95 protein-coding genes and 5 tRNA genes (2 of these 100 cut by a window edge) are annotated in these 115,343 nt (G+C 41.6%); 46 read left to right on the top strand and 54 right to left on the bottom strand.

Features of this window, described 5'->3' with window-relative positions; translation table 11 throughout:
* Positions 1–1,215, top strand: partial view of an alkaline phosphatase PhoX gene (locus tag NFU46_RS13290; protein ID WP_138599908.1) — the 3' portion only. 153 nt of this gene lie to the left of the window's left edge; 1,215 of the gene's 1,368 nt are visible here — the last part of the coding sequence; its start codon lies off the left edge, out of view; the stop codon is at positions 1,213–1,215.
* A gap of 14 nt (positions 1,216–1,229) precedes the next feature.
* Here NFU46_RS13290 and NFU46_RS13295 read toward each other — a convergent pair whose 3' ends face one another.
* The 3 genes from NFU46_RS13295 to NFU46_RS13305 form a co-directional block, all read right to left on the bottom strand.
* Positions 1,230–1,922, bottom strand: a complete 693-nt coding sequence (locus tag NFU46_RS13295; protein WP_251602477.1) for an ATP-dependent Clp protease proteolytic subunit — start codon at positions 1,920–1,922, stop codon at positions 1,230–1,232.
* 43 nt (positions 1,923–1,965) lie between these two features.
* The gene (locus tag NFU46_RS13300; protein ID WP_251602479.1) at positions 1,966–2,886 is read right to left on the bottom strand and encodes an alpha/beta fold hydrolase; all 921 of its coding nucleotides are present in this window, start codon (positions 2,884–2,886) and stop codon (positions 1,966–1,968) included.
* 154 nt (positions 2,887–3,040) lie between these two features.
* Positions 3,041–5,410, bottom strand: coding sequence for a TonB-dependent receptor domain-containing protein (locus NFU46_RS13305; protein ID WP_251602481.1), 2,370 nt, complete (start codon positions 5,408–5,410; stop codon positions 3,041–3,043).
* Between the two features lie 252 nt (positions 5,411–5,662).
* Between NFU46_RS13305 and NFU46_RS13310 the strand changes: the two genes are divergently transcribed.
* The 4 genes from NFU46_RS13310 (at position 5,663) to NFU46_RS13325 (ending at position 10,669) form a co-directional block, all read left to right on the top strand.
* The gene (locus tag NFU46_RS13310) at positions 5,663–6,919 is read left to right on the top strand and encodes an MFS transporter (protein ID WP_251602483.1); all 1,257 of its coding nucleotides are present in this window, start codon (positions 5,663–5,665) and stop codon (positions 6,917–6,919) included.
* A 68-nt stretch (positions 6,920–6,987) separates the two neighbouring features.
* Entirely contained in the window at positions 6,988–7,461 is a 474-nt protein-coding gene (locus tag NFU46_RS13315; RefSeq protein ID WP_251602485.1) for a VOC family protein, read from the top strand.
* Between the two features lie 96 nt (positions 7,462–7,557).
* Positions 7,558–8,871 (top strand): DASH family cryptochrome, encoded by a 1,314-nt coding sequence (locus NFU46_RS13320; protein ID WP_251602487.1) that lies wholly within the window; start codon positions 7,558–7,560, stop codon positions 8,869–8,871.
* 115 nt (positions 8,872–8,986) lie between these two features.
* A complete protein-coding gene (locus tag NFU46_RS13325) occupies positions 8,987–10,669 on the top strand; it encodes a sensor domain-containing diguanylate cyclase (RefSeq protein WP_251602489.1) in 1,683 nt (560 codons plus the stop codon).
* Here NFU46_RS13325 and NFU46_RS13330 read toward each other — a convergent pair.
* The 8 genes from NFU46_RS13330 to fucP all read right to left on the bottom strand — a co-directional run bounded on the left by NFU46_RS13330 (position 10,655) and on the right by fucP (position 19,031).
* Positions 10,655–11,224 (bottom strand): DUF2799 domain-containing protein, encoded by a 570-nt coding sequence (locus NFU46_RS13330; RefSeq protein ID WP_251602491.1) that lies wholly within the window; start codon positions 11,222–11,224, stop codon positions 10,655–10,657. The two genes, NFU46_RS13325 and NFU46_RS13330, sit on opposite strands and share 15 nt — an antisense overlap.
* A 119-nt stretch (positions 11,225–11,343) precedes the next feature.
* A complete protein-coding gene (locus NFU46_RS20480; RefSeq protein ID WP_258536708.1) occupies positions 11,344–11,472 on the bottom strand; it encodes a hypothetical protein in 129 nt (42 codons plus the stop codon).
* Between the two features lie 105 nt (positions 11,473–11,577).
* On the bottom strand, positions 11,578–13,461 hold the full coding sequence (locus tag NFU46_RS13335) for a propionyl-CoA synthetase (protein WP_251602493.1): 1,884 nt from the start codon (positions 13,459–13,461) through the stop codon (positions 11,578–11,580).
* A 410-nt stretch (positions 13,462–13,871) separates the two neighbouring features.
* The gene (locus tag NFU46_RS13340) at positions 13,872–16,088 is read right to left on the bottom strand and encodes a tetratricopeptide repeat protein (RefSeq protein ID WP_251602495.1); all 2,217 of its coding nucleotides are present in this window, start codon (positions 16,086–16,088) and stop codon (positions 13,872–13,874) included.
* Positions 16,089–16,090: 2 nt separating this feature from the next.
* A complete protein-coding gene (locus NFU46_RS13345) occupies positions 16,091–16,846 on the bottom strand; it encodes an ABC transporter substrate-binding protein (RefSeq protein ID WP_251602497.1) in 756 nt (251 codons plus the stop codon).
* Between the two features lie 84 nt (positions 16,847–16,930).
* Complete coding sequence (locus tag NFU46_RS13350; RefSeq protein WP_054560682.1) at positions 16,931–17,311, bottom strand: hypothetical protein; 381 nt, start codon at positions 17,309–17,311, stop codon at positions 16,931–16,933.
* Complete coding sequence (locus tag NFU46_RS13355; RefSeq protein WP_251602719.1) at positions 17,311–17,661, bottom strand: hypothetical protein; 351 nt, start codon at positions 17,659–17,661, stop codon at positions 17,311–17,313. The genes NFU46_RS13350 and NFU46_RS13355 overlap by 1 nt, the downstream gene beginning before the upstream one ends.
* A gap of 80 nt (positions 17,662–17,741) precedes the next feature.
* The gene (fucP, locus tag NFU46_RS13360; protein WP_251602499.1) at positions 17,742–19,031 is read right to left on the bottom strand and encodes an L-fucose:H+ symporter permease; all 1,290 of its coding nucleotides are present in this window, start codon (positions 19,029–19,031) and stop codon (positions 17,742–17,744) included.
* A 155-nt stretch (positions 19,032–19,186) separates the two neighbouring features.
* On the opposite strand from fucP, the gene NFU46_RS13365 reads away from it, so the two are divergent.
* The gene (locus NFU46_RS13365) at positions 19,187–20,317 is read left to right on the top strand and encodes an ROK family transcriptional regulator (protein WP_251602502.1); all 1,131 of its coding nucleotides are present in this window, start codon (positions 19,187–19,189) and stop codon (positions 20,315–20,317) included.
* A 33-nt stretch (positions 20,318–20,350) separates the two neighbouring features.
* On the opposite strand, the gene NFU46_RS13370 is transcribed toward NFU46_RS13365, so the two are convergent.
* Positions 20,351–22,390 (bottom strand): S9 family peptidase, encoded by a 2,040-nt coding sequence (locus NFU46_RS13370; protein WP_251602504.1) that lies wholly within the window; start codon positions 22,388–22,390, stop codon positions 20,351–20,353.
* Positions 22,391–22,694: 304 nt separating this feature from the next.
* Positions 22,695–23,927 carry a TMEM143 family protein gene (locus NFU46_RS13375; RefSeq protein ID WP_251602506.1) on the bottom strand — a complete coding sequence of 411 codons (1,233 nt, stop codon included), beginning with the start codon at positions 23,925–23,927 and terminating at the stop codon, positions 22,695–22,697.
* Between the two features lie 236 nt (positions 23,928–24,163).
* Between NFU46_RS13375 and NFU46_RS13380 the strand changes: the two genes are divergently transcribed.
* From NFU46_RS13380 to NFU46_RS13390, 3 genes are all read left to right on the top strand, one after another.
* Positions 24,164–25,072, top strand: coding sequence for a GGDEF domain-containing protein (locus tag NFU46_RS13380; RefSeq protein WP_251602508.1), 909 nt, complete (start codon positions 24,164–24,166; stop codon positions 25,070–25,072).
* Between the two features lie 59 nt (positions 25,073–25,131).
* Positions 25,132–25,716: a YqaA family protein gene (locus tag NFU46_RS13385; RefSeq protein WP_058585551.1), complete on the top strand. Its 585-nt coding sequence runs from the start codon at positions 25,132–25,134 to the stop codon at positions 25,714–25,716.
* A gap of 80 nt (positions 25,717–25,796) precedes the next feature.
* Positions 25,797–27,383 carry an L-lactate permease gene (locus NFU46_RS13390; protein ID WP_251602510.1) on the top strand — a complete coding sequence of 529 codons (1,587 nt, stop codon included), beginning with the start codon at positions 25,797–25,799 and terminating at the stop codon, positions 27,381–27,383.
* 58 nt (positions 27,384–27,441) lie between these two features.
* On the opposite strand, the gene NFU46_RS13395 is transcribed toward NFU46_RS13390, so the two are convergent.
* Positions 27,442–29,370: a phytase gene (locus NFU46_RS13395; RefSeq protein WP_251602512.1), complete on the bottom strand. Its 1,929-nt coding sequence runs from the start codon at positions 29,368–29,370 to the stop codon at positions 27,442–27,444.
* A 57-nt stretch (positions 29,371–29,427) separates the two neighbouring features.
* Complete coding sequence (locus NFU46_RS13400) at positions 29,428–31,728, bottom strand: TonB-dependent siderophore receptor (protein ID WP_251602514.1); 2,301 nt, start codon at positions 31,726–31,728, stop codon at positions 29,428–29,430.
* Between the two features lie 284 nt (positions 31,729–32,012).
* Between NFU46_RS13400 and NFU46_RS13405 the strand changes: the two genes are divergently transcribed.
* The gene (locus NFU46_RS13405) at positions 32,013–32,930 is read left to right on the top strand and encodes a sensor domain-containing diguanylate cyclase (RefSeq protein ID WP_251602516.1); all 918 of its coding nucleotides are present in this window, start codon (positions 32,013–32,015) and stop codon (positions 32,928–32,930) included.
* Positions 32,914–33,912 carry an AraC family transcriptional regulator gene (locus NFU46_RS13410; RefSeq protein WP_251602518.1) on the top strand — a complete coding sequence of 333 codons (999 nt, stop codon included), beginning with the start codon at positions 32,914–32,916 and terminating at the stop codon, positions 33,910–33,912. The genes NFU46_RS13405 and NFU46_RS13410 overlap by 17 nt, the downstream gene beginning before the upstream one ends.
* Before the next feature lie 32 nt (positions 33,913–33,944).
* Here NFU46_RS13410 and NFU46_RS13415 read toward each other — a convergent pair whose 3' ends face one another.
* From NFU46_RS13415 to NFU46_RS13430, 4 genes are all read right to left on the bottom strand, one after another.
* Complete coding sequence (locus NFU46_RS13415) at positions 33,945–36,698, bottom strand: Ig-like domain-containing protein (RefSeq protein ID WP_251602520.1); 2,754 nt, start codon at positions 36,696–36,698, stop codon at positions 33,945–33,947.
* A 161-nt stretch (positions 36,699–36,859) separates the two neighbouring features.
* Positions 36,860–37,930 (bottom strand): cytochrome-c peroxidase, encoded by a 1,071-nt coding sequence (locus NFU46_RS13420; protein ID WP_251602522.1) that lies wholly within the window; start codon positions 37,928–37,930, stop codon positions 36,860–36,862.
* Positions 37,923–40,574: a TonB-dependent receptor plug domain-containing protein gene (locus tag NFU46_RS13425; RefSeq protein WP_251602524.1), complete on the bottom strand. Its 2,652-nt coding sequence runs from the start codon at positions 40,572–40,574 to the stop codon at positions 37,923–37,925. The genes NFU46_RS13420 and NFU46_RS13425 overlap by 8 nt, the downstream gene beginning before the upstream one ends.
* 290 nt (positions 40,575–40,864) lie before the next feature.
* Complete coding sequence (locus NFU46_RS13430) at positions 40,865–43,621, bottom strand: cadherin-like domain-containing protein (protein WP_251602526.1); 2,757 nt, start codon at positions 43,619–43,621, stop codon at positions 40,865–40,867.
* Between the two features lie 261 nt (positions 43,622–43,882).
* Between NFU46_RS13430 and NFU46_RS13435 the strand changes: the two genes are divergently transcribed.
* From NFU46_RS13435 to NFU46_RS13445, 3 genes are all read left to right on the top strand, one after another.
* Positions 43,883–45,235, top strand: coding sequence for a magnesium transporter (locus NFU46_RS13435; RefSeq protein WP_054560666.1), 1,353 nt, complete (start codon positions 43,883–43,885; stop codon positions 45,233–45,235).
* A gap of 157 nt (positions 45,236–45,392) precedes the next feature.
* Positions 45,393–46,130: a hypothetical protein gene (locus NFU46_RS13440; RefSeq protein WP_208855482.1), complete on the top strand. Its 738-nt coding sequence runs from the start codon at positions 45,393–45,395 to the stop codon at positions 46,128–46,130.
* A gap of 67 nt (positions 46,131–46,197) precedes the next feature.
* Positions 46,198–47,103 carry a lipopolysaccharide assembly protein LapB gene (locus tag NFU46_RS13445; RefSeq protein ID WP_251602528.1) on the top strand — a complete coding sequence of 302 codons (906 nt, stop codon included), beginning with the start codon at positions 46,198–46,200 and terminating at the stop codon, positions 47,101–47,103.
* Here the strand turns inward: NFU46_RS13445 and NFU46_RS13450 are convergent.
* The 5 genes from NFU46_RS13450 to NFU46_RS13470 all read right to left on the bottom strand — a co-directional run bounded on the left by NFU46_RS13450 (position 47,100) and on the right by NFU46_RS13470 (position 55,224).
* Positions 47,100–47,648 (bottom strand): hypothetical protein, encoded by a 549-nt coding sequence (locus NFU46_RS13450; protein WP_251602530.1) that lies wholly within the window; start codon positions 47,646–47,648, stop codon positions 47,100–47,102. The two genes, NFU46_RS13445 and NFU46_RS13450, sit on opposite strands and share 4 nt — an antisense overlap.
* A 136-nt stretch (positions 47,649–47,784) precedes the next feature.
* The gene (locus NFU46_RS13455) at positions 47,785–50,304 is read right to left on the bottom strand and encodes a TonB-dependent siderophore receptor (RefSeq protein ID WP_251602532.1); all 2,520 of its coding nucleotides are present in this window, start codon (positions 50,302–50,304) and stop codon (positions 47,785–47,787) included.
* Positions 50,305–50,438: 134 nt separating this feature from the next.
* Entirely contained in the window at positions 50,439–51,419 is a 981-nt protein-coding gene (locus NFU46_RS13460; protein ID WP_251602534.1) for a GGDEF domain-containing protein, read from the bottom strand.
* A gap of 150 nt (positions 51,420–51,569) precedes the next feature.
* Positions 51,570–51,947 carry a DP-EP family protein gene (locus NFU46_RS13465; protein ID WP_251602536.1) on the bottom strand — a complete coding sequence of 126 codons (378 nt, stop codon included), beginning with the start codon at positions 51,945–51,947 and terminating at the stop codon, positions 51,570–51,572.
* Positions 51,948–51,969: 22 nt separating this feature from the next.
* Positions 51,970–55,224 (bottom strand): winged helix-turn-helix domain-containing protein, encoded by a 3,255-nt coding sequence (locus tag NFU46_RS13470; protein WP_251602539.1) that lies wholly within the window; start codon positions 55,222–55,224, stop codon positions 51,970–51,972.
* A gap of 238 nt (positions 55,225–55,462) precedes the next feature.
* On the opposite strand from NFU46_RS13470, the gene NFU46_RS13475 reads away from it, so the two are divergent.
* Complete coding sequence (locus NFU46_RS13475; protein ID WP_251602541.1) at positions 55,463–55,891, top strand: hypothetical protein; 429 nt, start codon at positions 55,463–55,465, stop codon at positions 55,889–55,891.
* Positions 55,888–56,079: a helix-turn-helix transcriptional regulator gene (locus NFU46_RS13480; protein WP_054551820.1), complete on the top strand. Its 192-nt coding sequence runs from the start codon at positions 55,888–55,890 to the stop codon at positions 56,077–56,079. The genes NFU46_RS13475 and NFU46_RS13480 overlap by 4 nt, the downstream gene beginning before the upstream one ends.
* A 38-nt stretch (positions 56,080–56,117) precedes the next feature.
* Here NFU46_RS13480 and NFU46_RS13485 read toward each other — a convergent pair whose 3' ends face one another.
* A complete protein-coding gene (locus tag NFU46_RS13485; RefSeq protein WP_251602544.1) occupies positions 56,118–57,308 on the bottom strand; it encodes an MFS transporter in 1,191 nt (396 codons plus the stop codon).
* A gap of 267 nt (positions 57,309–57,575) precedes the next feature.
* Here NFU46_RS13485 and NFU46_RS13490 point away from each other — a divergent pair, with 267 nt between their 5' ends.
* Entirely contained in the window at positions 57,576–58,427 is an 852-nt protein-coding gene (locus tag NFU46_RS13490) for a universal stress protein (protein WP_105174682.1), read from the top strand.
* Between the two features lie 104 nt (positions 58,428–58,531).
* A complete protein-coding gene (locus tag NFU46_RS13495) occupies positions 58,532–60,664 on the top strand; it encodes a TonB-dependent receptor (protein ID WP_251602546.1) in 2,133 nt (710 codons plus the stop codon).
* A 730-nt stretch (positions 60,665–61,394) separates the two neighbouring features.
* Here NFU46_RS13495 and NFU46_RS13500 read toward each other — a convergent pair.
* Positions 61,395–62,252, bottom strand: coding sequence for a GyrI-like domain-containing protein (locus NFU46_RS13500; protein ID WP_251602548.1), 858 nt, complete (start codon positions 62,250–62,252; stop codon positions 61,395–61,397).
* Between the two features lie 1,145 nt (positions 62,253–63,397).
* On the bottom strand, positions 63,398–63,544 hold the full coding sequence (locus tag NFU46_RS13505) for a DUF2986 domain-containing protein (protein ID WP_064971746.1): 147 nt from the start codon (positions 63,542–63,544) through the stop codon (positions 63,398–63,400).
* Between the two features lie 156 nt (positions 63,545–63,700).
* Here NFU46_RS13505 and NFU46_RS13510 point away from each other — a divergent pair, with 156 nt between their 5' ends.
* Positions 63,701–65,191 carry a dipeptidase gene (locus NFU46_RS13510; RefSeq protein WP_251602550.1) on the top strand — a complete coding sequence of 497 codons (1,491 nt, stop codon included), beginning with the start codon at positions 63,701–63,703 and terminating at the stop codon, positions 65,189–65,191.
* Positions 65,192–65,256: 65 nt separating this feature from the next.
* On the opposite strand, the gene NFU46_RS13515 is transcribed toward NFU46_RS13510, so the two are convergent.
* The 5 genes from NFU46_RS13515 to NFU46_RS13535 all read right to left on the bottom strand — a co-directional run bounded on the left by NFU46_RS13515 (position 65,257) and on the right by NFU46_RS13535 (position 69,216).
* Positions 65,257–66,051 (bottom strand): putative porin, encoded by a 795-nt coding sequence (locus NFU46_RS13515; protein ID WP_251602552.1) that lies wholly within the window; start codon positions 66,049–66,051, stop codon positions 65,257–65,259.
* 127 nt (positions 66,052–66,178) lie between these two features.
* Entirely contained in the window at positions 66,179–66,607 is a 429-nt protein-coding gene (locus NFU46_RS13520) for an OsmC family protein (protein WP_251602554.1), read from the bottom strand.
* An 89-nt stretch (positions 66,608–66,696) separates the two neighbouring features.
* Positions 66,697–66,849, bottom strand: coding sequence for a DUF2256 domain-containing protein (locus NFU46_RS13525; RefSeq protein ID WP_082401584.1), 153 nt, complete (start codon positions 66,847–66,849; stop codon positions 66,697–66,699).
* Positions 66,839–68,335: a cryptochrome/deoxyribodipyrimidine photo-lyase family protein gene (locus NFU46_RS13530; RefSeq protein ID WP_251602556.1), complete on the bottom strand. Its 1,497-nt coding sequence runs from the start codon at positions 68,333–68,335 to the stop codon at positions 66,839–66,841. Before NFU46_RS13530 ends, NFU46_RS13525 begins: the two co-directional genes overlap by 11 nt.
* A 281-nt stretch (positions 68,336–68,616) precedes the next feature.
* Complete coding sequence (locus NFU46_RS13535) at positions 68,617–69,216, bottom strand: FMN-dependent NADH-azoreductase (RefSeq protein WP_251602558.1); 600 nt, start codon at positions 69,214–69,216, stop codon at positions 68,617–68,619.
* Positions 69,217–69,404: 188 nt separating this feature from the next.
* Here NFU46_RS13535 and NFU46_RS13540 point away from each other — a divergent pair, with 188 nt between their 5' ends.
* Positions 69,405–71,327 carry a S9 family peptidase gene (locus NFU46_RS13540; protein ID WP_251602560.1) on the top strand — a complete coding sequence of 641 codons (1,923 nt, stop codon included), beginning with the start codon at positions 69,405–69,407 and terminating at the stop codon, positions 71,325–71,327.
* 60 nt (positions 71,328–71,387) lie between these two features.
* Here NFU46_RS13540 and NFU46_RS13545 read toward each other — a convergent pair whose 3' ends face one another.
* Genes NFU46_RS13545 through yghU form a run of 3 tightly spaced genes read right to left on the bottom strand, consistent with a single transcriptional unit; the run spans position 71,388 to position 74,006 of the window.
* The gene (locus NFU46_RS13545; protein WP_054561969.1) at positions 71,388–71,774 is read right to left on the bottom strand and encodes a hypothetical protein; all 387 of its coding nucleotides are present in this window, start codon (positions 71,772–71,774) and stop codon (positions 71,388–71,390) included.
* 58 nt (positions 71,775–71,832) lie between these two features.
* On the bottom strand, positions 71,833–73,131 hold the full coding sequence (locus NFU46_RS13550; RefSeq protein WP_251602562.1) for an MFS transporter: 1,299 nt from the start codon (positions 73,129–73,131) through the stop codon (positions 71,833–71,835).
* 35 nt (positions 73,132–73,166) lie between these two features.
* The gene (gene yghU, locus NFU46_RS13555; protein WP_251602563.1) at positions 73,167–74,006 is read right to left on the bottom strand and encodes a glutathione-dependent disulfide-bond oxidoreductase; all 840 of its coding nucleotides are present in this window, start codon (positions 74,004–74,006) and stop codon (positions 73,167–73,169) included.
* A 111-nt stretch (positions 74,007–74,117) separates the two neighbouring features.
* Between yghU and NFU46_RS13560 the strand changes: the two genes are divergently transcribed.
* Both NFU46_RS13560 and NFU46_RS13565 read left to right on the top strand, forming a co-directional pair.
* The gene (locus NFU46_RS13560; protein ID WP_251602565.1) at positions 74,118–74,492 is read left to right on the top strand and encodes an STAS/SEC14 domain-containing protein; all 375 of its coding nucleotides are present in this window, start codon (positions 74,118–74,120) and stop codon (positions 74,490–74,492) included.
* Positions 74,493–74,500: 8 nt separating this feature from the next.
* Positions 74,501–75,520 carry an endonuclease/exonuclease/phosphatase family protein gene (locus NFU46_RS13565; protein ID WP_251602566.1) on the top strand — a complete coding sequence of 340 codons (1,020 nt, stop codon included), beginning with the start codon at positions 74,501–74,503 and terminating at the stop codon, positions 75,518–75,520.
* Positions 75,521–75,545: 25 nt separating this feature from the next.
* On the opposite strand, the gene NFU46_RS13570 is transcribed toward NFU46_RS13565, so the two are convergent.
* Both NFU46_RS13570 and NFU46_RS13575 read right to left on the bottom strand, forming a co-directional pair.
* Positions 75,546–76,136, bottom strand: a complete 591-nt coding sequence (locus NFU46_RS13570) for a rhomboid family intramembrane serine protease (protein WP_175082757.1) — start codon at positions 76,134–76,136, stop codon at positions 75,546–75,548.
* Between the two features lie 112 nt (positions 76,137–76,248).
* Positions 76,249–76,935, bottom strand: coding sequence for a type 1 glutamine amidotransferase domain-containing protein (locus NFU46_RS13575; protein WP_062565094.1), 687 nt, complete (start codon positions 76,933–76,935; stop codon positions 76,249–76,251).
* A 134-nt stretch (positions 76,936–77,069) separates the two neighbouring features.
* Between NFU46_RS13575 and NFU46_RS13580 the strand changes: the two genes are divergently transcribed.
* Complete coding sequence (locus tag NFU46_RS13580) at positions 77,070–77,981, top strand: LysR family transcriptional regulator (protein WP_058585515.1); 912 nt, start codon at positions 77,070–77,072, stop codon at positions 77,979–77,981.
* Here NFU46_RS13580 and NFU46_RS13585 read toward each other — a convergent pair.
* The 6 genes from NFU46_RS13585 to NFU46_RS13610 form a co-directional block, all read right to left on the bottom strand.
* On the bottom strand, positions 77,978–78,715 hold the full coding sequence (locus tag NFU46_RS13585; RefSeq protein ID WP_251602567.1) for a dienelactone hydrolase family protein: 738 nt from the start codon (positions 78,713–78,715) through the stop codon (positions 77,978–77,980). The genes NFU46_RS13580 and NFU46_RS13585 overlap by 4 nt on opposite strands.
* An 89-nt stretch (positions 78,716–78,804) precedes the next feature.
* Positions 78,805–80,034, bottom strand: a complete 1,230-nt coding sequence (locus NFU46_RS13590; protein ID WP_251602569.1) for a glycerophosphodiester phosphodiesterase family protein — start codon at positions 80,032–80,034, stop codon at positions 78,805–78,807.
* A gap of 35 nt (positions 80,035–80,069) precedes the next feature.
* Positions 80,070–80,927 carry a carboxylate/amino acid/amine transporter gene (locus NFU46_RS13595; protein ID WP_054561959.1) on the bottom strand — a complete coding sequence of 286 codons (858 nt, stop codon included), beginning with the start codon at positions 80,925–80,927 and terminating at the stop codon, positions 80,070–80,072.
* Between the two features lie 99 nt (positions 80,928–81,026).
* Positions 81,027–82,454, bottom strand: a complete 1,428-nt coding sequence (locus NFU46_RS13600) for an amidohydrolase family protein (RefSeq protein ID WP_251602571.1) — start codon at positions 82,452–82,454, stop codon at positions 81,027–81,029.
* Positions 82,455–82,601: 147 nt separating this feature from the next.
* Positions 82,602–84,740 (bottom strand): M3 family metallopeptidase, encoded by a 2,139-nt coding sequence (locus NFU46_RS13605; RefSeq protein ID WP_251602573.1) that lies wholly within the window; start codon positions 84,738–84,740, stop codon positions 82,602–82,604.
* A 216-nt stretch (positions 84,741–84,956) separates the two neighbouring features.
* On the bottom strand, positions 84,957–85,166 hold the full coding sequence (locus NFU46_RS13610) for a hypothetical protein (RefSeq protein WP_054561957.1): 210 nt from the start codon (positions 85,164–85,166) through the stop codon (positions 84,957–84,959).
* Positions 85,167–85,363: 197 nt separating this feature from the next.
* On the opposite strand from NFU46_RS13610, the gene NFU46_RS13615 reads away from it, so the two are divergent.
* Positions 85,364–86,236: a mechanosensitive ion channel family protein gene (locus tag NFU46_RS13615; RefSeq protein WP_175082764.1), complete on the top strand. Its 873-nt coding sequence runs from the start codon at positions 85,364–85,366 to the stop codon at positions 86,234–86,236.
* Between the two features lie 53 nt (positions 86,237–86,289).
* On the opposite strand, the gene NFU46_RS13620 is transcribed toward NFU46_RS13615, so the two are convergent.
* Positions 86,290–86,889 (bottom strand): Yip1 family protein, encoded by a 600-nt coding sequence (locus NFU46_RS13620; RefSeq protein WP_058586311.1) that lies wholly within the window; start codon positions 86,887–86,889, stop codon positions 86,290–86,292.
* A gap of 230 nt (positions 86,890–87,119) precedes the next feature.
* Between NFU46_RS13620 and miaE the strand changes: the two genes are divergently transcribed.
* Positions 87,120–87,878 (top strand): tRNA isopentenyl-2-thiomethyl-A-37 hydroxylase MiaE, encoded by a 759-nt coding sequence (gene miaE / locus NFU46_RS13625; RefSeq protein WP_058586359.1) that lies wholly within the window; start codon positions 87,120–87,122, stop codon positions 87,876–87,878.
* A 133-nt stretch (positions 87,879–88,011) separates the two neighbouring features.
* Here miaE and NFU46_RS13630 read toward each other — a convergent pair whose 3' ends face one another.
* From NFU46_RS13630 to NFU46_RS13640, 3 genes are read right to left on the bottom strand one after another with little or no spacing between them, the layout of a single operon-like run.
* On the bottom strand, positions 88,012–88,809 hold the full coding sequence (locus NFU46_RS13630; protein WP_251602575.1) for a transporter substrate-binding domain-containing protein: 798 nt from the start codon (positions 88,807–88,809) through the stop codon (positions 88,012–88,014).
* Between the two features lie 50 nt (positions 88,810–88,859).
* Positions 88,860–89,594, bottom strand: a complete 735-nt coding sequence (locus NFU46_RS13635; RefSeq protein WP_175078546.1) for a UDP-2,3-diacylglucosamine diphosphatase — start codon at positions 89,592–89,594, stop codon at positions 88,860–88,862.
* Positions 89,595–89,648: 54 nt separating this feature from the next.
* Positions 89,649–90,140 (bottom strand): peptidylprolyl isomerase, encoded by a 492-nt coding sequence (locus NFU46_RS13640; protein ID WP_054562080.1) that lies wholly within the window; start codon positions 90,138–90,140, stop codon positions 89,649–89,651.
* Between the two features lie 177 nt (positions 90,141–90,317).
* Here NFU46_RS13640 and cysS point away from each other — a divergent pair, with 177 nt between their 5' ends.
* Both cysS and NFU46_RS13650 read left to right on the top strand, forming a co-directional pair.
* Complete coding sequence (gene cysS, locus NFU46_RS13645) at positions 90,318–91,697, top strand: cysteine--tRNA ligase (RefSeq protein WP_175078544.1); 1,380 nt, start codon at positions 90,318–90,320, stop codon at positions 91,695–91,697.
* 136 nt (positions 91,698–91,833) lie between these two features.
* Entirely contained in the window at positions 91,834–92,718 is an 885-nt protein-coding gene (locus tag NFU46_RS13650) for a DMT family transporter (RefSeq protein WP_251602577.1), read from the top strand.
* A gap of 51 nt (positions 92,719–92,769) precedes the next feature.
* On the opposite strand, the gene folD is transcribed toward NFU46_RS13650, so the two are convergent.
* A complete protein-coding gene (folD, locus tag NFU46_RS13655; RefSeq protein ID WP_054553151.1) occupies positions 92,770–93,624 on the bottom strand; it encodes a bifunctional methylenetetrahydrofolate dehydrogenase/methenyltetrahydrofolate cyclohydrolase FolD in 855 nt (284 codons plus the stop codon).
* A gap of 341 nt (positions 93,625–93,965) precedes the next feature.
* Between folD and NFU46_RS13660 the strand changes: the two genes are divergently transcribed.
* The 14 genes from NFU46_RS13660 (at position 93,966) to NFU46_RS13725 (ending at position 105,086) form a co-directional block, all read left to right on the top strand.
* Positions 93,966–94,042, top strand: a tRNA-Pro gene (locus NFU46_RS13660).
* 50 nt (positions 94,043–94,092) lie between these two features.
* A tRNA-Arg gene (locus tag NFU46_RS13665) sits at positions 94,093–94,169 on the top strand.
* A 23-nt stretch (positions 94,170–94,192) separates the two neighbouring features.
* Positions 94,193–94,268 (top strand) — tRNA-His (locus NFU46_RS13670).
* A gap of 16 nt (positions 94,269–94,284) precedes the next feature.
* Positions 94,285–94,361: transfer RNA gene (locus NFU46_RS13675), tRNA-Pro, on the top strand.
* A gap of 41 nt (positions 94,362–94,402) precedes the next feature.
* Positions 94,403–94,479, top strand: a tRNA-Pro gene (locus tag NFU46_RS13680).
* A gap of 410 nt (positions 94,480–94,889) precedes the next feature.
* The gene (tig, locus tag NFU46_RS13685) at positions 94,890–96,194 is read left to right on the top strand and encodes a trigger factor (protein ID WP_054553149.1); all 1,305 of its coding nucleotides are present in this window, start codon (positions 94,890–94,892) and stop codon (positions 96,192–96,194) included.
* Between the two features lie 273 nt (positions 96,195–96,467).
* Complete coding sequence (clpP, locus tag NFU46_RS13690) at positions 96,468–97,085, top strand: ATP-dependent Clp endopeptidase proteolytic subunit ClpP (protein ID WP_054562075.1); 618 nt, start codon at positions 96,468–96,470, stop codon at positions 97,083–97,085.
* A 135-nt stretch (positions 97,086–97,220) separates the two neighbouring features.
* On the top strand, positions 97,221–98,504 hold the full coding sequence (gene clpX, locus NFU46_RS13695; RefSeq protein WP_054562074.1) for an ATP-dependent protease ATP-binding subunit ClpX: 1,284 nt from the start codon (positions 97,221–97,223) through the stop codon (positions 98,502–98,504).
* Between the two features lie 143 nt (positions 98,505–98,647).
* Positions 98,648–101,008, top strand: coding sequence for an endopeptidase La (lon, locus tag NFU46_RS13700; RefSeq protein WP_062566865.1), 2,361 nt, complete (start codon positions 98,648–98,650; stop codon positions 101,006–101,008).
* Positions 101,009–101,205: 197 nt separating this feature from the next.
* Positions 101,206–101,496: an HU family DNA-binding protein gene (locus NFU46_RS13705; RefSeq protein WP_175580427.1), complete on the top strand. Its 291-nt coding sequence runs from the start codon at positions 101,206–101,208 to the stop codon at positions 101,494–101,496.
* A gap of 158 nt (positions 101,497–101,654) precedes the next feature.
* Positions 101,655–103,556, top strand: coding sequence for a peptidylprolyl isomerase (gene ppiD, locus NFU46_RS13710; protein WP_175082397.1), 1,902 nt, complete (start codon positions 101,655–101,657; stop codon positions 103,554–103,556).
* An 83-nt stretch (positions 103,557–103,639) separates the two neighbouring features.
* Positions 103,640–104,038, top strand: a complete 399-nt coding sequence (locus tag NFU46_RS13715; RefSeq protein ID WP_054562071.1) for a GNAT family N-acetyltransferase — start codon at positions 103,640–103,642, stop codon at positions 104,036–104,038.
* Positions 104,035–104,376 (top strand): cupin domain-containing protein, encoded by a 342-nt coding sequence (locus tag NFU46_RS13720; RefSeq protein WP_251602579.1) that lies wholly within the window; start codon positions 104,035–104,037, stop codon positions 104,374–104,376. Before NFU46_RS13715 ends, NFU46_RS13720 begins: the two co-directional genes overlap by 4 nt.
* Positions 104,377–104,381: 5 nt before the next feature.
* Positions 104,382–105,086, top strand: a complete 705-nt coding sequence (locus NFU46_RS13725; RefSeq protein WP_251602581.1) for an alpha/beta fold hydrolase — start codon at positions 104,382–104,384, stop codon at positions 105,084–105,086.
* Between the two features lie 99 nt (positions 105,087–105,185).
* Here NFU46_RS13725 and NFU46_RS13730 read toward each other — a convergent pair whose 3' ends face one another.
* From NFU46_RS13730 to pspF, 6 genes are read right to left on the bottom strand one after another with little or no spacing between them, the layout of a single operon-like run.
* Positions 105,186–105,947, bottom strand: coding sequence for an ATP-binding cassette domain-containing protein (locus NFU46_RS13730; RefSeq protein WP_055022259.1), 762 nt, complete (start codon positions 105,945–105,947; stop codon positions 105,186–105,188).
* The gene (locus NFU46_RS13735; protein WP_054562069.1) at positions 105,947–106,939 is read right to left on the bottom strand and encodes an oligopeptide/dipeptide ABC transporter ATP-binding protein; all 993 of its coding nucleotides are present in this window, start codon (positions 106,937–106,939) and stop codon (positions 105,947–105,949) included. Before NFU46_RS13735 ends, NFU46_RS13730 begins: the two co-directional genes overlap by 1 nt.
* A 2-nt stretch (positions 106,940–106,941) precedes the next feature.
* Complete coding sequence (locus tag NFU46_RS13740; protein ID WP_054562068.1) at positions 106,942–107,835, bottom strand: ABC transporter permease subunit; 894 nt, start codon at positions 107,833–107,835, stop codon at positions 106,942–106,944.
* Positions 107,822–108,856 carry an ABC transporter permease subunit gene (locus NFU46_RS13745; RefSeq protein ID WP_251602583.1) on the bottom strand — a complete coding sequence of 345 codons (1,035 nt, stop codon included), beginning with the start codon at positions 108,854–108,856 and terminating at the stop codon, positions 107,822–107,824. The genes NFU46_RS13740 and NFU46_RS13745 overlap by 14 nt, the downstream gene beginning before the upstream one ends.
* Positions 108,856–110,463, bottom strand: a complete 1,608-nt coding sequence (locus NFU46_RS13750) for an ABC transporter substrate-binding protein (protein ID WP_054562066.1) — start codon at positions 110,461–110,463, stop codon at positions 108,856–108,858. Before NFU46_RS13750 ends, NFU46_RS13745 begins: the two co-directional genes overlap by 1 nt.
* 15 nt (positions 110,464–110,478) lie before the next feature.
* Positions 110,479–111,552: a phage shock protein operon transcriptional activator gene (gene pspF, locus NFU46_RS13755; RefSeq protein ID WP_054562065.1), complete on the bottom strand. Its 1,074-nt coding sequence runs from the start codon at positions 111,550–111,552 to the stop codon at positions 110,479–110,481.
* Between the two features lie 188 nt (positions 111,553–111,740).
* On the opposite strand from pspF, the gene pspA reads away from it, so the two are divergent.
* The 5 genes from pspA to NFU46_RS13780 form a co-directional block, all read left to right on the top strand.
* Entirely contained in the window at positions 111,741–112,403 is a 663-nt protein-coding gene (pspA, locus tag NFU46_RS13760; RefSeq protein ID WP_251602585.1) for a phage shock protein PspA, read from the top strand.
* Between the two features lie 57 nt (positions 112,404–112,460).
* Positions 112,461–112,694, top strand: coding sequence for an envelope stress response membrane protein PspB (pspB, locus tag NFU46_RS13765; protein ID WP_036969793.1), 234 nt, complete (start codon positions 112,461–112,463; stop codon positions 112,692–112,694).
* Positions 112,691–113,092: an envelope stress response membrane protein PspC gene (gene pspC, locus NFU46_RS13770; RefSeq protein WP_138599304.1), complete on the top strand. Its 402-nt coding sequence runs from the start codon at positions 112,691–112,693 to the stop codon at positions 113,090–113,092. Before pspB ends, pspC begins: the two co-directional genes overlap by 4 nt.
* Before the next feature lie 62 nt (positions 113,093–113,154).
* Entirely contained in the window at positions 113,155–114,567 is a 1,413-nt protein-coding gene (locus tag NFU46_RS13775; RefSeq protein ID WP_251602587.1) for a YcjX family protein, read from the top strand.
* A protein-coding gene (locus NFU46_RS13780; RefSeq protein ID WP_251602589.1) for a TIGR01620 family protein crosses the window boundary here: on the top strand, positions 114,564–115,343 show its 5' portion. It continues 255 nt past the right edge of the window; 780 of the gene's 1,035 nt are visible here — the first part of the coding sequence; the start codon lies at positions 114,564–114,566; its stop codon lies beyond the right edge, outside the window. Before NFU46_RS13775 ends, NFU46_RS13780 begins: the two co-directional genes overlap by 4 nt.

Here is a 115,343-nt window from a genome sequence, read left to right on the forward strand (position 1 = left end):
TTACCCGAGGGCTTTAGTTATCAAGTAGTTTCAAGCCTAGGTGAGAAAATGTCTGATGGATTTACGGTTCCGGACAAAGCCGATGGCATGGGTTGCCTAGCGCTTGGGAATGACCGCGTTGCATTAGTGCGAAACCATGAGCTCAAACCAAAAGATTTAGCGAAAGCTGAAGCAAGTATTGCCAACCATAAAACGCCCCTGGCTTTTGATACTAACAGTGACGGTGTGGCGTTACCGGGTGGCACAAGTCATATCGTTTATAACTTAAAAACCCATCAAAAAGAGCAAGAATACTTGTCATTGGTCGGCACTATTCGTAATTGTTCTGGTGGTATTACGCCATGGGGCACCTGGCTTACGTGCGAAGAAACCACAGATACCAAAGCCGATGGATTTAACCAAGACCATGGATATATTTTTGAAGTACCCGCAAATAGCAAAGGCTTAATTAAACCTGAGCCATTAAAAGCCATGGGTCGATTTAACCACGAAGCGGCTGCTGTTGATCCGCGCACCGGCATTGTTTATTTAACTGAAGATAAAGGTGATAGTGTCTTTTATCGTTTTATTCCAAATGAATATGGCAAGCTGCATAAAGGCGGGCAATTACAAGCGATGGTGGTAAAAGGTAAGCCACAATTCGATAGCCGTAACTGGAATAATAAAGCCATGGGGCTACATCAAGAGCTTGAGGTTGAGTGGGTCAATCTAGATAACCCTGAAAGCCCGAAAGACGACTTACGCCTGCGCGGCTATAAACAAGGAGCTGCACTGTTTGCTCGCGGTGAAGGTATTCACTGGGGTGATAAAGAGCTTTATTTTTGCTGTACCAATGGTGGTAAAAAACAACTTGGTCAGGTTATGAAATATCAGCCATCAGAATTTGAGGGCACAGATAAAGAAGCACAGCAACCAGGTAAAATCTCGTTGTTTGTAGAAAGTACTAGTAAAACCCTCTACAACTTTGGCGATAACCTAACCGTGTCACCTAATGGTCACTTAATTGTCTGTGAAGACCAATACACCGACGTGGTTGATAATCATCTTCGAGGTGTGACACCACAAGGGCAAGTTTATAATTTTGCCCGTTTAGTGGCGCAAACCGAGCTGGCAGGTGCCTGTTTTTCACCAGATGGTAGCACTTTATTTGTAAATGTTTACTCACCTTCAAAAACGCTAGCTATAACAGGCCCATGGCATCAGTTTAGTGTTTAACAAATAAAAGAGCTTTACTCTAATTCATCAATTATTAGTAACGGAAAGTTCTTTGCCGAGCGGGGCTGCCAATCTGCAAACTCAATATTGCTGACATTCAGTGTATTGAGTGCTTTTTTTGAGTAGCTCCAGCCTCTGGCTTTTTGTGCCACAGCTGTACGCTTTAGCTCTTCAGATAAACCAATGGTTAGCAAGTCATGATTAACCCCGCGTTTTGCATAAAAGGCTTTTTCACGTGCCACGGCTTTTGCAATTATTTCATCGTAATGAGTGCGTAAAGCCTGCCACTTGGTTGTTTTTTCTGGCTCTTTTAAATGGCTTACCATGGCATCAATATCGCTATCTCGCCAGCGAGCTGAAGCGGCATCGCCGTGCCAACCGACAATGGCGTTCTTAGCTATGGTGGTAGGGTTTCCTGCAAGCAATACGTAATTCGCACACGACGAAAAGCAAAATTGTTTTATATGAACTTTTAAATTATGCGCCAAAATCAATTCTGCGAGATCTATACCCAAATCAACGTTTCCACCACCACTGGTAATTTGTATGCTGTTTATGCTTGGCTGCTCAGCCAAAAGCTGTGCAACAAGTTGATTGTTTTTGGCACTAATTTCGCCCTGATAAATAATGCGCTGCTCGCTTAGTGACACACCGGCAAAGCTTAACCAAGGGATAATTAAAAACAGACTAAAAAATACACGCAACATAAAACGCTAACCTTATAAATTGTATGATAATTCTATCATGCTTTTAGGTTTTTTTAGCGGCTTTTTTGGCGTTGACTTTAGCTGCGTGTTTAGCAATCCACTTAGTCATTTTTTTCATTAAAGCGGGCGGAAAATCATGGCCCATTCCAGGCACAACTTTTAACTTACTGCGCTTTATTAACAGTGCGGTGTTGATACCCGCAGACAGTGGCATAACAGGATCAGCGCTGCCATGAATTACTAATGTGGGGGCTTTAATCTTTTTTAGTAATTGCTCGCGATAAGGCGTTGCGGCAATGGCTGCAAGCTGACGTTTAAAGCCTGTTTGATTCGTGTGGGCCCGCTCAATATAGCGTTCTGCGTTGGCGTATAAAGCGTGTTCATCTTGTGGGTAGGCTGGGCTGCCAATGAGTTGGTTGAGCCTAACATTGTAATCAATCGCGGCTTCTTTATTACTGCTTCGGGGGCGTATTTTAGCGAGCTTTACTAGCAGATTAATGTTTGAACCCGAAAACGATAACGGCGAGCTACTCGACATAATTGAAGTTAAGCTCAGTACACGTTTTTTATACTTTGCCGCGGCAATTTGCGCAATCATGCCACCCATCGAAGCCCCCACTAAGTGCGCTTTTTTGATAGTAAGTGCATCCATTAATTCTTTTACATCGCGAGCCATGTCATCGAGCGAATAGGGCAGCTTTGAGCGAATGGGTAATCGGCGGCTAAGCCAATGCTTTACGAGACTCGGCTTGCCTAACTCATCTAACGATGAGGACAGCCCTGCATCACGATTATCAAAACGAATAACCCGAAAGCCTTTTTCGACCAAGCCAAAATATAGCGACTCTGGCCAAACGGTAAATTGAGCACCTAAGCCAATAATTAAGATGATCACTGGCGCATTTTTATCGCCTTCATCTTGATAACTAATACAGATACCGCTGGCTGTAAGGATATGTTCCATAGACTGACAAATAAGCTTACGCAGGTATCATCAGCTTAGTGTGTGAAGTTGGCAGTTTAGTGACAGTAAAAAGAATACTGACAGTAAGAGTAATAGTGTAGTTAGAAAAATAGACAGCACATGACTGCATGCTGTCTATTTTCAGGGAGTTTTCTTAGAAGTAAGCAGTAACGCCAATCCAGAAATTACGGCCTTTATCTTTAACGTTGTAGTCGTCTGTGAATGTGACTTCGCTAACTACACCGCGACCTGTTAGGTATTCATACTCACCATCGCCATTTAGGTCGGTATAGCTTGTGCTATACGAGGTGAAATCTTCGTCTAATAGGTTGTTTACACGGGCATTGATTTGCACGTACTCATTTACATAAAACTGCGCACCTAAATTAAGTAGGTTGTAGTTTTTGTAATACAGCGCTTTGTCGTGCACGTTATCCCAACCGCGGTAACGGTCTGAACGATATACACCTTGTAGGTATAAGTTCATAAAGTCAGTCGCTTCCCAGTTTAGGGTAAGGTTTGCCATGTGCTCAGCTGAGTTAGTTAATGGTTGACCTTCTTCAGGACCGCTCTTTTGTTCGCTATCAGTCCACGTGTAGTTACCGTTAACAGACACTGTTTTAGTGATTGTGTATTGACCAGCAATTTCAACACCTTGAAGGTCTACTTCGTCGATATTGATCTTTTGGCTGTAGCTATCGTAGCCAAGTTGATCGTACTGACCTAAGTTCACACAAGGGCGTACATCGTTAGTTTGTTCACAGCTTAAAATAGTGTCGCCGCGGGCAATTTTGTCTTCAAACTTGGTGTTGTAGTAAGTCACATTAATGTTGTGATCGCCATCAAGCGAAGTCCAGTACAGTGCAACTTCTGAGTTCACACTGGTTTCTGGTTCTAAATCTGGGTTACCCGCAAATGGGCTTGTGCCCTGACCACCAAATCCGGTGATACCGTCGTAAAGATCGGTGGTTTGCGGCGTTTTATAACCTGTACTTACACCACCTTTTAAGGTCCAAGTGTCAGAGAGGTTATATACACCGTAAACGCGCGGTGATACTTGGCTGCCAAATACATCATGGTCATCGTAACGAGCACCTAATGTAAAGGTGAAGTTGTCAGTTGCCATCCAGTTATCTTCGGCAAAGATTGAGTACATGTTTTGCTCTTGTACTTGACCTGCTTGGTCACTTTCAAGGCCAAATACGCCGTCTTTTAATTCACCGTCGATAAGCTGACCACCAATTGCTAGGTTATGGCTACCAAAGCTACCTGTGATAGGAATATCAAAGCGTAAGTCATAGGTATATTGGCTGCTTTCAAGTGGGCGAGCAGGGCGCGGTAAGAATGTTTCTTCGGCTAAGTCTTTACGTGCTTGCTCGTCCATTCCTTCGTATTCGCCAGTACCATCGTACATAGCTTGCAGCTCTAATCGCTCGCTTACACTCAGTGGTAAAGTACGGCCATTGTTTTGCGTATCAACATAAGATACAGAGGCTTTAATCGTTGCCCAATTAAGTTCACCATCGTAGCTGAGTGACCACCATTCACGGTCAAACTCTTGGTCTGCCGCATAACCTGCGCGCGGGTTTACTTGGCCGCGGCGGTCTTGCCAAATTGATTCAATGTTATCTTTAGTACCAAGCGGGTAAGTAATGGTGCCTGACTCAATGTCGTAGCTTGGCGTGTTGTCGTACACTTGGCTTGAGTTATCGTAATCAAAACGTAAATGATGCGACTCAAACGGTGTATAAGTTAAAGTAAAACCATACTGCTCGTTTGTATTATCAACGGTACGACCCCCACTACCAAAACCTAATGAACGAGCATGTACAACACCATTAGGATCGGTTGCTGGTTCAAATGTTGGCGATGATGCTTGTTGCTCGTAAACGCTGCCGCGTACACCTAAGCTTAATACGTCTTTGATAAGCGGACCCATCACACTGAAGTCAGTGGTAATGTCATCACCAAAATCATCGTTTTGTTGTAATGAACGGCTAAAAGATACTGCACCGCTCCAGCTGTCTGTGTGCTTTTTAGTGATGATATTAATTACACCACCCAGTGCATCTGCACCATAAAGCGTTGATGCAGGGCCACGGATTACTTCAACACGTTCAATGGCATCAACCGGTGGTACGTGGTTAAACGCGTTGCCACCAAAATTGTTTGGGTATATGTCGCCATGGTTATTTTGGCGTTTACCATCAATAAGTAACAGGGTGTATTCACCTGTTAAACCACGCATACTTACACTACCTTGGCCTGTTTTATCACGGGTTGTACCAATGTCGATACCTTCTAAATACTGTACAGCATCAAGTACTGAGGTGAAGGCATGAGACTTAATATCTTCATTAGTGATAATTGAAATACTTGCAGGTGCTTCGGTAACTTTTTGTTCATAACCTGTTGCTGTGATAACTAAGCGTTCCATATCTTGTTTTGGCTTAGCGTCATCAGCAAAGGCTGAAAAATGTGTTGCTATGGCAAGTGCCAGTAAGCTTGGTTTTATTGATTTCATTGTAGGTTTCCAGTTCTTTTTGTTGGTTATCCCTTTGAGGAACGCTGCGTATATTACAGAAATGAAAAATACAATCAATAACTATTCTTATTTAGATTAATCTTTTTCAAGTTGGCTTAACAGTATTCACAATTAAGTTGCGTTTGTTTTTTAGCTAATTAATACGCTGTTACAAACAAGTTTTAGATTAAATACCCAAGGCAGATTCAGTTCCTGTATAGTGTTTTAATCATCATCATAAAAATTAAAATAATGAATTCAGATATCTCTTTAGCGCGCTTTAAGCAGTTTCCAGTGCTTATGTGGATCTTCTTATTTGGCTCGTTTATTACCCGTGGCAGCTATTACATGGTGTGGCCATTTCTTGCGGTGATCTTGTATGAAAAGTTTGCTTTATCGGCGACAGAAGTTGGTTTGGTACTTACCAGTGCAGCCGTGATTTCTGTGTTTACCAGTTTTATTGGCAGTAGCCTCTCAGATAAAGTGGGCCGGCATACGCTGATGTACATTACCGGCGTGTTGTATATTATTTCTTTCTCGCTGTTGGCTGAGGTAGAAACCGTGGCCGGTTATGTGATTGTGATGACCTTATGCTCGATTGCGACTGCACTTTGGCGACCACTAACCAGTGCGGCGATTGGCGATATTATTGATGATGCACAAACTCGTGAGCTGGCCATGCAGTCGCTGTACTTTATTGTTAATGTGGGCTGTGCGGTGGGCCCATTAGCCGGAGTATGGCTAGGTTTAACAGGTGAGCAGTCGAGCTTTTATATTACCGCAGGGGCATTTGCTATTTTATTGGTGCTGCTTGTTTGGGGCTTTAATTTTAGTGATAAAGCCGCCAAAAATACTGCCGCAATCGACGAGCCTGAAGAGAAAAAACCAGCTGTACAGGGCAAGCAAATCTTACGTATTCTATTTGCAGATAAGCTGCTGCAGTGTTTAATTTTAGCCAATATTTTGTGCATGTTTATTTATGCGCAAATGGATAGTTCACTCATACAATACCTAACTCGTACAGAGGCACCCGACCTACTTGCATTGATTTCTGCGCTGATATTTACCAATGCGTTAGTGATCATTTCAAGTCAATTTCTGCTGTTAAAAATGATGGCGCGATTTAGCCTAACGGTGCGAATACAAATAGGCTTGGTGCTATTGATGGTGTCGCAGTTTTGGCTCGCACTTAATCCAATCGATTTATTCTGGGGCTGGATTGGTGCGATAGTGGTGATGAGTTTGGCCGAAACCATTTTGTTTCCGACGATGAACGTTCACCTTGATAGGCTTGCACCATCACACTTACGTGGAGCCTACTTTGGCGCTGCTTCGTTTTATGATTTAGGATTTGCTTTAGCACCACTTGGTGGTGGTTTAATTTTAGATTATTACGATGGCCCAACCTTATTCTTTGTAGCGGGAGGGCTTTGCCTTGTGGTGATTTACTTATACGCCATACTCGAAAAGTTACCCAGACCCGATTTTGCAAGCACATTGCGAAAGTAAATTTATAACGTGAAATTGCACAACAACTGCTACCTTTATAACTCACACACTAAACGTTGAGGTGTAACATGGCTGTTTCTGCAATCCCAAAAGGTTTTCATGCGGTAACCCCGTATTTGGTTATTGAAGGTGCCACTAAGGCGATAGAGTTCTACAAACACGCTTTTGCTGCTGAACTTATAATGCAAATGCCCTTGCCTGATGGTGGAGTGGCGCATGCTGAAATAAAAATAGCCGACTCTCATATTATGCTTTCTGATAATTGCCCTGATGTGCAATTTAAGTCGCCGCAACAACTTGGCGGTACACCGGTGAGCATTATGCTGTATGTTGAAGATGTCGATGCTGTTTTTGCTAAAGCTTTGTCGCTTGGGGCAAAAGAGCTACGCCCAGTACATGACCAATTTTATGGCGACAGGTCAGGGACTTTAGAAGACCCTTTTGGCCACATTTGGACTATAGGCACACACAAAGAAGACCTCAGTGAGCAAGAGCTTATGCAGCGTATGAGCGAGCTTATGAGTAAAGAGCAAGATGCTTAACACCAATCCGAAATAATGCCTAATCATTTAATTTTGACATTTAAAATCCAAATAATGGATTTACTCGTATGAATATTAAAAGCAACGAGTAATTCAATGAAAAAGCGTGTTTTATATTGGCTGCAAAATGATCTACGCCTAGTCGACAATGAAATTCTATCTGAGTTAGCTGATTTTGATGGCGAGCTTGATTTAGTGTTTGTGATTGAGCCGCGCTGGTTTAGGCAAACTAACTATCAATCAAAACCGTATGGCACGCATAGACACCATTTTTTACGTGAAAGCCTAGCAGCATTTGCACAAGCTGTTGAGAAGCTTGGGCAAACACTCCATGTGCTAAGTGGTGAGCCTGAGCAAGTAATCAGTCAGCGATTACAAAAGTATGATATTGAAACATTGGTTTGTACCGAGCAAGTTGGCGTTTATGAGCAAAAACAGCTCGATAAAATCAAAGTGTTATGCCCAGAAGTGACAGTAAAAACCTATCAGCAAGATACCTTGTTTAAAGCAACGGACTTGCCTTTTCAGCTTGATGACTTACCTAAAAACTTTACTGCCTTTCGCAAAAAGGTAGAAGCTGAGCCAACCTTTATAGCGGCGCCACAGCAAGCGGTTAGCTACTTACCTCACCCAGTTCAACTATGCCCTGAGCAAGCTATAGATGTTGTCCCTGTTCACTCAGGAAGTTTTAAAGGTGGCTTAATTGCAGCTCAGCAGCATTGTAATGCGTACTTTTCATCTCAAGCGCCAAGCAGTTATAAAGAAACACGCAATGAGTTAGACGGCTTTAGTAACAGTACTAAGTTCAGTGTATGGCTCGCTGGTGGCACAATTAGCGCAAAACAGCTGTACCGAGAAGTGGAAGTGTATGAGTTACAAAACGGTGCAAATGAGTCGAGCTATTGGATAAAGTTTGAATTACTGTGGCGCGAATATTTTAAGTGGCATGCAATGCGCTCTGGCGCAACACTCTTCCAGTTTAAAGGGCAAAAGCACAGTGCACCGCTGACGACTTTTAACAGCCAGCGCTTTAATGCGTGGTGCCAAGGTCGCACGCCATTTGCTTTGGTTAATGCAATAATGCATGAGCTTAATGCGACAGGCTATATTGCTAACCGCTCTCGGCAAATTGCGGCAAGTTGTTTAGTTAACGAGCTTGAACTTGATTGGCGCTATGGTGCAGCGTATTTCGAACAGCAACTCATTGATTATGACGTGGCTGCAAACTGGGGTAATTGGCAATATATAGCGGGGGTCGGCGTTGACCCTAGAGGTGGTCGACATTTTCATATTAATAAGCAAACAGCCCTTTATGATCCTCTGGCGCGTTACATTCGAAAATGGCAAGGAGATCAAACCATCGTAAGCACAATCGACAGTGTTGATGAGGTGGATTGGCCAAATATGTAATAGCCTGCGTTAGATCAATATTCTTCACGGATTTTTAGTGTTTTTTTATTTTGTTAACTAAAATAATGATTAAGGCTTACTTTTATTTCGGGTGAGCTAGTTAACAAGGCTAATTATGGCATTTAGTGAAGGGTATGATGCGATTAAATCGCAGCTTGGATTAGACATTGCTCAGCTAATTCTCGACAGTGGGGATGCGGGGATCTGGCTTTGGAATGTACAAACAGGCGAAACCATTTTTAATGATAAGTGGGCCGATATTATCGGTTATTCACTGCAAGAATTATTGCCAGTTTCAATTGAAACTTGGCTCAGCTTTGCTCACCCTGACGACCTGTCAAAATCGGAACAGCTATTAAACGCTCACTTTAAAGGTGACTCTGAGCGCTATATTTGCGAAGCACGAATGAAGCATAAACAAGGGCACTGGGTTAAAGTGCTCGATAAAGGCAAAGTGCAAAGTTGGGATGAAAATGGCAACCCTGAGTGGATGTTAGGCGTTCATATCGATATTACTGAACAGTGGTTAAAAGAGCGTGAAATTGAGTTTTTACATGCTAAGTTGCAAAAATTTACTGATAACTTACCGGGGTTTGTTTATCAGTATGTGGTCGAAAATGATGGTACCACATATTTCCCTTTTGCCAGCTCCAAAGTCTTCAACATTTATGGCTGCACAGCAGATGATATAAAAAATTCTGCTGATTTAATGATGCATATTATTCATCCAGATGACTTAAAGCGCATTATAAAAAGCATTGAAAAATCGCGAGTCGAATTATGCGATTGGCATGAGGTGTATAGAGTTAATCACCCCACAAAAGGGGTGATTTGGGTTGAAGGAAAGTCCTCACCAATTGCCCGTGCTAATGGCAGTGTTGAGTGGAATGGTTATTCAGAAGATGTCACTGAAGAAGTTAAAAGCAACGAAAAAATACAGCTGCTTACAGCCGTTTTCTCAACAACAAGCCGTGGTATATTGATCACCACCCCTGAGCCTAAAATTGTGGATGTTAACCCTGCTTTTGAGCAAATTACAGGTTTTAGTAAGGCAGAAGTGCTTGATAAAAACCCATCTATTCTCTCAGCTAAGCAGCAACCCACAGAGTTCTTCGAGTTGATGTGGGAGCGTTTATTAAATACTGGGCGCTGGCAAGGTGAAATATGGAACAAGCGCAAAACCGGTGAAGTTTTTCCTGAGTTGTTAACCATAGATGCCATGTATGACGAACATGGCCAAGTGAGTCATTACATTGGTGCATTTGATGATATTTCACAGGCAGTAGAAAAGCGCCAACTGCTTGACGAATTAGTCAATCAAGACCCACTGACAAAGCTGTTAAATCGGCGAGGTTTAGATATTCAGTTACATTCATTTTCTCATCATGCGGCGAATGAAGGTAACCAGTTTTCGTTGATTTATGTCGACCTTGATAACTTTAAACTGGTAAATGATACCTTTGGTCACGAGCAGGGCGATAATCTACTTCTTGAAATCAGTGAGCAGCTTTCACTTCAGCTGCGTGATAAAGACATATTAGCGCGCATTGGTGGCGATGAGTTTGTGATTGTGTTGCCAACGTTAGCAAAACTCTCTGTTTGCCAAGACATTGCTGGACGCTGCCAAAAAGCAGTTGAAGGCGTAGCAAAGCGCTACACAACAAAAGTGCCTGTGAGTGCGAGTTTTGGTATCGCGCTTTACCCAAAAGATGGTAAAAACGCCAAAGAGTTACTCGCCACAGCTGACGAGCAAATGTATAAGATGAAGCTTAAACATAAAGCATCACCACTCGGTTGATATTTCGACACTCGGCAATTTATTTAAAAGCGGAAGTAAAGCGCGCTCTTTGCGTAAGTCTTTGCGTTCGTTTTCTAAGTCTTTACGCTCTCTATAAAGCGCTTTTTGCTGGCTATTATCAAGTTGATTGCTGTTAAGCTCTGCACGAATATCTTTTAGGCGACGGTCTATGTCGTCAATTCGGTCATCAATGTATATCAGCCTTTGCTGTACTTGATACCTGTCGTTACCTTCTTGCCATGCTTTACGAAAAGCTGTGCTATTACAGATGCCATTGTAAGATGCGCCTTGCATACCAAGGGTAAAGCCATTTTCGGGCTCACAATACACTGCCAGACCTTGATCGTATCCCACTTTATATTCAGCAATATTGGCACTTACGCCATATTCGCTGCATTGTGATAAGGCATCGATGCCATCACGATACTCAGTGCCATCTGCACCATGTTTATAACCAATACCATGCCAATTGGCTTGTAAACATTCATCTTTACTGACTGAGGTACAGCCTGCTAATACGATTAATGGCAGTAGAGGAAGTGTCCATTTTCTCATTAAAGTCTCAGCTTAAATTATTAATAACTGACTTGATTCTAGCCTGTAATATTATTTTTTAGAAAGTAGTTTTTGTATTTCATAATAATGCCCTCAGATGAGGGTATTATGACTATCAATTACCACTGACAGAACCGCTGAGCATCTGCTTTTTTATAGCGATTAAATACATCAGCTAGTTGATTAATATAATGAAATTCTGTTTTGCCTAATTCATTGAATTGGATATAACCTGCGATAACAGCCATGTTAACCACCTTTTCGTTTGCTAACTTACATGTAAAGTTGCAAGCCATAGGCCAAAACGAATAAAGGCCTTAAACAAGGCCTTTGGGTAACATTACAAAAGCTGATCAGCGATTGTTAAGTTGTTGGTTGATTTCATCAAAAATACTTGCATCATCAATGGTTGATGGAATTTGCAGTTCTTCACCATCGACCAATTGACGTAAGTTCTTTCTGAGTATTTTCCCTGAGCGGGTTTTTGGTAAGCGCTCAACATGCAAAATATTCTTTAAGCAGGCAATGGCGCCAATTTGATTTCTTACCGAGTGAACTAACTGTTGCTCGACTTCTTTGCTATCGCCAAGGTAATCGTCTTTGAGCACTATCATCGCCATAGGTAATTGCCCTTTAAGTGCATCGTTAACACCAAATACTGCGCATTCAGCAACAGCAGGGTGGGCTGCTACAATTTCTTCCATTTCACCGGTTGATAAGCGATGACCTGCAACGTTAATTACATCATCGGTACGACCCATAATAAATAGATACCCATCGTCATCAATATAGCCGCCATCACCAGAGAGGTAATAACCAGGGTACTCACTTAAATAGCCCGCTTGAAAGCGTTCATTGTTTTGCCAAATTGTTGGTAAGCAGCCAGGAGGTAAAGGTAGTTTAATAACCACTGCGCCGCTTTCGTTTGCGGCGCACTGCTCACCATTCATATCAAGAATTTGTACATCAAAGCCCGGTGTTGGCACCGTTGAACTTCCCGGTTTAGTGGCAAGTTGTTCAATACCAATTGGGTTACACGCAATTGCCCAACCTGTTTCTGTTTGCCACCAGTGGTCGAGTACGGGCAAGCCGGTGTTGTCTTTCAACCACTCATACGTTGGCGGATCTAGGCGTTCGCCGGCCAAGAATAAACGTTTTAAACTTGAGGTATCGTATTGTTTAAAGCCCTCGGCGGTGGGGTCTTCTTTTTTAATTGCGCGAAATGCAGTTGGAGCACTGAATAGGGCGGTGACTTGATAATCTTCTACAACACGCCAAAATGCACTGGCATCTGGGGTTCTAATGGGTTTACCTTCGTAAAGTACGGTGGCACAGCGATAAATGAGCGGTGCATATACAATGTATGAGTGACCAACCACCCAGCCAATATCGGAAGCTGCCCAAAATACCTCGCCGGGCTTCATGCCATACACGGTTTCCATGCTGTAATGCATTGCAACTGCGTGACCACCGTTTTCTCGAACCACCCCTTTAGGTGTTCCTGTGGTGCCTGATGTGTAAAGAATATAAAGCGGGTCGTCGCCTGCAACAGGCACTGCATCGACTTCACTTGCTGCATCAGAGGCTGATTGCCAATCGATGTCTCGGCCATCTTGCATCTCGGCAATGGCTTGTTCACGCTGAAATACAATACAGTGTTCAACAGCATGCTTGGCATTTTCGAGTGCTTCATCAAGCAGTGGCTTATATTCAATCACATGATTAATTTCGACCCCGCAAGACGCAGTAAGCACAAGCTTAGGTTTTGCATCATCAATACGCACAGCGAGTTCGTGCGGTGCAAAACCACCAAATACAACGGAGTGAATGGCACCAAGGCGCGCACACGCCAGCATACCAATAACTGCTTGTGGGATCATTGGCATATAAATGACTACACGGTCACCTTTGCTTACACCAAGGGATTGCATGAGCCCAGCAAATTTAGCAACTTGAGTTTGTAACTCGCCATAAGTGTATTGTTGTTTGGTATTGGTAACAGGAGAGTCGTAAATCAGTGCAGTTTGATCGCCATAGCCTGCTTCGACGTGTTGGTCGAGGGCTAAGTAACAAGTGTTTAACTGACCATCGGCAAACCAATGGTAAAAATCATTATCGTCATATTGATAAGGGACACTTGGCTCTTTAAACCAAGGAATTCGTTTACTTTGCTCAAGCCAAAACTGACCCGGATCGCGCTGGAACTGTTGATATTGTTGTTGATATTCGCCCGCCATTGTGAGGCTCCTATACTTTTTAGTGAGAGTAATATCCAAGCTACCCTAAGATGCATGTTTCAGCGCTATCACAGGGAACTCAATACAAGGCGTGGCAATGTAGGAATGTGGGTACCTTTCAAATTGTCACAACACAGTAGTGGGTTTCCTGTGAAGCGCCCAAAGGGCAAGGCTAAAACGCATTTATCCAGCGTTATTGATTTTAATAAGGGAACACCATTATTTGCAATCAATGCCTTGTCTAAATGCGTTTTATCTCTTGCTGAATTCTCGCATCTTAGGGTAGCTTGGATATCTAAAATGTAGGTGTTTTTTTGATTAAATAATATGCGACCTTGGTCGGCATTAATTGAGCTAAATGTAGTGAAATCGCCCTGTTTAGGGGCGATTTTAGGGAATCGTGGTGCTAATTAAACCTGTTGTTCACTAATAAGCGGTAAGCAAATGAGGATCTTAACGCCACCTAGCTCACTATACTCAGCTTTAATAGTGCCTTTGTGTGTTTCAATCAGACTTTTACAAATTGCAAGCCCAAGGCCTGAGCCGCCTGTTTGACGGCTGCGCGACTTATCAACGCGGTATAAACGTTCGAATATTTCAACTAACTGATTATTGGTAACGCCGGGTGGGGTATCTTCAATACTAAAAGTAATACTCTGCTCTGATGCTGTCGCTATAAATTTAATTTTGCCGGGTTTATCAGTATAAAAAGTACTGTTTGATAAAAGGTTAGTCAGTACTTGCTTAATTTTATCGATATCCCATGTCACTTTGATATCTGCAGCAAGGTGAATGTTACTAGTAAATTCAAAGCCTTTGTTTTCTACAAAAGTAGTAAAGTCTTGCTGCCAAACGGATAATACATCAGCAAGTAAATAGGGTTTTAGGTTCAGATATAGGCTATCTGAGTCAGCTTGTGCTAGTTGATGGATATCTCGGATAAGCACATTGATATCGGTAAGTTTTCGATTAATGGCATCGTAAGAGGCATCTACGTCTTTGGCGATATTGTATTGCAATGCTTCAACTTGCAATTGTAGTGCTGTGAGTGGCGTGCGAATTTCATGAGACACATCGGCTAGTAAGCGGTTCTTTTTATCAACGACTTCTTGGAGTAGCTGTGCTCGTTCACTGGCAAGCTTACGCTTTTTAAATGAGCGGTAACCAAAGCCAGATATCAGCAAAATCACGCAGCTTAAGCCCAGTAACCACGCTTTGAATTGCCATTCACTTTCGCTTAGTTGAGCCGCTTGAATTTGCTTTTCAGCACTCAATTGGTTGATTTCTTGCTGATTTCGCATAAAAGCTACTTGGCTTTGCATCGCGGCCACGGTTAAGTCGTGCTGATTTTTACCGGTACTATCTTCAAGGGTTTGATAGCGGTTTTGCGATTCAAATGCTTGTTTATACAGTTGTAAAGCAAGGTAAGAGTCAGTGAGTAACTTATTTAAGCTAATTTGATCTTCAACATCTTGCAGCTCATCAGCCTGTTTTAAAGCCTGCTCTGCGGTTTTAATTGCTTCAGCGTGATCATCAAGGGCTTGATAAATACGTGTTTGGGTGATCCCTAAAGATACCAAGTGTGAGCGAAAATTATAGTCAGTAGCGATTGCCAAAGCGCGGTTGATATAGGCTTGCGCTTCACTTATGTTATTTTGTTTTAAAGCAATTAATGCCATTAAATTATAAGAGCGACATAGCCCTGTGTTTGAAGATGATTGCTGATAATAGCTAATCGACTTTTCTGCGTAATCTGTGGCTGTAGCAAGTTCACCTTGTTTTAGCGCAGCGTAGCCGACCTTCATGGCACTGTTACCGATGTCGACTTTTGAGCCAATTTCTAAATCTAACACGTGAGACATTTTAAAGTGCTTTAACGATTGAGCACTGTCGCCCATACGGCGGTAAACTTCGCCAATTTCGTAAAGCGAATCGGCTATGCCTTTTTTGTCATCAAGCTTTTGGTGCAAAGAAAATGATTGAGTTAAACTTGCAAGCGCCGCATTGTGATCGCCAATAATGGCTTCGATTATTCCTAAGTTTAGTAATGCCGATGCATAGGATTTTTCATCATCAAACTCATGTAAGATATTAACAGATTTTTGTGCCTCATTAAGGGCGGCTATGTATTTATCTTGCCAGCGTAAAATGGCAGCTAATCGCTCATAAGACTGGGCAATCAGCACAGAATCTTTTATCCGTTTAGCAATAGCTAATGCATCTCGGTAGTGCTGCTCTGCTGTTAGAAAGTTACTTTTTCTGCCTTGTGCGTAGCCCTGAATAAGCATCGCTCGTACTGCGATAGCCTGATTACTTTGCTTTTGTCCGTACTCCAGTAGCTGCTCTGCATAGCTCAGTGCTTGATCATAATCACCACTGCTCACATTCATAAATGCCAGCGATTCGAATGCCTCTTGTATGATGTTAGGCTCATTGACGAGAGTTGAGTCGTTAGTTAACTGCTCAAATATTTCAGTGGCTTGGTTTGGGTTACTATTGCGTAGTGACTGGGCTTCGTTTAGCTTTTCTAACGCTTGTTCAGGGGTAATAGCATAGGCGCTTAGCGTTAGACAGCTAAGGGCACAAGCTAAGGCTAAGCTTTTATAAAATAATGGAGTGTTTTTCATTTTTAATTAGGTAAAGGCAACTGCCATTTTTGTAATATTGCTTGGTATTGACCACTTTGCTTCAAAGCTTCAACCGCGTTTCTTAATTGCACAGCGAGTTGTTTATCTAAATTAAGATTTGCAGCTAAATAAAGACCTGACGGAAAGTCATCTAAGTGTAGGCTTTTATGAATATCACTCGGATCAACCCCAGATAATGCCAGTTCGTTTTGCAAAGTCAGGGTGTTGGTCAGCACAAAGTCTATGCGCTCTTTTTCAAGCAATTGCCAAAGTTGATGGTAATGACTGACTAGCACCAAATTTTTATCTTCATTAAATCCGGCATGCTTCAAGTAATGCTCACTTGAATAGCCTCGAATAGTCGCGACACGGTACTGCTGAGCTTGCTTTAAACTAAATATTTTGTGGCTTTTGCTCGCAAGGTCAACGAGGTAAGCGTCCGAAAAGTAGGTTTGTGCTAACCACTGAAAGCGACTCTCACGAGCTGGGTTTTTTAGTAGCGAAATCATTAACATGTTTGGATTGTTTTCGAGCTCATGAAAAGCCCGCGCCATAGGCATAATTGCGAATTCGCTGGGGATGTTTGCGTGTGTTAAGGCGGCTTTTATTACTTCAACAAGTGCACCATCGGCTTCGCCTTGCTGATTTTTAAAATGGTAAGGAGGTAGATCTTCAGCGATAAAGGTCAGTGTTTTCGCAGCCGTTGCACAACTGATGAAACAAAGCATGGTAGCAATCAGTAATGAGCGAAACAGCATAAAGATCCTTTATCCTTAAACAAGTATTTAACATACTAAAGAATCTTAATGAAAAGGTATAGGTTTTTAATTGCCAAGTCAGATTTAGTTGCTTTTTTTACTGCGGGGTGCCCCTAGCAAGATACCGATATGGCAAACACACACAGATAGAAAAGCACTCAAGCCCAATGCACCGCCATAGCCATGCAAGCGCGGCACAAGGTATTCAAACAACAAAGCAAACAATATTGAAGCAATGGCTAATGTAAAAATGCCAAAGCGTTTTGGTGCGCTCATGCCAATGAAAGTCCCCCCAAAAAACGCCACGCTGTAAAGTTCTACATCAACAGGGAATAGGCTTAAAATTGCAAATGCAATAATGCTAGTGGCGGCTGAGGCGCGAATGCCATCAAAGCGATTATGATGCGCTAAAAAGTAAGTAGAGTAGGCACCAAGTAAAGCGGTAATTGTAATAAACAAATCCATTAAAAGACTCCTTTTGCAAGCATGTAAAGCGCCACACTGGCAAAAGCAACGCTACCAAGACGACCACCAAAACCTGCAAATAGGTTCATAGTTAATACGTAAAGGCTGGCACCAATTAAAGAGATAAAACTCAGCTCCCAGTAGCTGTTGATTAAACTCGATGAGCACATACCAGCAAAACTACCAGCGTAAATGGCTGCATAAGGATGGTTACCAAAACGAGCAGGAAAAGAAATAAATGTGCCAACTAATCCAGTAAATGCAGCAGATAACACAAGGGCAACATTGGCTTGATCATGAAGTAAAAAGCAGGAAAAACAGCCAACAGAAAAGGCCAAAAACTTGACCATGAAAAATGTAATATGTGCCATTAATTGAAGATACACCTCGCTTAAGTAGGTAAACGAGGTGCATTATCTCATTGATGAGTTTAGTCCTGCAACTGCGCTTTGGCGGGTATTGCTGCTACTTTGGTATGGTGGCCATACAAAGCAACGATTAAAAAGCAAACAAGTGGTACAACAAACGAAACCGCAGTGTTAAAGGCATCTATGGTTGCAGCTTGGATCAGAGGTAAAAATGCGCCCCCTAAAATAGCCATTACTAAACCTGCCGCACCAACTTTTGCATCTTCGCCGAGGCCTTCTAGTGCTGTGCCGTAAATGGTTGGAAACATCAAAGATAGACAGCTTGAAATAGCGACAAGTGCGACTACGCCCACTAAATTAACTTGGGTGGTAACAATAAAACAAAGCACGGCTGCAACTAAAGCCATAAAACGCAGTAATTTAGCGCCGCTAATAAAGCGCATTAACCAAGTCATAATGAATCGAGATACTAAAAACACCAGCATAGAATATTGTAAGACTTGGCCGCCGGTGACTTCTGTAGTGTTAAGTGCTTCCATGGTGTAGCCAATGGTGTAGGTCCATACACAGGTTTGGGCGCCAACATTAAAAAACTGTGCCAGCACGCCAAATCGGTAGTGCTTATTTTGATACAAATGTTGAAAGGTCTTTTTAAGTTTACGCGGCTGCGCGGCGGCTTTTGTTGCTGTGGCAGGAGAGCGACTAAAAAAGATACATAGCCATAGTAAGATTAAGCAACAGGCCATACCCACATACGGCACCATCACAGCATCGAGTTCTGCACTCACAACGGTTTTTAGTTGCGCTTCACTCATTAGGGCACGGCTTGCGCTATCAGCTTGATTTAAGTTCGGTAAAATCAACGTCGCCGCTAAAAACACACCAATATTAGTACCAACAGGGTTGAAAGCTTGCGCGAGGTTAAGTCTACGGGTTGCTGTTTGCTCGCATCCTAACTGCATGACATAGGGGTTTGCCGAGGTCTCTAAAATAGACAAGCCACCAGCAAGAATAAACAAGGCCAATAAAAAGTGGCTATAGAGCATGGTTTGGCTAGCAGGGTAAAACAATAAGGCACCACTTGCGGCCATGGCTAAACCCACTAACAGCCCCGTTTTATAATTAAACCGTCTATTGATCATGGCTGCCGGTAAAGCTAAGCAAAAATAAGCACCGTAATAACTAAACTGCACAAGTGCTGATTGCAACGCACTCATCGAAAATGTTTTGCTAAAAACTTTCACTAATGGGTCTGTCATATTGGCCGCAGTACCCCAAGCAGCAAAGCAAATTGTAAGCAGAATAAAAGGCCAAAGCATTTGGCGCGATACAATAGCAGGCTGTGTTTGCATAGTTCACCAGATTAATGTGTTCATATTGTTGTGGCCGACAGTATTCACGACTATAAATAATAAATCAACCTAGTTGATTTATTATTTTAACTGGTAGATAGTACGCCAAACAGGTCTAATAGGCCGCTTATCAAGCTTATATCAAGAAGGATGTTATGAAGAGCAGTTTATCGCGAGCACCAAGAAGCAAGAACGAGCGCGCAATTTTAAGTTTAATTAGGCAACAGCAAAGCATGCCTAAAGCGCAAATAGCAAAAGCGTTAGCCTTGTCTGCTCAGGCTGCAACAGTGAACATCAACAAGCTCGAAGAAGATAAGCTATTGCTTCGTGATGCACCTGTAAAAGGACGAGTAGGGCAGCCAAGCGTGCCGTTTAGGCTCAATCCAGATGGCGCATTTAGTTTTGGTTTGAAAATCGGGCGACGACGCTTCGACCTGATACTCGTTGACTTACAAAGCACGCAAAGAGCATCGGTATCTGTTGAGGTGAATGAAGCATCTGTCGATGAGCTTAAATCATTCTTAGAAACATATATCCCACAATTAATCAGTCAATTAGAACCTGAACTGCGCTCACATGTGTGTGGGCTAGGGGTCGCTATGCCGTTTGATATTTGGCAATGGCAAGCCGCTTCAGATACTGCAACAAATACCCTTAGCCAATGGCAAAATTTCGACTTAAAAGGTTACTTAGAAAGTCAGTTTAATTTACCGGTTTATATTAGTAACGATAATAACGCTGCCTGCTGTGCAGAACTAAGCCTTGGTAACCCTAATAACTACAGCGATTTTTTGTATGTTTATTTGGGGGCTTTTTTAGGTGGAGCTGTGGTGATTAACCACCAACTTCTCGAAGGTAAAAGTGGTAATGCCGGTGCTATAGGCTCAATGCTAAACGCTGATCGGGAGCAGTTACTTAGTCAATGTTCATTACTATCATTGCAAAGCGAGTTTGATAAGCAGCAACTTAGCATTTCAGTGTATGAGCTTACCGACAGTCAGTTTACAACCCATAAATTGCTAGTTCAGCCTTGGCTTGAAAAATCTGCTGAGGCTATCAGTATTGCCATGCATAACAGTTTAAGTTTATTAGATATGCAAGCTGTGATTATTGATTCGCCGTTACCGAGTAAAGCGCTTGAACAGCTCAAGCAGTTATCAATTGCAGCATTTGCACGTTTAGATAGTCGTGGACTACGTAGCTGTGAAGTGGGTTTGGGCGTGTGCGGGGAAAAAGCGCAGTCGATAGGGTCTGCTCAACTTGCGCTTAGTCATCATTATTTTTAAGCAGGAGTGAGCAGCTCACTCCTGCTTAATTCATTACTTCTGATATTGTTTGAACCACGCAAGCGTGTATTCAATTTTCGAAATCATACGTGATGGACGACCCGCAATACCATGTGGTGAGCCCGGCACACGAATAAGCACGGTATCGACCTTTTGCAGTTTTAATGCTTGATAGAACTGCTCTGATTCTGAAATAGGCGTACGGCGGTCTTCTTCACCTGTCATGATCAATGATGGCGTGGTTACGTTACCCACTAATGAAAGCGGCGAACGTTTCCAGTAGTGCTCAACATTATCCCATGGCATACCAGGGAATTGGTTACGAATTTGACCAATATAGCTGTCGGCTGAAAGAGTTTTACTTAACCAGTTGATCACAGGCTTGGTAATTGCCGCAGCGTTGAAGCGGTTTGTTAAACCAACCGCATAAGCCGTTGCAATACCACCTGCTGAACCACCAGCAATAAATAGGTTATCTTTGTCGATAAAGCCTTTAGCAATCATGGCATCAACTGCCGAGTTGTGATCGGCAAAGTCTTCTTCAGAGCTGTATTTACCATCTAGCAGTAGTGCAAAGTCTTTACCGTAACTTGTTGAACCACGGTAATTCACATATACAACCACGTAACCTTCAGCGGCATAACGTTGTAATTCAGCAGTAAAGCTTGGGCCATAGGCAAGATGTGGGCCGCCGTGAATTTCGACCATTAATGGGTATTGTTTGTTTTCATCAAAGTCAGGTGGTGTGATATACCAACCTTGAATGGCTTGGCCGTCGAACTGCGACTTAACATTCAGCTCATGCACTTTACCAAGCTTCTTATGGCCTAATACATCTTCGTTTAATGAAGTTAGCGTTTTACTTTTACCTCTGTAGATGTAGCCTAAATCAGCTGGGCGGTATTCACTGCCTGTGGTGTACGCAATAGCGCCATTATTGGCCATGCTGAAACTACCACTGATATACGGACGACCAATTGAAGTGCCCGATACGGTATCAGTTAAGTCAGTGACCTTACCGCGGCTGTTTACTTTAGCGAGCTTACGCTTACCAAAATCATCGTACTGAATAACAAAGTCACCATCGCCTGACCACTTATAATCAGCCACTGAGCGGTCTAATTTTTCAGTAATATGCTTGATTGATTTATCGTCTAAATCGAGCATAGATAGTGTCGAGTTAATGTAAGGCACAGGGGCGTTGTCACGCGCAACAAAGGCAAGTTCATCACCGTCTTGTGCGTAACGCGGGTTGCTTTCGCGACCTGGTAAATCGGTTAGTTGCGTAAGCTCGCCTGATTTTACATTAATTTCATATAGGTCTGACTCAGTTGTGCGATATTCCCACTCATCATTGCGATCAGCAGAAAAAGCTAGTTTTGTGTTACTTGGATCCCAAGCAAGTGGGCCATAGTGCTGATAATCACCCGATGTTAATTGGCGTGGTGTGCCACCCGAAACAGGAATAACAAAAACGTGACGATATGAAGGCTCTAAAAAGCCTGCGCCATCAGCTTGATAGCGTGCTTTTTCAAACACTCTCACTGGTTTTGACCACTCAGCGCCTTTTGGTTTTTTCGGCAATTTTACTGATTTAGCGAACGCAGATTTACCTTCAGGGATGCTCATGGTGAAAGCAATTTGTGCAGAGTCATTCGACCAAGTTAAGTTACGTACTGATTTTGGTAGTTGCGTTAATAATGCTTGTTTGTCTTGTGCTAACCAATAAACGTGAAGTTGATTTGAGCCACTTGAGTTGCTGGTAAAGGCAATTTTCTTGCTATCTGGAGACCAAGTAGGTTGGCTATAGCTATGCTCATCTGAAAACAGCGGTGTGTGTTGACCAGACTTTATATCGTACAGCCAAAAGCTACGCTTATTACCATCTTTCATGATGTCGTAGCCGCTGCGAACATAAACGATTTTTTTACCGTCTGGGCTTATTTGTGGGTCGCCTGCGTATTCAAGTTGAAAAATATCTTCAGAGACAAACTTGTCGTTAGCATATACTTGAGCTGTTGTTGCTGCGCACAGCAAGCTTGCTCCAATAAGGATTGTTTTTTTTAATTGCATGGAATGGTCTTTTTTTAGCCGTAAAATTTTATCCTAAAAGCAGACCATTCGCTGCGCAAGCACATTGAGATAAAGTTGCATTTACCTCAGTTGAATTGACTCTAAATTTATTTGTACTTGCTAGTAGCTGATTTTAAAGGCTTATACCAATCCGCAATAATACTTAATCATTTTGAGGGATTAAACCTGTCGCTACCTGCGTTAAAAATTTCTCATTTAGAACAACTAAATAACGAAATTTTTGCCTTGTTATCAACTAGGTTTCCTTGCCTCAAAATAGACTACTTAATTAAGCAAATTGGTATTAGGCAAACTTAAAATAGTCATCCCAACGCGCATCTAAGCGCTGTTTGGCCTCATCTAAATCAACCGCTGAATAAAGATCACTTTGCTGATTAACTAGATCAAGCTTTACGAGTTTGTTTAAAGCATCATCAATTTCAAAGTCGAGCTGGCAATTATGTTGCTCCTTAAACCATTGCTCAATTTGATTATCTAATTGCTCTGCCGTCATCGCTGATTCGCTTTTTAGTAAAAAGGTGTAGGCAAGCAGCGCCTCTTTAACATCTTCTTCTTCAGCTGCATCAACTAGAGTATGGAAAACACCTGCATTGTTATCGAGGTTTTTAAAATACAAGTTGTCGGCCAGTGCTTTCATAAAGCGAATTTTACGGTTTTTAAACTTGCTCCATTCTTTAAAAATAAAGCTGCCAAATACCCCCATGCCGATTGCAAAGGTAATAAAGTGTTGCTGACTCATATGCACTTCTTCACTGCGCCAACCACCCCAAAAGGCAATCAGAGCAATCAGTAGTAAAATTGACGCGCCTAATTTTGTTACCAACACCACAGCACCGCCAATCAATGCTGATGAACCAATAATCAGTTTATCTATTGGGCGCATTTTTACTTCGCTATTCGGAAACAGCATTTCTAAATCGGCTTTTGGCACATTCTGAAATAATTTGACGATGGTTGAATTTGGTTCAAAGCCCACTGGCATTTTGCCTTTTTCTAAAAAGTACTGCTCGTCTTTAAAGCGGATGAATATGGCAACGCGGTCATAGTTAGTAAATTGAATCTGTTTTTTCTTAAGTCCCCAAAAACTGCGCAGCGTCTCAGTTTTTTGCGATTCGCCGCGGCGGTAAAAGACTACTTCTGCAAAGTCATCAAACTCAACGGCTAAACGCACTTTAAATAAAGACTCTTCATTCAGTGCATCTTGCAAGTCTTGATTGGTAATGGTTTCAAAATTGGCAGCATTGAGTACGGTGGCAAAGTCTTTTGCAAAGGCAGATTGGTAGCTGGCACGTTGCTCGTTAGTAATCGGTGTTAGAGTACGGGTGTCGCTGTTTGGGTCAAATGGCGCATAGTTGTTTTTTAATGACTCCAGCAGCTCGTGATATTGATAATGAGTCACGCTTTGCAAAAGTGTAGCAAACTCCATAAACGAACCTGATTGCGATTTACCTAAATAGGCTTGGCAAAGGTTGATGATGTCGTGTTTTCGAAAAGGAATAAATCGTGCGTCGCTCATTGATTCTTGCTGTGTCATTTAAATTGTCAGCGATGATAAAAAAATAACAGCAGAATTGCGACCGTTAGTGGCAAATAGCATGAACTTAGACTTTTTTACTGACTAAAACGGCTTATTTTTAGACTTTTTACTCCAGTAAAAACGCTGGTTTTTGCCCTTTAAAGCGGCTTTATCATGCACTTTTAAATTTGCTTTGCTAATGTTGAGTTCATTGCAGTACGTTGTCGTGATTAGTTATGAATAAGCAAGCATCCCCTCCTGAAGTAAAGGCTGAGTTAAACTCAGTGCCACTCATAATAAAGCAGTTATTTATTAGTTCTTTTATTGTCTTTTTGTTGCTGATAGTGATCACCTATCTGTATTACTTTAATCGGCTCGAAAACGATATCTACTTAAATGGCGTGCTAAGTGACGCCATCAATTTGCTTATTTTGATTTGTATTTTCGCGTTTGTGCAAACCTCGGTGGTTGCTAAGCGCAGTTACTTATTTTTAAGTGTGGGTATCTTCCTTTGGAGTGTTGGGCTTACTTTTGATTTTTTAGACGAGCTGGTATTTCAACCAATCTGGGTTGGCATTTATATCGAAGATATTACCCGCACTTTAGGGATGCTAGTAACTGGGTTTGGTCTTTATCTTGCCCTTACAGACTTAGCTAAAACCCGCGAACAGCTTGAAGAAGAGCTAAAAACAGATGTATTAACAAAGGCGTACAACCGTCGTTATTTTTATCATTATGTGCAGCAAAACCAAGATAAGCCACATAGCCTAGTGATAGCTGATATCGATCACTTTAAGGCGATTAATGATGAATATGGCCATGATGTTGGTGATCAGGTATTGATAGATTTTGTATATCAATGTCATCAAGCATTAGATGAAGACATTCTATTTGCACGAATCGGCGGTGAGGAGTTTGCACTTTATGTAGCCACCGACGACGCTGATGAGTTACGTGCTACCTGTGAGCAACTGCTCAGCCTTGCTAATAATGTGATGGTGACGCCGGGTAAAACGCTCAGCGTGAGTGTGGGTTCGGCTATAAAACGTGCCACAGAGACATTTAGTAACACCATGAAACGTGCCGACCAAGCGCTTTATTTGGCAAAAAACCAAGGCCGTAGCCGTTATGTTCATAAACCGTAAGGGACGGTTAAGGGTTTTTGTTGTAACCTATATCGCAACAAAACTCCAAGGGATGAATAATGGCAATTGCTAAAAAGTTAAAGCAAAAAACACGGCAGTTTATCGACTCTAAACATATGCTTAAATCAATAACGGCGGCATCCTTTTTAGAGTCAACCATAGTGCCTATTCCTCTTGAAGCTGTGCTTGTTCCGTTAATGCAAGCCCGCCGCGAAAAGCTCTGGTTAATCGCATTAATGGCGACCATAGGTTGTATTATTGGTGCTATTTTTGGTTATGCCCTTGGCTACTATCTATTTGATGTAGTGGGGGACTGGGTTATTAATACCTTCTCAAACCCTGAGCAGTTCGAGCAAGTTAAGCAAAAAATGCAGGCACAAGGCTTTTGGTTTGTATTGACGCTCGGTATTGTGCCCATCCCATTTCAAATTGCCATGCTGGCTGCTGGAGCAACTAAGTATTCAATTTTTCTATTTTTACTGGCAACGGTTATTGCTCGCTCAATCCGCTACTTTGCCCTTGCTGCAGTTGTTTATTACGCGGGTAATCAGGCAGAGCGAGTTATTCAAAAGCACAAAACCAAAGCTTTAGTCGCTATTTCTGTGTTAGTACTGTTACTTTGGTGGCTCAGTACACTTATTTAACAAATAAAAAATACTGATTATGGTTATCCTGTCTATACTTTGAATTAAGGAAAGCGCTAAATAAAACAACAGGATGACCCATGAATACCCTAGTGGCTGCACTACCTATTTTGGTGCTGATCTGGATGATGGTAAAACGCAGCCCCATCGCATCTTATATTGCCTTACCCATAACAGCGCTACTTGCTGCTTTACTGCAACTGTTTTACTTTCAAGCTGATTTAAAGCTGTTGCTTGCTAATTCGTTTGCTGGTGTGTTGTCTGTTATGACGCCCATTTCGATTATTGCAGGGGCTATTTTACTTAACCGCATGTTGGCAATATCTGGGGCCGAAACCACGATAAAACATTGGCTAGAATCAATTAGCAGTAATCAAGTTGCACAGTTGATGATCATTGGTTGGGCATTTGCATTTATGCTCGAAGGTGCATCGGGATTTGGCACGCCTGCGGCCATCGCTGCGCCTATTTTGGTCGGGCTTGGTTTCTCGCCTTTTAAAGTGATTATTTTCACTCTAATTTTAAACTCGATCCCCGTATCTTTTGGTGCAGTAGGCACACCAACATGGTTTGGCTTTTCGGCGCTAAACTTAGACGATGGGCAAGTGTTGGCTATCTCAAGATGGACGGCGCTTTGTCATGTTGTTGCTGCTTTGGTTATTCCTATGATTGCGCTGTGTCTTGTGCTGCCACTAAAAAAGGTGCGTCAAAATAGCGTATTCATTTATTTAAGTGTGTTTTCATGTGTCTTGCCTTATTGGTTGTTTGCCCAGTGGAACTATGAATTTCCTTCGTTGATTGGTGGTGCAGTGGGGCTATTAGTCACTATCTATTTAGCAAGTAGGGGAGTGGGGTTAGATAAGTCAGCTGCAAATGCACAAAGCACGAAAGGCAAGGTTGAGCTCACACCCAAAGCGCTATTTTTAGCATTATTCCCGTTATTACTTTTGATTGTTGTGCTGGTGATAACCCGTATTCATCAGTTGGGTATTAAAGCATTGCTTAACGACGAAACGCTCTGGGTGAGTATTCATTTGGGCTTTGCACAATTTGAATTAAGCAAAGCGCTGATCTTATCTTTACATGAGATATTCGGCACCTCAGTGGGGTGGTCGTATAAAACCTTGTTTGTACCAGCGTTGATCCCGTTTGTATTGGTGGTGTTGATCTGTGTGCCGTTACTTAAAATGAGCAAGCCACAAGTAAAGCAAATGTGCTCCGACACCTTAGGCCGTATTGCTATGCCATGTATTGCTTTAATTGGGGCGCTGGTGATGGTGAATGTCTTAATGCAAGGCGGCCATAATGCGCCCATATTTTATATGGCGAGTACTTTTGCTGATTTAAGCGGGGAGCACTGGGTGTTATTTGCTTCGTACTTGGGAGCTCTTGGGACTTTCTTTTCAGGCTCTGCAACCGTGTCTAATCTTACTTTTGGCGGTATTCAATATGGCATTGCTGAGCAAGTGGGCTTGTCAGAAACCTTAGTGCTTGCATTGCAATCAACGGGGGCGGCGATGGGGAATATGATCTGCATTAGCAATATTATTGCTGTAGCCAGTATTGTTGGAGTGAATAATCAAGAAGGGCCCGTGCTTAAGAAAACCTTTTTGCCTATGCTAATTTACGGTGCAATAGTTGGGTGTTTTAGTTATCTACTTTACTGATTAAACATGTTCAGATAAAAAAGGTGCCCAGATAAACCGAGCACCCTTACGGAGTAATTTACTGAATAGCTTTTTTTACTTCGCGCCAGTCAATAATCTTAAAGTTTTGCGGTGCCTGTGGCATACGGTTGTAACCATCTTGCACAATTAGCACCCCTTCAGGGTAGCCCGGTAACGCAGCCGGTGTTACCGTTAGGCCATCAGTTTCTGATACGCCATCTATTGCTAACTCTAGGTTATTGCTGATTGCAAATTTACCCGCAAACTCTAGGCTAGGGGTATTGCCATCAATAATTTTATAAAGCACATAGCTGTAATCACCTTGGCTAGAAACCACTAAATAGCGGGCATCTTTTGCGTGGTAGATTTCCATGCCTTCTACATCATCAACCAACATATCGTTCACAGTTTGCAGCATTACAGGTTTATTTCCTGCTGTTGGCTCAGCGCCAATAAACCAAATACCTTCGTCTTCTTCACCTAAAAATAGCTGTGCGGTTTTATCATCTGCACTGCAACCTTCAGGTTGACTTGGAACACTAAATTCGCGCACTAGTTGTGCTGATACGCTCTCATTATTACCAGTTAGTTTGTATTGCTGAAATAGGCCTGATTTGTCATTCATAAACACATAGTTGCCTGTGTTTGATGAGTACATACACATACCGTAAATTTCTTTTAGAGTCGTTGGCAGCTCAGCAAGATGTTGCACCTGATTGTGAGTATCGACGCTATAAACACTGATGCTGTTGTGAGTACGGTTACTACCTGCAATCCAGGTATTTGTTGCGTTGTTGATACTTGCATGTTGGCGCACATCAACATTATTTAAACGGCCTGTTTCTAGCGCTTGTAGCTCTTTGCCTGCAAGGTCATACACCATTAAACCACGGCGTTTATCGGTACCTAAGATCAGGCTTTTTGCTGCATTTTTAGGGTTTACCCAAATAGCAGGGTCATCGGCGGCATCACCAAAAGCACGTACTGCATCGGTTTGCGCTTGTGCATTGATGTAAGTAACAGCGGCTGTTTTAGCGCTATTATGTTGTTTAGCCTGCCCATCTATTTGACCTTTTACATAATGACCTGATTCATCATCGTATAACACGATATCAGCTTGCTTATTGTTAAAGCGCACTGCGGCAGATTCAATCGCCAGTTCACCAGCAAATTGCCAGCTGCTAAAACGTTTAGTACTCTTTTCGTAGCGATGTAATTGGTTATCTTCAGAGGTGGTGAACCATAAGCTACCATCATCTGTTGTGCTTAAACCGCCAACTTCAGGCGCTAAGCTGCCAAATGGCGACATCAAAGCCACGGGTTTTTTATCGGCGCGCGATTCAGCATCTGCGTTAATTTGCCAAATGCCTAGCTCGCCTTCACTTAAATAAAGAGTTTTACTGTTATCATCAACCGCACAGCCTGATGTTTCACTTACGCCAGCAAACTCACGTAATTCAAGGTTTAATGCGCGTTTGTTTGCCATATCAAACACCAGTGTTTCGCGGATAAGACCACGAGCGTCTGCCACAAATGCCGAAACTGCTTGAGTTGTCGGGTTAGCAAATAAACACACCGCCTCAGGTTTTGCTTTTGGTGGGCTGATACGGCTAATTTCAGTTAGCTGCCATTTAGCTGCTTTTTGTAAGCTAAAAATCACCGCCTGGTCGGCTTCGTTGTCGATACTAGCAACAAGATAGCTGTTTTTGTTGATCGCCTTAACAGATAACGCTTCGAAATTACCTTTTTGTAATCCGTGCTGTTTACCTGTGGCATCAATAAGTTGCAGGCCTTGGCTTTGTGAGCTCAATAGCCAAGCGTCATCAGCAAGGGCTGCCGCTTGTGAGCCTTGCATATTTTCAGTTGTGCCAAAAGCTGTTAATTGGTTTTTACTTGGTGCCTCGGTTGCCGTTGTTTGGCTACACGCAGCTAGGGTGCTTAGCATTACTGCACTGGCAACAAGATTAAGTGGTTTTTTAAAATTCATGGGATCCCCAAATATACTACAAGGCAGCAATGCGCTGCCTTAATAACTTTTTGTGTATTAAAATGCGTAGCGCAGCATTAACTGAATAACAGGGCCTGCTTCTTCAGACTCCAGTTCATACTCGTCAAAGTCGCGGTTGATTTGGTCATCAACCGTGTCGAACTTGTTAAAGGTTTCGTCTTTACTTGCATCTAATAGGTTTGAGCCCACTAAACGAAGCGTGACGTCTTGCCAGCGTTTTTCTACGAATACTTCAAGGTCTGCGCCATAGTGTGTGGTCACTTCTTCACCCACGATACGGCCATACGCATCACCTTGTTTACGGTAAGTTGCACCGAACGAAGCGCCTAAATCAGGTAGGTCTTGAATAAAACCAATGTTAAACACATAGTCAGATTGGTCGTTGAATTTACGACTACCGAAAGTGTCATCTACTTCTGAATCAAGCCATGAGTAGTTAAAGAATACCCCGGTGTTTGGCATGCTAATGGCGCTTAGCGGCGTTGATAAATCAAGCTCGATACCTTTTACATTGCCATCACCGGTGTTACGCGGTTGCAAAATGTAAGTACCATCACCTTCTGAGCCTTGTTGGCCTGTATTAGCTATTTCGATAAGGTCAGTGACATCACGGTAGAACACATTGATACCCATGACGCCGCTTTTACCCAAGCGATACTCATAACCTAAGTCCATACCCCACGATGATTCTGGTTGTAGGTCTGGGTTACCTAAAAAGTCGTTATCGCCTAACTCTTTTTCAAGTAGAGCTGGGGTGATGTAATCAAAATCAGGACGACGTAAGCTACGTGCAACCGATGCACTGACACGGCCGTTTTCAGAGACGTTGTAGCGTAAATGTGCCGATGGTAAGAAAAAGTCATAATCGTTTTTAGCGCTTACACCTTCTGCTTTGTCAGTAATGGTTGAGTCGGTTGTTTCGTAGCGCACACCTAACTCCCACGAGAAGTCTTGGTCTTCGTGCTTAACTAATGCAAAAACATCTAGGCGGTCTTCTTCGAGTTTATTGACGCCACCAGCGGCTGCTTCAAACTCGTTGTTAAAGCCTGCTAGTGACAGTGGTGTTTTGCTGAACTGATCCCAGCTAGTAAAGCTTTGTTCACTTTCACCTTCGGCTTGATAAACCGCAGTATCGCGTTCTTTACCTTGGACAAAGGCACCGAATTGTATGGTTTTGTTCTCGCCTGCAAATAAGCTATGTTGCCATTGTAATGACCATTCTTTGTCATCAAGGTCTACGGTTTCTTCTTCTTCCTCAAACACCATAGGTAGCTCAGAAGTATCGATTTCTACTTCTTGCTCGTAAACAGACTCTTCAAAGCTTGCAAAACCAAGCTTAAATTTACTGGTGCCACCAAAAAGGGGTAACTCATAACCCGAGTTGATGTTGTAGTTGGTTTGATCGATGAAAGATACATTGGCGTTGTCGGTCTCAAGGTTACCGCCTTCAACAATTGAGTTATTGATTGCTGTTGGATCGTCATATTCGAATGAACGCTCATCTTCAGTACGGTCGGTATCAACCCAAATTGCGCTGATATCGAACTTGCTGCCGTCATCAAAAGCGATCTCATAACTGGCGTTTAGCGAGGTGTCGTCACCGTCACGGATGTCTGATTGATCTTCGCGGTTATCGAATTCTTCGGTTTTGTAATTGGCGTTATTCTCTGGGCTGTCGCCATAGCGTAGGCTTGATTTTTGTTTTGGGTTATAACGTCCTTGTAGGTTAGCGCCAAGTAATAAACGGCCACCAGCAAACTCAGTGCCGTAAACACCAGCAAAGCTTTCTTTTAATTCGCCATCGTCATAACGCAGGCCACCTGCACGCAAGTAACCACCATCTAGGCTGTAACCGTCACGTAATACAATGTTTAGAGTACCGGCAATGGCATCGGCAGAGCGGTTTGCACTTGAAGCACGAATAATTTCTACACGCTCAATTAGCTCAGCAGGAATACGGTCAACAAAGAATGAGCGGTCAGCACCTGCACCAGGTACTTCTTCACCGTTAATAAGTACCTTTGTGTAAGCTGGGCTTAAGCCACGCATACGCGCGCCATCAGACTCTAAAACATCCGATAAAAACGTCACACTCGGTACACGTTTTAATGCATCACCGGCAGTCAGCGGTTCAAAACGTTGAAAGTATTCTTGTGAGTATTCAAGCGTCGGTGCCAGCTCTTGTGAGCGGTTGCGATAACCAATTTCACCGTATACAACAAGCTCTTCAGAGACTTTTACTTTTTTCTCATCGCTGCTTTGTTCGTCTTGTGCGTAAGCGGCAAATTGGCATAAGGCGAGGGCGCTTACTAACGCCTTCGTTTTAAATTGTTTCATGGGTTTGCTCCTGGTTGTCCTTGGTTTGATGAGCAAAGTACGCAGCTTAAATGACGCAAATGTGACAGAAAATCGCTAACAGCCAGCAAAAACAAGTGATTAGCGGGTTTTAAAAGTACTTTTGAGCTGCAATAACCCCATCTTGTTAAGGTAAATACAGTGCTTAAAGGGTTTAACAAGGTTTGACTGTCGTTTTGCTGTCACATTATTGAGCTAATATGACCCTGCTGCTTTAAACGCTAACGAGTTAGCATGGCAGCGTGAATTATTGTTAGGTACTGAGAATGCGATATAACCCCTTTACTCATCATCGATTTTTAACCAATGCCGTTATTGCTCTGTTTGTAATTGCGTTTTTGCTAAGCGCGCAAGCAGGAGAGTTAAAGCCTCTAGCCGATATCGCATGGTTAGATATTTTAGGCGAGGGTGGCATTGTGCTTATGACCCTTACTTGGATAGCTGCGCTGCTTATTTCGAGGCCGCCGGGCAAAGTCACCAGCTTTTTAGTGCTAGGGCTTGGGCTTTTTATGTTTTCAGCTTCCCTTGATTTATTTGATGAGTGGTTACATCAACCAACCAACACGTGGCTTACTTGGATTGAATCATTGCCTGCACCGATAGGTATGATTTTCACAAGTCTTGGACTTTATCAGTGGCACCAAGAACAATACGTACTTAACAGGCAGCTAAAGCGCCGTGAAGCACAGCATCGGGAGCATGAGTTAGTGTGCTCAATAACAGGGTTGTATAAGGCTGATTACTTACAAGCAGTGCTAAAAGAGCAGTTAAGTGAGCCACAGCCATTGCAACTAGCCGCCATTGATATTCGCGGTTTTGCTGATTTTAACGCTGAATTTGGTTTTATCGAAGGCGACCGCTTACTAGGCGAAGTAAGCGAGCTTTTATTGATGAATTGCCGCCTTAGCGATGTCGTGTGCCGTTATGCAGGAGACTGTTTTATGGTGCTAATGCCAAATACCAGCGCAGTACAAGCAAAAGAACTGGTGGCGCAAATTACCTCGGCGCTGAGCCATTGTGCATTTAAGGTCGAAGGTGAAAAACACGCGAAGTTTCAAGATGTAACAGCGGCATTAGTGGGAAGTATGCAAGGCGATACACCACAAAGTTTAAGCTCGCGTTTACACGCTAAGTTACAACAACAAAAACAACAAAGAGTCAGCCATTGTGAAGCCGTATCTTAACCAAGATGATAAATACCTAACCGCACAAGGGCTAATTACCACGCTGGTGGAGCTGGCCTTAAGTCGCGGCATTGCACTACATAAGTTACTCAGAGGCACAGGGGTGTTTGAGCAAGACTTAATGAGTGTGCAGCATCAGTTTAGTATTTCACAGCAAGTGCGTTTATTGACGCAGTTTAAGCAGTTGATGAAATCTGCCGACAGCGGCTTTTTATTAGGCAGTCAGCTGGCGAACGATACCTCTGTTGCCGCCCAAGGCGTGTTACATGCAGCGCACATTGGCCAAGCTTTAAAGCAGTTACACAATTTGCGCATGCAACTAGCCCCTTTGTTATTTAGTTATAGTTATGTGCATAACGAGCAGTATTACATTGTGCTGCAAAATGCTGTGGGCTTGGATGATGAAATAAGCCAGTATGTTATGGAAATTTACAGCGCTGCGTTTTACCAAATTCTTAAAAAAGTGGCGGGTGAGCGAGTCCCTTGTCAGTTTGAGTTTGCCTATAAACGCGCCAGACATAGCCAAGAATACGAGCAGCATTTGGGCCTTAAAGTCGCTTTTGAAAAGCCTATAACCCGTTGGGTATTGAATAAACACGCGCTTAGGCTTACTAACCCCGCGTTTAGTAGTTTTAGGTTCTCACAAATTAACTCGCAACTAGCGGCATTAAATTCTGCAAATAGCACCTTTGTGGAAGCCGTAAGCCGATTAATTTATCAAACTCCGGCGTTAAATTTAGACCAAGTAGCTAGCCAATTTGCCATGAGCCCTGCAACCTTCAAGCGTAAATTAAAAGCTCATGGCGTACGTTTTTCTACCTTGTATGATGAGCAAAGTAAGCGCAAAGCGATTTACCTACTTGCCATGCGTGAGCAATGCAATGAGCAAGTCGCCATGCGCTTATCATTTTATGATATTGCTAATTTCAGACGAGCGTTTAAACGCTGGACCGGACTTACGCCAAGTCAATTGAAAGGGTAAGAAAGCCCATGCTATTGCATGGGCTATGGGTGTTATTCACCTAGTGGAGTAGGGTCGTTTTCATCTAAAATGCCATCGTTATCAGCGTCATCATCAGCAATGAGGCCAGACTCTTCTATAGACTGTTGTGTTGCAGTTGATAAGAAGAAGTTAGGTTTACCATCGTGATCTGTATCCACGCTTGCGATGTGTTGTCCTGGAAAGTCATCTCTATTAGCTATTAACGATGCTTGTAACGCATACAAGGCCAGTTTATCAGCTTCGCCATTTACATCATGCTCTATTAACTCTGCTGTTAAATCTGTAGCATTTAATAAAGTGAATAGTGAAACAAAGCCCTCCATATTCTCTTGTATAACTTTATTTGTTTGAGTTAACACAAAATCTTTACTAAAGCTGACGAGTGTCAATAGCTGGTTATTTAGATCAGCATAAATATCTGCGTATTGTTCACTGTTTGACTGATACTTACTAAGTGATGTTATAAATGAATCTCGGGTAAAGTAGTTTCTACCGACTTTTTCAGGAGATAGTAAGCTATTATATAAGTGCTTTAAGGTAACATCTAACTTATCGGCATCATAAGTAGAGATATTCGATCTTACTAAGTTAATAGCTTCTAATGCCCATGAATAAGCTATGTCAACATGGTCAGTCTCAATTAAATATCCCAAGTACTCAAGTAACATCGTGACTTTGTCTTGAGGCTTTTCTAAGCGGTCTAACTGCGTTTTTTGCTTAGTGATAAGTGGAGTTATTTCGTTATCGAGGCCTGTTATTTGAAAAGCACGAATAAGATCAGAATAACCATCGATAACAACACGGGTAGATAATGAGTTGGCATTTTCTTCAAACCAATTAAGGCATTGTTGAGCAGTCTCTTGAGCTTGTTCTTGACTACCTACAATCATTTCTAAGTTAAGGTGTTTAGTACACCCTTGAGCCCCTACCAATCGATTAGTTTGCGTTTTCACTTGCTCATCCCAAAACTGTGCTGTGAACATATATTCCTTAGCTTTTTTAAGCAAAGCTAAAGCAATCTCTGGTTGTCCACTATTGTAGGCTATCATTGCCGCACCTGGCTCAGAATAACCATCAGCAAGCGCTAAATATAAGTCGGTATAATTAGCTTCATCTTGCTCTAAAAAGTAATTTTTGGCCTCAGCAATGGCATCTTCCATTGTATATCCAGCATTTAATGCGGTTACAATCTCGTATGCTTGGGTATTAGCCACAGCATCTGCTTGGTCATCTTTTTCGGAAATTAAGTTATAAGCAGGGTTATCATTAAGCGGTATTTTATATATAAACCCAATGTATGCAGAAAGATCTTGTAAAGGATTTTGATATACTGCAAGTGTTGCTTCGCCGTAAGGAGAGGCATCAAAAAGATAGTTGCTGTCAAACCCTGAGTGCCCATATAGTGATAGTGCATAGTTTATATAGTACTTTGCCATTTCAGTATCATTTAATTGCATAGCAAAATTAATCACACCCGTTATGAATGTTAATTTTAAACGGTTAATAGGCTGGCCTTTATATTCACCTTTTTTTTGGTATTGATACCCTGTGTTTTCTAGTAACCCCGCGTAAGTTTTTACAACTTGTGTTGCTAAAGTTAAGTTGGTGGTGTTTGGCTCTGTTTGGTATAAATCGACTGCTGCTTGAGTCGCATTTCTAAATGCTGTTATAAAGCGCCCATAAGTTGGTGTGTACTCTTCTTCTCTAACTTGGTTTGCATAAAGCTCAAGAGCTTTATAAAGATCAGCCGCGTCCTCATATTGACCAGCTTCATTAAAATCATTTGCAAGATTAATAAAGAAAGTAGGGTCACTTGGACTAATGTTGTCTAGTCCTTTTTCGGCTATGTATTGATTATATGCAGTTACTGCCTTGTTTCTAAATTCTGCAGCTTCCTCTATTTGAGACAGCTTATTTAAAGTACCTGCAGTTTCTCTATAGGCATTTGCTAGCGAGTCTAACCGGCTAATTGAGCTGTATAACTGATCTGCTTTGTCAATAAAGCCTGCCGTATAGTAACTTTTAGCTAGTTGCGCATTGATAGTATCCAGATAGATATCGTCATTGATTTTTGCCGCAATAGCCTCAGCTTGTTTCAAGTGCGATTTTGGTGAGCTGTAATAGTAACTTAGTTTATCTTCGTTAGTAATGTACGAAGGCTTTAATGAAATTGTCGCTGTAATTGGCTCATCAATAATACCATCGGTATAAGTAATGACAAAGGTGTCATCAATTTCTGTAAGAGATTGTGCTGTATAAGAAAAGTCACCTGTTTGGCTATCTAAGGCTAACTCACCATTCGCGGGTGGTGTTACTACATTAACTGTTACGTTATCGCCATCAACATCACTAAACGTTAGTGTTCCTTCTGTTATAGATGAAGTTGTTACTGTAATTGACTGGTTCGTAAGAATGGGGGCATCATTTACGTTATTGATCGTAAAATTAATCACTGCTTCAGTACTTGATGAGCCATCAGATGCGGCTACAGTAACACTATCTTCCCCAAAATAATTTTCATTTGGTGTGTAAGTGAAGTTGCCATTTTCATCCAAAGAAAATGAACCGTTGCTCGCAGCTGACGCTACAGTATAAGTCAAAGTATCATCATCTTGGGCAATTACTTGACCTGTTAATTGAGTATCTTCTTGTAAAGTGTATGCCATCGAGCCTGTAAACTCAGGAGCTTTATTACTGTCTGATCCTCCACACCCTGTTAAAGCAATCGCAATAGCAAGCGGTAAATATTTTAGTTTGTTATTCATTTTAAATCCTAGTTAATTTATTCCTGAAGGCAGGGGAAGGTTATCATATAAACATTAATGATAATAGATCTTATTTGTATTCAATATCTGGTGTGGAGTGACATTCTAAAAAATAGTCTTTTAAAATGTAATTAAGCCCCACAAAACGAGGGGCTTAATACTTAAAGGGTTTGTAAAAATGCAACTAAAGCATTTTTTTCTTGCTTCGAGAGCTTTAGTTTATGTAATAGCTCAGTCGTTTTAGGAAAGTGGGGATCATTTTTAAACTTAGCTCTTGGCTTAGGGCGAGCTCCACCTGCGTTATATAAATTGACAACTCCCAGCAAACTTTGAAAACCCCCATTGTGCATCCAAGGTGTACTTTGTTGTAATGCTAAAAGAGATGGGGTTCTAAACTTGCCAATATCAGCGGGGTCTTGGGTGGCATCAAAACGCCCTAAATCCTGAAGTCTTCGACCATAAAAATGTAGCCCAGTTACATGGAATTCATTGTCGCTGAGTAAAGCTCCTTCATGACAAGTCATACACCTCGCTTTGGTTCTAAATAGATGTAAACCTTCAAGTTGTTGATCGTTTAAAAGTGCAACTGCTTCACTAGGATTCGTTTGCGCTTTATCAATAAAGCGCGTGAATAATGACTCAGGTACATCAAAGGTACGTTCAAAGGCAACAAGCGATAGAGCTAATAGCTCCTTATTAAGCGCTTCTTTGCCAAAGGCATTGAGTATTGGTTTTTTATAGTCCTCAGCACTGTTTACTTTTTTAAGCACAAGCTCAACCGAACTGCCCATTTCTATTGGGTTTTCAATTGGCAATAACGCTTGCTGAGCTGCAGTTTTAGCTCTGCCATCCCAAAAGAAGCTTTGCCAATGATCAATACCAATAATGGCTTGGGTGTTTCGTGTGCCGACTTGACCGTCAATGCCGACAGCTAACTTTCGCCTGTCTGAAAACGCTAAACGAGACTCATGACAACTTGCGCAGCTTACCGTGTTATCTCGCGACAAACGGGTATCGTTAAATAGTTTTTCACCTAATGCGATGATCTCATCACTTTGATTAATCGGCTTGGCTTTTAAAGGTTTGAGCGGTGCAGCTGGCACATCTTTACTGCTAATAATAGCTGGCCACTCATGCTGTGGCTTTGCGTATAATTCACGTAATGACTGCTCTTGCGCAAAGGCGCTCGCTGTAAAAATGCTGCACGTAAAGAGAAATAACCATTTATTCATAGTTATACGACACCCCTAACCAAAACATTCTACCGGGTTCAATACCAGAGTTTCCTTCTGTAATAGCATGACTACGTGCGTTGAATAAGTTGCTGATATCAAGACGGAACTCAAGAGATTGAGATTGACTTATTTGATAATTCCAACGGCTACTTAAGGCAAACATAATGCGAGAGTCAAAGGTATGTGCTTCGTACTTTGGCACAAATATTTCAACTGCTTCACACGTAGTACACTCACTACCAATACCAATTCGTTGATCGCTACTAGACTTAATTGCAGTTGTGTAACTGCCGCTGTAAGTTGCTGTTAAACCAGTTGAAAAAGTATCAGTCCAATCTGTATTCCAACCAAAGTTTGCAGTTACAGGGCGACCAAAATTCGCTTTAAGGGTATCTAATTCAGATAGGCTCATGAGCTCACCCTCATAGGAAACCAGTGTCTCGATAGGGGTGTTGTCAGGAGTTGCTGTGTAGTCGCTATTGCTTTCACTATTTTGGCTATAAGATGCATTGGCCCATATCGAATGGTCGCCAAATTTGGCATCCCAAGACAGCGAATAACGCTCACTTTCGCCAGTACCACTATTATAAATAGTAATATATTGATAACCGTCGTTCTTTAGATTGGTTTTTTCATTTCTGGATAACTGGTCTTTTTTGTCGCGATGTACGTATTTAACTGCAAAGTTACCGAAACTCTCGGTAGCGTGGCGAAGACCTAAGGCAATTTCATCATCGTAAGGATTTTTCACATTGTCATAAATATAACGAAAGTTACCTGTGTAAGAAGAAGGAAGCCAAGCTTGTAAATAACCGTTTTGAATAGGGCGATACTCACGATAAGCAAACTTTTGCTGTTCTTTGATTTTATAACCGAGTAGGCCTGCATCGTAATAACGGTTTAAACCCGCAGTCAGTAGTGTATTGCCATCGTTAAATACGTCATAACCCATTGATAAGCGTGGCGCGATATTGTGATTTTTGAAAAAATCATCGTAGTCGTATCTAACACCTAAATGAAAATCAAACTGCTTCCAGGTGATCACATCGGTAGCATACAGGGCTGCTTTATTTAAGCTTACATCGATATTTTCACTTGGTGTGACAAGACGAGAGTTAAAATACTGGGCTGTTGTGGCTACGTTATTAGAGTAGGCAAGTAAGTGCTCTGGGTTATTAAAGTCGATACTGCCACCTAATTGTTCGGCAAGGGTATCTAAATCGACATAAAAGCTTTGCTCAACACAATCAAGGGTATAGCCACTACAATTAAGTTGTTCGTTGGTTGATGAGTATTGAATTGGCGAGTCATACTTATAATAGTTTTGTTGGCGAGTACGCTCATAGTTTTGATGGTTAAGTTCAGCGCCAACGCGAATTGCGTGTTCAGTATTGCCCCACTTTTTACGCTCAAGTGTTAAGGTATTTCGCCAATTAAAGCTGGTTTGCGTATTATCAAGATTGCCATAGCCGCCGTACTCTGAAACAGGAGTTGAGTCGGCGCTTTGATCTGCTAATTGACCCCACTCTTTACCTTTTGCTTGAAGCCAAGTATAAAAATGCGCAGGCCCTGTACGGTTGTTATCACTTTGACTCATATTAAATTTGCTGCTGAAGTGACCAAAGCGAGTTTCTTCAGCTAAATTTGCAGTAAAACCAAAACTTCCCCCTTCAACTTGATAGTCACTATTGAGAACGTCTTTCAAGTACGAGTCTGAAGTATAAGGGGCATACATAACGCTTAAATCAAGTGAATCAACCCAGCCATCGCGATAGCTGTATTTCAGTAGGGCGTTGATGTTTTCTCTACTTTCTACCTTCTGTGCTGAGAGCGAAATATCCGAAATATCACTTTTTAAATAGCTTACGCTCATTAGTAAAGCATGCTGTTCATTTAACTTTTTTTGTATTGAAAAATCGATATTAGTTTTTTCATAAACCGGTGGTTCAATGGCGTCTTGCCCTTCAGTAGTGTCATCTGGCTCATCGTTATCGATTATATGGTATTCACCCCAGTCGCTGCGGTTACCACGAATACCAAAGCTCACACGAGTATCTGTAGAAAAAGGTGAAATAGTTTCGGCATCGACAACGCCACCAGAAAAGTCACCAAAGTCTGCTGGAATGTTATGATCGTAAACAGTAATCGACTCAACAATTTGACTGTTAATATTCATGCTCTGCACACCGCCTGACACCTCATTTTCAGAGGCGCCAATACGGCTCGCACTGGCAGGATCAAGACGGTTGTTATAATTCATGCCATCAATCATAAAGCCTGTTTGCCAAGGCTTTGCACCCGAGATACTTATTTCAGGGGCGCTAATTTCAGCAAGGTTATCAATCGAGTAGTAGTCTTCACTTAATTGCACGCCTGGTAGTAAGGCAATCAATTCGTTGATGTCACCATTACCTTTTGGGGTTGCTTCGATAAAGTTTCTATCTAAATAGGCACGACCTATCACCTCAGGTACTTCAATTCCGATGTATTGCCCTTTAACAGTAATGCGCTCTATCTCTTTGCATTGCTTATTGTTCTTATCGTTACATTGAGGATCTGTTGTTTGTTGCTTTACTTCATTAGCGTGTAAAGGGGCATTAAGTAAAAGCATCAAACACGCTGATAAGTAGCGCATTTGCATGGTAAAACTCCTGAAATAGTACCAATTAGATTAAAGAGAAGGCCGCTTAAGAGCTGGCAATAGTTAATTACCTTTATTAAATAGCTTAATTTGTTGCATATTTTGCACAAAGGTAAGAGCGGGTGATTGTATCAATTAAAAATGCGAATAGAAATAGATCTCAATTGTATTTGTTGGGTTTTTAACTTTTTAAGGAATATTAAATTCTTTTAGTTTGTATTTTTATGAATTTTTTTGAGATTTTTAACTTGACGGGCGAGGCATAACTGCCTCGCCGTGATATGAACGTACTACTCCCCTAAAGGAGTTAAATCGATACTGTCTTCAATACCATCATTGTCGGCATCGTTATCAGCAATTAAGCCTGAGTCGGCAATTGCTTGCTCTGAAGCGCCTGATAAGAAGAAGTTGGGTTTGCCATCGTGGTCTGTATCGATACTCGCGATCGAAGATGCAGGAAAGTCATCTCTACGTGCAACAATACTCGCATAGAGTGTAAATAAAGCTTGCTTGTCAGCATCGCCATTGAGATTTAAATTAATTAACTCAAGTACAGCTTCATATTCACCTAAGAAAGTATAGGTTGAAACAAGCGTTTCCATGTTGTCTTGCACAACTTTATCAGGTTGCAGATTTATAAATGTTGTGGCTTTATCAGTAAATTGTTTAACCAACGAGATAACTTTTTCATAGTTAGCCGCATAGCCTTCATCACTGGTGTGATGTTTAGCAAGTGCTGTGAGAACTGAGTCTTGAGCAAAGAAGCCAGTCGTTGATTCTTGATCGTTAATTGTTGTATTAAATACAGTTTCAAGCATATCAGTGAAATCATCAATTTCCATATTAACTTTTTCTGTTTCTAGTTCAGCTAGTGAGTTTTCTAACCAACTAAGTGCAGTATCAACCTGATTTGCAGCAATTAGATATCCTAAGTTTTTGAGGCGATATTTAATTTGTGACTCTTTGCTTTCTAACAGTTTAATTTCAGAATCAAGTTTTGTAACTACTGTAGGGATAGCATCATAGTTGATTACACTTTCATATACATTTATTAGGTTTGAATAGGCTTCAATACTAGATGTTGTCTCAAAATTACCGTTATTGCTAGCAATGTAGTTATTTACAGCAATTGCACATTCATCAGCGTGTTTTTTTGCTTGCTCAGTTGCTCCGAGTAATAAATCAAAACGTACTAATGCTGCACAGCCTTGGAAGCCAACAATTTGAGCTACTCTTTCATTTAAAATATAGTCTTCTGAATAAAGTACTGTCGCTGCATAATTTAGTACTTCAATTGCTAATTCATCTTCATCTCGTGATTGTAAAATCATTGCTGCACCAGGAGCTGAAGAGCCACCCACTAGTGAATCATAAAAACTTTTAGCTTCAACCTCTTCACCTTCTAGGAAATAAGCTTTTGCAGTTGTAACAGCATCTGCCATAGAGAAACCAGCTGTTAAATTGTCTGCAATTTCATAAGCGAACATAAATTCTCTAGCATTGGTTTTATTTTTATCACTTGTAAGTAAAGAAAAAGCTGGGTTATTTTCTGCATTCACTCCATAAAGTGCTTTAATTGATGCTGATAAAGAGACTAATGGGTATGTATAAGTATTTAATGTTGCCTCAGAGTATGGGCTTGACTCATAAGGATAATTTGCATCAAAACCTGTCACACCATATAAAGATAAGACCAAATTTGTATAGTCTTTTGCAAGCTCCACTTCGTTTACTGAAAGAAGCAACTCAGTAGCCCAACTGATGTTTAAGGCCTTTCTCTTTTCTACACGCTGGTCTTTAAAAGCGCCACTTCTTTGAATCTCGTAACCAGTTTTAACTGATAATTCGCCATAGGCTCTAATAATTTGTAAAGCATTAGCTCTATTTGAATCTGTTCTATCCTCTACATAGGCTTCAATTGCAGCTTCTGATGCATTTTTGAAAGGTGTTAAGAATCGGCCGTAAGGTTTGTTGTACTCTTCTTCTCGGACTGTGTTTGCGTAAAGATTCAAAATATCTAATAAGTCACTAGCTTGTGTAACTTGTTTAGCTTCATTGTAATCATTTATTAGACCTAAATAGAAACTAGGCTCGCTTGAGTTAATGTTCTCAAGGCCCTTTTCAGCAACGTATTGATTATATGCTGCTTCAGATTTTAAACGGTACTCTGCAGCTCTATCTGAAAGAAATAGTGAGTCTAATTTTTCACCAGCATCTCGGTATGCTCTTGCGAGTTTATCTAATGCACTAATGGCAGAAAAGTTTTGTTCTGCTTGTTCTTCAAAGCCTGCTGCAATATAACCAACTGCTAATTGTGTGTTTACTTCGTCCATGTAAATATCGTCATTGATATTTTCACTAACCGCTTCAGCTTGTTTTAAATGAGACTTATCAGAGCTGTAGTAATAATTGAGTTTATCCTCGTTCGTAACATACGACGGTTTTAATTCAATGGTTGCGCTGATAGGCGAGCTAATATTGCCATCGGTAAATTCAATAACAAAACTATCGTTAATTTCTGACAGCGTATCCGCGGTAAATGTAAATGCCCCCGTTTGTTCATCTAAATTAAGGGTACCGTTGGCAGGAGGCGTTACCAAAGAGACTGTCACAGTATCGCCGTCGACATCATTAAAAGTTAATGTACCTTCAGTTGTAGATGAGGTAGTTACTGTGACTGACTGGCTCGTAAGCGTTGGCGCATCGTTAACGTTGTTAACCGTAAAAGTAAGTACTGCATCTGTGCTTAAGTTGCCATCAGTGGCGGTAACGGTAACCGTGTCTTGGCCTGCAAAATTTTCTTTTGGGGTATAGGTAAAAGTACCATCAGCATTTAAAGCAAATAGTCCGTTACTTGATGCTGAGCCGAGGGTATAGCTAACAGCATTATCATCTGTTGCCACAACTTGGCCTGAAATAGATGAATCTTCATCTAAAGTGAACGTTAAGTTACTTGTGAACTCAGGTGCATTATTACTATCTGAACCACCACATCCAGTGAGTGCAAATGCAATTACAAGTGGTAAATACTTTATTTTTTTCCTCATTCCTATACTCGTATTTATTATTAAATAATTTTAAAGAGGTGGAATAATATCATATAATACGAATGATAATAGATCTTAATTTCATTTGGTTGTGCGTTTTTGTGCAATTGCTGTGATCCTAGCCTGGGTCGTGCCTTAAATAACTAACTCTTGCAGTGGGCGGTAAGTGGTATGTTGCAAAAAAATATACCTTTTCAGAGCAGTTATTTTTCCTGAGCTGCGTTAGACTATTGTTATTGATGTAATTAACCGAGGTCTCAAATGATTGAGTATCCTGTTGACCAACTTCCCCAGTTAATTGATGACTTGCTTCAGTGTGACACCACAACACGCAAAAATAAGTTACTTGCTGATGCTAAAGAAAAGCTTTCTACAGAACATCTATCGTTATTGTTTGAAGCATTACCTAAAGAACAGCGTTTAGAGATTTGGCAATTACTCGATGAAGATACGCAACATGAAATCTTCATTAACTTAGGTGGCGATAGCTGTCGTTGGTTATTGCAAAGTCTAGAAGAAGCCGAAGGCTTTAAGCTACTTGACGAAGTAAGCGTAGAAGAGTTACTTGAACTTGAAGAAATTATTCCTGAGCGCTTTGTTGATTATGCACGCAGACAACTCGATGAAGTTCAAACAAAGCAGTACGACCTTGCACAGCAATATAATCCAGAGCAGTTAGGTCACTGGCTCGATTTTGATGCGCTAAAAGTGTCAGAAAAACTCACAGTGGCAGGGGCGCGTAAAATTTTTCAAAAAGGTTTACCGCAATATACCGAGGTGATTTATTTAGTCAGCCGTAAGGGCACTCTCATTGGTGAAGTGGCTATCAACGCTTTATTTAAAGCTAATGATAACGACAGCCTGCTGGATTACGCGAACCTTGATGTATCGGCTTTACATGCTGATGACGACCTATACGAGGCTGCTGAAGTGGTTATTCACAGTGAGCAAATGGCGATGCCAGTTGTGAATGCCGACAACAAACTATTAGGCCGGTTATCAGTGTCATCAGCTTATGAATTGCGCCAAGAAGTGACCGACGAAGCCGCTGCAAAAGCCGGTGGTCTTCGTGAAGACGAGGATCTGTTCTCAAGCGTCACTAAATCGGCAAAAAACCGCGGTATTTGGCTTGGTATTAACCTAGCAACGGCGTTTTTGGCCTCTTGGTTTATCGGTTTGTTTGGTGCAACTATCGAGCAAGTGGTTGCGCTGGCGGTATTAATGCCGGTTGTCGCTTCTATGGGCGGTATTGCAGGTAGTCAGACGTTAACGGTTATTGTGCGCGGTTTAGCACTCGGTCAGGTTACCGACTCCAACCGTAGAGCACTGCTGAAAAAAGAGCTAAGAGTAGGGGCGCTAAATGGCTGTGTTTGGGCCTTTGTGATTGGTGTACTCACTTATTTTTGGTTCAACGATGGCATGTTAAGTTTAACCATCACTATCGCTATTTTACTTAACTTGGTTGCTGCTTCATTATCAGGGGTAGTGATCCCATCGATTTTAGATAAGCTTAAAATCGATCCAGCCCTTTCAGGTTCTGTGATCCTGACCACAGTCACCGACATCGTCGGTTTTGTTACCTTCCTAGGTTTAGGTAGTTTACTCCTTCTTTAAGGGATCGGATGCTGGCTAAAGTAGTGTTTAGCCGGCTTTTACTAGATTATCCTCCCTCTAATGTGAAGTTTTTCAAAGAACATAAAATAAACACTTTTATTTACCTAATACACAGTTATTATGAATTGTGACTCAGTCAAACTAAAAGGACGTTAATATGGTACTAGGTAAAAAAGGTGCGCTCGCTGCTTTATCGGTAATTTCAGTGTTTAATGTATCAGCGGCGCAAACTACAACTGGTGAACAAACTAAGCTGAGCGAAGATCCCACCAAGGTCGTCACTCAGTTTGGAGCAAGTTATTCAGATGAATTAAGGATCACCGGTTCGCTAAGTTTGGGAGCAGTTAAAAAGCTTAATGCCAGTGTGAGTGCCAATGGCGATGAATGGCGTGTTGGTGGCTCGTGGCTATTTGATATTGGCATTGTTAATTTTAACTTTGGTAAGCAAAGTTATGATCAGGGAGCTGAGCGTACAACCTATAGTGTTGGCACCTTTATGCCACTGAGTTACTTTGATATTGCGCCCTATGGTTGGCAAATTTTCGCTATGGGTGGTTATAGCCATGTTGATGGTGAAATTGCTTGTTTAGCAGGGCAAGGTGCGTGTTTAACAACAGAAATACCTGGCCCTGAGGGTTGGGTGCTCATTCCAAACAGTAGTGATGGTGGTTACTTGGGCGCGTTTGCTTTAAAGCCATTATCCGAAAAATGGACATTAATGACTGCTGCGGCTTATTCGGTGGGGTCTAACGATTATTCAGGGTATTTCGCCGCTATTGGTGCAAGTTATCAATTTGATAAGCAACAAAGTTTTAAACTATTTGCTGCAACAGAAGACAGTGATTATGGCTCAGATCAAAATTTAGTGCTGGGTTACACCTATCAATTTAATTAAAAACTACTGTTATAAGTTGTTAAATTTTGTTAGTTTTCTGAGTGAGTTATCACTGAGAAAATAGTGCATGAAGAAAAAGTTAGCCTTGTTATTGTTAGGATTATCGAGCCTTGATGCCAGTGCCTCTGAAAACTTTAGTGATCATGAGATGTTTTGTGATCCACAATCACAAATTAGTTGCTTAGATTACATTAACCAACAGCTAGCAAGCAGTGAACTTGGTTCTGCGCGTTGGTATGAGATTAAATCTTATCAGTTTGATTATTTCTACGACAAAATGGAATTTCAAATCTTGAAAGATAGCACTGAGCCTTTCATAACCAGTGAAGAGTTACCTGTTGTCTTTCAAGTACAAGTGTATTTTTATTACGCCAAATCAATGCACTATTTAGGCGACTTTGAAACTGGTCGTAAATATGCCACAAAGGCTTTTGAAAAACTGCAAGCAATCTTCGACTCATTTGGTAACCCTATGCGTATGGTTGAATTGGCTAATTTGCAATACGTGTTTGGTAATAAAGAAACGGCATTGCAAATTCTTGATAGGGCAGAGCGACGCTTTGGCAAAAGCAAAGATCCCATTTTCCACTTTGAATTGGCTTCGAATAAAGCAAATGTTTATCACTCATTAGGTGATGTAGACGGTGCACTTGCAAGCCGAAAAACCGCCGCTGATTGGATTTTAAAAACTAATCATAACCGCAAAATCTCTGTTGCTTTAGGTAATTTAGCGCGTACCCACCAACTTCTGGCAAATTATGAGCAAGCCGATGAAATCTATGTACAGTCTCTTAAGTACATGGACTCAGACTCAGATCGAAATATGATTGCTATATATAAGTTACGTCTTGCTGAAATCAATTGGCAAGCAGGAAAGCAAGATCAAGCATTAAAATGGTTTAAGCAAGTGCATAAAGAAGACATTCGGCAATCACATGCGAAACTTTATGCACACCTAGGTAACGTGCTTTAGATAGTGTAAAAACACCCTGGTTTTTCGTCTTCACCCGGCGCTAAAATTTGTAGATGGGTTGACTCACCTTGTTCCATCAAAGGCTTCATAGTTTTATCAAACTGCTTAGCGGCATGTTCAATTAATTTTGCTTGCTGTTCCAGTGCTTTAAAATCGGCATCATGAGCAGCCATAAGTTTATTGAGCTCTTTAGCCAACTTATCTTGCTCTTTTAATAAGCTTTTATTAATTCGCAGATGGTTTTCGTCTTCAATTACTGCTTCTTCAGTGATTGCTTCTATTTGCTCAGAGTACTCAGTAACTTGTAGCTCAATGTCACTAATAGGTTGTTCTAGCGCTTCTAGTTTTACCTGCTCACGTTCCAGCTCAAGGTATGCAGCAATCTGTTCGTTATTGAGGGTACTTTCGCTTACCTTTTTACAGTCTTTAAAAGTGATAACGCGATAATCACCCTGGTTGTTTGTTGTGCTGGCATTAGAGAGGCCAATACAAGCAGTAGTGGCCGTGATTAAGAGTGCACTTACGCTAATACGTACTAAATTCATAATGATGTCCTAATGGGTTATGTTATTTAGTTAGTCGTCGCAAGTGTGAAAAAGGTTGTTTAAAGCGAATTATTTTAATCGAGGGTTTTGGCTATAAAAGAGGTTGCGGTGCTAGCCTAAGCCAGCACCGACTTTTTTAGAAGCTATAAGTGATGTTACCGTAAATAAAACGGCCATCTAAGCTGTATGGCGCAAAGCCACTATAAGGGAAAATTTGGTTGAAATCGCTATAACCAATATTACTTACAGTATCTTGAGGGTACTGATCAAACAGGTTATTGGCGCCTAATGCAAACTTCCACTGCTCATCAGGGCGATAAGCCACTTCTAAGTCAGCAATCCATTTAGCATCAAGTACTTCATCTCCATCAGGAGTACTTGATGTATCAACTACTTCACCATAACGAGTTGCTCGTAATGTCGTTTGGAAGTTTTCATAATCCCATGTTGCAGATAGGTTCCATTTATCGGCTGGTGTGCCTTTTTCAAAGCGTGTGATTTCGCGACGAGAAAAATACTCGTAGCTATCGCCAAGGGCTTCTAGCTCTGCTGGGTTTTCTTTAACATTCGTCACTTCAGTGTCGTTAAAGTTAACTGCTGCACTTAAGCGTAAATCACCATAGTTTTCTAAACCTAATGAGTAGGTCGCAACAATATCAACACCTTGCGTACGTGAATCAATGGCATTAGTAAAGTAACGAACGCGCTGCGTATTTACTTCGCCTGCTTCGGCTAAAATCGCCTCAACTTCTGAGCCACTTAAGTTTTCAGACAAAACGATACGGTCGTCAATTTCAATGCGATACGCATCTAGGGTTAAGCTAAAGCCGCCTTGCGTAAAGATGAAACCCGCCGTCATATTAACGGACTCTTCAGCGTCTAAATCACGAGCTCCCAGTGCTTGCGCTGCAGGCTCATCAACAGGGAATAAACCCACTTCATTTGGCACACCATTTTCAAAAACAGTGCTTACTGATTTATAAGATGTTTGGGCAAGTGAAGGTGCTCTAAAACCTGTGCTAATTGCACCACGTAGCGACAGCGACTCGTTAATGCTATAGCGCGAAGCAAGTTTAGAGGTAAAGGTACTACCAAAATCACTGTAATCTTCAAAACGACCTGCTAAAACAAGGTTCCAATCTGTAGTTAGGTAAGTATCAAACTCTGCAAATACCGCAATGTTATGACGGCTTTTATCTGTTGCACTTTCTGGTGAGAAACCAGGTAATACTTGCGCGCCACCAGCAGCAACTGGATTGCCATCGTCATCTAATACAGTGAGGTAAGAGGCTGTTTCACCAGCTTTAATTTGGTAGTTTTCGTGACGATACTCAGCACCAATCGTAACAAACACATCATCAGGTAAACCTAAATCTAGTGTGTTGCTAGCATCCATATTCACTAGGTATTGTTCATAAACAAGCGAGCCATCATCAAATTCTGTTGGGCTGCTAACACCCATCGAGGTATTTAAGCTGTTGCTTACGCCAATTCCAAAATCGTTGCGACCATAATTGGTGCTTACATCCCAAGCCCAATCATTGGTTTCGCCATTTAGACCAATTGCAAATGAGTAATCATCAACATCGGTATCAATTTGCGGTAAGAAACCGTCAGGATACACTTCAGTTAAGTTACGAGAATCTTTAGCGCGACGATAAAAACCACCTGAGTTACCTTTACGGTTTGAGTAACTTGCAAATGAGTAAAGCGACAGCGAATTATCAAACTCATAACCTAGGTTATAAAAAAGCGCGAAGTCTTCGATATCGGCTTTACCAAAGCGGTGGTTATAGCGGTCAAAGTCAAATTCACGTGAATCTAAATCGCCATTCTCATCACGGCTATATTGCTCACGTGCATCAAAGCCAGAGCGATTTGTTGGCTCGTTATTACGTGACTCAATTGACACGTTAATAAAGCCATTATCGCCTAGTGCAAAGCCCGCATTAGCACTTGCTGTACGCGTAATGCCGTCGTTTACTTCACGGTCGCTGCCAGTTTCAAAGCTTAAGTTGCCTTCGCTATCCGTTGTGGTGTTTAGTAGCTGAGGAGAGCCTGCCATTTGTGTGTCGTATTCACCGTATGTGTAGCTCACGCTACCGCCTTCATCGGCATCTTTTAATACAATATTGATCACACCGGCAATCGCGTCAGAACCGTATTGAGCTGCAGCGCCATCACGAAGAATTTCAACACGCTTAATCGCAGAAGTCGGAATATTATTTAAATCTACGGCCGTTGAACCACGGCCAACCGTACCATTTAAGTTTAATAATGCACCGGCATGGCGGCGTTTACCATTAATCAGCACTAATGTGTGATCAGGAGCAAGGCCACGTAAAACAGCTGGTTTTGCGTGGTCAGTACCATCAGCAATGGTGGCACTTGGGTAGTTAAAGCTTGGTAATTGTGATGCCAATACTTGGCTCATATCAAGCTGGCCTGTGCTTGATAGATCGCGGCTTGTTAATAAATCGACAGGCACGGTACTTTCAGAAATGCTACGAAGGCTACGGCGAGTACCTGTAACAGAAATAACTTCAACATCTTGAACGGTGTTGTCAGTTGTTTGCTCAGCAGCGATTGCAGTCACTGATGTAGCTAGCGTACTTGCAATAGCAAGTTGCAAAGGTACTTTTTTAAAAATTGTCATTGTTGGATCCCATCTAACGTTGATTTCGCTTCGCAGTTTATCAATAAAAAAGGAACAAACAAATAACATAAAAGTATACTATATGATTATCTTAGCAAGCTATTTAGCTCACTAGGTTTACATTTTGTTAACCTCTATGCGCTAATGCTTATTTTATTTCTGCCCTCTGTTTTTGCTCGGTATAAAGCAGTATCTGCTGCACAAATTAATGCCTCTGAAGTACGATATTGATTATTAAACTCACAGGCAATTCCTTGGCTTACACTTATTCTAAAGTCACTTGGTAGACCTATATCAGTAAATGGCATGTTATTTACTTTTATTTGAATATGTTTAGCAATGGCGGCGGCCGTGTCTTTTTGGCAGCGAGGTAATATAATGGCAAACTCTTCACCGCCATAACGGGCTGCTAAACAATCGCGAGAAGGGAGTGAATCTGCGATTATACTTGCTACTTTTTGTAAGCATTTATCGCCTTTTACATGACCAAATCGGTCATTGAATAATTTAAAGTAATCAATGTCGATTAATATAGTGCTAATGGCTTGGTTGGTTTGTACGCTTTCTTGCCAATGCTCTTTTAATGATTCCTCAAGGGTTAATCTATTTGCAAGGCCGGTTAAATGGTCAGTGGTAGCCTGTTTAATTAAACGATTATATTGCTCTTTGTGTGATGATAAATCATGTAATACACAAATAAATAAATTTTCTGCAACGGCAATGTTTTTTGGCAGGCTCGATATACATAAATCCGCCTCAAGGGTTTTACTATCGGCGCGGTTTATTTTAACTTCGTTTGGCCCAAGGCTTATCGGCGAGTCTTTATGGTCTAACCAACTGAGTAGGGTATACATGTATTTATCACGGTCGGTGTCGTGTAGGTAATGTAAAATGTTTTGCCCGATTAACGCTTCTTGGTTGTCACCTAAAAGCTGTGCTGCCATCGGGTTTGCAAATTCAAACGTGCCTTGGCCATTAATGATAAACACTCCCTCAGGAATGTTCTGAAACATTTGGGCAATCAGCGCAAGTTGCTCTGAATTGATAGACTGCGGTAGTGCGCTTTTCGCTTCTGATTTATTAGTGCTTGGTTGTTCATTTTTATTAGTAGACACGTTCGTTTCCTTTTTGCCGATGCAAACGATTTTGGTGTCTATAAAGTTACTTAAAAAAGTGCAAATTAACCTTCTGGTAATCTTCTGGTTTTAATTTGTTGTTTTGTAATGTAAAAAAGCTCCTAAGAAGGAGCTTTTCACGAGAGGTATTTAGTCTTCTTTATCATTTTTTACTTGCGGGTCGGCACTTTCATAGCTTGTGCCATTGCACTCTACGATGAAAATCATACACGCAGTACCGCTATTATCATCTGTATCGGCAATCTCAATTGTTTGACCATCATTAGTGACTTTAAAGCTAAAGTCTTGCTCGCAATTACCTTCAAGGTTTGCAAATTTAGCACCTGTAAATTGAAAGCCCGCTTCAACTGTTGCGTTATCAAGTGTATAAATACCTAGGCTGTTTCTTTCATTGACAGTACCGCCACCAGAAACTTTCTGACCGTCTTGGAAGTATGTGAATACAGCTTCATTTTCAGTGTTAAGTGTAACGTTCACTGTAAAATTGTAAGTTTGACTTTCGCTCATTGTTATTACCTTCTAGTTGTTTTTATAGTTCAAAGTTAGTAATGCCTAACTCTATTAGTTTATTTTTAACCGCGCTTACCTCACTTACCTTATTTAAACAGGTGTAAGCTTGAATAAGTGGGTAAGTTCTTTTTATGCTTTTATTACCATTGTTGTTTTCTTCAATTGCATTAATAGCTTCTTGGCATGCTTGTTGTTTTGCTATTTTGTCTTCAGCAAGCTTTGCTTTAATTAAGTTAATCTTTATTAGAATAGAGTTGTTTTCTATTTTTTTAGTATCAGACAATCTCTCAATAAAGTCTGAGTTGCTTTCTAATTGTAATAAATGGGATTCGGCTTCACTTAAAAGATTTCTATTTATTAAATAATGAATGACACCTATTTGAATGTTTATTAAAGTTGTATTTGAAAACCCTTGGTTATCAATGTAACTCAAAACATCTTTTACCCTTTCACTAGTTTTATTTTTATCTAACAGCATTAATTGGTATGCAAGCGTTCTATAAAAGGTGCGTTGAAAGTTTTGATTTTTTGGATCTTGTATTCTTGCTTGATTAATCGCATTGGTTGCTTTTTCTGCTTTAAAAAATGCCGCTTTCTTGTTTGGGAAGTAGCTCAATAAAAAGCTTTGCTGCATATAAGTGTTTGCTAAATGACTTTGCAAACTTGCATCATTAGGTGACGTTTTAAGCATGTTGACTAGCTGTTGAGAGGCTTGCTCAAGCATTTCGAGTGCTGCGTTTAAATTACCGAGCCTTTCTTCTGTGGTTGCAATCCAGCTGATAGTATCTGTCTTATCGCGTAATAAATTTTTGTTATTAGGTTTAAGCTCAAGAGCTTGGTTTTTAAGTTTTAAAGATTCAGTAAAACTTTGTTTTGCAAGTGCGTAATTAAACTGTTTTAAATACAGCGAGCCAAGTGAATTGTGTGAGTAAGATAGCTCCATAATTGAATTAAAGTCATTAGGGGCAAGTTGATACATCTTTTCACTGTAAGCCAAGTAACGTTTGAACATTGGCTCAGTCGCTAAGTAATTACTTTGTTCATAAGTTAAATTACCAAGCCAAAAAGCATTAGCCCCTGCGAGCATTAGTAAATCAAGGTTGTTGGGTTGAATTTGTAGTAATGATTCTAGGCGCGTTCGCGCATTTTCAAAGGCGGTGAAGGCTTCGTCGGTTTTGCCGCGCGAGTACGCCACTTCGCCCATGGCCTCTAAGGTTTGAGCGTATTGAAAACGGTTATTAAACTGGGCTTGTTTATCGCTAAAGTCAAACAAAGACGCTGTTTCTTCGTCTTGATTGGTAAAATACTCAAGGGCTTTATTGCTGATACCATCCAGTAAATCCATACGTTCAACGCTTCTGAGTTTATCGGCAAATTCACCAACCATAAAACCCAATAAACTCTCCGCTTCTTGGCGTTTTTGTTTTGCTACTTGTTCGGCGTGATAGCTGCGCACGCTCATAAATGTGGCAATAAAGGTTAAGCACACAAGTGCAGCCGCCGTTATTTGTAACACGCGCTTTTTACGTTTGGCTTTGTTGTTAGAAGCTTTAATTAACGCTTGGTCGTCGCTCGATAAGCTAAACATAGGGTTTTTAACTAGGCTTTGTGCTTCTTGCAGCGGTTTACCTTGGGCTAATAAAAAGTCGCTGTGTTTATGTTCAAGCAGCCAGCGCTCGGTGGCTAGTTGCACACGGCTTTGAGTTGCTAAGCTTTGTTGGTGTTCTTGCACCCAATCTATGGCGCGTTGCCAATGGCGCAGCAGCGCTTCGTGGGCAAGGCTAAAGCAGGCTTGCTCATTTTTAAGGTGTGATACAAACAAGCGGCTGTCGACCATGGCCTGAACAAGCTTGGTCGCAGCAGGGCTGGTTAATTCGCTCCAACGCGCAGCACGGCTGGTGAGCGTTTCGCCATCTGGGCTTAAAGTGATCAGCTTAGAAAGTACTGCGGCAAGTTCAGTTTGTTGGTCTTTGGGTAATTGGCAAAATACCTGTTCGGCTTTTTGGCCGATAGCTCCTTCGATAGTGCCTAGGGCTTGGTATTCAGAAAACAATAATTCGTTGTCTGGGCTGCGCTGCAAGTAAAGCTGCTGCAAGGTGTATTGCAGCATTGGCAATGCATCTGGGTTATTGGCAGTATCGTTACAAAGTTGTTCATCAAGCGGTGTGTGATGCTCTGGGTGATGTTGCCAACTTAAGCCTGCTGCAAGTGCTGGCAAACGGATCATTTGCTTTAGCTCAGAGCGAGTTGGCGCTAATAAATCAAAGTGTGCGCCATTTGCTTTACCTGCCATTAAACTTGGTTGACTCACTACTTGCGGGTAAAAGTCATTACGACAGGCACTAAAAATGATCATGCAGCCACTTGTTGCTAAGCGCTCAATAAGTGCTAACAGCTGGTTGCGCTCGTCATCGCTAAATAGCGGCGATGACAATAGCACTTCGAGCCTGTCGATAAATAAAAATAAATAGGGCGTAGTGCGCTCTTTATTTAGCGCTGCAAGTGCTGCTTTACAGCGAGAAATAACCTGTTCTGGATCTGTTAGTAACAATTCAGCCAACGCATCGGCACTTATATCGCTAAGTACTGGTGCGTCGTTTATTTCTAAATCGAGCAAGGTTGAGGCTAAATCAAGCAGTAAGCGCTCTTTGCTGACATCGGCAAAGTCGAGTTGGCAGTAACTGTGTACTCTAATGCCATCGTAACCATTACTCGACATTAAAGCGGGCAATACACCTGCGTTAACTAACGACGATTTACCTGAACCGCTGGCGCCTAAAATTAAGCAAAATGCGCGACCAAATTCTATTTGAGCCGACACTCGCTGTAACAAGGTGGCAATTTGTTTGTTACGACCAAAAAACACATCGGCTTGCTCAGGTGCAAACGCACTTAAGCCAACAAAGGGCGAATCACCTTGCCAACTGGTTTGGCTGGCTTTTTGTTCTTCGTTGAGTGGAAAGTTGATTTCGGCAATAACCCGATAACCACGTTTACGAATGGTTTCTATGTAATGCGGATCACTTGCTTTATCTTCAAAGGCTTTACGTAATTGGGTGATCACTTTATGTAGGGGGTTGTCACCCAGCGCTACATTTGGCCAGCAATGGCTGATAATTTCTTCACTTGTTAGTAGCTCACCTTGTTTTTCGCATAGCAGCAGTAATACATCCATCGCCTTTGGTTCAAGATGCTTTGTTTGTTCACCGCGTCGGATTGAGTTGGTGGCCGGGGTAACTTGCCATTCGCCAACGAAAAACAGTGCCGTATTCATAGTGTTATCTTCATTGTTATTGTTAGAAACGCAGTCCAAGTGGACCGATTTTATATTAGATTACGGGATACTTTGATTAATACAATATTATGAGATTAACAGCAAGCACCTTGCCTTTTCTGACATTAAAAAATCATATTGATGTCGTGTATATAAAACTTTTTGTAAAGTTTGTTTGACTTTTTGTGTTGCTAGGTTAATCTTTAGTCAAGTTTACTTTACTTTTAAGGTGAGAATAATGAATCAAACAGGATTAACCTTTAAACAACGTAATAAGCAGAACACGCTAAACCTCGCGAAATGGACATCTGCATGGGTGATTACATTAGCAATTGCCTCATTTGGGCCACATTTTTTATGGCAAGAGCAGGCTCTTTTTAGTGTTGTGGCAATCTTAATTAATGTAGTAGTTGGCATCATGATGATTTTATCTAACAAACGACAACTACAAGGAATGGATGAGCTGCAGCAGCGTATGCACCTTAATGCAATGGCCATTACCTTGGGTGCAAGCTTGGTATTTGGTTTAGCTTACTCGGTGGTGCAATCAAGCGGTTTAATTAGTTTTAAAGAAGATATATCGCACCTCGTGCTCTTTATGGGCTTAACCTACTTAGTGAGTCTTTTAATGATGAATAAGCAGTTAAACGACGAGGGCGAAGAATGAAAAACCGCTTGAAAGTACTTCGTGCAGAGCACAACTACACCCAAGCGAAGCTCGCAGAGCTTTTGGATGTGTCTAGGCAAACTATTAATGCGATTGAAAAAGGTAAATTTGACCCAAGTTTGCCATTAGCATTTAAAGCCGCGCGTTTATTCAACCTGAGTATCGAAGAGATATTTCAGGATGAATAAGCCTTCAGCCTTCAGCGATCAGACTGAGAGCTGATAGCTTAAGGCTTACAGCTTTGTTTTTTCATCTGCATCGCACTTAACGACCACATTAAAAAGCCACCTAAGAATAGTGCGGCCGAAACATAGCCTGTTTGACTAGGGAGTGCGCCTTCGGCAATAGCCATACCGCCAAGCCAAGGGCCAATCGCATTAGCTGTATTAAACGCACACTGCACCAGTGCACCAATCATGGCATGCCCTTGTGGTGATACATCCATTAATAACGATTGGATCACGGTACCTAAACCAACACTAAAACCAATAAAGAAAATCACCGCGTATAACAGCCAAATATTATGGCTTGCGCTTACATAACTGGCTGCAAATACCACTGCACCAATTAGCGCTGCGCCTGTGGTTTTCAGCGGTGAGTGGTCGGCGGCTTTACCTAATACATAGTTACCTAAAGTACAGCCAATACCGAACATGATCATAGCAATAGAGATAGTGTAAGCAGGGGTATGGGTGACTTCTAAAATGGTGTCGGCAATGTAAGTGTAAACACAAAATACGCCACCAAAACCAATAATGATGATACCCAGAATGGTCCATACGAGCTTGTTCTTTAATACACTTAACTCATCGAGAATCGATGTTGGCGTGGTATTTTTTACGTTAGGTACGTATTTCACAATCAATACCAAGGCAACTAACGCAAGTGCAGCTGTGCCCGCTAAACAATAACGCCAGCTAAAGTTTTGCCCCACTAAGGTGACCATGGGCACACCAACGATAGTAGCAATGGTTAAACCCATAAATACTTTTGACATAAAGCTTGCGCGTTTATCGGCAGGGGCAATGTCGGCAGCCAATAAAATAGCGGCGGCGAAGTAGGCACCGTGTGGTAAACCACTTAAAAATCGAAATAAAATAAGTTGCTCAAGTGAGTTTGCAAAAGCACTTAAGCCATTGAATAAAAACATCATGCTGACAAACATCAACAGTGCATTACGCTTACGCATGTTGGCGGTTGTGATCATAAATAGCGGCGCACCAACGACTACGCCTATCGCGTAAGCACTGATGGCATAACCACTTTGCGCTGGCGTAGACGAAAATGTTTCGCTGATCAGGGGCAACATTGGCATCATAGAAAATTCTGATAGGCCTAAAATGAATGTGCCTAAAGCCAATACTATCAGAATGGTAAACGTGCTTGCGTTGCCTTGGGAGTTGGCTACGTTAGTCATGTAATTCCTTTAAAATAAATTTAAAAACAAAATAGATTTTTGATAATTGAAAATGCCAGTAACAAATACTTTGTTCTGGAGTAGAGATGTGTGCCCAGCGCTATTGTAATACAAATTAACGGGGTTGATACAGTACTTTTTGGAACGTTCTATATTTGTTTGCTATAAGAAAATAACCTGAACTTCTTAAGTCTTTGCTGTTCAAAATAAATACAGAGAAAAAGCCAACTATACTTGGTTAATTAAATTGGTTTGAAGGAGAGTGTAATGAAAAAGATATTTGCTTGTATCGACGGTTCATGCATGACCGATGCGGTGACAGAAGCGGCTATTTGGATTTCTAAGCGCTCCAGCCATCCAATTAATTTTCTGCATGCATTAGAGCCACCTTTGCCACAGGGCAGTGATGATTTAACCGCAATTATTGGTTTAGGTTCGCAAACCTCATTGTTAGAGCAATTGGCAAAACTTGAACAAGAGCGCAACAAAGTAGCGTCGCAGCACGGTCAATTATTGCTAGATGAAGCAATGAAAAAAGCCGAGCATGCAGGCCTAACCGAGATTGAGCAACAGCAGCTTTCAATGAGTCTTGTTGATGCTTTACTTGAACATGAAGACAATGCCCGCGTGATGATTATTGGCCGCTCTGGTAAAGGTCATTATGATGATTTTAAAGTACTGGGCTCACATATTGAAACGCTGATCCGTCAGGTGCATACCCCGGTTGCTATTGTGCCGCCGCAATTTCATGAGCCCACAAACTTTATGCTGGCTTATGATGGCAGCGAAAGTACCGACAAAGCGATTACACAAATTATCAAGGGCGGTATTTTATCCGGCTTAGATTGCCACTTGGTGATGGTTGATAAACAAGACGGTCACTGCCAAGACAAACTCGATACTGCCTCAGCAAGGCTGGCAGAAAATGGCTTTAATGTGAGAGCGCGCATGCTCGATGGCGATGTTTACCAAGCGCTGTGGCGATATAAAAGTGACCACGCCGTTGACTTAATGGTGATGGGCGCATTTGGTCACTCTAAATGGCGACAATTCTTTTTAGGCAGCACGACCTTAAAAATGCTTGAAGATAGCCGTATTCCTTTAGTGGTGTTGCGCTAAGTTATTTACCTGTGACAGGGTGCGACAATATGTCACGTGTTCAGACTAATTAATGAGTTTTATAATCAGCGTCATTAATTATTTGCTTTGATTTTAAAAGAGTTATGAACACGCAATCTTCTCGCCCTGGTTTTTTATTTTCTAAAATTGCTGCAGCACTTAGCTGTGTATTAAGTATTTCGGCCTTTGCTGATGATTCTATTGAAGTGATAGAAGTACAAGGTCATGCCCAAAATAACCATCAATTAGTTGGCTCTGCAGGCGCGTTACTGAAAGATTTAGGTGTTGATTTTTCAGCGGCCGGAGGGGTGTCTAACTTGCCGGTGATGAACGGCATGATGGGCGATAGAGTTAAAGTTTTAGTTGATGGTGCTGATGTTACAGCAGCGTGTGCTAACCAAATGAATCCGCCACTCTCATATGTGTCGGCAAACCAAATTGCCTCTTACAGTGTCGTTGCTGGTGTATCACCGGTGAGCAGTGGCGGGGATAATATTGCCGGTGTTATTAGGGTAAATACGATTGCCCCTGAATTTAGTGATTCAGACTCAGTGAACTGGCGCGCGGGCTATGTTACCGCCCAGTACAAAAGCGTTATCGATAGCCAAGCATACGCGCTAGGTGCCAGCCTTGCGAGCAAACAGTTTAGCTTGTCTTACCAAGGCAGCTTTGAAGATGCGAACAGCTATGATGATGGGCATGGTGAGCGTGTACTTGATACCTTATATCGAGTGCAAAATCATGCCTTAACGGGTGCTGTTCGTGATGAGAAACAACAGCTTGTAGTTAAACTGACGCATCAAAAAATTCCTTATCAAGGCTTTGCAAATCAATACATGGATATGACCGATAACACCAGCTATGGTTTTGTTGCTCAGTATCAACGTGAGCTTGAAAATGGTGATTTGCAGGTGCAAGTGAATGCGCATGATGTAAAACACGAAATGGGTTTTTTCAGTAATGAGAAAACCGGCATGATGCCAATGAATACCGATGCACAAGATTACAGTTATCAAGTTCATTGGCGCACTGATTTATCAAAACAGTCATCATTAATGCTAGGGCAAGAATACTACGGTTATCGAATTGATGATTGGTGGCCGGCGGTTGCAGGGTCAATGATGATGGGCCCAAATGAATACGTAAACATTAACGATGGCAAACGTGACCGCCTTGCGGCATTTGCTGAGTACCAAAACCAAGTAAATCAAGCATGGTGGGTGTCGGCAGGTGTTCGAGTTGAGCAAGTCACCACAGATACTGGCGAAGTGCAGGCTTATAACGAAGGTGGCATGAGCGGTATGGCTAATATGGGCTCAATGATGGATATGTCAAAAACCGACGCCCAAGCTGCGATGGAATTTAACCAATTAGACCGTAAACGTGACGACACCTTAGTTGATATTAGCTTACTTGCTCGCTATCAATTATCGAATAACGATGAGCTGCAATTTGGTTTAGCTCGTAAAAACCGTGCACCTAATTTATATGAGCGTTACAGCTGGGGTGTAGGCACGATGGCAACCACCATGATTGGTTGGTTTGGTGATGGTAATGGTTATATTGGTAACCCAGATTTAGAAGCCGAAACAGCTCACACATTGAGCTCTAGCTACACCAAATTAGCCAAAGACGACAGCTGGCAAGTAACGGCAAATGTTTGGTACACGCAAGTAAATGATTATATTGATGCTGAAGTGACTAAGAGCTTTAATCGCACCGACATGGCGCATACTAAGCGTAATATTCTTACATTCACCAACCTAGATGCGACACTTTACGGTGCAAAACTGGCAGGCTTAATTGAACTTTACAACACAAAGCAAGCAGGAAAGTGGCAATTAAAAGGCTCACTAACCAGTATTCATGGCGAACGTGATGATAGCAATGAAGACTTATATCAAATTATGCCACTACACACTGAGCTGAGCCTAGAGCACGAATACAAAGGCTGGCAAAACGCACTGAGCTGGCAGTGGGTTGATAGTAAAACCTATGTTGATGAGCGCCGTTTAGAAAACCAAACCGACAGCTATCAGTTACTGGCTATATCAAGTCAGAAAACGTGGCAAAATTTAACCTTTAAGTTAGCAATTACCAACTTACTTGATGAATATTACCAACAGCCACTTGGCGGTGTAAGCATTGCTAATTACAAGCAAGATATGAGCAATGGTTTTGAGCAACTTGCAGGGCAAGGGCGCTCGTATAATGCCAGTGTGAGTTATAGGTTTTAGAGAAAGCTATCAGCTTTCAGCTGTCAGTTTGAAGCTGAACGGTGTTGCTTATAGGCCTTTACCAAAGGCCTAGCTCGTAGGAGGTTTTTGGTGCCGAAATATCTTCACAAAGAAAATGACGAGCTTTCAGCTTTCAGATTAAAACCAGAGCTTCTAGTTACGAGAGTAAAGTTAGCGAGTCAGGTCACGTGCTTGATACAAATGTGAAATAAGCTGTTGTAGGCGTGAAATTTATTTCGCGTTAAAACAAATTGCACAAAGAGAACAGAATGAGAAGACAATGAGGAATAACAATAGATTACTTGTTGTTTAACTCTAAAGCGCAGCGCCTCATATCCTCTTTGTGCAAATAAATGTCTTTGACATAGGCGTGAAATTTATTTCGCGTTAAAAAAATTGCACAAAGAGAAAAGAATGAGAAGACAATGAGGGAAAACAATAAATTACTTGTTGTTTTGCTCTAAAGCGCAGCGCCTCATATCCTCTTTGTGAGTTAAAGATCTTTTTTCTAACCACAGAGGACATAGAGAGCACAGAGGAAGAGACCATAAACTCTTTGTTAATATTATTTTCTCTGTGTAGCGCGAAGCGCCTCGGTGTACTCTGTGGTTCAAATTGTCTTTTTCAAAATGTTTTCTCTAAAGCGAAGCGTCTCTTATCCTCTTTGTGAATCATAGAAGTATTGCGCGATGTAAAATCGCGCCTACAATCTTTGCCTCGAAACTCGCAATCATTTTATCGGCAAATATATATCCGTTTGCAGGTCACATTCATCAACTTCATGGATGAGGTTGAGGTAATGAAAGAAGCAAGGGAAGTCTCTGACTTCTTCGCCGCTTTGCACCAGCCATTCACGGTATAAGTAGTAAACTGTATCGCTAATGGTGTCATGAGAGCCATTATGACGAACAACGGCGCAGCGTCCTGCTGGAATTTCACCATTTCGCACACCTTGCGGGTTTTCAGTAATCGGTGAGGTGATACTGCCTGCGAAGTCAAAACGAAACGCATGGTCTTCAGTGGTGGCCGGATCGCTATACGGGATCCCATACGTGTTACTGGTTTTAACAGGTGAAAAGCCTGATTCTTTGCGCCACTCAATAAATTGTGCAGCGGTATTCATCAGGGTATTAGCTGCGCCTTGGTGGGTTAATAAAGCCACCGGCTGTGTTTTAAAATCAACAATGTTTACATTCATAGGGCAAACCTTTTTGTCAGGTAATGAAAATTCAAACTGTGAGTGCCAATTAGGCCAGTTTGGTTTGCTTCTGAATTCGCTTGGCGACTGTGTAAAGGTGCGCTTAAAAGCACGACTAAATGCTTCTGGGCTATCAAATTGCGCTTCTAATGCAACATCAATAATTTTAAGTTGATGCTCAAATGCAAGTCGAAATGAGGCACGCTTTAAGCACGCAAGCTGCGCATATTTGGTAACACTTAGGCCAACTCCAGCGACAAATAAACGATGAAAATGATACTTCGAACAACATGCCACCTCACTGAGTGTCTCCAGTGATAAAGGTTCATCAAGATGCTGGCTAATGTAGTCACATACTAGCTCAATGCGTTGTTGTTGCTTCGTTTTCATGGTTACTCGTTAATGCTTTTCAGAAGTGGGGCCAGTTTGCCATGGCCCCTAAGTCGTTACCTGATTGAAATTGCGCATTTTGCTTAACATTCACGAATTGTAGCAGCTGCTTTTAAGTCATAGAAAGTGTTCGAAGTTTCTAGAAAAAATCAGTTTGGGATAGTTAAGTAAATACTTTTGGTTTTCCTCTAAAGCGCAGCACCTCTTATCACTCTTTGTGAGTTAAAGATCTTTTTCTAACCACAGAGGTCACAGAGAACACAGAGGAAGAGAAGGAGAGACCATAATCGTCTTTGTAAATATTGTTTTCTCTGTGTAGCGCGAAGCGCCTCGGTGTGCTCTGTGGTTCAAATTGTCCTTTTCACAAAGAGAATAGAATAAGAAGAAAATGAGGGAAAACAATAAATTACTTGTTGTTTTGCTCTAAAGCGAAGCGTCTATTATCCTCTTTGTGATTTTAATGTTTCTCTGTGCAGCGCGAAGCGCCTCGGTGTTCTCTGTGGTTCAAATTGTCTTTTCACAAAGAGAACAGAATGAGAAGACAATGAGGGAAAGCAATAAATTACTTGTTGTTTTGCTCTAAAGCGCAGCGTCTCTTATCCTCTTTGTGAGTTAAAGATTTTTTTTCTAACCACAGAGGACAAAGAGAGCACAGAGGAAGAGAAGGAGAGACCATAATCTATTTGTTAATATTATTTTCTCTGTGCAGCGCGAAGCGCCTCGGTGTACTCTGTGGTTCAAACTGTCTTTTACATAAAGAGAATGGAATGAGAAGAAAGTTATGAAAAACAATAGATTACTTTTGTTTTGCTCTAAAGCGCAGCGTCTCTTATCCTCTTTGTGAGTTAAAGATCTTTTTTCTAACCACAGAGGACACAGAGAGCACAGAGAGCACAGAGGAAGATAAGGAGAGGCCACTCTTTGTAAATATTGTTTTCTCTGTGTAGCGCGAAGCGCCTCGGTGTACTCTGTGGTTCAAATTGTCTTTTACATAAAGAGAATAGAATGAGAAGAAAGTGATGAAAAACAATAGATTACTTTTTGTTTTCTCTAAAGCGAAGCGTCTCTTATCCTCTTTGTGAATCATAGAAGTGTTGCGCGATGTAAAATCGCGCCTACAACCTTACCGCTGACCGCTAGGTATTTTAACTTTCCTGCTCAGCTTCTTGCTGTGCTAACTTTTCGCGTTCTGCCTTTGAGATGTAGGCCGGTTTATTGCTTTTATGCAATTTTGCATTGGCACGCTTATCTTTTTGCTTAAGTTTAGTGAAGATCTTTTTTCTGCGGTTCATGAGTCTAACAAACGAATTAATAGGGTGAGTGGCTATTGTACCTTGTTGGTATTTTTAAGCGATCTATTTTGCTTGAATTAGAGATGTTATGTCGGCGTTATAAGCGTTACAATCAAGGCGACTTTCTAAAAACCTTCTTAAACTCTGGAGCTTATCTTGAAACATTCATTACTTGCTGCATTTTTATTAAGTGCTTTCTCTAGTCAGGCTGCTGTGTCTGAGCAAAGTGAAAAGCTGGCTAACTACGCGGTAGAGCAATATCAACAAGCGCAAATTCATACCTTAGAGAATTTAGTTTCGTATCCAACGGTAAATAAAGAAGGTCTAGCGACTCCTGATAACCCAGATTTCATTGGCTTTAAGTCGTTCTTAAAAATGAAAGCGGCGCAGTTTGGTTTTGATTATCAAGATTTAGGCTACACAGTGTTAATTGGCATGGGGAACCAAGCTGACAAAGTAACCATAGTAACCCATGGTGATGTGCAACCAGCCGATGCCAGTAAATGGCAGCAAAGTCCATTTGAAATGGATAAAACCTCTGAGCCAGGAAAGCTAATTGCACGTGGTACAGAAGATGATAAAGGTGCAATTGCGACAGCATTGCATGCAATGAAGGCGATTAAAGACAAGGGTATTACATTAAATAACCGTATTGAATTAATGGTTTACCTTGCAGAAGAGTCTGACTGGGCACCACTCGAAGAGTTCATGAAAACCTATCAGCAACCAAAATACGCAGTCACTATTGATGCTTCATACCCTGTGGTTGTTGCAGAAAAAGGCTGGAGCTTAATTGCCCCGACTTTCTCAGCGACCTCTGCACAAACAGGCTTATATGTTAGTGACTTAAAAGGCGGCGCCTTTGTTAGCCAAATCCCTGAAGATGCCAGTGTGTTAGTACATAACGCTGATGCGGCAACTGTGGCTAAATTGCACGATAATGTCGCTAAGCTCAAAAACGTCAAAGTGGCGATGACAGAGCAAACAAATGGCTTGTTAGTACAAGTGAAGGGGATTTCAGCGCATTCATCTGAGCCAGAAGCGGGTGAAAATGCCATTGCGCACCTTGCAGAAATCTTTAAAGACATCGACCTTGAGAACAATAGCGATGGTCAAGCAATTGAGTTTATCAATCAGCTAATTGGTCTTGATTTATACGGCGCACAATTTGGTGAAATTGGTTACAAGCATGACTTTATGGGCCCGATGACTGTTTCGCCAACCTTATTAAGCCGCGATGGTAACGAGATTAAATTGTCGATTAATATGCGTCGTCCGGTAGGAAAACAAGAAGCGGTGCTTAAGCAGCAAATTAATGAAGCGCTTAGCGCTTGGCAAACTACTAATGGTGTTACGTTAAAAGACACTAAAGTTGTGATTGGTACGCCAATGCTGTTAGATGGTGCGCCTCATGCAGAAGCCTTACTCGATATCTTTAAGCACTTTACCGGCGATAAAGACGCGGGCTTTGTGTCAATTGGTGGTGGCACAAATGCTAAGTTATTTGATAATGCGGTGTCATTTGGTCCATCAATGCCAGGTAAAAAGTACACAGGCCACTCAGAGCATGAGTTTATTACAGAAGAGCAGTTAGCACTGAACTTAAAAATGTACACTGCAATGATGATTAAGCTAGGAAATATGTAATTCTATAAACTGAAAACGCCACTTTATAGTGGCGTTTTTGTTTAAAGCTGTTGGCTCATATCAGTTTAAAACTGGGCAACAAATTTAAGGTTATAAAGTTCAGCAGAGCCGCTTTCAGTGTAATTAGCGGTTAAATAGTATTTATCATTAATAAAGTACTTGCCTTCTAAAACGAGTTCAGAATCATCCAAACCTGCGCCTATGGCATAGTGTTCGCCAAAGTAATAGCTGATCATGGCATTACTTGCTGAATTATTAAGACTGTCTTGGTGGCCAACATCAACGGTAATGTAATGGCTGCCGCTTAAATGATTAAAGTATCTGGCCGAGACATTCCAAACGTCAAGTTCATCATCTGTTTCTGCGCTAAAACCGAGGTAATCCTTATCGTTTATTTGGAGGTTATACTGCGCTTTTAAGCGGAAATAATCATCACCATATTCACGCACATCCCTATTTACAGAAACTTTTAAGGCATCGGCAAATAAGTAGCCTATACCTAGATTGTAATTGTCTAAATCCCTCACATCCCTTATATCGGCTACAGCAAACCAGTTATTTAAAAAATACTCGCCAAATAAACCAATATCATTGTAATAATCTCCTCCTGAGTAATTGACTAGGATGTTCGAATCTGTATCTAGGTAGCCATAATCATCGAGCACACCAGAGCTCTGCTGCTCTTCAAAGTAATAATGGCTTGCTAATTGGTAGCCATTAAAGCCATATCTGTCATGATCTACGTGAGTATAATTGATGGTATTGAACCACTGTTTACTCACCTGTTGCTCTGTTGCGGCTGTTGAATAGCTTGAATAAGCAAGTGTTGCAAGAGCAATAGGGGCTAGTTGTTTAAACATACATATCCTTGTTGTATTTGGTTTTTGTTTCATAAAGATAATACAACAAGCAGGAATTTACATTGTAATAAAGTGTTGTGGGTCTGTAAGTTTGTGAAAAGGCCAAGCAGCGCTTGGCCTATAAAGCTTAATTAAGCGTTGTGGTAAGTGATATTTCGGCATTCATCAATTTAGAAATAGGGCAGCCTTGCTTGGTTTGCTCACAAAGTTGCTCAAACTTTTCGCTCGAAATTTCTTTTATCTTTGCACTAACATCAAGTGCAATGTGGCTCACTTCGAAGCCGTTATCAACTTCATCAAGGCTCACTGTTGCTTTGGTCGTTATGTCGTCAGCGACAAAGCCTGCTTCAGTTAGTGCAAGCGATAGCGCCATGCTAAAACAGCTACTGTGTGCCGCTGCAACCAGCTCTTCGGGGTTAGTGCCCGGTTTATCTTCAAAGCGAGTGTTAAAGCCAAATGGCTGTTTCTCAAGCGCGCCACTTTGACTAGAAATAAAGCCTTTGCCAGATTTAATATCACCAGACCAACTCGTATGTGCAGATTTTTTAATCGTCATCGTCATCTCCTTTGTAAATTTTTTCGGCGACCGTGAAAGGCTTTCAGGGTTTTGTGCCGAAAACTGTGAGTTAACGATATAAGTGCAACTTAAACGCCAATATTTCTTTTTGCTTCACGCTTGCAACGTTCTGAGCAGTATTTAACATGCTCCCAGTCACGTTGCCATTTTTTACGCCACATAAATGGCCTGTCGCAAACGGGGCAGGTTTTGCTGGGTAAATTAAGCTTTTTATGAGCCATGTCGTTGTCTTTTAAGGCTTATCACATGCTTATTCAGTACGGCTTTTGTGCCACGCTTTACATCATCACGTTCTCGAAATGACCATAATCGCTCACGTGCTTGTTTGGCTGCATGTTCAATATCTACCATAGGCTCAGGGTAGTCTTCGCCGAGTTTAAAGTTATTAAATAAGGCCTCCATTGGCGGCTGTTGCCATGGCTGGTGGAGATCTTCTATGGGTAAGTTTTTAAGCTCAGGGCACCATGTTTTAATAAATATGCCCTCTGGGTCTTTATCTTCAGATTGCTTTATTGGGTTATACAAACGAATCGTGTTGGTTCCTGTGACAGATGCTTGCATTTGGATTTGTGGGTAGTGAATACCAGGCTCAAAATCTAAAAAATAACGCGATAAAATAAAGCTGACTGATTGCCAATGAATGTTCATATGATGAGTCATAAAGCTGACTAACATAGCGCGCATTCGAAAATTAATGTAACCCGTTGCTGCTAGGCAGCGCATGCACGCATCAATAATGGGAATGCCTGTTTGACCTTGCTCAAAGCGCTTTAGGTGCTCAGCAACATGTTCATCATCACGATAAGGGTAGTGCTTGTAGCCCGCATTTTGCGGTGCAAACTCCATGCTGCATTGAGTTTCGAATTTTTGCATAAAATGGCAATGCCAGTGAAGCCTTGACTCGAAAGCATATAATGAGCGACGCCAGCTTAAAGGCTGCTTTGCTAAATAGTATTTTAGAGTTTGATAAACTTGTCTGAGGCTCAGGTTGCCAAAGGCTAAGTAAGGCGAAAGCCTAGAGCATGAATCTCTACTTTTTGATGGGCTTGAAATGCCACTTTGGTAGTTCATTGCTCGTTCTTCTACAAAGTTCTGTAGGCAAGCTCTGGCTGCATGAGGGCCACCATATTGAAACTGCGGGTCGTACTCTAGAAAATCATCAATACAGGTCGCTGCTTGGTAATTATTAGGCAGAACTGCATTAAATGCTTGCCAATTTGGCGTTACAAGACGTTGGTTCATCACACCATGCCAATGTGTTTGCCAATCAAACTGTTTAGGTCGCGCTCGTTTTACACCTCCAAGTGGCGTTTCGTGCCATGGAATTACTTTACTGTTTAGCCAGCGTTTGATCTGTTTATCTCGCTCAAAGGTATTGTAAAGACCTATTTCTTCATGACTATAAACCCCTGCAATATCAAAATCTTCACTAAGGGTTTCTAACAAGGTAATCATTTCTTGATTATAAATGGCGATTTCAGCGTTATATTTTTCGAGCTGTTGGTTGATGTCTTTAAGTGACTGAGCAACAAAACGCCAGTGCCTAAAGCTGTAATGGGGGTCTTCGAGTAATAGGGGCTCAAAGTTGTAAATAAGTAAGCAAGGCAGCTCTGATGTAATTGCACTGGCAAGTGGCTGATGATCAGATAGTCTTAGGTCACGTTTAAACCAAACAAGATTTACTTTTTGTTTTTTTGAGCCTGCCATAAACGTGGAGTTGAAAATTGCTTTGGTGGTTATACGTAGCAAGTCACAACTTAGATTAATTACTAAAGCAATCCACAAAGTTTCCACATTTGTAGCATATTGCCCACACACTTTTGGATGGTATTCAGATCAACTGGGAGAAGAAGATAAAGAAGCGATTCTAGCCTCTGTGCAAGAAAAGTTTGGTTTATCTGAAGGTGATTCGCTGTTATCGGTCACAGCGTAAATCACAAAGCGGTCATGATGACCGCTTTTTTATATCTAGCTTTATTAATCACATATTAAAGTGACGCGGTGAAAGCCTTTATTTCGTTTTGTGCTGCTTCTAAGCTTTGCTCTGCACCTGGCATTGCAAGGCCTTCAGCGTAAATAAAGTTAACATCTGTCATACCCACAAAACCAAGTACATCTTTTAAGTATTTAGTTTGTGTATCCATGTCGGTGCCTTGATATACACCACCACGCGCAGCAAGTACCACTACTTTTTTGTCTTTAATTAAACCTACAGCGCCTTGCTCTGTGTATTTAAATGTAATACCAGCACGAGCAATACGATCAATCCAAGCTTTGAATGTTGATGGAATACCAAAGTTATACATTGGCATACCAATAACAATCAGTTCGTTATCGTTAAGTTCAGCAATTAAATCGTCAGAAATTGCAGCAAGTAGCTTTTGCTCATCGCTACGTTCGTTTGCATCAGTCATCCAAGCAGCCATTTCTGTCTGCGTTAAGTGAGCAATCGCATTGTCGCTTAAATCGCGAGTTGTTACTGAAATTTGTTGGTTGTTAGCAAGCTGCTCAACAAATAGTTGGTTAAGCTTGGTTGAATTACCTTGTTCACCATTTAAAGATGAATTTAACACAAGTACTTTTTTCATCATGTCACCTAAGAAAACTGAAGTTGTGCAGCTATTATAATTAGCAAAAATTAAATTAATAATGCTATTAATCGAGTATTACGTTCGTTTTAAACGAATGGAAGAGGTGTCTAATTTTTTTGAATTAGTCTTTTTTTGTAATTTAATGTTACTATTGCCGCGACAATAAAAAAGAAATGGACTTTATTATGAAGTACTTACTGCTTACTCTTTTTGCAGTGCTGAGCTTAATGCCTCGTGCTGCTGAAAACACACAACTCCCTGTAGAATCATTCGCCTCTTTACGCGCTTTTAGCCAAGTAAAATTTTCGCCAAATGGTAAAAATTTATCGTTTATTCGAAATGTAAATGGTGAGCTGGTTTTAATGGTTTATAACCGTAAAACTAAAGAAGCTGATTCTATTATTCGTTCAGATAATCACACTATTTTCTTCGATTGGTATGAATGGGCAAATGATGAGGTACTACTTTTAGGTGCCCGCTATATTCAACGCCAATTTGGCGGCCCTAAATATACCTCTACCCGTTTATATGCATATAAAATTGGTGGTGATGGCAAGGCGAAACTGGCTATAAAGCCTAACTTTAATCGTGATGAACGCCAACCGCAATTTGGTGATCAGGTCATCAGCTTTTTACCCGATAAAAAAGATAAAATTTTAGTTCAAGGTGATTTTGATGTTGCCAATGCCCCTGGCGTGTATGAACTTGATTTAAGTACACTTCGTAAGAAAAAAATTCAGCGCTCACGTAGTAAAGTGATTGATTGGACAGCAGACCGCCAAGGTAATGTGCGTATTGCCCTAAAAATGGATGAAGACGAATTTGAATATATTCTTTATGACGAAGATCGAGATAACCGTAAAACGTTATTCAAATATAAAGCATTTAGCCCTGATGTAGTGACTGTTTTGGGCTTCGATAAAGACCCTAATATTCTTTACTTCAAAGCTCTTAAAGATGGTTATGATGCGCTTTATAAAATGAACCTAACGACCATGAAAAAAGAGTTAGTGTTCAGCGATGATAACTATGACTTCGACGGTCATATATTCTATTCATCTCTTACAGGTGAAGTAGCAGGGTTTACGCACTCTCAATTAGATGAGGGGATCCGTTACTGGGATGAAGATTTAAACAACCTTTATAATGGCTTACGCGCTGTATTGCCGGCAGATAAGTTTGATATTGATATTATTGATACTAGTAAAGAACAGCGTCAATATGTGGTTTACGTTTCAGGTGAGCAAATCCCTGGTACCTATATGTTGGGTGACCGAGATTCTAACGAATTAACTGCATTTGCCTCGGCATTTCCAGATGTTGATGAAACTGTTTACAGTGGTAAAAAGAAAATTAGTTATAAAGCTCGTGATGGGTTAACTATTGAAGGGTATTTAACTTTACCTGTGGGTTACAAAGAAGGTGATAAGTTACCCACTATTGTGTTCCCTCATGGCGGGCCAATGGCTCGTGATTACGCTGGTTTTGACTATTGGACTGCGTTACTTGCTTATAATGGTTATGCAGTACTGCAACCAAACTTCCGTGGTTCAAGTGGCTATGGCCATGAATTTGAGATGGCTGCAGTTCAAGGTTTTGGTAAAGAAATGCAAGATGACTTGCAAGATGCGGCGAATTGGCTTGTTGAAGAAGGTATCGCTAATGGAGATAAAATTTGTATAGGCGGGGCAAGTTATGGTGGCTATGCTGCATTAATGGCAGTGGTTAAACACCCAGAAACATTCAAATGTGCAGCAAGCTTTGCTGGCGTTACTGATCTTGAGCGTATTGTTAGTAAAGCGCGTTATTTCACTAATAAAGAAATTGTGCGTAAGCAATTTGGAACTGATGGCGATAAACTAGAAAAAGTGTCGCCTGTTAATTTTGCAAAGCAAATTAATCGTCCGGTGCTATTGGTTCATGGCTCTGATGATAACGTGGTGCCTGTTTATCATAGCCGTGAAATGGATGATGAACTTAAAGACGAAGGCAAAGATGTTACTTACATTGAGCTCGAAGATGGCGACCATTACTTATCGCACCAGCCGTATAGAATTAAAACGTTGAAAGCGTTTTTAGAGTTCTTCGATAAGAACTTGAAAAACTAGAATTAGCAAAGAAAAAGGCGACTTAGGTCGCCTTTTTTAATACCTGATTTTGCGTCAATTTTATTTATAAGCTAATTCAGCATCAATATTGCGCATTAAGTTGGTAACCCAATTGATATATTGGCGGTGGATTTTTTTGCCATTGTAATCAAGGTTTATCGAATCTTTGTAATCAATAGAATATTCTTGCTCGTTAAACGTAATATCAACGCGTAATTGGTGTTTACGAATATCAAGTTTACCTAAGATTTGACCTTCGGCATTTGAACGACACGTCCAGCCTAGTTTCATACATGCTTTTAAAATATTGGTTTTGATACTTTCAAGGTCATGTTGGCCAGACGCCATTTGCGGTACAGGGTTTGCGTCAAAGTTACGAATAGGCACACTGGTGCTACAAGCAGAAAGTGTAAGTAGCGTAAGAAGTGCAAGAGCTGCCTTTTTCATAGTAAGTCCTTTTTGGAAATAAAATCAGCGCGATTATGCGCTTTTTTTACTGCAGGGTCTAGGCATCGGGTAAAAACCACGCACTAATTGCACCAAGTAAGCCTAAGATACTGTAGAAAAAAATTAACTCAGCAGTCGTTAAGTAGGTATTTAGTAAGCCGACGCTACCTAGCAGTAATAATATAACTCCGATCACCGTATTACTAACAGAGACATAGTCAGTGCGCTTGTTTCCTTCAGCCATATCAACAAGGTAGGTTTTACGACCAAGGCGAACCCCTTGATGAGCTACGGTGAGTAAAAAATAACAGAGCGGTAATAGCCAAAACTCATTGAGCGTTTGTGGTCTCAGGTAAGCAACTAAATAAACGGCAAAACCGTTGAGGGTGACGAGCATTGCTGCAAATACTAATACTTTGCGGCTCGATAAATCACTTAATCGCCCCCAAATTGGCGCAGAGACTAAGCTGGCAAGCCCAGAAAGCGCCATAAACGTAGCAAGTAGTGAAAAGTCGAAAGCCTGTTCACTAGCAAGAACGATATAAAACGGGGCGCTCAAAGCAGAACATAGCAACAACGCACGAGTGATAATAAAGTGAGCAAATTGTTTATCTTGGTAAAGCAGTTTTAATTTTGATAAAGCATGCAAAAAGCCGTTTTCAGCGCCCTCGGTTGCGCCCTTGTATTCTTGAATGCGGCTATAACTGAGCGCTGCAAACAGCCACATTAAAGCAGCCAGCATTAAAGCAACATACACCCCATTTTCATAGCCAAGGCTTTGTAGATACCATAAACCAAGACCAAAGGTGAGCGTTGCAAATCCGGCAAAACTCGCAGCAAGACCGCTAATGCTGCCTCGTTGTTGTTTAGGTATGACCTTGCCTAATACATCTTTTGCAGCAATGGAATTAAAGCCACGGGCAAGGCTAAAGACAATCAAAATCGCGATGATAGCAAACCCAGCAGTTGCACCTTGGAGTGTTAAAGCACAAATCAGCATACCAACAATACATAAAGCCTGCACAATTGCGCCAATCACCCAAACCCACTTTCTAACTGGGAGCCTACGAATAGCACTGGCGATGGCCAGTTGTGGCAACATTGAGCCTGACTCACGAATAGGCACAAGCCAAGCAATAAAACTACTTGGTACATTAATGCTCTGTAAAAGCCAAGGCAAGGTCACTTTAGGGTTTAACAGGGCATCTGCAAACTTACTAAATAGTTGGCTTACTAATAGGGTAAGAAAATTGCCGGGCACCACTTTACAAGCGGCTTCATCAATCGCTTTGCAGGCACGGGCATCCTCGGTGTTACTGAGGCGTTGGTAGATGTCTTCTTTGCTGAGCTTTTGCATATTTTTTATTTTTATGAAAAAGGGCATTTAAGCCCTTAAAAATCGTCCTTAGAGTGGCGCTCTGCTAGCTGCTCAACTTCATCACCCCATGTTTTGTTAACTCTGCGACCTCGTTTTACAGCAGGGCGGCGCTCAATTTGTTTTGCCCAGCGCATCACATGACTATATGACTCAACATCTAAAAACTCTGCCGCATCATATAAATTGCCAAGTACTAAGCTGCCATACCACGGCCAGATTGCGATATCGGCGATTGAATATTCGCTGCCAGCCATGTAGTCATGGTCGCTTAAATGGCGGTTTAATACGTCTAACTGGCGTTTTACTTCCATGGTGAAGCGATCAATTGGGTACTGCATCTTGAAAGGGGCATAACTATAAAAATGACCGAAGCCTCCACCTAAGTATGGGGCAGAGCCCATTTGCCAAAATAGCCAATTTCGACATTCTGTTTTACTGGCGTGATCGCTTGGGATCAGCGCGTCAAACTTTTCTGCCAGGTATTGTAAAATTGCACCTGACTCAAACACGCGAGTAACGGGCGTTGTACTGTGATCCATTAAGGCTGGGATTTTTGAATTAGGGTTAACACTGACAAACCCTGAAGAGAACTGGTCACCATCGCCAATTTTAATTAAAAATGCATCGTAGTCGGCTTCATCAATACCAAGCTCTAATAGCTCTTCGAGCATGATAGTGACTTTTTGGCCGTTTGGTGTCGCAAGCGAGTAGAGTTGTAGGTCATGTTTACCAACGGGCAAGTCTTGCTCGTGGGTTGCACCTGAGACCGGACGATTAGTCTTCGCCCATTCACCACCGTTTTCTGCATCCCATTGCCACACTTTAGGTGGCGTATAACTGTCGGTATTACTCATTGAAACTCCTAAATTGTGCTTTAATGAATGTCATTACGAGATTACCATCCTAGTTGATCAGATAGAGCAAGGGAAGTACAGTTATTAATTATGAATAACAAGGAGGATGACATGAAAAAGCATGGTTTAGCCATTGGCCTTGAGCGAACTGGCACGACTTTTTATCTCACAATTAAAGTAGTCGGAAAGCTTACCCACGAGGATTATAAAACTCTCACTCCTCTTATAGATAATGCTGTAGCAGCAGTTCCGAGTGCAAAAATAAGAGCCTATGTTGATATTACTGAGTTAGAAGGCTGGGAGTTACAAGCGGCGTGGGATGATTTTAAGTTAGGCCTTAAACATAACAAAGAGTTTTGCCGTATAGCTGTGCTTGGTAGCAAACACTGGCAACAAGTGGCAAGCAAAGTGGGTAACTGGTTTATCAGTGGCGAAGTGAAATACTTTGAAGACCCGATCATTGCCACTGAGTGGTTACACGAATAAGGAGTTAAGTGATAAAAAACAGTCAATTAAAGGTAGCAACGTTTAATTTATATAATTATTTAGCGCCACCTGACGCATTTTATGATTTTCAGCGCATTTACAGCGCTGAGCAGTGGGCCAAAAAGCAGCGCTGGTTGGCCGATTACCTTAAAAATCAGCAGCCAGATATTATTGGCTTTCAAGAAGTGTTCAGTATCAATGAACTAAAACAACAAGTTAACGCAGAGGGTTACCCTTATTTTGCAGTGGTTGATGAGCCAACGGTGATTGATGACTTTATTTATCGCGATCCGGTTGTGGCCATTGCCTCACGCTATAAAGTTGTTGCTGTCAGTCAGATTGAGGCAGAGCAAGATGATATTTTAGCGATGGGCTTGAGCGATAATTTTAACTTTAGCCGCAGTATTATTCGCGCGACACTTGAAGTACCTCACTTAGGACACGTCGATTGCTATGTAGTGCACTTTAAATCAAAGCGCAGCATGCTCCATCACCAAGATGATGAAAGCCACAGCGAACAGCAAAACTTAGTTATGCAGTTAAAATCGCAAGCCCTTGGGCGCTGGGCATCAAGTATGCAGCGTGGCAGTGAAGCAGCGCTGTTACTCGTTGAAATTATTAAGCGTAGAGCGCACACCAATAACCCTGTGATTGTGATGGGGGACTTTAATAATGAGTTACACGATGGTGTACTTAACCATTTAATCGCTGACCACCTTCGTTTTAGCGGTCATAGGCAAAATAGCCCATCTCGTTCAGAGTTCAAACTACAAGATAGTTGGCAACTCTATCAGCGCCATGTTGTCACCGAGAACGACAGAGAAGCCACCCACTATTTTGGCAGTAGCAGCTCAGTATTTGATTATATTTTGTTATCTCGAGAGTTTGATGCCGGGTTTCAGGGCAGCTTTTTTGAGGTAGTTGATTATCACACCTATGATCAGCACTTGATCAACCCCCAGTTTGCCTATGATGATCAAAGTACCGACCATGGCGTTGTGATGGTGACAATGAAGTTAAGAGACTAGAAGCTAATAGCTTTCAGCTGTCAGTTTAAAGCTTAGGGCTCTTTTGCTTATCACGCTTTGCCATAATATAGCCGATGAATGCGCCGCTAATTGCGCCGAATAAATGGCTTTCGAATGAAATATGAATGCGCTGCGGGAAGACACCCCAAATCAGGCCGCTGTATAGCACAACAACCGCAATACTGATTAAAATGGCTTTGAATGAGCGGTGCATAATGCCGTAGCTAATTAAATAGCCCCATAAACCGTAGATAACACCACTTAGCCCTACATGAATATTGCTGCGGCCAAATAGCCATACTAGTAATCCACCAATGAGCGCTGTACCTGCAAACACCAGCCAAAAGCGTTTTACGCTATATTGGCAAACTAGCCAGCCGAGAATAGCAAATGGCACTAGGTTACTAAAAAGGTGTGCCCAGCCACCATGTAAAAATGGCGCAAAAAACACCCCTGATAAACCAGATATCTGTCTTGGCAAAATACCTAAGCCGTTTAAGTTTATGCCGGGTAGAGTATTAATTATTTGCAGTACCAAGCACACCAGCATAATGCCTAAAATTGCGAATCGCTTACTACTGATAGGAGGAATTTTGACAGCTTTTTTTTCAGTCATGATGAGAAGCTCTTAAATCAATGTGACCGAATGAGTATAACTTATTAAAAGTGAAGGTAAACACCTTGATATGCAAGGTGTTTACTAAAGGTCTAGAGCATATTGACCTAGTTTAACCTAATTTGGTTAATAGTTTTTTCGCAGCAAGCTCAGAACTTGCAGGGTTTTGCCCTGTGATTAGTAGGCCATCTTCAATCGCAAGCTCGCCCCAATCATCGGTTTTTTGATACTGACCACCTTGTTTGATTAGCTCATCTTCAACAAGTAATGGCACAACATTGGTAAGCTGTACGGCATCTTCTTCTGAATTACTAAAGCCGGTTACTTTTTTATCAAATACCACAGATTTACCAGCTGCATTTTTCGCATTCAGTAATACTGCACTGGCGTGACATACTGCACCCACTGGTTTCTCTGAGTTAAGAAATTGCTCTATCAAGCTAATTGAATCTTGGTTATCAACTAAGTCCCATAACGGACCATGGCCGCCGGGGTAAAATACCGCATCAAAATCATCGGCTTTAACTTCAGCCAGAGGTTTAGTATTAGCCATTAAAGTTTTTGCCGCACTGTCTTGCTCAAAACGTTTTGTGGCATCGGTTGCTGCATCAGGGGCTGCACTATTTGGATCAACCGGAGGTTGGCCACCTTTAACAGAAGCTAAAGTTACCTCTGCACCGGCATCAATAAAGGCGTAGTAGGGCGCCGCAAATTCTTCGACCCAAAAGCCCGTTTTATGGCCGGTATCGCCAAGTTCATCGTGTGAAGTGAGTACCATTAAAATTTTCTTAGCTGACATAGTGAATCCCTTTTTGTGTATTAAACATCGTTAATAACACTATAGGGGTGAATATCGAGTTAAACAACGCAGATAAATTTGACTTCATTGGTTTAATAATTGATACAATTGTTCAGGTTAGATTAGGAGTTTGTATGAAAGTATCGTTTGAGCAATTAAAAAGCATGGTGGTGTTTGCCCACATTGTGCAGCAAGGCAGCTTAACTAAAGCGGCTCAACAACTTGGTTTATCAAGGGCTGTAGTTAGTTATCACTTAAAGAAATTAGAACAGCAATTAAAGCTCACGTTACTTAACCGCTCAACGCGTACCATGACTCTCACCGAAGCAGGTATGGCTTATTACGAACGTTGTCAGGCTATCACTGAGCACGCTGAGGCTGCTAACTTACACCTTGAGAACTTAAAGAGTGAACCGGTTGGGGTTATCAAATTGAGTTGTCCGGTGAATGTAGGCTTGCAACTTGTGGTACCGGCACTGGCTCAGTTTAAGCGTTTGTATCCGAAAATAGATATTGATTTACAGCTTAGTGATGATGTGGTTGATATCATCAAAGAGGGCTACGACTTAGCGATTAGAGGCGTGGCCCTTGAAAGCTCAAACTTACAAGCGACTAAACTTGCAAGTATGGCTACTTGCTTATGTGGCTCAGTCGATTACTTTACAAAATACCCTATACCAAAGAGCATTGCCGATTTAGCAGAGCATACATGGGTGGTGTATCAACCAAGTAGTGCTGTTGTCACGCTCGAAAAAGATAAACGCCGCTTTGAGGTGGCAGTTAGTGGTGGCATAAGTACCAATAACGCTGCTGCACGAACTGCCTTTGTAGAAGCTGGGCATGGCTTAGCGAAAATCCCAGTTTATGATGCATTGCCAAGGATCAAAGCAGGATTGTTACGCACAATCTTAGATGATTACAAAACTGCTGATATTGAACTTTATGGCGTATTCCCGCCAGGGGCGGCGGGAAGTAAAAAACTGCGGGTTTTACTTGATTACTTGAAGGATTATTTTACTAATCAAGTAGCCACTATGACGATTTAAACAAGTGTGCGATTAAATAAAGCAACGGCTTGTTGATACATGCTGATGGCAAGAGCTGGGTCGTATCGGTCGCCTTCGTCGCGCATAAACGCATGTTGGGCGTTCACTTCTTGCCACTGGTAATTAATGCCTGTTGCCACCACTTGTTGGTAAATTTTAAGGCGGCCTTCTTTTGGTACATGTGGGTCTTGTTTACCCCAAACAAAGTGGATCTCACCTTTAATATCTGCCATGCGCTCAAATGAGTTATTACCTGCTTGTGCTGGTAAAGTATCGCTGTGTATATCTGTCGCGTATAAACAAAAAGCGGCTTTGATACTTGGGTTTAATGCAGCACGGTATGCAAGGTGACCACCAATACATACGCCCATGGCACCTACATTGCCTGTGCAGTAATCTTGCTGACGTGCAAATGTAATTAAAGCGCCAGTGTCTGAGTCATGGCTCTCAAGCGGTTTTGCCCATTTGTCGGCATTGCCTTTGTCTTTACCAGCATCATCATAGGCAAGTACTGTCCCAATAGGATTTAACTCATGAAAAACTTCTGGCACTAACACGACAAAGCCATGACCAGCAAGTATTGCAGCAGAGCGTGCAATTGGTGCTGTTTCTTGGAAAATCTCAGAGTAGAAGATAATACACGGGTATTTACCTTCCTCTACAGGGCGATAAATACTGGTGCGCATTACACCTGTGTTGGTCGCTATGTCGTGGCTATGGTGCTGAATAATCATGTTTATCCTTGTAAAAAACGGTTTAGCTAATAATACCTCAGCCCCACCTTTTGGACGAGTAAAAGCCCTTGAAATTTATTGATGCTCAGTTAACTCTCTGAGGCGGGATACTTCATACAGCTTGCGTAATAGGTAAGAGTAGCAGGCCAGTCAGAGAAAATAGCCATCACACCCACTTGCTTAGCAAGGACGTCTACCACTTTCATCATTTGCCCATCTTGTTTAATTACACGGGCAATCGACTGGTAATAATAACCACCGCCATTATTTAATGGACCAGAGCGCTCTAAACTCCAAGTAATGATGTTCAGTCCTGCTTGTTTAGCTTTAATAGCATAAAGCGAAGGCTCGATTGCACCTGACTCATCAAGGCTTAAAAGCATCCACATTGGCGGTGCGATAATGCGTACTCCATCGTTATATAGAGCCTGCATTGATGGCTGCCAAGTTGTTTCATCCATAGCATCAAAGTCTGCTTGCTCATCTCGGCCATCAAGATAAATACTGTTGTTTGCAAATTCAGGGTGATTGTTTAGCCAATACTTCACATCTTCAAGATTAAATGATTGCGGATAAACATCTTGGCTATTCACACCTAAATCTCGATACTCATCAAGCATTTTTTGCGCATAATCTTGCTGGCTAAAACCGTTAAATGGCATGCTAACTTCTGGGCTTTTTAGCTCGGGTGTCATTTTTACACCCAGTGATTTGAATAACTTAATGCTTTGCTGGTGGGTCATTACGGTGCCACTGTTTGCGTATAAATCAGTGCGCCAGCTTGGTGTTCCTTGCATATATTCAGCGACCGTTTTGGCGTTAGGGTTGGCACCATCCATTTTAGCTTTTAAGGTTAAAAACTCAGCTTGGGTGATATCGCTGGTGCAGCATTTAGCCTGAGCTGGTTGGCCGTCTTTGGTCGGGGTAAAAGGTTGGCTGCATTTTGCAGCGAGCTCAGGAATCGCTAAAATGTTGGTAGTGGTGTGTAAATCACACTGTGAATGGCGACACACGAGTTGTTTGTCTTTAGTAAAGGCGACGTCACATTCAAGTACGCCAGCGCCCATTCTTGCAGCGGCTAAATATGACTCTTTGCTGTGCTCAGGAAACTGCATGGGGGCACCGCGATGACCAATTACAAAATCAGTTTTATAGAAAGGGCCATTACCGCATTCAGCAAGTTGCTGCTTTAACGGCCCATCTGTCATCTTGTCGATTAAATAGTAAGGCCTAGCACCTACTTGCACTGCCTGATCCACAGGCAGATTCTTACAGCCTTGAATAACGAAAACTAAACAACATAAAACCAGTGCGCGCATAACAGCATCCCTCTAATCGAATAGAGTTTAGCCTATCATGACTCCGTGGCAGTTTTATTAAGTTTCTGATTTATAATAAGTGCTAATAAGATAATCGCTGCGCCGATGGCAAGCTTGATGATATCGGCATCACGATTCCAAATCACAATGTTAACGATGATCCCTGCTGGGATCAGGAGGTTATTCATGACAGCCAAGGCACCTACATTGACAATAGTTGCGCCCTTATTCCACGCGAAATAACCAAGCCCTGAAGCAATCGTGCCTAAGTAAATTAACACGCCCCATTGTGTCGTTGTGGTGGGTAGCTTACTGGTATCACCAAATAAGCCGTAACAAATCAGTGCGACAATTAAAGCGCCAATAAAGAACCAAGCAAACACCCGAGAGTGGGGGAGTTGCTCATCTTGCATTAAACGTTTGTAAGTTACTTGACCGGTAGCAAAGCAAATATTGGCAGCCTGAACCATTAACATACCAATAAGGTAGTTTTCATCGACGCCTTCATAGCGAATAGCAACGGCGCCTAAAATAGCTAGCATAGCGGCGAATAAAAACTTGGCATTAAAACGCTTTTCAAGCAAATCGTTTAACAAAGTGATGTAAAGTGGCGTCATTACCGTGAATAGCAGTACCTCGGGCACGCTAAGGTACAAAAACGAATGGTAATAGAAGCTGTACATCACACCAAGTTGTACTGCGCCTATTGCCATGAGCTTTAGTGCTAAGGCTTTAGGGGTTTTACGCCAGTGTAAAAAGGGCAAAAACACGCAAGTTGCCAAGCCAATGCGCATTAACACACTAAACCATGCATCCACTTGGCCTGCTAAATAAACACCAATAAGACTAAACGAAAAGGCCCAAAGCAGGGTTACAGCAAATAAGTAGGTCATGTTATTCGAGTTATGTGCAAAAAAGGGCAGTGTATATGAGATGGCTGAAAATTAAAATTGCCCATGACGGATAATACGCGGTCATGGGCAATGGGGGGGTTAGGGTTGGCTGGCAACAAAGGCTTTTGCTTGTTGCTTTAATCGCTCGAGTGCGTTGCTATCGTAAAACGTGCTGTGCGAGACAACACCACTTAGTGTTTGTGTGTTACGAATATCAATAAGCGGGTTTTTTGAAAGCAAAATGAGATCCGCTACTTTGCCTTCACTAAGTGCACCGTATTGCTGTTGTTTATTTAAAAATTTAGGCCCCGCGAGCGTTGCAGCTTGCAGCGTTTGCAGTGGTGTTAGGCCATATTCAGTAAAAATACTCAGTTCTTGGTGTAAAGAAAGCCCCGGATAAATATACGAATTTAAAAAGCCTGCATCTGTGCCTGCAATAATGCTCACACCTGCTTGTTGGGCGATAGGGAGTAACTGTGCGGTTTTAATAAAACGCTCTTTGCGCTGTTTGATTTGTGCAGGGGTGTCTTTGTTCGCTCTATCAACTCGCCACTGATAAGTTGCTTTTAAACCCTTACCTAAATAATCTAAATAGGCATCGTCCTGATGATTATCTTCATCAATGTAAGCCGTTATTTTGCCACCAATCAAGGTTGGCACCACGGCGGTGTCGTTGTTAGCAAGAACCGTAAACTTCTCAATGGCTGTTGGTTCATCAAACTGCGCGGTGATAATGGGCAGCGCAGTGCGATAGCTCAGCTCTTTTGAGGCAACCTTTGCAGAAATATCTGCTTCGTTTTTAGCCGCAGCTTTAAGCATATAGGTCATATGCTCAATGGCATCAAGCCCCGCCTTGGAGACATCAGTCACAGACAATGAAAATGGAATATGACCCGAAATTTGGTAACCCCGTTTTTTGACCTCTTTTACTGCCTTTAGATAAAGCTCAGGCGTTAAAGCGCTGTCGGTAATTTTGATAAAATCAACGTCCATGCTGTCTAACAGATCCATTGCAGCATGCATTTCTTCAGTCGTTTCTACTTCTAAATCACCAGGCCAAATAGACCCTTTACCTTCTAATTTCGGGCCTGAGGTGAAAATAGTTGGGCCCACTAACTGACCTTGTTTTACTTGTTCTCGCCAGCTAAGTACAGATTCACTTAAATCAGCCGCAGCATCACGAACAGTCGTTACGCCGTAAGCTAAATACAGTGGCAAGAGCTGTTTATTCTCTTCAATAAGTTCATCACCACCGCCAAAGTGGACATGCATATCCCATAGACCAGGCATGACATACTGACCTTTTGCATCAATCAATGTTGAGCTTTGATAGTGGCTACTTAAAGGTTTATCGCTACGTTTGATGATAATTCCATCGCGAATGGCAAGAGATTGCTTTGCTGAGATAGCCCCAGTTTGCATATCAATAATTTGGGCGTTTTCTATCACGATGTCAGCGCGCTCATCTGGGGTTGATGAACATGCAGCTAAAGCTGAGCAAAGTCCTAAAAGTAAAGTATTTTTCATGTGTGAACTCGTGTTTTTCTTTGAGGTTAGCAAAAACGAGTTAACTGACAATGGCTTTGAGGTGAATAGGAATAAAAGTGGGGTGAAAGTTTAATTGGTACTTAAAAAGTATGAGGGTTTCCCCTCATACTTTAAACATCATGGTGATTATTCAACTAAACCACGACGCTTTAATAGTGCGTCTGTTGTTGGTTTTTGACCACGGAACTCAATGTAGCTTTGCATTAAGTCGCGGCTGTTACCTTTTGATAAAATCTCTTTACGGAAATTATCACCGTTTTCACGTGTTAAACCACCTTCTTCAGTCATGTGTGCAAACGCATCTGCTGCGAATACTTCAGTCCAAAGGTAAGCGTAATAACCCGCTGAGTAACCACCGGCAAAGGTATGGCTGAAGTAGCAAGACTTATAACGTGGTGGTACTGGGTAATATGCAATACCATGCTTGTCTAATGCATCATGTTCAAACTTTTGTACGTCAGTGATATCAGCATCAACACCAAATGAGTGCCATTCCATATCAAGCAGTGCCGCCGCTAAGTACTCAGTTGTATCAAAGCCTTGGTTGAACTTTTGTGACTCAAGTACTTTCGCAAGTAACGCTTTTGGAATTGGTTCACCTGTTTTGTAGTGCTTGGCGTAGTTTGCAAGTACTGTCGGTTCTATATTCCAGTCTTCGTTTGCTTGTGAAGGGAATTCAACAAAGTCACGAGCAGTTGCTGTACCTGCTAAGCTTGGGTATTTAACATCAGAGAATAAACCGTGCGCAGCATGACCAAACTCATGGAACATCGTTGTTACTTCAGAGAAAGTCATGAGTGTTGGTTGACCTTCAGCTGGCTTAGGAATGTTCTGTGCATTGTAGATCACAGGCATCGTGTCTTTAAGACCGCTTTGGCTAACATAGGCACTCATCCAGGCACCACCACGTTTACCTTCACGTGCGTAAGGGTCCATGTAGAATAGGCCAATAGCGCTACCGTCTTCGTTAAATACTTCAAACACCATGACGTCTTCGTGATAAACCGGTAGGTCTTTACGCTCTTTAAAGGTAATGCCATAAAGTTTATTCATCGCAAAGAATAGACCGTCGTGGATCACTGACTGCATTTCAAAGTAAGGCTTAACTAAAGCTGGGTCTAAGTCGTACTTCTCTTGGCGAACTTTTTCAGCGTAAAACGCCCAGTCCCAAGGTTGAAGCGCAAATGTTTCACCTGACTTTTTGATTACTTGTTGGATTTGCTCTGCTTCTGCTTCTGCTTTAGCAACCGCTTTCGGCGCTAAGTCATCAAGGATGCCGTAAACATTTTCAGTTGTTTGCGCCATACGATTAGTCATTACATACGAAGCCCAGTCTTTATAACCAAGTAATGCCGCTTTTTCTGCACGTAGCTTAGTTTCTTTGATGATGATAGGGCTGTTTGTTGCTTGTGCACGCGTTGAAGAAGTTGTCCAAATCTTTTCACGAAGCTTGCGGTTTTCAAGGCTTTGTAAGATAGGTTGGCGAGTCGTGTTCACCAATGTGATCATGTAACCTTCTTTACCTGCTTTTTTGGCTGCAGCTGCAAGGCTTGCAATTTCACCTTCAGATAAACCCGCTAATTCGCTTTTATCTTTAACTAAAATCACATCTTCTTTAAATGATTTTAAGATATTTTGTGAAAACTCAGTTGAAAGCTTGGCAAGCTCTGCGTTGATTTCACGCATTTTTGTTTTTTCAGCTTCAGTTAGTTTTGCACCTGCGTTAACAAACTTTTTGTAGTAATAATCAACAAGGCGTTGATCTTCAGCATTTAATGACGCTTTGTTGTCGTAAATGCTTTGTACGCGAGCAAATAAAGCTTTGTTTAAGTAAATGTCATCAGTGTGAGCTGACATAATTGGCGCCATTTTAGCGGCGATACGTTGGTACTCACTGTCAGAGATTAAACCTGATAAGTTAAAAAATGCCGCAGACGTGCGGTCTAATAGCTCACCAGAGTACTCCATAGCAACAAGGGTATTTTCAAATGTTGCTGGTTCTGGGTTGTTTGCAATTTTTGAAATTTCAGCTTTTTGCTGTGCGATACCTGCTTCAAACGCTGGCTCGTAGTCTTTAGTCGAAATTTTATCAAACTCAGGGGCCATATATTGTAAAGGGCTTGGCTTGAAAAGAACGTTTTCAACATTAGCTGTTTGTGTTTCAGCGGCAGTTTCAACTTGAGTTTGAGTGTCGGCTTGTTGTGAACTACAAGCAGATAATAAAAGCACACTAGCAATCGTAGTTGCTACTAAGGTCTTACGCATGAGAGCTCCAAAAATGTGGATAAATCTTTTCTAACTTATCAAATTTTTAGCTAGAAACAATCAAGTTTGTCGTCTGAATGGGGAATTTGAACGCAAATAAAGCTGTTGAGGGATAAAAATGTGTAAAAAGCCATCAATTGTTTATTAATGGCTCACTTAAGTAAAAAGTGGCACTAGCTGCCAGTTTAAATCTTGTTGGTAATAAATTACCATAGGTTAGTTGTAACCCAACACAAACTTTTTCTCTGAGCCAAAGCTTTCTGGCATAGCGTTGCCAAACTCTTTGTTAATTAAATTCAGTGAGTGCTCTTGCTCAGCAAGTAAGTTTAAGATTCGGTTACGGTACTCTAAACTTGATTCAAATAAGTTTAGATCAACCAAGGGTTGTAAAGTGGCAAGTTTTTGTGTGAGTGTCATTTGTGACATTGTGTTCTCCTCGTGCTATTCAAAGCTTGTGAAACCTCAAGCTCTCTCTATGTATATAGCAGCTGTAGGCTAAAATAGTTAATAATTAGCGCATATTGCGCATAAAGAACTTAGTATTTACCAAGTTTTCACCTATTATGCCGTGCTAAACTTAGTCACAACTGAACCAAATTGATTTTTACTAGGAATGTTAATTTATGACCCTTGCTGATCTGCAATCTGCATTATCGTTTGTATTGTTCACCTACAATGATGTGCAAATTACTGTACTAAAAGTAATTCAAGTACCTTTGGTACTGTTTTTAATGTGGTTTGTGGTCACCTGGATTGGTCGATTAATTAAGAAAGCATTACTGGCAAAAAACCTAGGCCCTGACGCCGTTCATCTATTCACCCGTATTTACCTTGTTGTGACCATCGCAGTACTTGTGTTTACCTCGCTAGAGGTACTCAATATTCCTCTAACGGCGTTTGCATTTGTTTCTGGTGCCATTGCAATTGGTGTTGGTTTTGGTGCGCAAAACATTATCAATAACTTTATTAGTGGTTGGATTTTAATGTGGGAGCGACCAATTCGTATTGGCGACTTTTTAGAAGTGGGAACTGCTAAAGGAGTCGTTGAGACAATTAATACGCGTTCTACCCGAATTCGACGTAACGATGGTGTGCATATGCTGGTACCAAATAGCCAGTTATTAGAAAACACGGTAACTAACTGGACCTTAATTGACCGTAATGCCCGTTCGTTTGTGAATGTTGGTGTTGCTTATGGTTCAGACGTGGTGCTTGTAGAGAAGCTGATGAAGCAAATTCTTGATGATCACCCTGCCATTTTAAAAACACCTGCATCATCTGTGTTATTTGATGACTTTGCTGATAGCTCTTTAACTTTTAGCGCTATTTTCTGGGTATGTGCTGAATCAGAAGCACCGCTTCGCCAAGTGCGCAGTGAGCTGCGTTTTAGCATTTATAAAGTATTTGCTGAAAATAACATTACCATTGCATTCCCGCAGCGCGATATTCATATCGATGGTGAGATTGCTTTAACAAGGCGTAACAGCCAAAAATAAAAAAAGCGGCTAGGCCGCTTTTTTGCTTTACGAAAGAATGAATAATAATGAAACTAGGTAAACATAGGGTGGACAATCCCGTTAGTCCACAAGATAGCTGTCGCAGCTAAAATAATTACCAGTAAGATCAGCCCACACGTGACCACCGAACTGGCATAGATAAAACCTCGCTCTTCAGGAATGTGCATTAAAATTGGCACCCCTGTGTAGAGTAAGTAAACAGAATAAGCCAGTGCTACAAGGCCTACACACACCACAAACCATAGTTCAGGTAAGAATGCCGCAAATGAAGACATAAATACTGGCGTTGCTGTATAAGCTGCAAGCTCTAGGGTTTGTGTGAAGGTGGGTTTTGCACCAAAGGTCACTGCCATCCAATGAGCTAAATATGCCAGTGCAAACACGCCCGCAATTAGTGCAAAGTACATCGCAACCGCGATAAGTAATGCACTATCATGGGTTAAATATACGGCCTCACCTGCGCCAATACTCCAGCCCAAATAAACAGATGAATAGTAGCCCATTATTGAAGGAATACAGGCTATTAATAAAATGTGCGATAAGCTATAGCGCAAGCTTTCGTGACGGTTATCAATTGTCTGCCATTCTTCGAGTGGGTGAGCGTATAAGCCCCATAAGTGGTTTAGAATCATAATCATTGCCCCTGTAAAAAAGGAATATGAGCTGTTTTATTTTTGTACAGCTTTGATTAAGTTATGGTTCAGTAATTAAATCTTGTCAAGAAGCTGAAATAATCGAAATAGTCGATTAAATGTAACTCTTTAGTGCATATAGAAAATTACTTTGCACTGATGTGGGTCATGGAATGCGGGCTAATTTATGTGATAAAATCGAATTAAGATTTTTGATGAGAAGTTATTTAGTGCCTTATTCTGATTTGTTAGCACCCATTCATTCTTTTTTAAAGTGCGAAACGCCTGATGAGTGGATTGCTGCGGCAACCAAAAAAGAAAACTTAGATGTGGTTTTAATCGACCATCTTATCTGTGAATTAAAAGCAGCTCAGTCTGCTATGTTTTTAATTCGTAAGTACGCGGTTGATAAAGAAAGTAGTGATGCGTTGCTTGAGTGGTTAAAACCATTTGAAACACTTATTTATAAGCGTGAAGGGGATTGGCGTGAGCTTGCAGATAAAAACAAGCTGACTAAATCAATGATCCCAAAATCGAATTCTCCTTATGGGCAAGACCTTATCGATAAAATGGTGATGCTCATTAAAGAAGAACTACATCACTTTTATCAAGTTCTTGAGATCATGGATGAATACGGTATTGAATATAAAAGCATTACCCCATGTCGTTATGCCAAAGGGATGCTGCGCCATGTAAAAACTTACGAGCCAGATGCTTTGGTAGATAAGTTAATTATAGGTGCTTACATCGAAGCACGCTCATGTGAGCGCTTTGCTAAATTAGCTCCGCATGTTGATAAGCGCTTAGGTGATTTTTATATTTCATTATTGCGCTCTGAAGCGCGTCATTACCAAGATTATTTAACTCTTGCGCAAGAAATCAGTGAATTTGATATCACTGAACGTGTTGAATTTTTTGGTCAGCTTGAAGCTGAGTTAATTTCTACCCCAGATGAAGACTTTAAATTTCACAGCGGTGTGCCTGCATAATATATTAAACCAGAGCGCCTGTTTGGCGCTCTAATTCTTAACGGAAAAATCCAGCTAGCTGCAAAGGAAGACCTACCTGAAGGCATCGCAACCCAGTTTAAGATTACCTTGCCAGGCTTGAAAAAGAACAAAATTAGTTAGCATAGGTTTTTTCATATAGTTGCGTAATGTGACTAATTTCTTTTTCATTCAGTTCATAATGCTTCAGTATCTCTAAAAGCTTGCCTGACGCCGTAATTGCTTTAAGACCTAAAGATAAACTTTGCTGAAAAAGCTCAGCCTGAGGGTGATTTTTATCAGTAATCACATATAAGTGTTGAGTAGCAAGATAGGGGGTAACTATTTCTAATTCTGTTTGCTTTGCTTGCTGTAAGCGCTCGCTATTATCGAGCCAATACAAGGCAACCTCTTTTGTGCCTGCAACTAAATCAACACGACCATGCTTTAATAGCAACAAGCTCTCAATCAAGCTACCTGTGGTTGTCACGCTAAGGTTTGGGTGGTGCTCAAATTGCTCACTTACCACATAGTCTTCACCTTTACTGATTGTATATGGCTTTAATGAATACAAAGAGCCAGTGTAAGTTATTTTGCTATCAACACGCTTGAATAACACGGTATGTGCGGTTGCTAATGAAGGTGAATATGTAAAATCTCTCGCTCTTTGCTTTGTATAAAAAGCACCTAGCACTGCGACACGTTTATGGCGCTTGGCAAGCTTTAGCGCGCGAGCCCAATGTGTGTATTCAATAGTGGCTTGATGTTTTTGTGTTTTCAGTGCTGCGATGATGACTTCGTGCAGCCAGCCTGGCTTATTTGGCTCATCAATAAAATAAGGAGGAAACGGCTCTGTGACCAATTGCCAAGTTTGGCAATTGATTGAAAAGCTAATTAGTAAACAACAACATAAAAGGCTTAACCGACTCATCATAGATAATGCATTTTTTGACAATACTGGTTAAAGCATAGTTAAAAAATTGGTTATTTAAAGGGCGTGTGGACTAGTTTTTGCTGCTCTGGAGTAGCTCTTAAGTATGAACCTTGCTCATACCAGTCACCCAGTACAGTGCGGGTTAGTGTTTTTCCATTTTGCTTATAATGATGCACATTAGGGCGGTGAGTATGACCGTGGATCATATTAGTAACCTGATGCTTTTCAAACATGGCTAAAACTGCATCTTCGGTCACATCTAAAATCTCTAATGCTTTGCCAGCTTGGCTTTGTTTTGATTTTTCGCGGGCGTTGCGGGCAATTTTTTTACGATACCAAAGCGGCATAGCAAGCATTAATTTTGGCCACCACCAACCACGACTTTTTTTACGAAACTTTTGATATTCAATATCTTGAGTGCACATTTCATCACCGTGCAAGATAACTGTTGGAGTACCGTATAAATCAATAACAACTTGTTCAGGTAGTAAAGTCATACTTGCGCTTTTTGCATAGTCTTCTCGCATAATGAAATCGCGATTACCATGAATAAAAAACACCTCAGTACCACTTTCACTGACTTGGCTTAAACGTGCGGCAACACTCTTTGAAAGGTCAGTTTGATAGTCATCACCTACCCATACTTCAAAAAAGTCACCCAAAATATAAAGTGCATCAACGTCATCATTAATAATCTTGCTATCAAGAAAATCAAAAAATGCCGCAGTGATGTCTGGGCGGTTTTCTGTTAAATGGAGGTCGGCAATAAAATAACTTTGTTTCATGGTTACTCGCAAAAAAGCGGGCAAAGGCCCGCTTAAAAAGACTAAACGATTAAATTAGCTAACCGTTACTTTTTCGATGATTACATCTTCAAGAGGTACGTCTTGGTGGAAGCCAGCGCTGCCAGTAGCAACACCTTTGATTTTGTTTACCACGTCCATACCTTCAACAACTTCTGCGAACACGCAGTAGCCCCAGCCTTGTGATGTTTCACTGCTGAAGTTTAAGAAGTCATTGTCGTTAACGTTAATGAAGAACTGCGCAGTCGCTGAATGTGGATCCGGCGTACGTGCCATTGCTAATGTGCCCACTTTATTTGCAAGGCCATTGTTTGCTTCGTTTTCGATAGGGTTGTTTACTTCTTTTTGAACCATACCCGGCTCAAAACCACCGCCTTGTACCATAAAACCATCAATTACACGGTGAAAAATAGTGCCGTTGTAAAAGCCAGCGTTTGCATACTCTAAGAAGTTTTTAACAGTGTTTGGTGCATCGCTTTCGTGCATCTTGATAGTGATGTCACCAAAGTTTGTGTGTAGTACAACCATGAGGTTTCCTATATCAGGTTTAATAATGGGGCTATTTTATAGTAGTTGTCTTTGATTAACAAAGAGCTTGTTTAAAACGATTAACAAAGTGCTTATTCAATTGATAAAGCGCTAGAGCAGCGGCTTTGCAAGTGTTACCATAGAGAATCTCGAAACACCGTTAAGGACATTTTATAAATGGTACAAATTTACAACACACTTACGCGACAAAAAGAGCAGTTTAAACCCCTTGTTGATGGCAAAATCGACATGTACGTGTGTGGTATCACCATTTATGATTACTGTCACATCGGTCACGCTCGTACTTTTGTTGGTTTTGACGTGATTGTTCGTTACCTACGCCACATCGGTTACGATTTAAAATACGTTCGTAACATCACAGATGTAGACGACAAAATCATTAAACGTGCTAACGAAAATGGTGAGTCAATTAATGATCTAACGACTCGTATGACCAAAGCTATGCATGAAGATTTCGACAGCTTAAATATGTTGCGTCCGGATGTTGAGCCAACAGTAACAAACCACATGGATGAAATAATCGCTATGGTTGAGCGTTTAATTGCCAAAGGCCATGCGTATGTTGCTGCAGACGGTGATGTATTGTTTGACGTATCAACCTTTGAGCAATACGGTGCTTTATCGCAACAAGACCTAACCATGCTACAAGCAGGTTCACGTGTTGAAGTTGCACAAGATAAGCAAGATCCACTTGATTTCGTACTATGGAAAAAAGCCAAGCCAGAAGAGCCGTCATGGTCTTCACCATGGGGTGAGGGTCGCCCTGGTTGGCATATTGAATGTTCAGCAATGAGTTCTAAGCACTTAGGTGAGCACTTTGATATTCACGGTGGTGGTTCAGATTTACAGTTCCCGCACCATGAAAACGAAATTGCTCAGTCATGCTGTGCAAATAACGGCAAGTACGTTAATACGTGGATCCACACAGGTATGGTTCAGGTTAATAAAGAGAAGATGTCTAAGTCTTTAAACAACTTCTTTACCGTACGTGACGTACTAAAAGAGTATGATGCTGAATCAGTTCGTTATTTCTTAATTTCAGGTCACTACCGTAGCCAGCTTAACTATTCGCAAGAAAACCTTGAGCAAGCACGTTCGTCACTTGAACGTATTTACACTGCATTGCGTGGCGTAACGCCAATCGAGTGCGATTTAGCTAGCAATGAATATGTGGCTAAATTCAGAAAAGCGATGGATGATGACTTTAACACCCCTGAAGCACTACCAGTATTATTTGAATTAGCAAAAGAGCTAAACCGTGTTAAAGATAGCGATACAGAGCAAGCAGGTAAGCTAGCTTATGTACTACGCAGTGTTGCAGAGGTACTAGGCGTTGCACAACAAGACCCAGAAGCCTTTTTGCAAGGTGGCCAAGCTGACGACGAAGTAGCACATATCGAAGCGTTAATAGCAAAACGTAACGAAGCCCGCGCAAGTAAAGATTGGGCGGCAGCTGATGAAGCGCGCGATGCATTGAATGCGCTTGGTGTGGTACTTGAAGATTCAGCTGGTAAAACAACATGGCGTAAAGCCTAACTACTCATCGAATCATGATTCATTAAAAAAGGTTGCCAACGAGGCAACCTTTTTTGTTATTAATCAATATAGCTATTGACCTCAACTGTACTTGAGCTTTTACCTTGCCATCTCTTCGTATTAACAAGGACAGACATTGAATATTTTACTTGCCATGATCCCCGCCTTTTTATGGGGCACCACCTATGCAGTGACCAAATATGCCACACCTGATTGGCCGCCACTTTTATTAGGCGCATTGCGTGCATTACCTGCAGGGTTATTACTTTTATTGCTTAAACCTAGTTTGCCAACCCGTTGGCAGTGGCCAAGTTTGTTAACGCTAGGTGCTGTGAATATCGCGCTGTTTTTTGCCTTTATTTTTATCATGGCGGTAAACCTTCCTGCAGCTATAGCAGGGGTAGGGATGGTGTCTGTGCCGGTTGTGGCTCTTTTATATGCTTGGCTTACTAAAGGGCAGCGGCCTGCAAAAATTCAAGCATTCTGTGCTATGGCGCTGGTGGTATTGGCGTGGTTGTTGTTTGACCCAGCACACGTGTCATTAAATGTATTGGGAGTGGCTGCTTTATTTGGGGCCTTACTGACTATTGTGATTGGTAGCACCTTGGTACAGAGTTTGTCGGTGCATATTCATTGGTGGGTTGTGCTTACCTGGCAGTTAATCATTGGCGGCACTATTTTATTATTGGCTGCGTTTATTGATGGCAGTTTACTTCACCCAGAGCAATACCAAGTGATATTTAAGCCTATCTCAGCACTGCAATATTCTGCGCTATTTTGGTTAATCGTGCCCAATACCGCTATTGCTTATATTTTGTATGTTTGGTTATTAGGGCGCATGACTGTGGCTGAGTTTTCATTCGGCACTATTGCTAACCCAATCGCGGGAATCGTATGCGCTGTTTTACTCATAAACGAACAATATCAAGACTGGCAATACCTATTAATGTTTATGATGATTGTGTTTTCAGTGCTCCCCCAGATGCTAAAGCTTAGGCAGTTCAAACTACAGCGCTCTTAATACCAAAAAAAGGCTGCCCATTGGCAGCCTTTTGCAATAATTTAGCTCTTCTTAGCTGTGGTACTTTTCACACGCTTCAAGAGTGTTTTCGATTAAGCTTGCCACAGTCATTGGGCCAACACCACCTGGTACTGGTGTAATGAAATGTGCTTTTTGTTCAGCGATATCGTATTCAACATCACCAACAAGCTTGCCAGATTCAAGGCGGTTAATGCCTACATCAATTACGATAGCACCTTCTTTAACCCAATCACCCGGAATGAACTCAGGTTTACCAACCGCAACAACTAATAAATCAGCGCGGCGAACATGCGTTTCTAAATCTTGAGTAAACTTATGACAAACCGTTGTTGTACAGCCTGCAAGTAAAAGCTCAAGTGACATAGGACGACCAACAATGTTTGATGCACCAACAACAACTGCGTGCATACCTTTATAGCGAACACCGGTAGAGTCGAGTAGGGTGATAATACCCTTCGGTGTACAAGGACGAAGTGCCGGCATACGCTGAGCTAAACGACCAATGTTATAAGGGTGGAAACCATCAACATCTTTATGTGGTGTGATGCGTTCAAGAATTTTTTCAGCATCAAGACCCTGAGGTAAAGGTAACTGTACTAGAATACCGTCTACTTCTTTGTCTTCGTTTAGTTGATCTATTAATGCAAGTAAATCTTGCTCAGTTGTGTCGCCAGGTAAATCGTAAGACTTAGATACAAAGCCGACTTCTTCACATGCTTTACGTTTAGAACCAACATACACTTGGCTAGCTGGATCTTGACCAACTAACACAACTGCTAGTCCTGGAGCGCGTAATCCATTCGCTACACGCTCTGCAACTCGCTCTGCTACATTGCTGCGTACTTGTTTAGCTATTGCCTTACCATCGATGATGTTTGCCGTCATGGGTGACCTTTAATTGGGGTTAGTTAACTTGATACTGATACATCTAAATATGATTATCCAATAAAGGGGGCGTGGATACACAAATCATGTTTGTTTGATCATATTTATTTATGTTGCGTATTTTCGCAGAAAAGCATCATAGCGCCAAGATGCAATCTTATATAAAGCGCTACTTTATAAAAAAGAGTTCAAATTTTAGCTTATATTTGCAATATTTAACCATTATGAACTAAAAGTGACCGATTGAATTATTTTCTTAAAAAAATGTTTGACCTGACTCGGTCAAATCACTATTATGCACCCCGTTGTTAACGAGGTCACTCGCAAACAACGGTAAGCATCGGCGATTAGCGCAGTTTGGTAGCGCACTTGGTTTGGGTCCAAGGGGTCGCAGGTTCAAATCCTGCATCGCCGACCACTTCTTCTTTAAGAAGCGGTGCTTACAGGCAAACTTATGAAGTTTTCGATGCGCCCGTAGCTCAGCTGGATAGAGCAACGCCCTTCTAAGGCGTTGGTCGAAGGTTCGAATCCTTCCGGGTGCGCCATTTGAAAATATGTAAATGCCGTGGTGATTGTAGCTCAGTTGGTAGAGCCCCGGATTGTGATTCCGGTTGTCGTGGGTTCGAGCCCCATCAGTCACCCCAATTTACTCTAAGATATCGGCGATTAGCGCAGTTTGGTAGCGCACTTGGTTTGGGTCCAAGGGGTCGCAGGTTCAAATCCTGCATCGCCGACCATTCTCTTGAATGGTCTTTATTTTCAAAACTTCTCTCAGTATCGGCGATTAGCGCAGTTTGGTAGCGCACTTGGTTTGGGTCCAAGGGGTCGCAGGTTCAAATCCTGCATCGCCGACCACTTTTAAAGAATTATGGTCAAAGAACGATTGGTTTGGGTATATCCAATTCAGTCGCAGGTTAAAATTCTGCATCGCCGACCACTTCTCAATTTCTAAATACATCCTTTAATTCATCTTAATTCTCCTTTGTTATTTTGTTGCGTTCGTTTTTTACGCATTTAAACGCTGATTGCTGCTATATAAGCCAAATAATTGCCCCCCAGACTCGACTATCATAAATATTAGGTTATAATGCCGCGTCTATTGTTTAACATAGTGCCCATAGGGGCAAAGCAGCAATGGTATCTCATGGTTACAATGCGCCGTTTTAAGTTGAAATATTCAGCGTTAAAACTTGCTATCACTCATGGAGATCACCTTGTTTGTAAGGAAGGCGAACAGTCGCCAAAATTGAAGATTGAGGTAAATCATGCAAGTTTCTGTTGAGACGACTCAAGGCCTTGAGCGCCGTCTGACCATCACCGTTCCTGCAGAGAACGTTGAGACTGAAGTAAAAAAACGCTTACAACAACTGTCTAAAACCCAGCGTATCGATGGTTTCCGTCCTGGTAAAGTACCAGCGTCTATCATCAACAAGCGTTACGGTGCTGCAGTACGTCAAGAAGTTGCTGGCGAATTAATGCAACGCAACTACATCGAAGCAATCGTTTCTGAAAAAATTAACCCAGCTGGTTCACCTACTTTCGCTCCTAAAGCGTTAGAAGCTGGTAAAGATTTAGAATTCGATGCAACTTTCGAAGTTTACCCAGAAGTTGAAATTCAAGGTTTAGATAAAATCGCTGTTGAAAAACCAGCTGTATCTGTAACTGACGAAGACCTAGCTAACATGCTAGAAACTCTACGTAAGCAACACGCTTCTTGGGCTGAAGTTGACGCAGCTGCAGGCGAGAACGACCGTGTAACTATCGACTTCGTTGGTTCTATCGAAGGCGAAGAGTTCGAAGGCGGTAAAGCTGAAGACTTCCCACTAGAACTTGGTCAAGGTCGTATGATCCCAGGTTTCGAAGACAACATCGTTGGCAAAAAAGCGGGCGAAGAAGTTGTTGCTGAAGTAACTTTCCCTGAAGAGTACCACGCTGAAAACCTTAAAGGTAAAGCAGCTACTTTCGCAATCACTGTTAAGAAAGTTGAAACTCAAGAGCTTCCTGAGCTTAACGATGAGTTCGCAACTAAATTCGGTGTAGCTGAAGGCGGTGTTGACGCTCTTAAAGAAGAAGTTAAAAAGAACATGACACGTGAGCTTGACCAAGCAGTTAAAGCTAATGTTAAAGATCAAGCTATCAAAGGTCTTTTAGCTAACAACGAAATCGAAGTGCCAAAAGCGCTAGTAGATCAAGAAATTGATGCACTACGTCAGCAAGCTGCACAACGTTTCGGTGGCGACGCTAAAAACATGCCTGAGCTTCCAGCTGAATTATTCCACGAGCAAGCTGTAACTCGCGTTAAGACTGGCCTATTACTAGGTGAAGTAATTAAAGCGAACGAGCTTAAAGTTGACGACGCTAAAGTTGAAGAGTTAATCGCAACTGTAGCTTCTGCATACGAAGATCCAACTGAAGTAGTAGAGTACTACAAAGCAAACGATCAGCTTATGCAGCAAATGCGCAACGTAGCGATGGAAGAGCAAGCAGTTGAAGCTATCCTAGCTAAAGCAAACGTGACTGACGTTGAAAAAGCATTCGACGACATCATGAATCCACAGCAAGGTGCTTAATAAGTCATTGACTTAAGCTCTCGCTAGCGATTAAATGGCTCGTGTTACCCTGTATTTATACAGCGTACTCGGGCCATTTTAGTTTGTGGTATCAGTTTCAAAAAAACCAACAATACTGATGTTATTTCAGAACTTTTTTCGGCGAGGATTGAATTTGTTCTGATAAGTTCCTATATAGTTATAAAGATTGAATAGACAGCTTAACTTACATTAGTATAAATGTGCTTTCCTTATAGTAAGGATGAGTCGCAGCGGATAAGGAATTAAATAAGAATGAATAGCGGTATGATAGACCCTCTAAACGCACTAGTCCCTATGGTTGTTGAACAAACAGCTAAAGGTGAGCGCTCATATGATATTTACTCACGTCTTTTAAAAGAGCGCATTATTTTCTTAACTGGCCAAGTAGAAGATAACATGGCTAATTTGATTCTTGCGCAAATGCTGTTTTTAGAATCAGAAAACCCAGAAAAAGATATTTATCTTTATATTAATTCGCCAGGTGGTTCTGTGACTGCGGGTATGGCAATTTACGATACAATGAATTTTATCAAGCCTGATGTAAGCACTATTTGTGTTGGCCAAGCGGCAAGTATGGGTGCATTCTTACTATCAGGTGGCGCTAAAGGTAAGCGTTTTTGTTTACCTAACTCACGTGTAATGATCCACCAACCATTAGGTGGCTTCCAAGGTCAGGCATCTGACTTTGAGATCCATGCCCGTGAAATTTTATCAATTAAAGATAAGTTAAACCGTTTAATGGCTGAACATACTGGCCAGCCACTCGATGTGGTTTCTCGTGATACAGACCGTGATAACTTTATGACTGCTAGCGAAGCAGTTGAATACGGCCTAGTTGACTCAGTATTTTCAAGCCGCGATTCGAAGTAATCTGAATAGCTAATAATAACGTATTGTTAGCTATCACCCTTTACTATGCGAAAACTGATATTCTTTGATATAGTTAAACATAGTGAATTAGCAGTAGCCCAGTGCTACTGCCAACGTAATAAATGAGGTAGCTGAATGTCTGACACTCCTACAGACGGCGACAAAAGTAATAAATTGTTATACTGCTCTTTCTGCGGCAAAAGCCAGCATGAAGTTCGCAAACTAATTGCTGGCCCTTCAGTATATATTTGTGATGAATGTGTAGAGCTGTGTAACGATATTATCAGGGAAGAAATCAAAGACATTGCGCCGAAGCATAATGCGTCTGATAAACTGCCTGTGCCGAAAGAAATTCGTGATCATTTAGATGATTACGTGATTGGCCAAGACCACGCGAAAAAAGTGCTGTCGGTTGCGGTATACAATCACTACAAACGTTTACGCAATCAAACAATCAATGCAGATATTGAGCTTGGTAAGAGTAATATTCTATTAATCGGTCCTACAGGTAGTGGTAAAACATTACTTGCTGAAACAATGGCTCGTTTACTTGATGTACCATTCACGATGGCCGATGCAACGACACTAACTGAAGCAGGTTATGTAGGTGAAGACGTTGAAAACATCATTCAAAAGCTACTGCAAAAATGTGATTACGACGTAGAAAAAGCACAACGTGGTATTGTTTACATCGATGAAATCGATAAGATTTCTCGTAAGTCTGACAATCCATCGATCACCCGTGACGTATCGGGCGAAGGTGTACAACAAGCCTTACTTAAGCTAATTGAAGGTACGGTTGCATCTGTGCCACCACAAGGCGGCCGTAAACATCCACAGCAAGAGTTCTTGCAAGTTGATACATCTAAGATCCTATTTATCTGTGGCGGTGCGTTTGCTGGCCTAGATAAAGTGATTGAACAACGTAGCCATAAAAATACCGGTATTGGTTTTGGTGCTGAAGTTAAGCAATCATCAGGTAGCCGCAGCTTAAGTGAAACATTTAAAGATGTTGAACCAGAAGATTTAGTGAAATACGGTTTAATTCCTGAGTTCATTGGTCGTCTTCCGGTTGTTGCGACACTTACAGAGCTAGATGAAGCAGCGCTTATTCAAATTCTGAGCGAACCAAAAAATGCATTAACTAAACAGTTCTCTGCATTGTTTGCGATGGAAGATGTTGAGCTTGAGTTCCGTGAAGATGCGCTTAGCGCAATTGCTCATAAAGCAATGGAGCGTAAAACAGGTGCTCGTGGCTTACGTTCAATCGTTGAAGGCGTATTACTTGATACTATGTATGAATTACCTTCGATGGATGATGTTAGCAAAGTGGTTATTGATGAAACCGTTATTAAAGGTGAGTCAGACCCAATTTTGATTTACCAAAGCGGTAACCAAGACAAAGCTGCATCTGAATAAAGCTGTAATAGTTTAAAAGTTAAGCAGTTGAACACGAAAAAGGAGCCAAAGGCTCCTTTTTTTATAAATATGTTGAACTTTCCCTTACATATCCCCATATACTTGAGTAATCTTTAAAATAAATGAAGTGCGAAGAGAATATAATGACGCTTGAGAGAACAGATCGAGTCGAAATCCCCGTGTTGGCACTGCGCGATGTAGTGGTTTACCCACACATGGTGATCCCGCTATTTGTTGGTCGTGAAAAATCAATAAAATGCCTAGAAGCGGCGATGGACAAGGACAAACAAATTTTCCTAGTGGCGCAAAAAGACGCCTCTGTTGATGATCCGCAGCAAGATGATATCTACCGTGTTGGCACCATTGCCACAGTACTTCAGTTATTAAAGTTACCTGATGGCACCGTTAAAGTGCTTGTTGAAGGCACACAACGTGCGAGCGTTGAAACGTTTTTAGATAACGATGATTTCTTTGTGGCTGAAGCACAGTTCATCGAATCAGGCCATATCGACGAGCAAGAACAAGATATCTTTATTCGCAGCGCAATTAGCCAATTTGAAGGCTATGTAAAGCTTAATAAGAAGATCCCACCTGAAGTACTTACTTCTGTGTCTGGCATCGATGAAGCTGCACGCCTTGCTGATACCATGGCAGCACACATGCCGCTTAAGGTACCTGAAAAGCAAAAAGTACTTGAGATTGCCGATGTGACTGAGCGTCTTGAATACTTAATGGCACTGATGGAAGGCGAGATTGACTTACTGCAAGTTGAGAAAAAAATCCGTACCCGCGTGAAAAAGCAGATGGAAAAGTCGCAGCGTGAGTATTACCTCAACGAGCAAATGAAAGCGATTCAAAAAGAGCTTGGCGAACTTGATGATGTACCCGATGAATTCGAAGCAATTAAAAAGCGCATCGAAGAATCAGGTATGCCTAAAGAAGCGCAAGAGAAAGCAAACGCTGAGTTATCTAAATTAAAAATGATGTCGCCGATGTCGGCGGAAGCAACCGTCGTGCGCTCGTACATTGATACCTTAATCAATGTACCTTGGAAAAAACGCTCTAAGGTGAAAAAAGACTTAGCTGGCGCACAGAAGATTTTAGATAGTGACCATTACGGCTTAGATAAAGTTAAAGAGCGTATTATTGAGTATCTAGCGGTGCAGCAGCGCACTAATAAGCTTAAAGGCCCAATTTTATGTTTAGTCGGTCCTCCTGGTGTAGGTAAGACTTCACTTGGTCAGTCAATCGCACGCTCTACAGGTCGTAAATATGTGCGTATGGCATTAGGTGGCGTTCGTGACGAAGCGGAAATCCGCGGTCACCGCCGTACTTACATTGGTTCTATGCCTGGTAAGTTAATCCAGAATATGACTAAAGTTGGTGTAAAGAACCCATTATTCTTATTAGATGAAATCGATAAGATGTCATCAGATATGCGTGGCGACCCTGCATCAGCATTACTTGAAGTACTTGATCCTGAGCAAAACAGCCATTTTGCCGATCACTACTTAGAAGTTGATTACGACCTATCTGACGTGATGTTCGTGGCAACATCAAATAGCTTTAATATCCCAGGTCCGTTATTAGACCGTATGGAAGTGATTCGTTTATCGGGTTACACCGAAGACGAGAAGCTAAACATTGCTAAACAACACTTGATCCCAAAACAAGTTAAGCGCAATGGCTTAAAAGAGCATGAAGTTGAAATTGCTGACAGCGCAATTATTGGCATTATCCGCTACTACACACGTGAAGCGGGCGTTCGTAACTTAGAACGTGAAGTGTCAAAACTATGTCGTAAAGCAGTTAAAAACATCCTGCTTGATAAAGACACTAAAAAGGTCCTTATCGACGATAACAACCTTGAAGAATTCTTAGGCGTACAACGCTTTGATTATGGTAAAGCAGAAGACGGTGACCGTATTGGCCAAGTAACGGGTCTTGCGTGGACTGAAGTAGGTGGTGATTTACTGACTATTGAATCTGCAGCTGTACCAGGTAAAGGCAAGCTAACTTACACAGGTTCGCTTGGTGATGTAATGCAAGAGTCAATTCAGGCAGCGATGACGGTTGTTCGTAATCGTGCTGAAAAACTTCGCATTAATAGCGACTTCTATGAGAAACGTGACATTCATGTTCACGTGCCAGAAGGTGCAACACCAAAAGATGGTCCAAGTGCTGGTATTGCCATGGTAACTGGTTTGGTATCGAGCTTAACGGGTAACCCTGTGCGCTCAGATGTAGCAATGACAGGTGAAATCACATTACGTGGTGAAGTATTACCAATTGGTGGCTTAAAAGAGAAGCTACTGGCAGCGCATCGTGGTGGAATTAAAACCGTTATTATTCCAAAAATTAACGAACGTGACTTAAAAGAGATCCCAGACAACGTATTAGAGGGCCTTGAAATTCACCCAGTTACATGGATTGATGACGTTTTAAAACTGGCTTTGAAGCACCCAGTTGAGAGTTTTTCTGTCGAAACTGAAAAAAACCAGTAAAAAACCGCAAAAAAGTGCATTTAGGGGCTTTTCAAATACAAAGGGTATGATAAGTTAAGCACTAGTTTTCAAGCCTAGGCCTTATGTAGCCTAGGGTTGAGAAAAATATAATAAACTGAGCATAAACTTAATTTGCTCATAAATTTTCAAAACAGTGATGTTATTTTTTATAAAAACAATCGCTCTTGATAATAACAATGAAAGAGGATGATATTGTGAATAAATCTCAATTAATCGATCAAATCGCAGCTGACGCTGACATTTCTAAAGCGGCTGCAGGTCGTGCACTAGATTCATTCATCGAGGCTGTTTCAGGCGCTCTTAAAGATGGCGATTCAGTAGCGCTAGTTGGCTTTGGTACTTTCTCTGTACGTGAGCGTGCAGCGCGTTCAGGTCGTAACCCGCAAACTGGTGAGACTATCCAGATTGCTGCAGCAAACATTCCTTCTTTCAAAGCAGGTAAAGCGCTGAAAGACGCAGTAAACTAATCATTAAAGATTAGTTGGTGAGAGATACCTAATCACACTTAAATTGAATTTAGGTAACTTATCACCAGTTACTTCAAGTGAAAAAGCGTATCTGGTAAGATACGCTTTTTTTACATGAGCAGGGTTAATTTGTACCTGATCAGAATAGAGATAGATAAATGCTTGAGAAAATCAGAGAAGGTTCGCAGGGACCTGCAGCCAAAATTATTTTAGGCGCGGTGATTTTATCTTTTGCTTTAGCTGGGATCGGTGGTTATTTAGGACAAACCACAGAGCAACCCGTTGCAGAAGTAAATGGAGTTAAAATTAGCCAAACCGAATTCAGCCGTGCATACCAAAACGAACGTAACCGTTTAGAACAACAATTTGGTGAATACTTCGCACAAATCGCTGCTGATCCAAATTACATGGCACAAATTCGCCAAGGCGTAATCGACCGTTTAGTACAACAAGAATTGCAAACTCAACTAGCGGCAGAATTAGGTCTTCGTGTAAGCGACGAAAGTGTTCGTAAAGCAATTTTAGAAATGCCTTACTTCCAAGTAGGCGGCCAGTTTAGCAACGACCGCTACTTACAAGTTATTCGTCAAATGAATTTCCAACCAGATGCTTTCCGTGAATATTTACGTGAAGATATGACACGCAGCCAATTAGTAGGTGCTGTTGCTGGTACAGATTTCATCTTAGAAAATGAATTAAACAACAGCGTTGCTCTACAACAGCAAACGCGCAGTATTGATTACTTAGTTGTTGCTAAAGAATCATTACAAGCAGGTATCGAAGTAACAGAGCAAGAAATTGCTGATTACTATGAGTTGAATCAACCGCAATTCTTAGCACCAGAGCAAGTGTCTGTAAGCTACATTGACTTAAATGCAGCTAACTTAACACTTGATTCAAGTGTTTCAGAAGAAGATATCAAAGCTTACTATGATCAAAACAGTGCACAATATGTTGAGCCTGAAAAACGTCGTGTATCGCACATCTTAATTGATAACAGCGAAGACGATGATGCAGCAAAAGCGAAAGCTGAAGAGCTACTAGCGCAGTTACAAAGCGGTGCTGATTTTGCTGAGCTTGCTGAGTCATCTTCTGATGACGTAGTGAGTGCAGAAATGGGCGGCGACCTAGACTGGATTGAACGTGACATGATGGACCCTGCGTTTGAAGATGCAACGTATGCACTTGAAAGCAAAGGCGACATTTCTGACGTTGTAGAATCAGAGTTTGGTTATCACATCATCAAACTTACTGATATTCAAACACAGCAAGTTAAACCATATGCTGACGTAAAAGATGAGCTTCGCGCTGAACTTGAGCGTACTAAGAAAATTAATGCGTTCTATGAAAAGCAAACTCAAATGGGTGAGCTTGCGTTCGAAATTTCAGATACTTTAATTGATGCAGCAGAAGCAGCAGGCGTTGAAGTACAGAAAACAGAACTTGTTACTCGCAATGCATTACCTGAGCCGTTAAACAACCCACAAGTTGTTACTGCTATTTTCTCACCTGAAGTGTTAGAAGACCGCATGAACTCAGAAGTAATTGAAGTAGGCGATGAGCATGCTGTTGTTGTTCGTGTAAACGATCATAAAGCTGCTACAACGAAAGCACTAGCAGATGTTTCTGAGCAAATTAAGGCGACGTTAGTTTCACAAAAAGCATCGGAGCTTGCTAAAGAAAAAGCACGCACTCTATACGCTGAGATCGAAGCTGGTAAGAGCCTAAACGAAGTTGCACAAGCTGAAGGCCTAACAGTACGCCAAGAAGCTGCACTTGCTCGTCAAGCTTACACTGTGTCACCAGCTATTGTTCAACAAGCTTTCAAAATGGCTCACCCACAAGGTGCACCAGAGGTTGAAGTTGTTGACCTAAACAATGGCGATGCTGCAATTGTTGCGCTAAAAGCAGTTAATCCAGCGACTGACGTTGAGATTAATGAGCAACAAAAGCAAAACATCACTATGGCTCAAGTGAATAAAAACTACATGGTATTTATTGCAGCACTAAAAGCACAAGCTGAAGTGCAAGTACCGCAAGCGACTCAAGCTGCTGAATAATTAGCAAAATGAGTTAAATAAAAGGCGCCTACTGGCGCCTTTTTTGTTACCGTTAAAGGTAATTCAAGTTACAAGGAGCTTTTATGGAGTACAGTCTAATAGAGCAGCTACCAAGCGCAGAAGAATACTGTGACATGCGCCTTAAAGCTGGCTTATCAGCACGTTCATTAGCGGCTGCAAAGGCGGGGTTACCAAACTCTCTTTATGCTATTTGTATTCGTAAAAACGATGAGTTGATTGGCATGGGCCGCGTTATTGGTGATGGCGGTTGTAATTTTGAAGTGGTTGATATTGCTGTATCACCTGAATATCAAGGGCAAGGGTTAGGGCGTGTCATTATGGAACATGTTGACCGCTACATTGAATCTGCCGCCTTTGAAGGTAGTTATGTCACTATGGTCGCCGACAAACCTGGCTTTTACGAAAAGCTTGGCTACAAGTTTGTCGCACCACAAAGCCAAGGGATGTATAAAAAGTTTTGAGTATCATAGATAAACACAACGCAGATCATTACACATGGGGTAACAATTGCGACGGTTGGCATTTGGTAAAGTCTAATGCGCTGAGTGTTATTCAAGAGCATGTCCCAGTCGGCGAGGCTGAAGTAAAACACTATCATAAACATGCCGAACAATTTTTCTTTGTACTTAGTGGCTGTGCCACCATTGAACTTGATGGCCAAATACACAAACTCACTGCGCAACAAGGTTTGCATGTAAGTGCTGGCCGAGTACATCAGCTAAGCAATCAAGGTACTGAACCACTGCATTTTATTGTTACATCTACACCACCAAGCCATGGTGACAGAGAAGAAGTGTAGCCCTTATGAAGCTTGTAATGTTACCCGGCCTTGATGGTACTGGATTACTGTTCGAAAATTTGGCTCAAGAGCTTTCCAGAAAATTTGAAGTAACCATTATCTCATTTGAAGACGTTTCAGGGCAGAGTTATCAGCAGCAAGCGGCTGAGGTTGCAGAGCAATTAAAAAATGACTGCATATTTATTATTGCAGAGTCATATTCAGGGCCTATCGCATATGCCTTAACTCAGCTGTTAAAGCCCAATCAGATTTCGGGAATTGTATTTCTTGCGAGCTTTATATCAAGGCCATCAACAATTGCATGCATGGCTCATTTAATACCGAATGTCCTTTTTAAAGAGAATCGCTTTACTCGCAAAAGCTTAACTTACTTTGGTTTTAACTCCCACTATGAAAGCCAGCTAATTAGTGCTGTTTTTAACTCAATTAATATGGCGAATAAAATAAAGCTGAGAAATCGTTTACATAATATTGCGACCCTTCAAAAAGCGCATAACATTATCTCAATACCTGTGACTTATATTCGCCCATCGAAAGATCGGCTCGTTTCCAGACAAGCGGTTACTGATCTTGCTAAAAACTGCATTAATTACAATGAAGTGAGTGTTTCAGGCGGACACTTTATCGCTCAGCTAAAGCCAAAAGAGTGTTCAGAGGTTATTTGTAAAGCAGTTAAATTGGCCAAGCAAATTAACATTGATAATAGGTAAGGTGTGTCTTTTCGCCGATTTATCTTAAACTTACGGCTGATAGCTGATAGCTGATAGCTGATAGCTGATAGCTGATAGCTGATAGCTGATAGCTAAAGATCAGCAGTTCAACAACTTCTGCGTTACGCTTGATTGTGGGTTTTGGAAAATAGCTTCGGTTTGGCCGTATTCAACAATCTCACCGTGATCAAGTACCACAAGTTGGTCGCTAATATGACGCACTAAACTTAGGTGATGAGTAATAAGTACATAGCTAAGGCCAGTATCTTTTTGTAGTCGTAGTAATAAGTTTACCGTTTGTGCGCGTACAGACGGGTCTAGAGAGGATAACGCTTCATCGAGCACTACAACCTTAGGATCTAAAATTAAAGCCCGTGCAAGCGCTATACGTTGTAATTGACCACTACTAAACATATGCGGGTAATAGTGCTGATGATCTAAAAGCAAACCCACTTTTGCGAGGGTTTGTTTTATTTTATCTTCACGCTCTTCTTTGTTTAAGTCAGTGTTGTACTGTAAACAGTCATTCAGCATGTCGCCAATAGTTAAACCCGGGTTCAACGACGCCTCAGAGTCTTGGAAGATCATACGAATATGGCGACAGTCGTTATCACGCAAGCCATCATTTTCGATGATATTACCATCGAGCAAAATTTGCCCTTTATCAGCGTTATCGGCTCCTGAGAGTAATTTAGCTAAGGTACTTTTACCTGAGCCGGTTTCGCCGATAATTGCAATGGTTTCACCTTGTCCTAAGCAAAACGAAATATCTCTTAAAACAGAGAATCGTTTGCGTGAGAACAAGCCTGCACGCAGGTTAAAACTCTTTGATAACGCTTGAACTTTGAGCAGTGGTTGCATTATTTCATCGCCTTAATTAATGGGAAGTGGCAGGCATAACTATGACTATGATGCTTGGTCAATTTCGGAGTAACAACACATTCTTTTTGTGCTTGTGGGCAACGCGGACCTAAGCGGCAGCCTATTGGCAAATGCTGCAAGGTCGGAATGGTGCCTTTTAAAGCATAAAACGGCTCTTTGTGAGCCAGACCTTGCTCGTAGTCTGGTAAGCTTTTTAACAGTGCTTGAGTATACGGATGATATGGCTGACTAAAAATACGATTAGTTGGGCCAGCTTCAACCATTTGTCCGCAGTAAAGAACATGCATGCCATGAGACCACTCAACAATTTCTTCAAGTTCGTGAGAAATCATCAAAATCGACATGTTCTTTAGCTGGTTCAAGCTTTTTAACAGTCTAAATACTTGTGCACGCGTGGTGCTTTCAAGGGCGGTAGTTGGCTCATCGGCAATCAATAGTTTAGGAGTACGCGCAATGGCCATGGCAATCATTACTTTTTGACAAATCCCTTCAGAGAGCTCATGAGGGTAGCTGTCGAGTACCTTTTTATGATCTTTAATACCGACCTTGTGGATTAACGCTTTAACACGATCTTTACGCTGTTTATTTCGCTTTAAGAAAAAGCCACTGGTCGCTTGCGCAGGCAGGGTCTCGGCAATTTGGTCAAATATTTTAGCAGTTGGATCTAGGCAGCGACTCGGATCTTGGTAGATCATAGCAATGTCTTGACCTACGAGTTTACGGCGTTGCTCGTTAGATAGGCGCATTAAATCAACACCACGCCAATGCATGCGGTCTGCAGTGATATGCCAGCGTTTATTTAAAACCCCAACAATGGCTTTTGCAATTAAGCTTTTACCTGAGCCAGACTCGCCAACTAAAGCATGCACTTCACCTTCTTTTAAGGTCATGCTGACTCTATCAACCGCACGAATAACGGTATCTGAGGTGCGTAACTCTATCGTGAGATTGCGAATATCGAGTAATTGCATAATTAGTCGGCCTTACGTTCTTTAAGCACTTGGCGTAAACCGTCACCTACTAAATTGGTAGACAGTACTGCTAAAAATAATAATACGCCCGGTAAGCCAACAGTCCAAGGGGCAAGGTAAATTAAACCCAGGTTTTCAGCCAAAATAGCACCCCATTCTGTGGTTGGGGGCTGTGCGCCCAATTTTAAAAAGCCAAGTGCTGAGATATCCAAAATAGCGGTAGAAAGCGCCATGGTAAAAATAACCACAATATGCTCGTAAATATTCGGGAAGATACCACGGGCGAGAATATGCCAGTTTGACGCACCATCCAGTTTAAACGCTGTAATGTAATCTTTGTTAAGCTCTTCAACAATTAAGTTACGTACCGAGTGAATAAATTGAGGCAGTAAGGCTAAAATAATCGCCCATACTGTATTCATTAAGCCCGGGCCAAGAATCGCAATAATAATGATGGCTAGTAACAGCGATGGAATAGATAACGTAATATCAAGCAAGTGATTCAAAAAGCTTGAGCGAATTCCCCGGCTGATCCCAGCAAAAGTACCTACTAACACCCCAATTACTGTGGTGATCAAAGCGGCGACAACCGACAAACCAAAGGTGTAGGTTGCACCATTCATTAAGCGCGATAACACATCTCGGCCTAAATCGTCGGTGCCTAATAAAAAGCGTACGTCACCTGCATCATGCCACGATGGCGGCAACAGCAGTGCATCGCTGTGTTGTTGGTTCACGCCATAAGGTGCAAGGAGTGGTGCAGACACAGCCAGTAACACTAAAGCAATAAATAACCATAACCCCACAAGAGCAGGGTGATTAGTTTTAAATTTCTTCCAAAATCGCGCTAACGGCGATTTATTCGACTCTTCAGAGAATAAATTAAACTTTGCCATGAGCTTGGTTCCGCGATAATGGGTCGAATAAGGTATAAGTGAGCTCAGCAACAATGGTAGCTAAAATAACGAACATAGAAACAGCGAGCAAGCCACCTTGAATCGCAGGGTAGTCGCGCTGATAAATACTATCGATAAGCCAACGACCAATGCCCGGCCATGAGAAAATAACTTCGGTGATCATCGCAAGGGTGATCAAGGTACTAAACTGTAAACCTATTTGTTTAATAACCGGTAGCAGCGCATTACGCAGAGCGTGGTGAAGGATCAGCTGTGCACGGTTTAAGCCTTTAGCGCGTGCTGTTTTAATGTAACTCTGATCGAGTACTTTCAGCATAGAGTCGCGGGTAAAGCGAACCAGTACCGTGGTCGGATACATGGCAAGTACAATGGTCGGCAAGGTTAGATGGTGTATTGCATCTAAAAATGCCATGCCATCATACGGAAAGTCACCTAATATGATATCGATTAAAATAAAGCCGGTAATAGGTTCAATTTCGTAAAGTAGACCCATACGGCCCGACATCGGAAACCAACCGAGTTGCAGTGAAAACACCATGATCAACAATAGCGCTAACCAAAAAACAGGCATCGAGTAGCCAATAAGCGTGCCTGAGTTTATAAATTTGTCTGGCCAACGTTTGTAGTAAGCAGAAGCTAAAATACCACCCGGTACGCCCACAGCAACAGAGACAAATAATGCGTAAAGGCTAAGCTCTAGCGTTGCAGGAAATAAGTCTTGAATATGCTGAAATACGCTTTCGCCAGATGCAAATGAAATACCCCAATCACCCTGAATAATACGCTCTAAAAAGGCAAAGTATTGCACTACGTAGTTTTCGGTAAAATGGAACTTATCTTCAAGCGCACTGGTTTGTGAGAAGGTGCTATTGGTAATACCGCTTAAGTTAGTTAGCGCATCACCCGGGAACAAAAAGCTCAATGAAAAGGTAAAGATACTCAGTGTCAGCATCATAAACATCAATAGTGCTAAGCGGCGCAGAATATAATCTAAGATCATTATTCTTTCCTCGCATTAGCTAGTGAAATGCCACCAAAAGGGCTTAAGCTGATGCCTTTAACATCACTACTTGCTGCTTGAAAGCGCATACCATGGGCTATCGGTAAAATAGGCAGCTCTTGCACTATGATCCGCTGTGCTTGATTGTAGTATTGTTTACGCTTTTCAAGATCTGTTGTGTCTAAGGCTTGTGTAAGTAATAAATCAAACTCAGGGTGACACCAATTTGCTGGGTTTTTACCACTGAAAGTCGCAGTACAACTTAATAATGGGCTCATAAAGTTATCAGGGTCTGGTGTATCTGCAGCCCAACCAAGTAACACGCTATCGTGTCTATGTTCACCAATTCGTTGTAAAAAGGTATTCCATTCGTACTCGACGATATTAACGTTCACACCAATCTTGCGTAAATCACTTTGCATCAGCTCAGCCATTTTACGGGCATTGGGGTTATAAATACGGCTTACTGGCATGGCCCAAATATTCATATCAAAGCCATTTTTGTAGCCAGCTTCTGCGAGTAATGTTTTGGCAAGTGCAGGGTTAAATTCTGGCATGGCTTTTTGCGCTTCAAATGCCCAAGAAGCCGGAGGCAGTAATGACTGCGCTTTAATGCCGTTACCGTAATATACCGCTTGCATGATTTTATCGACATCAATGGCGCTGGCGAGTGCTTGGCGTACACGTACATCATCAAAAGGCGGGCGTTCAGTGTTAAAGGCCCAATAACCAATATTTAAGTTTTGCTCTTTTTGAACTTTAATATCTTCACGTTGCGATAAAATACTCAACTGTGCGCTGCTTGGGTGCGCAGTAACATCACACTCTTTAGTGAGCATTTTCGCAACGCGTGTGGTGCCGTTTGGCGTAATGTCATACACCAGTTGCTCAAGTACTACAGGGTGTTTCCAGTAGTCAGGGTTGCGGTAATAGCGAATTAAACGGTCGCGACGGTATTCTTTATATACATAAGGGCCAGTACCTACTGGGTATTGGTCAAATAAGTTTTCTTGGTTTCGCGCTTTAAGCTGCATGGCGTATTCTTCCGATAACACCACGGCAAAGTCAGTTGCAAGGTTTGCTAAAAAGCTGCTTTCAGCATTATAAAGTTCAAACCGTACTTGGTAATCAGAAACACGCACAATACGACGAATAAGCTGATCAATACCCACACTTTGAAAATAAGGGTAGCTGGCATCACCAACAAAGTGATAAGGGTTATAAACGTCGAATAAGCGGCTGAAAGTAAAAATTACATCATCAGCGTTAAAATCACGGCTTGGGGTAAAGTATTTTGTGGTATGAAATTTAACCCCTTTACGCAGGGTAAAGGTAATTGCTTTGCCGTCTGGGCTAATTTTCCAATCAGTTGCCAGCTCTGCTTTAAACTCGGCAGATACCGGATCAATACTCAACAGGCGATCATAAAGCTGATTGGCGATAATATCGATAGTCGAACCTGTCGTTGTCACTTGCGGATTAAACGACACAGGGTTTGCTTCAGCGCAATAGACTAAGCCCTGGTTCTTTTGTTCTGTGGTTTTTTCTTCGTTATCTAGGCAGCCTACTAAGCACACCAAAGACAAAGCAAGTAACGGTTTAAACACCTGATTAGCCTCTAACTATTGCTGCTGATCTAATAAATTGTATTTTTTCAAATAGCCACGTAATTGATGATACGTTAATTCTAAGTGTTCTGCAGTTTTCTTTTGGTTAAATTGGCTATGTTCAAGCGCTTTTTTAATGACATCAATTTCAAAGTCGTTAGACAGCTGCTTTAAATTACAAGGAAATTGAATGTCGGGCTTATTGAGTGTCACAACGTCTTGATTTTGTGTCGTGGCGATAGGCGCAGCTTCGACGTTTGCAACAGGGGCACTGCTAACTGCAGCTTTAACGCGCTGTTTAGGTCTAAATTTACTCGCAAATGGGTCTAAAATAATCTGATGAACGGGAATATGTTCGTTACCATGACGATATAAACTACGTTCAACCACATTCTTTAATTCACGAATATTACCCGGCCACTCATAAGATTGTAGCGTTTCGATGGCGCTACGCGTAAAGCCACTAAATAGCTCCCACTCAAGATCACGAGCCATGTTAATTGCAAATTGTTCTGCCAATAACATGATATCTTCTTGGCGTTCACGCAGCGGGGGCAGGGTAATAACATCAAAGGCGAGGCGGTCGAGTAAGTCGCTTCTAAATTCGCCTTGCTCAGCTAGGGTTGGTAAATCTTCATTGGTCGCACAGACTAAACGGGTATCGACTTTAACGGTTTGCTTACCACCAACGCGTTCAAATTCGCCGTATTCAATAACGCGTAGTAGTTTTTCTTGTACCATCGCCGAGGTATTGGCTAATTCATCAAGGAATAGCGTACCGCCATTAGCACGTTCAAAGCGGCCTTCGTGGCGTTTACTAGCACCGGTGAATGCGCCACTTTCATGACCAAATAATTCACTTTCGAGCAGGTTTTCGTTAAGCGCTGCACAGTTGAGCTTTATATAGTTTTGGTCCCAACGCTTAGATAAGAAGTGCAAACGCGCAGCAATAAGTTCTTTACCCGTACCGCGCTCACCAATAATAAGGACTGGCTTTTCTAAACTGGCTAGTTGCGAAACTTGATCAAGCACACTTAAAAAACTGTCAGATTGGCCGAGTAAATTATCCTGTTGGCGAAATTGGCTCATATTCCCTAACTCTTAGTCATTTTTACTAAGATCTAGTGTATTTCATTATCTATGAGAACTAAAGAAATTTATAAATTTAGTTTAACTGTTTGAATATATTAAGTTATTCTAAGTTTATAAAAGTTGGCAAGCATATTGATACTAGATATACCAACTGATTAAGTTAAAACACCAAAGAGGTAAATGTTATGGGAATTTTTTCACGTTTTGCAGACATCGTTAATTCTAATATCAATGCCATCTTAGATAAAGCAGAAGACCCAGAAAAAATGGTTCGCCTGATCATCCAAGAGATGGAAGATACATTAGTAGAAGTTCGCTCTACATCAGCTAAAACACTTGCTGAGAAAAAAGAGCTAGTACGTCGCGTTGAAACTTTAAAAGTTCAAGTTGCAGACTGGCAAGAAAAAGCTGAATTAGCACTCAGTAAAGACCGTGATGATTTAGCACGTGCAGCACTGATTGAAAAGCAAAAGTCAGCTGATGCAGTCGCCGCTGTTGAATCTGAGCTTGAGCATGTAGAGTCTCACATCGAGAAATTACAGCAAGAAGTAAGCACCTTACAAGAGAAGCTTGCTGATGCAAAAGCGCGTCAAAAAGCAATCATCTTACGTCAACGCTCTGCAGAGTCGCGTCTTGAAGTTAAAAAAGCACTCGACAGCTCTAAAGTTGAAGACGCTTTAAACCGCTTCGAACGTTACGAAACTAAGATCGATGGTCTAGAATCACAAATAGAGTCTTATGATCTTGGTAAAAAATCATTAGCTGACGAAATTGCTGGTCTTCAGCAAGACGAGAAGATTGATGATGAGCTAGCTGAGCTTAAGAAAAAACTAGCAGATAAAAAATAATAAATGGGGGCATGTCCCCCAATGCTTAAACACATAACGGATTGACAGGAGAGTACCATGTTCGACGCAGAAGTTTTGATGGCACCGATTATTGTTTTTATGGTGGTTGTTGCCCCACTTTGGCTGATTTTACATTACCGTAGTAAAAAACAAGTGAGCCAAGGTTTAAGTGAACACGAGCACCGCCAATTATTAGAGCTTGCACAAAAAGCAGATAAAATGGCAGAGCGTGTTGAAACATTAGAAGCCTTACTTGACCAAGAGGCTCCGCAGTGGAGACGTAAAGTATGAGTACCAAACGCGAATTATTTAGAGACGCAGAGCGTGGCAAAATAGCAGGTGTGTGCGCAGGTATCAGCGATTACTTTAACATGGAGCTTTGGCTAGTACGTATTTTAGTCGTGACAGCAGTGCTATTATCAGGTGGTCCATTTATTGTTGTTGCTTACATTGCTGCTTGGTTTATTTTAGATAAAAAACCAGCAGAAAAAACAGATAAAAGCACAGACAGCATTCACCAAGACCCGCTTGAAGTAAAATTTAAAGTATGGCAAAAAGGGGAACCACCTCGCCGTGCATTGCAAGACTTAAAAGATCGTCTTGCTCGAGTTGATGGTCGTTTACAAGAGATGGAACGCTATGTCACATCAACAGAATTTACGGTTAGCCGTGAAATCAACAAACTTTAAAGGATATATACGCACCTTGTTTGCATCGTGATACCCAGCGCAAATAAGGTGCTAGACACTTTATGAGCCAATCATTCGCAAAGAACACCTTTAATTCGTTAAAAAATAAAGCGGAAAAAGCCCTTCATCGTAGTTTAGACCAACACGTGAAGTTAGCCGTCACAGGCTTAAGTGGCAGCGGTAAAACCGCTTTTATTACCGCCTTGGTTAAACATTTAACCAGCCAAGCTGACGATAAAAACTTACCTTTTTTTGATGTGATGCGTGAAAAACGTCATATCGCTACAAAAATAGTGCCGCAGCAAGCACTGACAATACCGACATTTGAATACACAAATGCATTAGCAGCGTTATTACCTGTTGAAGGTGAGCCTGCTTGGCCTGCCTCTACCGAGCGTATAAATACGCTACGTTTAGCTATTAAGTACCAAAGTAACTCGGGGCTACGCGGTCACTTTGCACCGCAATCAACGCTCTATTTAGACATTATTGATTACCCAGGTGAATGGCTACTTGATTTGCCAATGCTAGAGCAATCATTTACTGATTGGTGTGAGTCACAATACTCACTCTTGCAGCAAACAGCACGCAACGAAAAAGCGAAGCCATTTTTAACCGCCCTTGCTGAACTTGATTTATCAGCCAGTGTTGATGAGAGCAAACTTGCTGATGTTGCTGCGCTTTATCAGCAGTTATTAGTGGGCCTTAAAAAAGACACCAAACTTGCCATGCTGCAACCTGGTCGCATGCTGATGCCAGGGGAGCTTAAAGGGGCGCCGTTACTGCAGTTTTTCCCGGTTGCTAATGTGCCAGACGACATAACCGAAGGGTCGAATTTAGCGCATCTTAAAAAGCGCTATAAAGCCTATGTAAAAGAGGTTGTAAAACCTTTTTACGAGCAGCATTTTCGTCATTTTGACCGACAAATTGTGCTGGTGGATGTGCTCAGTGCCTTGAATGAAGGCAGCGAAACGCTGCATGAACAAAGTCGTGTTATTAACCAATTGCTGGCGCACTTTAATTATGGTGAAGCAAGCTTCTTTAAGCGTTTGTTTAAACCAAATATCGACAAGCTACTGTTTGCGGCCAATAAGTCAGATCATATTAGTGCGCAATACCATAAAGATTTAGCGCTATTGCTTGATTCAATCGTGCATGACCAAACGAATCATTTAAAGTTCGAAGGTGTGCAAATTGAAACTATGGCAATGTCATCTATCTGCGCAACAGAGCCGCGCCAAGTGGCTGAGAAAGGCCAGCAGTTAGCTTGTATTTATGGCAAGCCTTTAGGCGAGCAAGAATGGCTGACGTATTTACCGCCGCAGCCACCGTCACGCCTGCTCAACAAACAAGAGTGGCCAAAACAGGGCTTTGAGTTCTTATCGTTTTCGCCACTGCCATGCCCTGATAAACGGTTAAAGCATATTCGTTTAGATCATGTCATGCAGTACCTGATAGGAGATAAACTAACATGAGTGAGCAACCAAAGGAGATGAACTTTCAGGCTGGTCGTCGTATTTCAAGCTCTGCAAGTAATGAGGCTACAGCAGAGGAGTTAACTGTTGCTAAAGTCATAGAAAACGCCGAATTTATCGACGCTGAAGAAGATCAGCAAGATAGCATTGAGCTTGAGCCTGTGTATAAAAAGTCGAAATGGCAAACTCTAAAAGGGGTGTTTGTTGTTAGCTTTTTAATTTTAGTGTTACTTGAGTTTGCGATGTCATTGTTTGTGACGTTTCAGCAATCAATTATTTTAGGTTCGGTGTATTTAACGGCTGTTCTCAGTGGTGTACTACTGATTGCCCGTGTTATTTGGCGCGAGTACCGCATGCTAAGAAGTTTAAAGCGTAATCAATTGCATCGTACCGAGGCTGACCGCTTACTCAATAGCGAGCAAGTAGGTGAAGCATTACCATGGCTAGAAAAGCTTAATAAACATCAAACGCTTACTGGGTTTGAAGAGTTTAAGCAGCAAATAGCAAGTCACCATACTGATAAAGAAATCATGACCTTATATGCCGATAGCTTATTGGTAAGCCAAGATCAGCAAGCAAAAAAACTGATTAACCGTTTTGCCACTGAGTCTGGCTTATTGGTTGCGCTAAGCCCGTTGGCTTTAGTCGATATGATGGCGGTGCTATGGCGTGGCACTAAGCTTATTGAACAAATAGGCCGTATTTACGGTATTGGTTTTGGTTATGCAAGCCGTATTAAATTGTACCGCTTATTAGTGAAACAAGTATTGTTTGTT

Source organism: Pseudoalteromonas sp. NCCP-2140, from assembly GCF_023708065.1.
In the GTDB taxonomy this organism is placed as follows: domain Bacteria; phylum Pseudomonadota; class Gammaproteobacteria; order Enterobacterales; family Alteromonadaceae; genus Pseudoalteromonas.

Bases quoted from the DNA above. Each gene is read 5' to 3' on its own strand.
- NFU46_RS13415 (WP_251602520.1), bottom strand. From the start codon at position 36,698: ATGAATAACAAACTAAAATATTTACCGCTTGCTATTGCGATTGCTTTA.
- NFU46_RS13365 (WP_251602502.1), top strand. From the start codon at position 19,187: ATGAAGAGCAGTTTATCGCGAGCACCAAGAAGCAAGAACGAGCGCGCA.
- ppiD (WP_175082397.1), top strand. From the start codon at position 101,655: ATGCTTGAGAAAATCAGAGAAGGTTCGCAGGGACCTGCAGCCAAAATT.
- NFU46_RS13520 (WP_251602554.1), bottom strand. From the start codon at position 66,607: ATGACGATTAAAAAATCTGCACATACGAGTTGGTCTGGTGATATTAAA.
- NFU46_RS13455 (WP_251602532.1), bottom strand. From the start codon at position 50,304: ATGACAATTTTTAAAAAAGTACCTTTGCAACTTGCTATTGCAAGTACG.
- NFU46_RS13345 (WP_251602497.1), bottom strand. From the start codon at position 16,846: ATGCTGTTTCGCTCATTACTGATTGCTACCATGCTTTGTTTCATCAGT.
- NFU46_RS13300 (WP_251602479.1), bottom strand. From the start codon at position 2,886: ATGGAACATATCCTTACAGCCAGCGGTATCTGTATTAGTTATCAAGAT.
- NFU46_RS13390 (WP_251602510.1), top strand. From the start codon at position 25,797: ATGAATACCCTAGTGGCTGCACTACCTATTTTGGTGCTGATCTGGATG.
- NFU46_RS13525 (WP_082401584.1), bottom strand. From the start codon at position 66,849: ATGGCTCATAAAAAGCTTAATTTACCCAGCAAAACCTGCCCCGTTTGC.
- NFU46_RS13420 (WP_251602522.1), bottom strand. From the start codon at position 37,930: ATGAATAAATGGTTATTTCTCTTTACGTGCAGCATTTTTACAGCGAGC.
- NFU46_RS13425 (WP_251602524.1), bottom strand. From the start codon at position 40,574: ATGCAAATGCGCTACTTATCAGCGTGTTTGATGCTTTTACTTAATGCC.
- NFU46_RS13580 (WP_058585515.1), top strand. From the start codon at position 77,070: ATGAAAGTATCGTTTGAGCAATTAAAAAGCATGGTGGTGTTTGCCCAC.
- NFU46_RS13315 (WP_251602485.1), top strand. From the start codon at position 6,988: ATGGCTGTTTCTGCAATCCCAAAAGGTTTTCATGCGGTAACCCCGTAT.
- clpP (WP_054562075.1), top strand. From the start codon at position 96,468: ATGAATAGCGGTATGATAGACCCTCTAAACGCACTAGTCCCTATGGTT.
- NFU46_RS13595 (WP_054561959.1), bottom strand. From the start codon at position 80,927: ATGACCTACTTATTTGCTGTAACCCTGCTTTGGGCCTTTTCGTTTAGT.
- tig (WP_054553149.1), top strand. From the start codon at position 94,890: ATGCAAGTTTCTGTTGAGACGACTCAAGGCCTTGAGCGCCGTCTGACC.
- NFU46_RS13630 (WP_251602575.1), bottom strand. From the start codon at position 88,809: ATGATGAGTCGGTTAAGCCTTTTATGTTGTTGTTTACTAATTAGCTTT.
- NFU46_RS13400 (WP_251602514.1), bottom strand. From the start codon at position 31,728: ATGAAACAATTTAAAACGAAGGCGTTAGTAAGCGCCCTCGCCTTATGC.
- NFU46_RS13705 (WP_175580427.1), top strand. From the start codon at position 101,206: ATGAAAGAGGATGATATTGTGAATAAATCTCAATTAATCGATCAAATC.
- NFU46_RS13490 (WP_105174682.1), top strand. From the start codon at position 57,576: ATGAAAAAGATATTTGCTTGTATCGACGGTTCATGCATGACCGATGCG.
- NFU46_RS13735 (WP_054562069.1), bottom strand. From the start codon at position 106,939: ATGCAATTACTCGATATTCGCAATCTCACGATAGAGTTACGCACCTCA.
- NFU46_RS13640 (WP_054562080.1), bottom strand. From the start codon at position 90,140: ATGGTTGTACTACACACAAACTTTGGTGACATCACTATCAAGATGCAC.
- NFU46_RS13550 (WP_251602562.1), bottom strand. From the start codon at position 73,131: ATGCAAAAGCTCAGCAAAGAAGACATCTACCAACGCCTCAGTAACACC.
- NFU46_RS13745 (WP_251602583.1), bottom strand. From the start codon at position 108,856: ATGATCTTAGATTATATTCTGCGCCGCTTAGCACTATTGATGTTTATG.
- NFU46_RS13730 (WP_055022259.1), bottom strand. From the start codon at position 105,947: ATGCAACCACTGCTCAAAGTTCAAGCGTTATCAAAGAGTTTTAACCTG.
- pspB (WP_036969793.1), top strand. From the start codon at position 112,461: ATGTTCGACGCAGAAGTTTTGATGGCACCGATTATTGTTTTTATGGTG.
- NFU46_RS13590 (WP_251602569.1), bottom strand. From the start codon at position 80,034: ATGCGCGCACTGGTTTTATGTTGTTTAGTTTTCGTTATTCAAGGCTGT.
- NFU46_RS13440 (WP_208855482.1), top strand. From the start codon at position 45,393: ATGGTACTAGGTAAAAAAGGTGCGCTCGCTGCTTTATCGGTAATTTCA.
- NFU46_RS13505 (WP_064971746.1), bottom strand. From the start codon at position 63,544: ATGAACCGCAGAAAAAAGATCTTCACTAAACTTAAGCAAAAAGATAAG.
- NFU46_RS13350 (WP_054560682.1), bottom strand. From the start codon at position 17,311: ATGGATTTGTTTATTACAATTACCGCTTTACTTGGTGCCTACTCTACT.
- NFU46_RS13385 (WP_058585551.1), top strand. From the start codon at position 25,132: ATGGCAATTGCTAAAAAGTTAAAGCAAAAAACACGGCAGTTTATCGAC.
- NFU46_RS13545 (WP_054561969.1), bottom strand. From the start codon at position 71,774: ATGAAAAAGGCAGCTCTTGCACTTCTTACGCTACTTACACTTTCTGCT.
- NFU46_RS13395 (WP_251602512.1), bottom strand. From the start codon at position 29,370: ATGAATTTTAAAAAACCACTTAATCTTGTTGCCAGTGCAGTAATGCTA.
- NFU46_RS13610 (WP_054561957.1), bottom strand. From the start codon at position 85,166: ATGTCACAAATGACACTCACACAAAAACTTGCCACTTTACAACCCTTG.
- NFU46_RS13325 (WP_251602489.1), top strand. From the start codon at position 8,987: ATGGCATTTAGTGAAGGGTATGATGCGATTAAATCGCAGCTTGGATTA.
- pspA (WP_251602585.1), top strand. From the start codon at position 111,741: ATGGGAATTTTTTCACGTTTTGCAGACATCGTTAATTCTAATATCAAT.
- pspF (WP_054562065.1), bottom strand. From the start codon at position 111,552: ATGAGCCAATTTCGCCAACAGGATAATTTACTCGGCCAATCTGACAGT.
- NFU46_RS13540 (WP_251602560.1), top strand. From the start codon at position 69,405: ATGAAGTACTTACTGCTTACTCTTTTTGCAGTGCTGAGCTTAATGCCT.
- NFU46_RS13495 (WP_251602546.1), top strand. From the start codon at position 58,532: ATGAACACGCAATCTTCTCGCCCTGGTTTTTTATTTTCTAAAATTGCT.
- folD (WP_054553151.1), bottom strand. From the start codon at position 93,624: ATGACGGCAAACATCATCGATGGTAAGGCAATAGCTAAACAAGTACGC.
- clpX (WP_054562074.1), top strand. From the start codon at position 97,221: ATGTCTGACACTCCTACAGACGGCGACAAAAGTAATAAATTGTTATAC.
- NFU46_RS13740 (WP_054562068.1), bottom strand. From the start codon at position 107,835: ATGGCAAAGTTTAATTTATTCTCTGAAGAGTCGAATAAATCGCCGTTA.
- NFU46_RS13715 (WP_054562071.1), top strand. From the start codon at position 103,640: ATGGAGTACAGTCTAATAGAGCAGCTACCAAGCGCAGAAGAATACTGT.
- NFU46_RS13500 (WP_251602548.1), bottom strand. From the start codon at position 62,252: ATGAAAACGAAGCAACAACAACGCATTGAGCTAGTATGTGACTACATT.
- NFU46_RS13575 (WP_062565094.1), bottom strand. From the start codon at position 76,935: ATGTCAGCTAAGAAAATTTTAATGGTACTCACTTCACACGATGAACTT.
- NFU46_RS13340 (WP_251602495.1), bottom strand. From the start codon at position 16,088: ATGAAAAACACTCCATTATTTTATAAAAGCTTAGCCTTAGCTTGTGCC.
- NFU46_RS13635 (WP_175078546.1), bottom strand. From the start codon at position 89,594: ATGAAACAAAGTTATTTTATTGCCGACCTCCATTTAACAGAAAACCGC.
- NFU46_RS13370 (WP_251602504.1), bottom strand. From the start codon at position 22,390: ATGCAATTAAAAAAAACAATCCTTATTGGAGCAAGCTTGCTGTGCGCA.
- NFU46_RS13445 (WP_251602528.1), top strand. From the start codon at position 46,198: ATGAAGAAAAAGTTAGCCTTGTTATTGTTAGGATTATCGAGCCTTGAT.
- NFU46_RS13475 (WP_251602541.1), top strand. From the start codon at position 55,463: ATGAATCAAACAGGATTAACCTTTAAACAACGTAATAAGCAGAACACG.
- NFU46_RS13310 (WP_251602483.1), top strand. From the start codon at position 5,663: ATGAATTCAGATATCTCTTTAGCGCGCTTTAAGCAGTTTCCAGTGCTT.
- NFU46_RS20480 (WP_258536708.1), bottom strand. From the start codon at position 11,472: ATGGCTGTTATCGCAGGTTATATCCAATTCAATGAATTAGGCAAAACA.
- NFU46_RS13570 (WP_175082757.1), bottom strand. From the start codon at position 76,136: ATGACTGAAAAAAAAGCTGTCAAAATTCCTCCTATCAGTAGTAAGCGA.
- NFU46_RS13405 (WP_251602516.1), top strand. From the start codon at position 32,013: ATGCGATATAACCCCTTTACTCATCATCGATTTTTAACCAATGCCGTT.
- NFU46_RS13480 (WP_054551820.1), top strand. From the start codon at position 55,888: ATGAAAAACCGCTTGAAAGTACTTCGTGCAGAGCACAACTACACCCAA.
- NFU46_RS13620 (WP_058586311.1), bottom strand. From the start codon at position 86,889: ATGATTCTAAACCACTTATGGGGCTTATACGCTCACCCACTCGAAGAA.
- NFU46_RS13775 (WP_251602587.1), top strand. From the start codon at position 113,155: ATGAGCCAATCATTCGCAAAGAACACCTTTAATTCGTTAAAAAATAAA.
- NFU46_RS13295 (WP_251602477.1), bottom strand. From the start codon at position 1,922: ATGTTGCGTGTATTTTTTAGTCTGTTTTTAATTATCCCTTGGTTAAGC.
- NFU46_RS13465 (WP_251602536.1), bottom strand. From the start codon at position 51,947: ATGAGCGAAAGTCAAACTTACAATTTTACAGTGAACGTTACACTTAAC.
- NFU46_RS13560 (WP_251602565.1), top strand. From the start codon at position 74,118: ATGAAAAAGCATGGTTTAGCCATTGGCCTTGAGCGAACTGGCACGACT.
- NFU46_RS13485 (WP_251602544.1), bottom strand. From the start codon at position 57,308: ATGACTAACGTAGCCAACTCCCAAGGCAACGCAAGCACGTTTACCATT.
- NFU46_RS13380 (WP_251602508.1), top strand. From the start codon at position 24,164: ATGAATAAGCAAGCATCCCCTCCTGAAGTAAAGGCTGAGTTAAACTCA.
- NFU46_RS13535 (WP_251602558.1), bottom strand. From the start codon at position 69,216: ATGAAAAAAGTACTTGTGTTAAATTCATCTTTAAATGGTGAACAAGGT.
- NFU46_RS13600 (WP_251602571.1), bottom strand. From the start codon at position 82,454: ATGAAAAATACTTTACTTTTAGGACTTTGCTCAGCTTTAGCTGCATGT.
- lon (WP_062566865.1), top strand. From the start codon at position 98,648: ATGACGCTTGAGAGAACAGATCGAGTCGAAATCCCCGTGTTGGCACTG.
- fucP (WP_251602499.1), bottom strand. From the start codon at position 19,031: ATGCAAACACAGCCTGCTATTGTATCGCGCCAAATGCTTTGGCCTTTT.
- NFU46_RS13605 (WP_251602573.1), bottom strand. From the start codon at position 84,740: ATGCGTAAGACCTTAGTAGCAACTACGATTGCTAGTGTGCTTTTATTA.
- pspC (WP_138599304.1), top strand. From the start codon at position 112,691: ATGAGTACCAAACGCGAATTATTTAGAGACGCAGAGCGTGGCAAAATA.
- yghU (WP_251602563.1), bottom strand. From the start codon at position 74,006: ATGAGTAATACCGACAGTTATACGCCACCTAAAGTGTGGCAATGGGAT.
- NFU46_RS13530 (WP_251602556.1), bottom strand. From the start codon at position 68,335: ATGGCAGGCTCAAAAAAACAAAAAGTAAATCTTGTTTGGTTTAAACGT.
- cysS (WP_175078544.1), top strand. From the start codon at position 90,318: ATGGTACAAATTTACAACACACTTACGCGACAAAAAGAGCAGTTTAAA.
- NFU46_RS13330 (WP_251602491.1), bottom strand. From the start codon at position 11,224: ATGAGAAAATGGACACTTCCTCTACTGCCATTAATCGTATTAGCAGGC.
- NFU46_RS13355 (WP_251602719.1), bottom strand. From the start codon at position 17,661: ATGGTCAAGTTTTTGGCCTTTTCTGTTGGCTGTTTTTCCTGCTTTTTA.
- NFU46_RS13615 (WP_175082764.1), top strand. From the start codon at position 85,364: ATGACCCTTGCTGATCTGCAATCTGCATTATCGTTTGTATTGTTCACC.
- NFU46_RS13450 (WP_251602530.1), bottom strand. From the start codon at position 47,648: ATGAATTTAGTACGTATTAGCGTAAGTGCACTCTTAATCACGGCCACT.
- NFU46_RS13725 (WP_251602581.1), top strand. From the start codon at position 104,382: ATGAAGCTTGTAATGTTACCCGGCCTTGATGGTACTGGATTACTGTTC.
- NFU46_RS13585 (WP_251602567.1), bottom strand. From the start codon at position 78,715: ATGATTATTCAGCACCATAGCCACGACATAGCGACCAACACAGGTGTA.
- NFU46_RS13515 (WP_251602552.1), bottom strand. From the start codon at position 66,051: ATGTTTAAACAACTAGCCCCTATTGCTCTTGCAACACTTGCTTATTCA.
- NFU46_RS13375 (WP_251602506.1), bottom strand. From the start codon at position 23,927: ATGAGCGACGCACGATTTATTCCTTTTCGAAAACACGACATCATCAAC.
- NFU46_RS13470 (WP_251602539.1), bottom strand. From the start codon at position 55,224: ATGAATACGGCACTGTTTTTCGTTGGCGAATGGCAAGTTACCCCGGCC.
- NFU46_RS13335 (WP_251602493.1), bottom strand. From the start codon at position 13,461: ATGGCGGGCGAATATCAACAACAATATCAACAGTTCCAGCGCGATCCG.
- NFU46_RS13430 (WP_251602526.1), bottom strand. From the start codon at position 43,621: ATGAGGAAAAAAATAAAGTATTTACCACTTGTAATTGCATTTGCACTC.
- NFU46_RS13435 (WP_054560666.1), top strand. From the start codon at position 43,883: ATGATTGAGTATCCTGTTGACCAACTTCCCCAGTTAATTGATGACTTG.
- NFU46_RS13320 (WP_251602487.1), top strand. From the start codon at position 7,558: ATGAAAAAGCGTGTTTTATATTGGCTGCAAAATGATCTACGCCTAGTC.
- NFU46_RS13305 (WP_251602481.1), bottom strand. From the start codon at position 5,410: ATGAAATCAATAAAACCAAGCTTACTGGCACTTGCCATAGCAACACAT.